The following is a 111777-nucleotide window of genomic DNA, read 5'->3' as shown; positions in this document are numbered from 1 at the left end:
TGGACGTCGGCGCCGATGGTGATCCGGGCGACGTCGAGGAAGACCGCGTTGAAGTTGACGAAGGTGCGTGGCCCGATGTGGACCTGGTGACCGTAGTCGCAGTAGAGCGGCGGCCGCACCCAGGCGTCCTCGCCGAGCGAGCCGAGCAGCTCGCGGAGGGCGGCGAGGCGCCCCTCGGGGTCGTCGGCGGAGCTGCGGTTGAAGCGTTCGCTAAGCCGCGCGGCCCGGTCCAGGTCGGCGACGATCTCCGGGTCGTCGGCGATGTACAGCTCGCCGGCGAGCATGCGGTCCTTCATGGCGGTCACCCCGGAATCATCCCGACGTGCTGACGGGTTCGGCGCTGATTTAGCGGGTTTAGGGGCTTTCCCATTGCATACGCGGTATGTAATCCTGACGTTCCGCGTCGATGTCTTCTACCGACGAAGACGCCCTGACGAAGGAGAGATGTTGAGCCGAAACCGAAGAAGAATCGCCGGCCTCGGCCTCACCCTGGGGCTGGTGCTCGGCGTGCCCGTGCCGGCCGCGGCCGCACCGCGGGCAGCCCCGGACAGCGCACCGGTGGATGCCACCGCGGCGCGCGCCGGCGAGCCGGTGACCGTCACCCTGATCACCGGCGACCGGGTCACCGTCACGGCCGCCGGACAGGCGGCGGTCCGCCCCGGTGCCGGCCGCACCGGCATCGGCTTCCTGGTCGGCCGGGAACGCGGCCACCTCACCGTGCTGCCGCAGGACGCGCTGCCCCTGGTCCGGGCGGGCCGGGTCGACCGGCGGCTGTTCGACGTCACCGGACTGGTCGCGGCCGGCTACGACGACGCCCGGCGGGACACGCTGCCGCTGCTCGTGTCGTACCGGCCGGGTTCGGCCCGGCGGGCGGCGGCCCCGATGGCCGGCACCCGGACGACCCGCGACCTGCCGGCGATCGGTGGCGCGGCGCTCGTCGCCACGAAGGCCGACGCCGGCGCGGTCTGGGGCGCGGTCACGGCCGGCCGGGCCGGTGCCCGGATCGACGCGGCGGGGGACGTCGACCGCATCTGGCTGGACGGCCGGCGGCGGGTGACCCTCGACCACAGCGTGCCCCAGATCGGCGCCCCCACCGCCTGGGCCGCCGGCTTCACCGGCAAGGGGGTCAGCGTCGCGGTGCTCGACACCGGCGTCGACCTCTCCCACCCGGACCTGGCCGGCAAGGTGGCCGACGCGCGCAACTTCAGCGAGGCGGCCGAGTCGGACGACACGGTCGGGCACGGCACCCACGTCGCCTCGATCATCGCGGGCAGCGGGGCCGCCTCCGGCGGGAAGTACCGCGGCGTGGCCCCCGACGCCACCCTGCTCTCCGGCAAGGTCTGCGAGAACCAGGGCTGCACCGAGTCGGCGATCCTCGCCGGCATGCAGTGGGCCGCCGCCGAGAAGCACGCCACCGTGGTCAACATGAGCCTCAGCGGCGCGGACTTCCCCGAGGTCGACCCGCTGGAGCAGGCCGTCGAGACGCTGACCGCGCAGACCGGAACGCTCTTCGTGGTGGCCGCCGGCAACGACGGCGCCGACGGCTCGGTGGGCTCGCCGGCCACCGCCGACGCCGCGCTGGCGGTCGGCGCGGTCGACCGGGACGACGCGCTGGCCGACTTCTCCAGCCGGGGGCCGCGCATCGACGGCGGGCTCAAGCCCGACATCACCGCCCCGGGCGTGGAGATCGTGGCCGCCCGGGCCGCCAACGGCGCCATCGGCGACCCGGTGGGGGAGAAGTACGTCTCCCTCTCCGGCACCTCGATGGCCACGCCGCACGTGGCCGGCGCGGCGGCGCTGCTCGCCCAGCAGCACCCCGGCTGGACCGCCGGGCGGTACAAGGCCACCCTCATGGCCTCGGCGAGGCCGCACCCGGACCAGACGGCGTACCAGCAGGGCGCCGGCCGGGTCGACGTGGCTCACGCCATCGCCGAGCAAATCACCACCGACCCGCCCAGCGTCTCGTTCGGGATGGCGGCCTGGCCGCACGGCGACGACCAGCCGATCGCCCGCACGGTCACCTATCGCAACGGCGGGAGCGCCCCGCTCACCCTCGACCTCAACGCCGAGGTCACCGGTCCGGACGGCCGCAGCGCCCCGGCCGGCATGTTCTCGCTCGGCGCCTCCCGGCTCACCGTGGCGGCCGGCGGGACGGCCCAGGTCACCGTCACCGCCGACACCCGGCTCGGCGGCCTCGACGGCTACTGGACCGGCCGGCTGGTCGCCCGCGCCGGCGACGCCGTCGCGGTGACTCCGCTGGCGGTCAACCGCGAGGTGGAGAGCTACGACCTGACGGTCACCCACCGGGACCGGGCCGGCAAGCTCACCGGCGACTACTTCACCACCCTGGTCGGGCTGGACGGCGTCCTCTTCCGGGACGTGTACGACCCCGACGGTGAGGCCCGGATCCGGCTCCCGAAGGGCCGGTACGGCCTGAACAGCCTGCTCTACGTGCCGGGGGAGGAGGGCTGGACCGAGGTGTCCATGCTGGCCCAGCCCGAGCTGGTGGTGAGCGGTGACCAGCGGCTCACGATCGACGCGCGGCGGGCGAAGCCGGTGCGGTCCACCGTGCCGCAGCGCGGCGCGGCGCCGCTGCTGATCGACCTCTCGGCCAACTGGTCCACCGCGGACATCGCCTACGGCCTTGGGCTCTGGACGCCCAGCTTCGACGGCCTCTACAGCGGCCAGCTCGGGCGCGGCGTCTCCGACTCGCTCTTCGTCGCCGCCCTGGCCAGCCAGTGGCTCGAACCGACGGCTCCGGAGCGCAGCCCGTACTTCTACGGTCTCAACGAGCTGTTCCCGGGCCGGATGCCGACCGGGTTCGTCCGGCACTACCGGCCGGCCGACCTGGCCACGGTGACGCACCGGTTCGCGGACGGCTACACGGGGCTGGACAACGAGCGGATCGTCTTCCCGGAACCCGACTACAACATCGGCGGCTCGGCGATCGTCGTCCCCGTCCCGGTGCCGGGCAAGCGGGTCGAGCACTACAGCACGACCCGCACCCGGTGGAGTTCGGAACTGGACTTCGGCGCGCGGGGCGAGGACGGCTGGCTGGAGCCCAAGACGGTGCTGGCGTCGGTGCCCACCCGGTACCGGGCCGGCCGGACCTACCGGGAGGACTGGAACAGCGCGCCGTACGGGCCGTCGTTCCCGCAGCCGCGTTGGCCGGAGCAGGGCATCACGCGCAACGGCGACACCCTCGTGGTCGCCCTGCCGGTGCACAGCGACGCGGGCGGCCACCCCGGCGGCTCGCTGAACGACACCGAGCGGACCGCCCTCTACCGCAACGGGAAGCTGCTGGCCGAGCAGCCCGCCGCGGGTAACGGCGAGTTCCAGGTTCCGCCGGGCGCGGCGAGCTACCGGCTGGAGACCTCGGCCACGCGGGGCTTCACCGACCTGAGCACCGAGGTCTCGGCCACCTGGACGTTCCGCTCGAAGCACGTCCCGGGTGACGACTGGGCCCGGCTGCCCGCCATGGCGGTGCGCTTCGCCCCGCCGCTGGCCGTGGACAGCAGCGCCCCGGCAGGCCGGACCTTCACCATTCCGGTGACGGTGCAGCGCCAGCCCGGCGCACCGGCCGCCTCCGTCGCGGCGCTCACCGTCGACGTCTCGTACGACGGCGGGAAGAGCTGGCGGAAGGCGACCCTGCACAAGCAGGGCGCGGGCTGGGCGGCCACCGTCCGGCACCCGGCCGGCCCCGGCCACGTCTCGCTGCGGGCCACGGCCCGGGACAGCGCCGGCAACACGGTCACCGAGCGGATCATCCAGGCGTACCGCCTGCGGTGAACCGGACGGCGGACGGGCCGGGGCAGCGCGCCCCGGCCCGCTCCGCGTCGCCGCTCAGTCGTTGGCGTGCAGCGCCGCGTTCAGCTCGATGCCCCGGCCGGTCCGCGGCTTCGCCTCCAGCGCGCCGGTCACCGAGTTGCGCCAGAACAGCAGGCCGTCCACCCCGGAGAGCTCGCGGGCCTTGACCACCCGGCCGTCCGGCAGCGTGATCTTCGAGGCGGCGGTGATGTAGCACCCGGCCTCCACCACGCAGTCGTCGCCGAGGGTGATGCCCACACCCGCGTTCGCGCCGACCAGGCTCCGCTCGCCGATACGGACCTTCTCGGTGCCGCCGCCGGAGAGGGTGCCCATGATCGAGGCGCCGCCGCCGATGTCGGAGCCGTCGCCGACCACCACACCCTGCACGATCCGCCCCTCGACCATCGAGGCGCCCAGCGTGCCGGCGTTGAAGTTGACGAAGCCCTCGTGCATCACGGTCGTGCCGGCGGCCAGGTGCGCGCCGAGCCGGACCCGGTCCGCGTCGGCGATGCGCACGCCGGCCGGGACCACGTAGTCGGTCATCCGGGGGAACTTGTCCACCCCGTGGACGGCCAGGTGGCGGCCGGCGGCCCGCTCGATGACCCGCAGCTCGTCGACCCGCTCCGGCGGGCACGGCCCGGCCGAGGTCCAGGCCACGTTGGCCAGCTTGCCGAAGATGCCGTCGAGGTTCAGTTCGTTGGGCCGCACCAGGCGGTGGGAGAGCAGGTGCAACCGGAGGTACGCGTCGGCGGCGTCCTTGATCGGGTCGTCCAGCGAGCCGATCACGGTGACCACCTGGGCGGTGCGCAGGCCGGGCAGCGCCCGGTCGCCGACCGCGCCGGGCGGCAGGTCGAGCACGTCGGCCTCGTCCTCCCCGGCGACCAGCGGCAGCTCGCCGAGCCCCAGCTTGCCGGTCGGGTACCAGGTGTCCAGCACCTGGTCGTCAGCGGTGATCGTGGCCAGGCCGATGCCCCAGGCAGACTGTGCGGTCGTCACGAAAATGACGGTACCGTGCGACACATGCAGAACCCGTTGACCCCCGAGGTCTTGGCCGATCCGGTGGCGCTGACCCGCGCGCTGGTCGACATCGAGTCCGTGTCCCTCAACGAGAAGGCGATCGCGGACTGCGTCGAGGAGGTGCTGCGGGGCGTGCCGCACCTCACCACCTACCGGCACTCCAACACCGTGATGGCGCGTACCGACCTGGGCCGGGCCCAGCGGGTGGTGCTCGCCGGCCACCTGGACACCGTGCCGCTCAACGACAACTTCCCGTCGACCATGCGCGGCGACCTGATGTACGGCTGCGGCACCTCCGACATGAAGTCCGGCGTCGCCTACGCGCTGCATCTGGCGGTGACCCTGCCCGACCCGCGCTACGACGTCACCTACCTCTTCTACGAGGCTGAGGAGATCGAGTCGAGGTACAACGGCCTCACCCTCGTCTCCGAGGCGCACCCGGAGTGGCTGGCGGCCGACTTCGCGCTGCTGCTTGAGCCGACGTACGGCATCGTCGAGGCCGGCTGCCAGGGCACCATGCGGGCGATCGTCACCACGCACGGCGAGCGGGCCCACGCGGCCCGGTCCTGGCACGGGGTGAACGCCATCCACGGCGCCGGCGAGGTGCTGCGCCGGCTGACCACGTACGAGGCCCGCCGGGTGACCATCGAGGGCTGCGACTACCGCGAGGGCCTGAACGCGGTGCGGATCACCGGCGGGGTGGCCGGCAACGTCATCCCGGACCGCTGCGACATCGAGATCAACTACCGGTACGCCCCGGACCGCGACCCGGCCGCGGCCGAGGCGCACCTGCGCGAGGTCTTCGCCGGCTTCGACCTGGCGGTCACCGACGCGGCGGCCGGTGCGGCCCCGGGCCTGGACAACCCGCCGGCGCAGGAGTTCGTGGCCGCGGTCGGCGCCGCCCCGATCGGCAAGCTGGGCTGGACGGACGTGGCCCGGTTCGCGGCCATGGGCATCCCGGCGCTGAACTTCGGCCCCGGCGACCCGAACCTGGCCCATCACAAGGACGAGCACGTCGAGCTGACCAAGATCCGCGACGGCGCGGCGACCCTGCACCGCTGGCTCGCCTCGTCCTGACGATGCGACCGGGGGCCCGCGTCGGTGACGCGGACCCCCGGGCCGGCCGGACCGTCAGAGCGTGGTCGTCAGCGGGTTCTCCGTCTCGGTGGTCTCGCCGGTGAGGTCGGTGTGGTGGGCTTCCATCAGCCGGGCGCGGCGGCGCTCGGCCACCACGTCGCGGATCCGCCGCTGCATCTGCCGGCGGATCCGGATCATCTCGCTGTTGCTGATCAACGCTGGCTCCTCCCCCGAAGGCGCGTCGCCGGGGCATACCCGGTATGTGAATAGTAAGACGTACGAGCGAGCCAATTAGTTGCCCATGATCACGAAGAATTTCTGCGGGACGCCCGCCTCCGCACCGTGTCGCCCCGGCTCCACTACGGTGGCCCCATGAGCCAGAGCAGCGGGCGGCCACCCGGCCGCGGGCCGAGCGGGGAACGGCACCGGGGTGCCGTCACGCTCCGCAACCAGGCCATCCCGACCAGCACCGCCGACCAGCGGCTGCTCGACTCCCGGGGCCGGGGCGACTGGAAGACCAAGGACGCCTGGCGGGCGCTGCGCATCCTGTCCGAGTTCGTCGAGGGCTTCGACACCCTCGCCGACCTGCCGCCCGCGGTCAGCGTCTTCGGCTCGGCCCGGAGCAAGCCGGAGAGTCCCGAGTGCCGGCTGGCCGAGGAACTGGGCGGCGCGCTGGCCCGGGCCGGCTACGCCGTGATCACCGGAGGCGGGCCGGGCGTGATGGAGGCGGCCAACCGGGGCGCCGGCGAGGCGGGCGGGCTCTCCGTCGGGCTCGGCATCGAGCTGCCGTTCGAGCAGGGCCTCAACGACTGGGTCGACCTGGCCATCGACTTCCGCTACTTCTTCGCCCGCAAGACGATGTTCGTGAAGTACGCCCAGGCCTTCGTGGTGCTGCCCGGGGGCTTCGGCACCATGGACGAGCTCTTCGAGGCGCTCACCCTGGTGCAGACCGGCAAGGTGACCCGCTTCCCCGTGGTGCTGATGGGCGTCGACTACTGGCGTGGCCTGCTCGACTGGCTGCGAGACACCATGGCCGCCGACGGCAAGATCGGCCCGAACGACCTGGACCTGATCTGCGTCACCGACGACGTCAACGAGGCGGTCCGGCACATCGTGGAGGCCGAGGCCGTGCTCTCGGCCGAGCAGGAGGCGATCCGCGAGGAGGCGGTCGCCCGGGTCGCCGCCGACCAGCGGGCCGCCGCGGAGGCCGCCCCCGAGGGGCCGGCGGGGCAGGGCTGATGGCGAACGTCTGCGTCTTCTGCGCGTCCTCGCGTACCCTCGACGCCCGCTGGCTGGACCTGGCCACCGAGACCGGCGCGGAGCTGGCCCGGCGCGGGCACACGCTGGTCAGCGGCGGCGGGTGCGTGGGCATGATGGGCGCGGTGGCCGACGGGGCGCGCGCCGCCGGCGGGCGGACCCTCGGCGTCATCCCGCAGGCCCTGGTCGACCTGGAGGTCGCCGACCTGGCCTCCGACGAGCTGCTGGTCACCGACGGGATGGCCAGCCGCAAGACCCTGATGATCGACAAGTCGGACGCGTTCGTCGCCCTGCCCGGCGGGCTCGGCACCCTGGACGAGCTGTTCGAGGTCTGGACCACCGCGACCCTGGCCATGCACGCCAAGCCGATGGTGCTGGTCGACGCCGACGGCTTCTACCGCCCGTTGCTCGACTGGCTGCGCAGCCTGGCCGACCAGCACTTCCTCAAACCCGCCGGCCTGGACCTCCTCCTGGTGGCACCCACCGTCCCGGAAGCCCTCAACCTCCTGGACCGCCGCCTCACCTGACCCCGCCGCCTCCCCGCCCCGCGCCGACGATCATGAGGTTGACGGCGAAGTCGATCTCCCTGGGTGCCGCGAACCTCACGATCGAGGTGAGCTGGTGGTGTGGGGGAGCGCGGCGGGTTTTCCGGTGTCGTACCGGCGTGGTGGGATGTCGGGGATGCAGGCGTTCCGGTTGGTGCGCCGGCCCGGCGGTGTGGGGACGGGGGTCTCCCACGACGCCGGGGCGGGGCAGGGGGGTCGTCGGTCCGGCGGGCCGGCCGAGACGGAGCCGCGATCCGGGGGGTCCGCGGGCGATGCCGCGCACCCGGCGCCGCACCGGCCCGACCCGCTGCAGGCCGAGGTCGTCGCGCACACCGACGGGCCGATGCTCGTCGTCGGCGGGCCCGGCACCGGCAAGACCGCCACCCTTGTCGAGGCGGTCGCCGCCCGGGTGGCCGAGGGCGTCGACCCGGAACACGTCCTGGTGCTCACCTTCGGGCGGCGGGGCGCCACCGAGCTGCGCCACCGGATCGAGGCGCGGATCGCCGGCGACGGCCACCGGGTCGTCCGCGAGCCGTTGGTGCGCACCTTCCCGGCGTACGCCTTCGGGCTGCTCCGCCGGGCCGCCGCCGAGCGCGGCGAACCCTCGCCCCGGCTGCTCACCGGCCCCGAGCAGGACCTCATCATCCGCGAGCTGCTCGACATCGTCGGCGAGGAGCCGGCGGATGACCCGGTCGGCTGGCCGGAGGACCTGCGCCCGGCGCTGCGCACCCGGGCCTTCGCCCAGCAGCTCCGCGACCTGCTCATGCGCGCCGCCGAGCGGGGGGTCGGCCCGGTGGAGCTGGCCCGGCTGGGCGAGAAGCTGGGCCGCGCCGACTGGCCGGCCGCCGCCCGCTTCCTCCGGGAGTACGTGGCCGTCCTCGCCCTGCGCGACGTGAGCAACCGGGGCTCGATCGCCTACGACCCCGCCGAGCTGGTCCGCGCCGCCACCGGCATGCTGCTCGACGACCCGGAGCTGCTGGCCGCCGAGCGCCGCCGGCTCGCCCACGTCTACGTCGACGAGCTGGCCGACACCGACCCCGCCCAGCTCGACCTGCTCGCGGTCGTGGCCGGCGGCGGCAAGTCCCTGGTGGCCTTCGCCGACCCGGACTCCTCCACGTACGCGTTCCGCGGCGCCGACCCCGCCGGCGTGACCACCTTCCCGCACCGGTTCCGCACCGCCTCCGGCGCGCCGGCCGCCCAGGTCGTGCTGACCACCTCCTACCGGGCCGGGCCGGAGCTGCTGGCGGCCACCGCCCGGCTGGCCCGGCGGCTGCGCGGGCCGGCGGCGCACCGGCGGCTGCGCCCGCTCCCCGACGCCCCGCCGGCCACCGTGGACGTCCGCACCTTCCGCTCGGCCACCAGCGAGTCCGCCTGGCTGGCCCACGCGTTGCGCGAGGCGCACCTGCTCGACGGGGTGCCCTGGTCCCGGATGGCGGTGCTGGTCCGCTCCACCGGCCGGCAGCTGCCCTCGCTGCGGCGCGCCCTGCACACCGCCGGGGTGCCGACCGTGGTGCACGGCGAGGACCTGCCGCTGCACCTCCAGCCGGGCGTGGCCCCGCTGCTGCTCCTGCTCCGCTGCGCGCTCGAACCCGACCGGCTCGACGAGGAGTCGGCCGTCGCCCTGCTGCACTCGCCGCTGGGCGGCGCGGACCCGCTCGCCGAGCGGCGGCTGCGCCAGGGGCTGCGGGCGCTCGCGCTGGCCGCCGGTGACCGTCGCCCCTCCGGCGAGCTGATCGTCGAGGCTCTGCGCGACCCGGCCGAGCTGGCCACCGTCGAGCGGCGCTGGGCGGCTCCGGCGCAGGCGGTGGCCCACCTGCTGGAGACCGCCCGGCAGGCCGCCGCCACGCCGGGCGCGACCGCCGAGGACGTGCTCTGGGCGGTGTGGCGCGAGAGCGGCCTCGCCGAGCGCTGGGCCGGGGCGATCACCCGGGGCCGGGCCGCCACCGGCGAGCACGAGACCGCGCAGCGCTGGCGGGCCGAGGCCGCCGACCGCGACCTCGACGCGGTCATGGTGCTCTTCGACGCGGCCGCCCGGTTCACCGACCGGCTGCCCGGCGCGCGTACCGAGGTCTTCCTCGATCACGTGCTCGGGCAGGAGTTGCCCGCCGACACCCTCGCCGCCAGCGCCGACCGGGGCGAGGCCGTACGCCTGCTCACCGCGCACGCCGCCAAGGGCCTGGAGTGGGACCTGGTCGCGATCGCCGGCGTGCAGGAGGGCGTGTGGCCCGACCTGCGGCTGCGCGGCAGCCTGCTCGGCTCCGAGCGGCTTGTCGACGTGCTCGCCGGCCGGGCCGACGGCGCCGGGCTGCGGGCCAGCCTGGTCGGGCAGACCTCGGCGCTGCTGGACGAGGAGCGCCGGCTGTTCCACGTCGCGGTCAGCCGGGCCCGGCGGCGGCTGCTGGTCACCGCGGTCGCCTCGGCGGCGGTCGGCGGCGATGACCACGAGGAGCAGCCCAGCCGCTTCCTGCACGAGCTGGCCGCCACCGATCCGCCCGCCGTGGGTGGCGGCGGAACGGCCCCGCCCGGCCCGGACCGAGGACCCCGCCCGAACGGCCCGACCGGCGGCGACCCGACCGTTGGCGACGCGAGCGATGGTGGCGCGACCGGGGCTGCCGGCCAGGGGCGGGACCGGCGTCACGGCGCCGCCCGCACTCCGGCGGGCGCGGCCGGGCGGCCGGGCGACGGTGCCGCGCTGGCCGTGCCGCGGGCGTCGGACGGGCCGGTGCCGGTTGGGGACGAGGACCCGCAGGACGGGGCGCCCGGCGCGCTGCCGGTCAGCCTGCCGCCGCGCGGGCTCACCCTGTCGGCGCTGGTGGCGGAGCTGCGTACCGCGGTCACCGATCCGGCGGCGCCGGTCACCCGGCGGCGCGCGGCGGCCGCCGAGCTGGCCCGGCTGGCCGCGGCCGGGGTGCCCGGCGCGCACCCCGACGACTGGTGGGGGCTGCGCGGCCTCTCCGACGACCGGCCGTTGGTCGACGAGGGCGAGCCGGTGCGGGTCACCCCGTCGGCCATGGAGAGTGCGCTGCGCTGCAGCCTGCGCTGGCTGCTGGAACGGCACGGCGGCAGCGCTCCGGCCAGCGCCGCGCAGGGCGTCGGCAACCTGGTGCACGCCGCGGCCATGCTGGCCGAGGATGCGAGCGTCGACCGGACCGCCCTGCTGGAGTACGTGGCCGCCCGGTTCGACGCCATCGAGCTGGCGGCCCGCTGGATGGTCGGCCCGGAACGCGCCCGCGCCGAGGCCATGGTGGACAAGCTGCTGCGCTGGCTGGCCGGCAACCCGCGGCGGCTGCTCGCCATCGAGCACGAGTTCGCGGTCCGCCTCGACGACCCGCGCCGGCCGGTCGAGCTGACCGGCCGGGTCGACCGGCTGGAGGTCGACGCCGAGGGGCGGCTCGTGGTGATCGACCTGAAGACCGGCAAGTCCACCGCGGTCACCGAGCGGGAGGTGGCCGAGCACCCGCAGCTCGGCGCCTACCAGGCGGCCGTGGAGGCGGGGGCGTTCGCCGAGTTCGGCGAGGAGTCCGGGGGCGCTGCGCTCGTGCAGCTCGGCACCGGTGCCAAGGACGCCAAGGAGCAGGCCCAGGCGGCCGCCGGGGAGGGACCCGAGGCGGGCTGGGCCACCGCGCTGGTCCGGCGCACCGCCGACACGATGGCCGCCGCCACCTTCGCCGCCGTCGCCAACTCGAAGTGCCGGGTCTGCCCGGTGCGCACGAGCTGCCCGGTCTCCGGGCAGGGTCGCCAGGTCGTCGAGCCGCCCACGGAGCACCCATGACGACCCAGCCGACGCTGTTCGGCGCCACCGCCACCCCGACGCCCCGGACGGCCGACGCCGGCCCCCGCTACACCCCTGTCGAGCTGGCCAGACTGCTCCGGCTGCCGGCGCCCACGCGGGAACAGGCGGCGATCATCGCCGCGCCGGTGGAGCCGCTGCTGGTGGTCGCGGGCGCCGGCTCCGGCAAGACCGAGACGATGGCCGCGCGGGTGGTCTGGCTGGTCGCCAACTCGTACGTCCGCCCCGAGCACATCCTCGGCCTCACCTTCACCCGCAAGGCGGCCGGCGAGCTGGCGCACCGCGTACGCACCCGGCTCGACCAGCTCATCCGCCGGCTCGGCCGGCAGGGACGGGACCCGCACTCCGATCCCCTGGCGGGCGAGCCGACCGTCTCCACCTACCACTCGTACGCGGGCCGGATCGTCACCGAGCACGGGCTGCGCGCCGGCTACGAGCCGACCACCCGGCTGCTCACCGAGGCGTCCCGCTGGCAGCTCGTCGACCTGCTGGTGCGCAACTACGACGGCGACATGTCCGAGGTGGACCGGATGCCGTCGACCATCACCGACGCGGTGCTCGCCCTGGCCGGCGAGCTGGACGAGCACCTGGTCGACCCGGACGAGCTGGCCGCCTGGACCGGCCGGTTCTTCGCCGAGGTGCAGTCGCGCCCGGGGCGGGTCTACGCCGACGTGCGCAAGGCGCTCCAGCTCCAGCAGACCCGGCTGAAACTGCTGCCGCTCGTCCGCGCGTACGCCCGGCGCAAGGACGACTTCGAGGCGATGGACTTCGCCGACCAGCTGGCCCGGGCCGCGCGGGTGGCCCGCGACCACCCCGGCGTGGGGGTGATCGAGCGGGACCGGTTCCGGGTGGTGCTGCTCGACGAGTACCAGGACACCAGCCACGCCCAGGTGGTGCTGCTCAACGCCCTCTTCGGCGGCGGCCACCCGGTCACCGCGGTGGGCGACCCCTGCCAGTCCATCTACGGCTGGCGCGGGGCCAGCGCCGGCACGCTGGACCGGTTCCCCACCGAGTTCGCCCGCACCGACGGCAGCCCCGCCGAGGTGCTCAGCCTCACCACGAGCTGGCGCAACCGGCCCGAGATCCTCGGCGTCGCCAACGCGCTGTCGGTGCCGCTGCGGGCGGCCGGTGCCCGGGTGCCCGAGCTGCACGCCGCGCTCAGCGTCCGCGACCCGATCCCGCACCGCAGCCCCGGCGGCCGGGCCGCCGGCACCGTGCACTGCGCGCTGCTGGAGACGTACGCCGACGAGGCCGACTGGATCGCCGAGAGCGTGCTGGCGGCCTGGCGCGGGGCGGCCGGGATGCCGGACGCGCTGGCTGAGCACATCCCGGCGCATCGGCGCCCCACGACCGCCGTGCTGGTCCGGCTGCGCAGCCAGATCCCGGCCCTCGAAGCGGCGCTGCGCGCCCGCGGGCTGCCCGTCGACGTGGTCGGCCTGGGCGGGCTGCTGGACACCCCCGAGATCCGGGACGTGGTCTGCACGCTGCGGGTGCTCGCCGACCCGACCGACGGTGCGGCGCTGCTGCGGCTGCTCACCGGCGCGCGCTGGCGGATCGGGCCGCGCGACCTGGTCGCCCTGCACCGGCGGGCGCGAGCCATCGCGCGGGCCCGCCGGGAGGTGACCGGCGACGACGGGCCGGAGATCACCGTGGACGCGCTGGACGAGGCGACGCTTGTCGAGGCGCTGGCTGACCTGGGGCCGGCGCAGGCGTACTCGGCGGAGGGGTTCGCCCGGCTGCGGTCGTACGGGATGGAGCTGGCGCTGCTGCGCTACCGGCTGGACCAGTCGCTGCCGGAGCTGATCGCGGACATCGAGCGCACCATCGGCCTGGACGTGGAGGTGGCGGTCCGGGCCGGCCGGGACGGCGCGGGTGACGCCGGCCTGGCCCGCGCCCATCTGGACGCGCTCGGCGACGTCGCGGCCCGGTTCAGCGGCGAGACCCCGGGCGCCACGCTGGCCGGTTTCCTCGCCTACCTGGCCGCCGCCGAGGACGAGGAGCGCGGCCTGACCCCGGGCGAGGTCGAGGTGGTGGAGGGCGCGGTGCAGATCCTCACCGCGCACGCCGCCAAGGGTCTGGAGTGGGACGTCGTGTCGGTCGCCGGGCTGACCCGGGGCGTCTGGCCGGGGCCGGTACGCAACTCGGACCACTGGCTGGGCGGGCTCGGCGTGCTGCCGTTCCCGCTGCGTGGCGACGCGGACGGGCTGCCCGAGCTGGGCCTTGACGGGGCGGACGACCAGCGCGGGGTGGCCCGGGCCGTGGAGGACTTCACCGACGCCTGGCGGGCGCACGACGAGCGGGAGGAGCGCCGGCTGGCGTATGTGGCGGTGACCCGGCCCCGCCGGCTGCTGCTCTGCTCCGGCTACTGGTGGGGGGAGGGGACGAAGAAGTTCCGTGGCCCCTCGGCCTTCCTCCGCGAGGTGCACGACGCCTGCCTGGCCGGCGGGGACGGCCACCTGGTCGACGCGTGGGCGCCCGAGCCGGCCGGGGACGCGGTCAACCCGACCACCGAGACGGTGCTGCGGGCCGAGTGGCCGGCCGACCCGCTGGGCGCCCGCCGCCCGGCGCTGTCCGAGGCGGCCGCCCTGGTCCGCCGCTACCTGGCCGACCCCGAGGCGGCCCGCCGCGAGGAGGCCCTGCTGTCGGCCGCCGCCGCGACCGCCCCGGCACCGGCCGGGGACACCGCCACGACGCCGCCCGCCAAGAGCGCCGCCACCCCGGCATCCGCCGAGAACGCCGGCACGACGGCTTCCGCCGCCGAGGCCGACACGCGGCCGCCCGCCGAGGACGCTGACCCGTCGGCGCCCGCCGAGGACGCCGAGGTGGCCCGCTGGCGGCGGGAGGCGGACCTGCTCCTCGCCGAGCGGGCCGAGCTGGCCCGGCGGGCCGAGGCCGTCGAGGTGGAGCTGCCCGGGCACCTGTCGGTGACGCAGCTCGTGGCGCTGCGCCGCGACCCGGAGGCGCTGGCCCGTACGCTGCGCCGGCCGATGCCCACCGAGCCCAACCCGTACGCCCGGCGGGGCACCGCCTTCCACACCTGGCTGGAGCAGCGCTTCGGCGCCGACCGCCTGCTCGATGTGGACGAGCTGCCGGGCGCGGCGGACGACGACGCCGCCCCGGACGACGCGCTCACCGAACTCCAGGAACGCTTCCTGGCCAGCGAGTGGGCCGACCGGGTGCCGGTGGAGGTGGAGGTGCCCTTCGCCACGGTGATCGCCGGCGTGGTGGTCCGGGGCCGGATGGACGCCGTCTTTGCCCGGCCCGGCGGCCGCTTCGACGTGGTCGACTGGAAGACCGGCCGGCAGCCCGCCGGGCGGGAGGCCGAGGCGGCGGCCGTGCAGCTCGCCGTCTACCGGCTGGCCTGGGCCGAGCTGGCCGGGGTGCCGGTCGAGCGGGTCGGGGCCGCCTTCCACTACGTCCGGGACGGGGCGACCGTCCGCCCGGCGGACCTGCTCGACGCCGCGGGGCTGACCGCGCTGGTCGCCGCGGTGCCGGAATTTCCGACAGACGGCGCGGCGTTGCAGAGATCGTGGTAGGTTAGGCGCGTTGCAGTTTTGGTTTCCAGAGACTCTGTGTGCGCCTGGCGGATTGTGGCCCCAGGCGCTCTTTGTTGTGTCCGGAGTTCTCCGGGCGGGGCGACCAGCAGCGACAGGCACGCCGCGCACTCGCGCGCGGTGTGCTCCTCTTCGGTCCGCAACAGGTGCGGGTCCGAACGTTCCGTCAAGGAGACGAAACACATGGCAATTGGCACCGTCAAGTGGTTCAACGCTGACAAGGGCTTCGGCTTCATCACCCCGGACGACGGCGGCGCCGACGTCTTCGCCCACTTCTCGGCGATCCAGACCTCCGGCTACCGGAGCCTGGACGAGAACCAGCGGGTCGAGTTCGAGGTGACCCAGGGCCAGAAGGGCCCGCAGGCGGAGAACATCCGTCCGCTCTGATCTTCGGATCATCCAGTAACACCCACCGCGCCTTCCCGGCGCGGTGACGGGCCGGTCCGCTGCGCCGCCCACCCGCTCCGCGGGACGTGGCGTGCTGTGGCGGGCCGGCCCGTACCTTTCGGTTCGTGCTTGTGACCACCGGCGACCCCGGTGACGCGCCTCTCCCGGCGCCCTTCCTCGACACGTGCCGCGTCGAGGAAGGCTTTCCGCATGACCATGACCGTCCCCACCTTCGCCGCCACCGGTTTGGCCCCGGCGCTGGTCACCGAGCTGACCGCGCAGGGCATCACCGAGCCGTTCCCGATCCAGGCGGCGACCCTGCCGGACTCGCTGGCCGGCCGTGACGTGCTGGGCCGCGGGCGCACCGGCTCGGGCAAGACACTCGCCTTCGGGCTGCCGCTGCTGCACCGCACGGCCGGTCGCCGGGCCGGCGCCCGCCGCCCGCTGGCGCTCGTGCTGGTGCCCACCCGCGAGCTGGCCCAGCAGGTGACGGCGGCGCTCACCCCGTACGCCCGGGCGCTCGGGCTGCGCTGCGCCACCGTGGTCGGCGGGCTCTCCCTCCAGCGGCAGGCGGACGCGCTGCGCGCCGGCGCCGAGGTGCTGGTGGCCACCCCGGGCCGGCTGCACGACCTGATCGACCGGGGTGACGCCCGGCTCGACCAGGTGGCCGTCACCGTGCTCGACGAGGCCGACCAGATGGCCGACATGGGCTTCCTGCCGCAGGTGACGAAGCTGCTGGAGCAGGTCGCGCCGAACGGTCAGCGGATGCTCTTCTCGGCCACCCTGGACGGCGGGGTGGACAAGCTGGTCCGCCGCTTCCTGAGCAACCCGGTGTCGCACTCCGTCGACCCGGGCACCGCCACGGTGACCGCCATGACCCACCACGTGCTGCACGTCGAGGCGGAGGACAAGCCGGCCGCGCTGGCCCACATCGCCGCCCGCGAGGGGCGCACCATCCTGTTCATGGCGACCAAGCACCGGGCCGACCGGGTCGCCCGCCAACTGCTCGCCAAGGGGGTACGCGCCGCCGCGCTGCACGGCGGCAAGACCCAGCCGCAGCGCACCCGGATCCTGGAGCAGTTCCGCACCGGCCAGGTGACCGCGCTGGTGGCCACCGACGTGGCGGCCCGGGGCATCCACGTCGACGGTCTGGACCTGGTGGTCAACGCCGACCCGCCCACCGAGGCGAAGGACTACCTGCACCGGGGTGGGCGGACCGCCCGAGCGGGCGAGTCGGGCACCGTGGTGACCCTGGTCCTGCCGGAGCAGCGCCGGGACGTCTCCCGGCTCATGACCGTGGCCGGCATCACCCCGCACACCGCCCGGGTGCGCCCCGGCGACGAGGAACTGGCCCGCGTCACCGGCGCCCGCCAGCCCACCGGTGTCCCGGTCAGCATCAGCCCGCCGCCCGCGCCGCACCCCGCGCCGGCCTCCCGGCCGTCCCGGTCCCGCCGCCCGCGCCGCCGGGGCTGATCCACCCGGGCTCGGCGGGCCGGCGCTGGCCCGCACGCCGAGCCGGGGTCGAATCCCCGTCCGGGCCGCGTCGCACCCGCGGCCCGGTCCGGATCCGGTGGGTCAGGACGCCGCGGCGCGGTCCGCCAGCAGGTCGGCGAGGGTGGTCCGGTCGACCACCAGGGCGATGGCGCCGTCCACCGCGAGCCACACGTCCCGCAGCCCGGACGCCACCCCGTGGTAGCCGGCCCGGTCGGCGGGCATGCCCCGGACGCTGGTCAGCGCGCCGCCGACCGCCCGCAGCACGTCGCCCACGCTGATCTCGGCCGGCTGGCGGGTGAGCGCGTATCCGCCCTCGGTGCCGCGATGGCTGTGCAACAGCCCGGCCCGGCGCAGGTCGAGCAGGATGCCCTGGAGGAAGCTGAGCGGGATGTCCTGGCGCTCGGCCAGGCTCGCCGCCTTGACCAGCTCGCCGCCCCCGTACCCCCCGTCGCCGGTGGACCCGGCGGCGTCGGCGACGGCGAGCATGGCCCGGAGCGCGTAGTCGGCGCGCGCGGAGACGTACACGGCCTCAGTTGCCGGCCTGGTCCAGCACGCCCCACCGCCGGCGGATCGCCTTGTCGGCGGCGCCGAACGCGGCGTCCACCAGCAGGCCCACCACCAGGATGACGATCATGATGGCCATCAGCCGGGGCGCCTCGCTCAGTTCCCGGGCGTAGGTGAGCTGCGCGCCGATCGACGTGCGGGTGGCGATGACCACCAGCAGCTCGCCGGCCATGAGGCTGCGCCAGGCGAAGGCCCAGCCCTGCTTGAGCCCGGCCACGATGGCGGGCAGCGCGGCCGGCGCGATCACGTACCGGTAGAGGTTGAGCCCCCGCGCGCCGAGGTTGCGGCCGGCCCGGACCAGCAGCGGCGGCACGTAGTCGACGCCGTGGATGACACCGTTGGCCACCGACGGCGCCGCGCCGAGCACCACCACGAAGAAGATGGCCTGCTCGCTGAGCTGGAACAGCAGGATCGCCAGGGGGAACCAGGCGATCGACGGCATGGTCTGCAACGCGGTGATCATCGACCCGAGGGCGGCGCGGAGCACCTTCACCCGGGCCACCGCCAGGCCGAGCAGCAGGCCGACGGAGACCGCGGCGGCGAAGCCCACGGCGGCGCGGCGGGCCGTGGTGGCCAGGCCCTCCCAGAGCGCGGAGCTGACCAGGTAGTGGCCGAGGTCCTCGAAGACCACCACCGGTCCGGGCAGCGCCCACGGGTCCTTCCAGCCGGTCCAGACCACGGCCTGCCAGAGGGCCACGGCCAGGGCCAGGGCGGCGAGTTTCGGCCAGGTGGCCGCCCAGCCGCGGCGCAGCCGGGACGGGGCCTTCTCCTGGCCGGCGATCTCCAGGGCGTCCAGGCCGGAGATCTCCGCGTCGGTACGCGGCGACCCGGCGAGCGTGTCACTGGCCATGGCGGCCCACCTCCGTACGCAGCCGGTCGGTGACGTCGGCGGCGATGGCCGCGATCTCCGGCGAGTCGATCCGCCGGGGTCGTGGCACGTCGACGCCGGTGGAGTAGATGATCCGGCCGGGCCGGCTGGACAGCAGGATGATCCGGTCGGCGAGACGGGCCGCCTCGCGGACGTTGTGGGTCACGAAGATCACGGTGAGCTTCCGCTCGGACCAGATCCGTTCCAGCTCGTCGTGAAGGATGTCCCGGGTCATGGCGTCGAGCGCGCCGAACGGCTCGTCCATCAGCAGCACCGGCGTGTCCAGGGCGAGCGTGCGGGCCAGCGCGACGCGCTGCCGCATGCCGCCGGAGAGCTGGTGCGGGCGCTTGCGGCCGAACTCGGACAGGTGGACCGTGCGCAGCAGCTCCGCGACCCGGGCCTTGCGCTCCGGCCGGGGCAGCCCCCGCAGCTTGAGCGGTGCCTCGACGTTGCCCTCGACGGTGAGCCACGGGAACAGTGCCGACTCCTGGAACATCAGTCCGGGGTTCACCCCCTCGCCCAGCTCGATCCGCCCGCCGCTGGCCCGGTCCAGCCCGGCGACCAGGTTGAGCAGCGTGCTCTTGCCGCAGCCGGACGCGCCGACCAGGCAGACGAACTCGCCGGGGGCGACGTCCAGCGAGACCCCGTCCAGGGCCAGGACGGCCTGCTCGCCCTGGCCGTACACCTTGGTCACGCCGCGCAGCGCGACCGAGCCGGTCGCGCTGCGCGGGGTCGTCGTGGTCGACGTCACGGCTGGACGACCTCGGTCTTGCCCTGGGCCTTGAGCACCTCGTTGAGGTACTTCAGGTCGTAGAGGCCGTTCAGGTCGACCGGCTGGGTCAGCCCGACGGCGACGGCGTGGTCCAGGCCGGTCTTCAGCGAGGACGGGATCGGGTCGTTGGTGAACTCCAGCGTCGGCCAGGCCTGCTTGATCAGCTTGAGGTCCAGCGGCTTGCCGGTGATCTTGCCGATGTGGTCGGAGATGGCCTGCTGGGCCTCGTCCGGCTTGCTGTTGACGAACTCGTTCGCCGCGACCTGGCCCTCGACCAGCTTCTTCACCACGTCCGGGTGCGCCTTGAGGAACTTGGTGCTGACCAGCAGGTTGGTGATGACGAACTTCTTGTCCGGCCACAGGTCGCGCTCGTCGACCAGCACCTTGCCGCCCGCGTTGACCAGCCGGGAGACGAAGGGCTCGGGCACCCAGGCGCCGTCGATGGCGCCGCTGCCGAAGGTCTCGACGGTCTGCGCGTTCTCCTGGGGGACCACCTTGACGTCGCCGCCGCCCTCCTTGGTGGTCTGGAGGCCCTTCTCCTTGAGCCAGTAGCGCAGCGCGACATCCTGGGTGTTGCCGAGCTGCGGGGTGGCGATCTTCTTGCCGCGCAGCTGCTCCACCGAGGTGATCTCGGGCTTCACCACCAGGGCGACGCCGCCGGACGCGGCGCCGGACACGACCCGGACCGCCTCGCCCTTGGACTTCGAGAAGGCGTTCACGGTCGGGTTCGGACCGATGTACGTGGCGTCGAGCGCGCCGGAGAAGACCGCCTCGATGGCCGCCGGGCCGGCGTTGAACGTCTTGGTCTCCAGCGTGACGTCGCCGCCCAGCTTCTCCTTGAAGATGCCCTTCTCCACGCCGACGACGGCCGGCGCGTGGGTGATGTTCGGGAAGTAGCCGAGGCGCAGCGTCACCGGACCGGAGCCGCCGGCCGCGTCGTCGCTGTCGTCGCCGCAGGCCGCGGTGGCGCCCAGGGTGGCCGCGCCGACCACGGCGAGGGTGGCCAGGGTGACCAGGCGGCGGAAGGGGAGCCGTCTCATCGTGTATCCAATCCGCAGTATTCCTACTTAGTTGGTAGGAAGACTGGGGCAGGTGGCGAGCGGCGTCAAGACCCCGCCACAATCCGGGACGCGCGACCTCGGGATTGTCGACAATTCCCACCTGTTCGGTGGAGATGACAACGCCGGTCGGCCCCCGCTCGGCACCGCCGTCCGGTGGGCCCGCGCACACCGCCGGTGCACGTGCGGCGGACGCAGTAGGGTCGATCACGTGCCGACGCGGAGAGCGAGAATTCCAGCGACGAAATACCCGGTCGAGCGGTTCACCCTCGACAACGGCCTGCGGGTGGTGCTCACCCCCGACCGCAGCGCCCCGGTCATCGGAGTGGCGGTGGTCTACGACGTCGGCATCCGCTCCGAGCCGGAGGGGCGCACCGGCTTCGCCCACCTCTTCGAGCACCTGATGTTCCAGGGCTCGGAGAACCTGGAGAAGCTGGCCCACTTCCGGCACGTCCAGGGCGCCGGCGGCACCTTCAACGGCTCCACCCACCTGGACTACACCGACTACTACGAGACCCTGCCCAGCAACGCGTTGGAGCGGGCGCTCTTCCTGGAGGCCGACCGGATGCGGGGCCCCCGGCTGACCGAGGAGAACCTGCGCAACCAGGTCGACGTGGTCAAGGAGGAGATCCGGGTCAACGTGCTCAACCGGCCGTACGGCGGGTTCCCCTGGCTCACCCTGCCGCCGGTCATGTTCGACACCTTCCCCAACGCGCACGACGGCTACGGCTCCTTCGACGACCTGGAGTCGGCCACCGTGGGCGACGCGGCCGACTTCTTCCGCCGCTACTACGCCAGCGGCAACGCCGTCCTGGCGGTCAGCGGGGACGTCGACGTGGCCGAGGCGACCGCGCTCATCGAGCGGCACTTCGGCGACGTGCCGGCCCGCCCCGCCCCGGAGCGCCCCGACTTCACCGAGCCCGACCTCACCGCGGAGCGGCGCACCTCGTACACCGACCAGCTGGCCCCGCTGCCGGCGGTGGCCGGGGCCTGGCGGGTGCCCGACCCGGTGACCGACTTCGCCGGCTACCTCCCGTACGTGGTGCTGGCCGAGGTGCTCACCGACGGCGACGCCTCCCGGCTGGTCGAACGGCTGGTCCAGCGGGACCGCTCGGTCACCAGCCTCGGCGGCTACCTCGGCTTCATGGGCGACCCGTTCGACGTGCGTGACCCCACCGCGCTGCTGCTCCAGGCACACCTGCCGCCCGGCGGCGACGTGGACAAGGTGCTGCGCACCGTCGACGAGGAACTGGACCGGCTGGCCACCGACGGGCTGACCGAGGGAGAGCTGGCCCGCACCCAGGCCCGGATGGCCACCCACCTGCTGCGGGACACCGACGCGGTGCTCGGCCGGGCGCTGCGGATGGCCGTCCTGGAACAGCAGCGCGGCGAGCCGGGCCTGCTCAACGAGCTACCCCGGCTGGTCGGCGAGGTGACCGACGAGCAGGTCCGCGCCGCCGCCGCCACCCTGCGGCCGGAGCGCCGCGCGTCGATCGAGGTCATCGCCGGAGGTGCCCGGTGAGCGCGAGAAGTGAGCCGGGGTTGCGAGCCCCGCAGTCGCGAACGGAGAAGGCTCAGTGAGTGCAACCGTGGAGACGGGCAGCCGGCCGCTGCCGGCGCTCGGGCCCAACCGCAGGCTCAAGCTGCCCAAGCAGGCCGAGCGCACGCTGGGCAACGGGCTCACCGTGATCGCCGTACGCCGCAGCGCCATCCCGCTGGTGGAGCTGCGGCTCTGGATGCCGTTCGGGCGTACCCACCTGGCCCGCGGCGGGATGCTCGCGCAGACCCTGCTCTCCGGCACGGAGACGCACACGGCGACCCAGCTCGCCGCGGAGCTGCAGAAGGTCGGCGGCGGGCTCTCCGCCGGCATCGACCCGGACCGGCTGATGCTCTCCGGGGCGGGCCTGGTCACCGGCCTGGACCGGATGTTGGAGCTGCTCGCCGACGTCCTGACCGGGGCCACCTACCCGGCCGACTGGGTGGAGACCGAGCGGGACCGGCTGGTCGACCGGATCCAGGTGGCCCAGAGCCAGCCCGCCCACCTGGCCCGCACCGCGCTGCTCAAGCGGATCTACGGCCGGCACCCGTACGCCATCCAGACCCCGGAGCCGGACCAGGTGCGCGCGGTGAAGCCGCCGGTGCTGCGCCGGCTGCACGCCGAGCGGGTGCACCCGGCCGGCGCGGTGCTGGTGCTCGTCGGCGACGTGCAGCCGGAACGGGCCCTGGACGCCGCCGAGCGGGCGCTCTCCGGCTGGAAGGGCGAGGGGCAGCCGGCCGAGCTGCCGCCCGCGCCGCCGCTGGAGCCGGGCCCGCTGCTGCTGGTGGACCGCCCCGGCTCCGTGCAGTCCTCGCTGCGGATCGCGCTGCCCGCGGTGCCCCGCACCCACCCCGACCACGCCGCGCTGCAACTGGCCAACCTGGTCTTCGGCGGCTACTTCTCGTCCCGCTGGGTGGAGAACATCCGCGAGGACAAGGGCTACACGTACGGGCCGCACTCGCTGGTCGAGCACTCGGTGGCCGGGTCGGTGCTCGTCGCCGCCGCCGAGGTGGCCACCGAGGTCACCGCGCCCGCACTGCTGGAGACCATGTACGAGCTGGGCCGGCTGGCCGCCCTGCCGCCCAAGCCGGACGAGCTGGAGCAGGCCCGCCAGTACGCCCTCGGCACGCTCCAGCTCGGCATGTCCACCCAGGCCGGTCTGGCGTCGCTGACCAGCGCGTACGCCGGGAACGGTCTGCGCCTGGACTTCCTCGCCGAGCACGCCGCCCGGCTGGCCGCGGCGACCGTGGACGACGTGGCCGCGGCAGCGGCCCGCTACCTCGCCCCGGCGCGGGCGGTCACCGTGGTGCTCGGCGACGCCGAGAAGGTGGCCGACTCGTTGGCGGCGCTGACCCCGGTCCGCACGGAGTCGGCGTGAGCGCGAGGAGCGAGCCGGGTCTGCGAGCCCCGCAGTCGCGAACGAGAAGAGGCACCGCGTGACCGGCGAGCCCGCTCCACCGCTGGCCCGGACGGCGCTGGACCGGGCGGCGCACCGGCGGACCGACCCGGGCTGGCTCGCCGAGGCGTGGGAGCAGGCGCGGGTGCTCGTGCTGGACTCGGCCGACGAGGGACGGGCGCTGGTCCGCGGCGAGGCGGCCCCGCCGGAGCTGGTGCTGGTCGGCTCCGGCGAGCTGCCCGAGGTGCCCCGGTCGGTGCCGATGTTCCTCGGCGTCGAGCCGGACGGCATGCCGGTGTTCGCGGTGGACGGGCCGCTGCCCGAGCTGGCCGGCACGCGCCGGGTCAACCTGCGCGAGGTCGGTCATCTGCTGACCGACCGCGACGCCGGGATCTTCACCACAGCGCTGGCGCTGCTCAACTGGCACATCCGGCACGGCTTCTCCTCGTCCAATGGGCAGCCGACCCAGGTGGACGAGGCCGGCTGGTCCCGCGTCGACGAGGGCGGCGGCCGGATCTGGCCGCGTACCGACCCGGCGATGATCGTGCTGGTGCACGACGGCGTGGACGGCCCGGACGGGCGCTGCCTGCTCGGCAACAACGCGACCTGGCCGAGGACCCCGGGCGAGCGCCGCTACTCCTGCCTGGCCGGCTACGTCGAGCCGGGGGAGTCGGCCGAGGCCGCCGTGCTGCGCGAGGTCCGCGAGGAGGTCGGCGTCGCGGTCGAGGAGATCGGGTACGCCGGAAGCCAGTCCTGGCCGTTCCCCGGTTCGCTGATGCTGGGCTTCCTGGCCCGCGCCGACGCCGACGCGCCGATCCGTGTGGACCCGGCCGAGATCGCCCACGCCCGCTGGTTCACCCGGCGGGAGATCGGCGCCGCGCTGGCCGGCGAGCCGGTCCGGGTCGACGGCGGTGACCGCCTGCTGCTCCCGCCGCCCTCGTCGATCGCACTCTTCCTGGTCCACCGCTGGCTGGACGGCCACTGCTGACCAGCGAGAGAGGCTCCGGCCGGGACCGTCGCGCCTCCCGGCCTCCGGGCCTGCGAACCCGCGGCACCACCTCACACCACGCTGTCGACCTGATGTCCTGAACGACCTCCCGCCCTTGGCCGTCGTCGCCGCGGCAGTCCGGTGACCGGCGGGGCACGGGCCTGGACGCGGTCCCGGCCCGAGATCGTCGTTGCCGCGGCGGTCTCGGGCCGGGAACACGGACCGTCGTGACCGGGAAAGGCGTGGAACGCGGCGGGGGAGCCGGTCCGGCCACGACGGACGTCAGTGGCGGGTCAACTGCCGCCCCAGTGGTACGGGTGACCCGGCTCCAGGTCCGTGATGGGCAGCACCTTGACGCGGTGCCGGCCGGCGCGGACGGCGCCCACCGTGGACAGTGCCCGGGCGAGCAGCAGGGCGGCGTCCCGGTCCTCGGCGTGGACGACCTGGCGGCGGGCCTCCGGGAGGCTCGTCTCGTCCCGCAGCCGGCCTCCGCCGGCCCACGCGGCGGCGATGTCGCTGTCGCAGGCGGCACGGATCTCGGTGCGGACGATCAGGAACCGCATGGTGGCCCCCGGGTGCGGATGGACGGATGCAGACTGCAACTTCCACGTCACTCTTGCGTCATGTTACGCCCGCGCGGCGTCCCAGCAAGTGAAACCCGCCTATCGACCGCGGCATCGACCGATCGGGTGATGCCAGCTCAGCACGGTTGTCGGGGCCGGACGCGCAAGGGGCCGCCGGCGGACGCCGACGGCCCCGGAACCTCGCCGGATCAGTTCAGGTCGAACTGGCCGTTCTTCGCCCCGGCGATGAAGCCGAGCCAGCCGGCCCGGTTGAACAGCAGCACCGGCCCGCGCGGGTCCTTGCTGTCCCGCAGCGCCACCGCTCCGGGCCCGGTACGCAGGGGCGCGACCTCCACGCAGTTGGAGGTCTGGCTGCGGGTGCTCTTGCGCCAGGCGGCGCCGGCGAGCTGCTCGGACGAGCTGTTGCGGATCTCGTTCATGGTTCTGCTCCTGCTCTGGAGTGCTCCGATGGGAACGAGTGACGCCGCAGGCCGGACGGCCCCGTGGATCACCGGTCCGTCGTCAGGCGCCCCGAGTCGCGGCGGCGCTGGGTCGGCGCCGTTGCCGGCCCGAACGCCACGGTGGACTCGGCTGCCGTGCCGGTCAGCCGTCCCGTCGCCTCGATCAGCCAGGAGAGGGTGTCCGATGCGGAGAGCGCCGCCGAGCATAGCCACTCGAACACCACTTTATAGCGATTTAGGGTGTTTATCTCGGTCGACATGACGTCGGTGAAGCCACCTTCGATGGCCAGCGTCTCCGGATCGAGCGGGTCGGCGAAGCGGTAGACCGAGAAGGCGGTCGGCGGGAGGTACCAGTCGCCGACCCTGGTTTCCCGCAGCAGCAGGCGTAGCGTCACGTTCGGCAGCAGGGCCAGCTCGCAGAGGTGGACGATCTGTTCGTGCAGCACCTCGGGCGGCCCGGCCCGGCGGCCGAGTGCGGCCTCCTCCAGCACCGCCGTGTAGCGCGGCGCGTCGGGTGAGCGGGTCAGCAGCGACTGGCGGGCCTGCCGGGCGCGTACCTCGGTCTCCGGGTCCTCCATCTCCAGGTCGCCGGCCTCCTCGGCGACCTGGGCCGCCGACATGATCCGGTGCCGGGCGTACCCCGGGGTCTGCAACAGCCCGGGCACCAGGACCGGGTTGTACTCGGAGATCTCCGCGCACCCCGCCTCCAGTTCGGCGAAGCCGCGCTGCTGCTGGGTCATCACCGGGAAGTTGCGCAGCCAGCCGCGCATGTCGCCGGCCTCCTGGGTGATCCCCAGCAGTTCCTCGCGCAGGTCGTCCTCCGCGCCGTAGAGGGTCAGCAGGACGCCCACGTCGTCCGGGTCGGGACGGCTGCGGCCGTTCTCCAGGCGCGACAGCTTGGACGCGGAGGCCCAGCCGATCCGCTCGATGACCTGGTCGCCGGTGAGGCCGGCCTGCTCGCGCAGCCGGCGCAGCTCGGTGCCGAGCCTGCGTCGGCGCAGGATCGGGCCTGGTGCGGCAGGAGGCACGGTGTCCTCTTTCCCGTCGACCGTCGCAGGACGCGACGGTAACTGTCTGAAATTCGCCCCCCACGGTCAGTATGGACGGCGCGACCGGCGTCGGAGGTTCCGGCGGGGGCGTGTCACGCGACAAAAAGAGGACTGTGGAGGAGTGCCTTCACCGGCGCCCGCCCCCGACGCGCCGGCTGGCGCACCCCCGCCGGAGGAACCCGATGCGCACCGTCCTGCGCCGCCCCGACTTCCGCCTGCTCTTCGTCGCGCTGCTGGCGAGCATGGCGGCCGAGTCGATCCTGCTGCTGGCCCTGGCCGTCTGGGTCAAGGACCTCACGGGGTCGGACGGCATGGCCGGGGCGACCATCTTCGCCGTCATCGCGCCCATGGCGCTGGCCCCGCTGGTCGGCTGGGTGGTCGACCGGTGCCGCCGCCGGCCCCTCTACGTGGCCGCCAACCTCGGCACGGCCGTGCTGCTCTGCCCTCTCCTCGCGGTCCACGACCGCGCCGACGTCTGGCTGATCTACGTGGTGGCGGCGCTCTACGGGCTGTCGTACATCACGTTGAGCGCGGTGCTCAGCGGGCTCATCCGGCACCTCGTGCCGGGCGATTTGCTGGCCGACGCCAACGGGGTGCTGCAGACCGTCCGGCAGGGGCTGCGCCTGGTCGGCCCGCTGGCCGGGGCCGGGCTGTACGCCGCGGTCGGCGGCTGGTTGCTGGTCGCCCTGGCCATGACCGGCTTCCTCACCGCCGCCGCGGTGGTCGGCCTGATCCGGGTCGCCGAGACCACCCCGGCCCGGCCCGCGCGCCGCTGGCCGTCCGGGCTGGGCGCCGGGCTGCGGCACCTGGCCGGCGACCCCGCGCTGCGCCGGGCCCTGCTCGGGTACGGGCTGGGCTCACTCATGATGGGCTTAACCGAGTCGCTGATCTTCGCGTACGTCGACCTCGGGCTGGGCCGGGACGCCGCGTTCGTCGGTGTGCTGGTCACCGTGCAGGGGGTCGGCGGACTGGTCGGCGGGCTCGTCTCGGCCACGGTGGTGCGCCGAGCCGGCGAGGTGGGCGCCCTGGGCGCCGGGGTGACCTTCTTCGGGCCGGCCGCGCTGGCGCTCGCGTACCCCCGGCTCTGGCTCGGCTTGGTGGCGCTGCTGCTGGCCGGGGTCTCCCTGCCGCTGACCATGGTGGGGCTGAACACGCTGATCCAGCGGCGGACCCCGCCGGGGCTGCTCGGCCGGGTCGCCGCCGCCTCGGAGGCGCTGGTCAGCGGCCCGCAGGCGGTCTCCATCGGGGCCGGCGCGCTGCTCGTCGGCGTGTTCGACTACCGCCTGCTCTTCGCCCTGGTCGGGCTGACGACCACGGCCGCGGGCCTCTACCTCTGGCGCGGCCGCCGGCTCACCGCGCCCCGGCCCGTCCTGGTCCACGTGCCGGCCCCGCGCCGCCCGCTCGACCACGAGGTGCTCGCCGCGACCCGCCGGCGCCGGACGCCCTGAGACACGACAGCGGCCCGCCCCCGAAGAGGGCGGGCCGCTGTCGCAGGGTGCGGGCCGGGTCAGCCGGCGAGGCTGGCCAGGTGCTGCTTGACCTGGGTGATCGAGGGGTTGGTCAGGGCGCTGCCGTCGTCGAACCGCAGCGTCGGGACGGTCTGGTTGCCGCCGTTGACGCTCATCACGAACTCGGCGGCCTTCGTGTCCTGCTCGATGTCGACCACCTCGTACCCGATGCCCTCCCGGTCGAGCTGCGACTTCAGCCGGTGGCAGTAGCCGCACCACGGGGTGGAATACATCGTCAACATGGTCAGGTCCTCCAAGGGGTGACTCGCGCCCGGTCCGATCAGGCCAGGCTAATCGCTGCAACATCGCCGGAGGCTGGAATGATTCCTGGCTGTGGTGGTTCACTCAGCGGCGGAACGGGTGCTCGCCGGCCTCGACCCGGAGCAGCGGTCCGCGGTGACCGCCCCGGCCGGCCCGGTCTGCATCCTGGCCGGCGCCGGGACCGGCAAGACCCGCGCGGTGACCTCCCGGATCGCGCACCGGGCGCTCACCGGCGACATCTCCGCCCGGCACGTGCTGGCGGTCACCTTCACGGCCCGCGCCGCCGCGGAGATGCGGGCCCGGCTCACCGGGCTGGGCGTGGGCGGCGTCCAGGCCCGCACGTTCCACGCGGCGGCGCTGCGCCAGGTCCGCTACTTCGCGCCCCGGCTGCTGGAGGGCCGGGCCATGCCGGAGTTGCTGGACAGCAAGGTCCGGGTGGTCACCCTGGCCGCCGCCAAGGTGGGCCTGCGGGCCGACCGGGCCGCCGCCCGAGACCTGGCCGGGGAGATCGAGTGGGCCAAGTCGTCGCTGGTCGAGCCGGCCGAGTACGTGGTGGCCGCGGCCAAGGCACTGCGGGAGACCCCGCACGAGCCGGCGAAGGTGGCCGAGGTCTTCGCCGCGTACGAGCGGCTCAAGCGCGGCAACGGGGTGATCGACTTCGAGGACATGCTGCGCGCCGCGGTCTGGGGGATCGAGGAGCACGCCGACGTCGCCGAGCAGGTCCGCGGCCAGTACCGGCACTTCGTGGTCGACGAGTACCAGGACGTCAACCCGCTCCAGCAGCGGTTGCTGGACGCCTGGCTCGGCGGCCGGGACGACCTCACCGTGGTCGGCGACGCCAGCCAGACCATCTACTCGTTCACCGGGGCGACCTCGTCCTACCTTGTCGACTTCCCGCGCCGCCACCGCGGTGCCACGGTGATCCGGCTGGTCCGCGACTACCGTTCCACCCCGCAGGTGGTCGGGCTGGCCAACGCGGTGATCTCCCAGGCCCGGGGCGCGGAGGCCCGGCTCCGGCTGGAGTTGCACGGCCAGCGCCCGCCCGGCCCCGAGCCCGAGTTGCGGATCTTCACCGACGAGCCGGCCGAGGCCAACGCGGTCGCGGCCCGCTGCCGGGCGCTGGTCGACGGCGGCACCCCGGCCCGGGAGATCGCGGTGCTGTTCCGCACCAACGCGCAGTCCGAGGCGTACGAGAAGGCGCTCACCGAGGCCGCCGTGCCGTACGTCGTGCAGGGGGCGGAGCGCTTCTTCGAGCGCCCCGAGGTGCGCCAGGCGATGATCGCGCTGCGCGCCGCCACCCGGTCCATCCCGGGGGAGACCCCGCTCCCGGCCGCCGTCGTGGAGGGGCTCGCCGCGGTCGGCTGGGCGCCGGACGCGCCCCCGGCCGGTGGGGCCGCGCGCGAGCGGTGGGAGGCGCTCGCCGCCCTGGTCCAGCTCGCCGAGGAGTACGCGGCGACGCCCGAGGTCGTGCCGATCGGTGAGGCCGCCGCGATCGAGCGCCCGGTCACCCTCGGCGACTTCAACGAGGAACTGGCCCGGCGGGCCGCCCAGCAGCACGTGCCCACCGTGGAGGGGGTGACGCTCGCCTCCCTGCACTCCGCCAAGGGTTTGGAGTGGGACGCCGTCTTTCTGGTCGGGCTGGCCGAGGGCACGCTGCCCACCACCTACGCGAAGACACCCGAGCAGGTCGAGGAGGAGCGGCGGCTGCTCTACGTGGGGATCACCCGGGCGCGGGAGTGGCTCTGGCTGTCGTACGCGGCGGCCCGCTCGCCCGGTGGCCGGGCCCGGCGCCCGTCCCGCTTCCTGCCCCAGCTGGACCGCTCGGGCGGCGGCGAACGGGCCGGTGCGGGGGCGGCCCGGCGCACCGAACGGCGGCGTACCCAGGTGGTCTCCTGCCGGATCTGCGGCGCCACCCTGCTCGCCGGGGCGGATCGGAAGCTGGGCCGCTGCCCGACGTGTCCGTCCGACCTGGACGAGGACCTGTACGAACGGCTGCGCGAGTGGCGGCAGCGGGTGGCCGGGGCGCAGAAGGTGCCCGCGTACGTGGTCTTCACCGACGCCACGCTGACCGCGCTGGCCGAGCGCCGGCCGGGCCGCACCGAGGAGCTGATCGCGATCGCCGGGATCGGCCCCCGCAAACTGGGACTTTACGGCGATACGGTGCTGGCCCTGGTGGCTGGCGCGGCAGTGGACGAGGTCTGCCCGCAGAAAAGTTTCGAAATCTAGCCGTAAATCGTTTGCCCTCGCCCCGAGGCGAGGAATAGCCTCATGACACACCTCGCGAGCGGCGCCATTCTGGCTGCTCACGGGGGTTGAGTCCATGGTCGGCACGAGGAGAGACGAGGAGGTGGCACCCGTGGAGATCTTCACCTATGAGCGTCTGGCGGCGATGCCAGCTGCCGTCGCTCCGCTGTCGTCCGTCCGGGTGGCCCTTGCCGCTCGACCGTCGGCTCCGCAGGTGCACCAGGCCCAGGTTCAGGCCGAGCTGAACCTGACCGTCGCGCCGCTGGCGGAGATCGAGGGGACCAGTGGCTTCGCGGGCATGGGCATCGGTGACGTCAAGAAGCGCACGGATGTCCGCGGCGTTCCACCTCGAGGTAGACCGGTCTGATCCATCAGACCACCGGCTCACCTCGAGGCCGCGGAACCCGCACACCGGGATCCGCGGCCTCAGTTTTTTTGCACCGCAGTAGTGCCGAAGTAATGCGATCCACGAGATCGAAGTGAGAGAGAGGTGACCGGAGGATGAGTCTGGCGTTGGCCCCGCTCGACGTGAGCGTCGAGGTGGAGGCGAACCTGCCCTGCCGGAAGTTCGACCCCGACCTGTGGTTCTCCGACTCGCCTGCCGAGCTCGAGCTGGCCAAGTCGCTCTGCGGGGACTGCCCGCTGCGCGTCGAGTGCCTTGCCGGCGCGGTGGAGCGGGCCGAGCCCTGGGGCGTCTGGGGCGGCGAGATCTTCGAGCGTGGCGCGGTCGTCCCGCGCAAGCGGCCCCGTGGCCGTCCGCGCAAGGAGGACCTCGCCCGTGACGCCCAGCTCCGGGTCGAGGCGGAGGCGCGACTGGCGGCCAGTGGGCTGTCCGAGTCGCGTAGCGCCGTCCGGCTGGCAGCCTGACACAACCCCGTTCCAACGTCCCTGCCGGTGATCTTCACCGGCCACGAGAAAGTCGAAAAGATGCTGCACCTGCCGAATGGAACCGAGATGCAACTACTCCACGAAGCGTTGTCCCGGGCTCGAATGCGCCGGCCTCAGGCCGGCACCACCACGCGCACTGAGGCAACCACTTCCGCCCGTACCGTCGCCATGCGTGGCCGTAGCCAGTCGGCCCGCGACCTGGGCGTTCTCTAGATCCCGACAACACGGAAGGGGCGGTGACCGTACGGTCACCGCCCCTTCGGCGTGCGTGGGTCAGCTCACCGGGGCGAAGCCGGGCAGCCAGCGCTCCAGGATCGCCCGGTAGGGCGCCTTCGCCTCCAGCTGGCAGAGCACCCCGATCGAGCCCAGCGTCACCCGGTGGATCATCAGGTAGGACGGGGGCAGGTTGAGCTGCCGGCTGAGCTGGTAGGTGGGGGAGCGCGGGCTGGCCAGCCGGGCCGCCTGGGCGCGCAGCCAGGCCCGGGTGAACCGGAACTCGTCCGCGGCGATCGGCTCCAGCATCGGCCGGAGGAAGTCCAGCACCGCCTCCGCGTCGATCGGCTCGGTGGGGCTCACGAAACCCTCGTCCCGCAGCCCGGCCACCACCGCGTCCGCGTCGTCGCGCAGCGCCAGCGCGGCGATCCGGCCGATCGGCTCGGGGGTGCCCTCCGGCATCCGGGCCACCGCGCCGAAGTCGATCACGCCGAGCCGGCCGTCGGGGAGCAGCCGGAAGTTGCCCGGGTGCGGGTCGGCGTGCAGCAGCCCGGCCCGCATCGGCGCGGAGAGGTGCAGCTCGGCCATCAACCGCCCGGCCTCGTCGCGCTGCTCCTCGGTGCCCTCCCGGATGATCTGCGACAGCGGGATGCCCTCGACCCACTCGGTGATCAGCACCCGGGGCGCGGCGTCGAGCACCTCGGGGATGTAGATGTCCGGATCGTTGGCGTACGCGGCGGCGAAGGCGCGCTGCGACTCGGCCTCCAGCTCGTAGTCCAGCTCCTCGGTGATCCGCTCGCGCAGCTCGACCAGGAGCGGCTTGACGTCCAGCCCGGGCTGGATCGCCCGGAACATGCCGCCCAGCCGGGAGAGCTGCTTCAGGTCGGCGAGCAGGGCGTCCCCGGCACCCGGGTACTGGATCTTCACGGCCACGTCCCGGTGGCGCGGGCCGCCGTTCGGCCCGTAGCCCGGGTCGCGCCAGACCGCGCGGTGCACCTGGCCGATGCTGGCCGCGGCGGCCGGCGTGTCGTCGAACTCGACGAACCGGTCCCGCCACTCCGGCCCCAACTGCTCGGCCAGCACCTTGTGCACGGTCGCCGCGGGCAGCGGCGGGGCGGCCTCCTGGAGCTTGGTGAGCGCCTGCCGGTAGGGCGCCGCGATCTCGTCCGGCAGCGCCGCCTCGAAGACCGACAGGGCCTGCCCGAACTTCATGGCCCCGCCCTTGAGCTGCCCGAGCACGCTGAACAGCTGCTCGGCGGTGCGCTGCTGGATCTCGGCGGAGATGACGTCGGACGCGAGCCCGGTGACCCGCTTGCCCATGCCGAGGACGGTTCGACCGGCGAAACCGAGCGGCAGAGCGGCGAGCTTGGCGGTCCGGGACACGGCCCGGCGCGGGATGTCGGTCACCCGGTCATTGTTACCGACTGGACGGGCCCGCTGCTGCTGTGCGGCCGGGAGCGGGTGGGGCCGACCGGATCGGGCGACGCCCCGCGCACCCGCAGGAGGGGTGCGGCGGCCACCGGCGGTGCCGGAACCGCCCGGGCTGCCCGATTTCGACCGCGCAGCCCAGAGTCTCGGGGGTGCCGCCGTCGAGGTGGGTCAACACCTCGGCCGCCGCGTAGGCCGTCGCGGCCAGGCGGGTGGTGGCCGCGCAGGCCCGGTCGCCGTCGGCGGCCGCGAGCTGGGCGGCCAGCGCCGGCCATTCCGGGTCGCGATCGGTCCGGTGCAGGTCGAGGCAGTGCAGGCAGGGGCCCACCGGCGGGCGCACCAGCGGGCCGACCACCGGCACGCCGCCGCGCAGGTCGACCAGGAGGTGCGGCTGGCGGCGGCGCGCGTAGCCGGTGGCGAGCAGGGCGGCCGGGCGGTCCACGCCGAGCTGGACCACCAGGTCGGCGCGGCCCGGCCGGAGCGGCGCGGTCTCCGTGCCCGGCACGCACCGGGCCAGCGCCGCGCGCAGCGCCGGCGCCAGCGGGTGGCCCAGCTCCGCGCCGGTGAGGCCAGTGCCGACCAGGTCACCCGGCCGGACCGGGCCGGCCAGGTCGGGTACGACGTGCCCCACCCCGGCCTGCGCCAGCGCGACGGCGATCGCCGCGCCGAGCCGCCCGGCCCCGGTGACCAGCACCCGTGCCGCCCGGCGGCGGCGCAGCAGCCGGGCCGGCGTGCCGGGCAGGTCGGGCGCGGCCAGGGCCAGGGCGGCGGCCTCCCCGGTGAGGCGGGCCCGGACCGGCCCGGTGAGGTCGCGGGGGAGCAGGCTCTGCGCGGGTACGACGAGAGCGGCGGCCCGGAGCGTGTCGAGCAGCATCCGGGCCTCGGCCGGCGGGACCCGCGCGGCGGTGGCGGCGGCCAGCACGGCCCGCTCGCTGCGGGTGCCGTCGAGCAGGTCGAGCAGGCGGACGGCGCCCGGGCTGGTCACCTCCAGCAGCACGGCCCGGCCGGGTTCCACCCCGAGCTGGAGGGTGTGCCGGTCCCGCCACAGCCGGGCCAGGCCGGGCAGCAGCGTCGGGCGGGCGAGGGGTATCGGGTCGGTCATGCCACGAATCGTGACCGTGTCCGCGCTCTCCGTCGATCGTTGTCCACAGGTGCGCTGGGCCCTGGCCAGCGTTGTCCACAGGGAAACCGGGGTTGTCCACAACCGGCCGGTAGCAACTGTCGGGTACGCGACGGGGGAGGGGCGGCTGCCGCCACCCCTCCCCCGTACGACCCGGGTGGGTCAGACCTTGGCCTTGCCCAGGATGCGGTTCACTGTTGTGCCGCACACCGGGCACTTGCCCTTGGCCATGTTCATGCCGGTCTTCGAGACCTCCACGCGGCCCTCGAAGTCCCGCTTCTCCTTGCACTTCACGCAGTAACCGTTGTAGGTCTGGGCCTGGTCGGCCACGGTAGCCCTCCTCGTCTCGTCCGCCGGACGCCTCCGGCGGGTTTCCCTGCGGCGGGCCACGCGTGGCGCCGGCGCCGGGGGGTTCTCCGCGGTCACTCACATGACCGCTGGTTGGCGGACCCTACCCAGGTATGGGCGGTTCCATGTCAGCTGTGCGCCGACTCTGTGAGCAAGTCGACGTCGAGAGTGTGCATGCCGCGTTACGTCGGATAAGTCAGTTTCGCGGGGACACGCCGGGTGAATGCCCTCAGATCCCCCTTCGGGGCAGCCCCACCGCGACAGCTCGTCCGTAGATCACCTAACGTTGACAGGGCCCGGCAGGTGATGGTCAACTGCCGCCGCAAAGAAATTTTTCAGGACTCCTGACGACCAACCGCCATTTTCCGGACGCGTGTCGTCGTGTTGACTCTTGCGGACCCCTGGTCAGTACGCATTAGCTTTCCCTCGTGACAGTCATCCGAGGCTGCGCGGACCAGTGATGGCCGGGACGCGGAAGCCCGTCGTCGAAGTGCGGCGCAGTCAGCGCCGGCGACGCACGGTGTCCGCGTACCGCGACGGGGAGCGCGTCGTGGTGCTCATCCCCGACCAGTTCTCCCGCGCCGAGGAGAGCGAGTGGGTCGACCGGATGCTGGCCCGGCTCGCCGCCCGCGAGGGCCGGCTCGCCCGCTCGGATGCCGAGCTGCTGGCCCGGGCCACCCGGCTGATCAACCTCTACCTCTCCGAGCACGAGGCCGCCGCCACGCCGGCGAGCGTCCGCTGGGTGACCAACCAGAACGGCCGCTGGGGTTCCTGCACCCCCGCCGACCGCACCATCCGGATCTCCCACCGCATCCAGGACATGCCCGACTGGGTGATCGACTACGTGCTGCTGCACGAGCTGGCACATCTCATCGTGCCGAGCCACAACGCCGCCTTCTGGGCCCTGGTCGGCCGCTACCCAAAGAGCGAGCGAGCCCGCGGCTACCTGGAAGGCGTAGCCGCCACCTCCGGCGTCCCCCTGACGGACTGACCCGGCGCTCCCTCCGCGCCCTCACTGTTCGCGGGCGCGGCGGGTGCTGCCGCGTCATCGGGGACGCGGGCGAACGGCGGGTTAGGGTCGTCGGGTGGCTCGACGTGTGGTGGTGGCGTTGCTCGGCCCGGTGGGGTGGACGCCGCCGGGGATCGATCCGGCGCGGTGGCGGAGCGCCCTCGCCGAGGACGTGGTGGATCTGCTGGCCACGCTCAACGAGGTCGAGACCGCCGTGGCGGTGACGCCGGAGGACCGATGGCTGGCTGACGCGGTGGTCTGGCCCGGCACGACGGTCTACGAGGTGCCGCAGCCCACGGCCGCCGCGGTGTTCGCCGCGCTGACCGGGTACGACCAGGCGGCCGTGGTGGTCGCCGACGCGCCCGACGTGCCGGGGCTCACCCTCGGCAAGCTGCTCCGGCCGCTGACCAGCCGCCCCGTCGCGGTCGCCCCGGTCGAGGGGAACGGGCCGGGGCTGCTCGGAGTGGCCGCCCGGCTGCCCGTGCCGGAGTGGTTGCCGGCGCTGGACCTGGACAGGACCGCGCCGGCCGAGGTGCGTGCCGCCGCACCGCGCCCCGGAGACGTGGCCGTCACCGCCGGGTGGCGCCGCCTGCGCGGCCCGGCCGACCTGGCCACCCTCGACCCGGCCTTCGAGGGCTGGGAGGCGACCCGGGCGCTGCTCTCCGGCCAGCCCGGCTGAACGCACGCGATCGGGCGCGCCCCGACCGGCGGATGACCGACGCGGCCGAGGGCGGGCGCGGTAGGTGCGCCGGGAGCAGCACAGCGGGGCGGGGGCAGGGCGGACCGGGCTCGTCGGACGCGCCGGGGCCCGCACGAGCACTCGTGCGGGCCCCGGCGGACGTGCGGCGTCAGGACTTGTCGTCGTCCTCGCCCGGGGCCTGCTCCTCCGGCGCGCCGGGCGCGCTGAAGTCGAAGTTCGCCAGTTCCTCGTCCAGGTCGCTGGTGGTGGCGGCGAACGCCTCCGGGTTGGCGAAGTCCTCGTCCGACGGGAGCAGGTCGGGGTGGCCCCAGACCGCGTCCCGGCCGGCGATCCCGCGGTGCTCGGTGAGCGCCGACCAGAGCACGGTCGCCTCGCGCAGGCGGCGCGGCCGCAGCTCCAGACCCACCAGGGCGGCGAACGTCTGCTCGGCCGGACCGCCGGCGGCCCGGCGGCGGCGGAACGCCTCGCCGAGGCGGACCACGTTCGGCAGGCGGTCGCCCGCGGCGCTGTCCACCACGTGGCACACCCAGCCCTCGACGAGGGCGAGCACGGTCTCCAGCCGGGCCAGCGACGCCTTCTGGGCCGGGGTGTCCTCGGGGGTGAAGATGCCCTCCAGGGCGATCGCCTGCATGGACTCGGGATCGGTGGGGTCGACGCGGCCCATGGCCTCCTCGATCGCCTCCCGGTTGACCCGGATGCCCGCGGCGTAGTTCTCGACCGCGGTGAGCACGTGCCCGCGCAGCCACGGGACGTGCTGGAAGAGCCGCTGGTGGGCGGCCTCGCGCAGGGCCACGTAGAGGCGGACCTCGTCCTCGGGCAGTTCGAGGCCCTCGCCGTACGCCCGGATGTTGGCCGGGACGAGCGCGGCGGTGCCGGCGGGGCCGAGCGGCAGGCCGATGTCGCCGGCGGAGAGCACCTCGGCGGCGAGCGAGCCGAGCGCCTGGCCGAGCTGGCCGCCGAAGAGCGCGCCGCCCAGCGTGGCGACCATCGACTGCATCGGGCCGAGCTGTGCCCGGGCCTCCGGCGGCACGAGATCGCCCATGGCGCCGACCATCCGGCTGGCCACCGGGTCGCAGAGCTTGCGCCACACGTCGAGGGTCTTGTAGATCCACTCGTTGCGGTTCCAGGCGACGGACGTCCGGATGCCGGTGGGCCACGAGGTGGCCGGCTCCAGCCAGAGGTCGGCGATGCGCAGCGCCTCCTCCACCGCGTTGCGTTCGAACGGCGAGACCGCCGGGTCGCCGGCGGCGGCGAGCTGGCTCGCGGCCACCTGCCGGGCGAGGTCCCAGTTGACCGGCCCGCTGCCCGGCGCGGAGAGCAGGTGCTGCAACTGCGACATGAACTGCTGCATCTGCGCGGGATCGTTGGGGTCTGGTGGTTGCCCACCCGGGAGCGCGAAGCCGAACGGAATATCAGGCACGACCTCTACGGTACGCGCGCCCCGCCGCAGGTCGTGCGCGTCGGCGTTGCGCTGAGGGCGAAGCCGGTGGTCACCGCGCCGGACGTTCCGGGCCGGATCGGTACGCTCTGGCGCATGAGACGTCGCGGCGTGACCGTACTCCTCGGTGCACTGCTCACCGCCCTGCTCAGCGTCGGCGTGCTGAGCGTGCCCATCCCGTACGTGGTGCTCGGTCCCGGCCCGACCGTCAACACGCTGGGCAGCGAGGACGGCAAGGAGGTCATCCAGGTGACCGGCCGGGCGACGTCCACCTCCGCCGGGCAGCTCCGGCTGACCACGGTGGGTGTGCAGCCCACCGTCCGGCTGCGCTCGGCGCTGGCCGGGTGGTTCTCCAAGGACGAGGCGGTGGTGCCACGCGAGCTGGTCTACCCGCCGGGGGAGTCGCAGGAGGAGGTCGAGCAGCGCAACGCCGAGGACTTCCAAAACTCGCAGACCAGCGCCGAGACGGCGGCCCTGCGGGAGCTGGGCTTTCCGATCCGGGTGCTGGTCAAGACGGTCACGGCGGGCGGCCCGTCGGTCGACGTGCTCAAGCCCAACGACGTGATCACCTCGGTCGACGGCCAGCCGGTGACCAGCGCGGCCCGCCTCACGGAGCTGATCCGGGCCAAGCCGGCCGGCACCGCGCTGAAGATCGGCTACACCCGGGCCGGTGCGCCGGCCACCGCCACGGTGACCAGCCGGGAGCAGGACGGCCGGCCCCGGATCGGCATCGAGATCGACCAGCAGCAGCCGCACCCGTTCACCCTCAAGATCGACCTCGGTGACATCGGCGGCCCCAGCGCCGGGCTGATGTTCGCCCTGGGCATCGTCGACAAGCTGGAGCCGGCCGACCTGACCGGGGGGAAGGTCATCGCCGGCACCGGCACCATCGACGACGAGGGCCGGGTCGGCCCGATCGGCGGCATCGCCCAGAAGCTGGTCGGCGCCAAGCAGGCCGGGGCGAAGGTCTTCCTGGTGCCGGCGGACAACTGCGCCGAGGCGGTCCGCAACCCGCAGCCCGACCTGCCGTTGCTCAAGGTGGCGTCGCTGGACGACGCTTTGACGGCGCTGGAGAAGCTCCGCGCGGGAGGCCAGCCGACCCGCTGCTGACCCCTCGCGGGCGCGCCACCGGCCCCGGCGTGCCGGCCACCGGACGATCGTGACGTGACCTTGACCCGACGCGTTCAGGAACACCCCGTACTCTGGGTGCCTGGTCGGAGCCGATCACATCGAGCGTGCGGAGCCAACAGTGGTCATGCGTAGCAGCCCCCTGCCGAGGATGAGCCGGCGCGGACGCGTCACCATCGGGGTCCTGATCGGGGTGTTCGTGCTCTTCACCCTGCTCGGGTGGGGGGTCAGCGCGTGGACCGACTGGCTCTGGTTCGACGAGGTCCGCTACACCCAGGTCTTCACCGGCGTGCTCGCCACCCGGCTGCTGCTGTTCCTGGTGATCGGCCTCGGCATGGCGGTGATCATCGCCGGCAACCTCTGGCTGGCCCACCGGCTGCGCCCGCAGCTGCGGCCGCACTCCGCCGAGCAGGCCACGCTGGAGCGCTACCGGATGCTGCTGAGCCCCCGGCTCGGCACCTGGATCGCCCTGGCCTCCGCGGTCATCGGGCTGTTCGCCGGCCTGTCCGCGCAGAGCCGGTGGAGCCAGTGGCTGCTGTTCCGCAACGGCGGCGACTTCGGCGTGAAGGATCCGGAGTTCGGTGTCGACGTCGGCTTCTACGTCTTCCAGCTGCCGTTCTGGCGCTACCTGCTCGGCGTCGGCTTCACCGCCGTGGTGCTCGCCCTGCTCGGGGCGCTCGCCGTGCACTACATCTTCGGCGGGGTGCGGCTGCAGGGCGTCGGTGACCGGATGACGAATGCCGCCCGGGCCCACCTGAGCTCGCTGGTCGCCGTGTTCGTGCTGCTCAAGGCCATCGCGTACGTGCTGGACCAGCGGGCCATGCTGCTGGAGTACAACGAGGGCGCCAAGCTCTACGGCGCCGGATACGCGGACATCAACGCGCTGCTCCCGGCGAAGGAGATCCTGGCCTGGATCGCCGTCGTGGTGGCCGTCGCGATCATCGTGTTCTCCAACGCGTGGATGCGGAACCTGGTCTGGCCCGGCATCGCGCTCGCCCTGCTCGGCGTCTCGGCCGTGGCGATCGGCGGCATCTACCCGTGGGCCGTGCAGACCTTCGAGGTCAAGCCGAGCGCCCGGGACAAGGAGGCGCCGTACATCGAGCGCAGCATCAAGGCGACGAGGGCCGCGTTCGGCATCGCCGACACGAAGACCACCGGGTACGCGGCGAACAACCTCGTCCCGCCGGCCAGCCTGGCCACCGACACCTCGGTTGTGCAGAACGTCCGGCTGCTCGACCCGCAGCTCGTGTCCGAGACGTACACGCAGCTCCAGCAGGTCCGCGGCTTCTACGACTTCGGCCCGAAGCTGGACATCGACCGGTACGCGACCGGCGGCAAGACCTCCGACTACGTGGTCGGCGTCCGGGAGATCAACTACGGCGAGCTGACCGACCAGCAGAGCAACTGGATCAACCGGCACACCGTCTACACCCACGGCTACGGCCTCGTCGCCGCCCCGGCCAACCAGGTGGTCTGCGGCGGCCAGCCGTACTTCGTCTCCGGCTTCCTCGGCGAGAAGGCGCAGGAGGCGTGCTCCTCGCAGACCGAGCAGATCCCGGCCCAGCAGCCGCGGATCTACTACGGCGAGCGGATGGAGCCCGACGACTACGCGATCGTCGGGCAGACCGGCGACCGCAACGTCGAGTTCGACAAGCCGACCTCCACGGGCGGCGAGCAGTACTACACCTACACCGGCGAGGGCGGCGTCGAGATCGGCTCGTTCACCCGCCGGCTGCTCTACGCGATCAAGGAGCAGGAGTCCAACTTCCTGCTCTCCGAGGCGGTCAACGACGACTCGAAGCTGCTCTACGTGCGTAACCCGCGGGACCGGGTGGAGAAGGTCGCGCCGTTCCTCACCCTGGACGGCGACCCGTACCCGGCGGTGGTGAACGGCCGGGTCATCTGGATCATCGACGGCTACACGACCGCGGCGACCTACCCGTACGCCGAGCGGGTCAACCTCCAGGCGGAGACGGCCGACGAGCTGACCGGGCGGGGCACCTTCCAGCTGGCCCGGGAGAACGTCAACTACATCCGCAACTCGGTGAAGGCGACCGTCGACGCGTACGACGGCACGGTGAAGCTCTACGCCTTCGACGACACCGACCCGGTGCTCAAGGCGTGGAACAAGGCGTTCGGCGGCGACCTGGTGCTGCCCAAGGGCGACATCCCGCCGGAGCTGGCCGAGCACTTCCGCTACCCGGCCGACCTGTTCAAGGTGCAGCGCAACCTGCTCACCAAGTTCCACGTCACCGACCCCGGCGACTTCTACTCCGGCCAGGACTTCTGGCAGGTGCCGAACGTGCCGGACGCGCCGGACAGCGGGCAGAAGCAGCCGCCGTACTACCTGTTCACCCAGTTCCCCGGGCAGGAGGGGCCGCGCTTCCAGCTCACCTCGGCGGTCACCCCGAACGGGCGGCAGAACCTCGCCGCGCTGGTCTCCGGGTCGTACGTCGACGGGCAGCCGAAGCTGGAGGTGCTGGAGCTGCCGGATCAGACCCGGATCTCCGGGCCGGCGCAGGTGCACCAGCAGATGACCAACAACGGTGACATCCGGCAGCAGCTCAACCTGCTCTCCTCCAACCAGGCGCAGGTGCAGTACGGCAACCTGCTGTCGCTGCCCTTCGCCGACGGCATGCTCTACGTCGAGCCGGTCTATGTGAAGAGCAGCAACCAGGACGCGTACCCGTTGCTCCAGAAGGTGCTGCTCTCCTACGGCGACGGCGGCTCGTACGTGGTGCTGGCCAACAATCTGAGCGACGGCATCAAGCAGCTCGTCGAGCAGGGCAAACGGGCGCCTTCCGGCAGCCCGCCGCCGAGCACCGGCGACAACCCGCCGACGACCGGCGGCACCAGCCCGCCGGTGCTCACCGGCGAGCTGGCCGAGGCGGCCGGCAAGGTGCAGAGCGCGATCGCCGAGGTGAAGGCCGCGCAGGCGTCCGGCGACTTCGAGCGGTACGGGCGGGCGCTGAAGGCGCTCGACGAGGCCATGAGCGCGTTCCAGCAGGCGCAGACGGCGGCCAACCCGTCGCCCGGCCCGAGCCCCAGCGGCAGCCCCTCGGCGTCGCCGCCGGCCTCGCCCTCCGCGACACCGAACGGCTGACGCCGAACCGACCACGCGAGCCCGTGGTCCGCGACCCGTAGCGGTCGCGGGCCACGGGCTCGTGTCGCATACCGGTCCGGAACACCCGCAACCCGGTGCCCGCCTCCACCGTCATCAGTGCAGGTGGGCGTGAGGGGAGACGGTAGTCCAGATGCGCGACGCGACGAGCTTCGACGACTTCTACCGCAGCACGTCGGGGCGGGCGCTGCGGTACGGCCGTGCGGTGACCGACGACGCCGCTGAGGCCCAGGACCTGGTCCAGGAGGCGTACGCCCGGGCCTGGCGGCAGTGGGCCCGGCTGGCCGCCCACCCCGCGCCGGAGGCCTGGCTGCGGCTGGTGATCAGTCGCCTCGCCACGGACCGCTGGCGGCGGCTGCGCGGCTGGCGGCTCGCGGCCAGCCGCACCGGCCCGCCGGCCGACGTCGGGCCGCCGGGCGAGGACAGCGTCCTGCTGGTCGCGGCGCTGCGGCAGCTGCCGGCCCGGCACCGGCAGGCCCTCGCCCTGCACTACCTGTTCGACCTGTCGGTGGAGGAGATCGCCCGGGAGGCGGGGGTCCCCACCGGCACCGTCAAGTCCTGGTTGTCCCGGGGCCGGTCCCGGCTGGCCGAGCTGCTGCCCGGCGTGGCCGACGAGGAGCTGGAGGTCAACGATGTCGCGTGAACTGACCCGCCTCTACCGGGCGCTCGCGGAGGACACCGACGAGCGGGTGCTCCCCGCCCCCGACCGGGTGCGCCGCGATGCCGACCGCCGGGCGCGGCAGCGGGCCGCGGTCGGCGCCTTGGCCGTCGTCGGGCTGGTGGCCGGCACCGCCGTCGGCGCGCAACTGGTGCTCGCCGCCGGCCCGGACGCGCCACCCCGGCCGCCCGCCGGCACGCCCACGACCGGCCCCACCGCGACGCCCGCACCGTCCCGCCCCGCGACGGCGTCACCGACGCCCTCGTCGGGCCGTACCGGGACGACGCCGTCCCGGCCGCCGGCCGCGCCGACCACCGGCGCCCGGCCGACCGCCACCACCCCGACCGCGATCCCGGACCGTGCCTTCTTCGCGCTGCCGGCCGCCAACGACGCGGGCACCGGCAACCAGTTCGGCCCCGGACCGGTGCTGCCGGAGCTCTGCGGCGCCGTGCCGGGTGAGGCGCAGCTCGTCGCGCGGCGGGCCCGGACGCTGCCCTTCCGGCGGGCGGGCGCGCCGGCCGAGGAGGTGCCGGCGGGCAGCTACCGGCACAGCGTCGCCGTCTACCGGGCCGGACTTGCGGACGACGCGTTGCGCGAGCTGCGGCAGGCCGTCGCGGACTGCCCCGTGCGGTCGGCCGCCGACGCGCAGGGTGTGACGTGGCGCCAGCGGCTGCTGCCCGACACCGGCTACGGCGACGAGTCGGTCCTGTTCGAGGTCCGGACGCCGTACCGGGACGCGAACGGGGACCCGACCGGTGGCGACGAGGTGCACCTGGTCCGCGCGATCCGCTTCGGCGACGTGGTCACCGTGCTCTGGGAGCAGGGCTGGGAGAGCACGTCGACCGAGCGCGCGCAGTTCGACGCGGACAGCCGCCGCGCGGTCGACGCGATCCGGCGGTGGCTGGCCTGACGGCCCGTTTTGCGCCTCCTGGGTTCTGTGCGCTACGGTTAACGAGCCGACGCGGGGTGGAGCAGCTCGGTAGCTCGCTGGGCTCATAACCCAGAGGTCGCAGGTTCAAATCCTGTCCCCGCTACTCGTTCACGAAGGGCCCTGGAGTTCGCTCCGGGGCCCTTCGTCATGCCGGCCCCGATCCGACCCCGGCCGGATCGGGGAACCCGGCTGATCTCCACGGCGGACATGCGATAGGCTGTACGAGCCGACGCGGGGTGGAGCAGCTCGGTAGCTCGCTGGGCTCATAACCCAGAGGTCGCAGGTTCAAATCCTGTCCCCGCTACTGTCACGAAAGGCCCCGGAGGAAACTCCGGGGCCTTTCGCCATCTCCGGCCGTGATGATCCGGCCCGTCCGTCCTGCCAGGGTTGCGCTTCTCGGCGAGGATGGGGGCATGTCTGGTTGGAACAGATGGTGGGGCCGCCTCAGCGCGGTCCTCGGTGCGGTCGTGCTCTCGGTGTTCGTGCCGGTCGCGGCCTGGGCCTCCACGGGTACCGGCGAGCTGGTCGTGGAGGCCGCCCGGCGGCGGTCCCGGGGCGGCGGCGGCTTCCTCGGGTTGCTCTGCTGCCTGGTGGTGGTCGTCGTGATCGTGCTGCTGGTGCTGCGCCTGATGCGCGGCCGGCGCGGCGGCCCGCCGCGCTGACGGGAACGGGTCCGCCCGCCGCGCCCTCCGGGCCGCAGCGGGCGGCCCTCATTCGGCCAGGGCGGCCGCCGCCTGCGCCATGAACCGCGAGGTCGCGGTGCGGGCGCCCGCGCGCTTGGCGCGGATGCTCTCGGCCGCGTCGATGAGCAGGGTACGCACCTTGGCGTGCCCCTTCGGCGGCGGCGCGGGCGCCGGCCCGGCCAGCTCGGCCAGCTCGGCGCCGAGGGCCACCACCCGTTTCTCGGTGCGGTCGGTGACGCCGTCGACGACGAACGTGCGGACCGGCACGGCGGCGTTCAGGCCGCGCTCGATGCCCAGGATCCGGCCGGCCGCCACGTTGGTGGTCAGGAAGTTGATCACGTCGATGACCACACCCGGGTGGCGGCTGCCGCGGAAGGCGGCCCAGTACATGGACGCCCGGGGCCACTGCGCCGCCGGGGTGCCCGGGAAGGCGGTCACGCCCAGCTCGTCGTCAGTGAGCCGTTGCAGCTCCGGAAGCTGGTGCGACCAGGCGAACGAGGCGGCCGCGTGGCCGGTGACCACGAGCTGGCGGGCCAGCTCGCCGCTGTCCGCCTGCTCGACCAGGGCGGCGCTGGGGGTGGCCCGGTCGTACCGGGCGACCTCCCAGAACTCGAACCAGTCGAGCAGCTCGCCGGAGCTGAAGCCGAGCTGCCGCCCCTGGTACAGCTCGCTGCCCTGGCCGCGGAGCCAGAGCCACAGCGCGCGGTAGTCGCCCGACGGGTCCATGGTGCCGGCCACCCGGTTGCCGGAGGTGCGGGTGACCCGGGCGGCCCACCGGGCGTACTCCCGCCAGGACATGCCGGTGTGCGGTTCGGGCAACCGCAGCCGGCGCAGCAGGTCGCGGTTGTAGACGAGCGCGGCGTTGGTCTGCGCGGCGGGCACGGCCACGGTCCGCTCGTCCACCCGCCCGTACCGGGCCAGGTGCTCGGGCAGGCCGCGCAGGTCGAGCCGGTTGTCGGCGACGTGGGCGGTGAGGTCGAGGACGATCTGCCGGTGGGCGTACTCGGTGAGCAGCGTGTCGTCGATCTGGAACAGGTCGGGCACGTTGCCGCCGGTGGCCTGGGTGGCCAGCCGGTCGTAGTAGCCGGCCAGCCCCTGCCAGGTGACCCGGAAGCTGACCCGGGGATTCTGCTGGGAGTAGAGGCCCAGCGCCTTCTCGGTGGCCTCGGCCCGCCGGGCCCCGCCCCACCAGAACACCGACAGCTCGATCGGACCGTCCGCCACCGGGGCCTCCGCCTCCGGGCCGCAGCCGGCCAGCCCGCCGGCGAGCAGCGGCAGCCCGGTCAGCGCGCCGAGCAGCCGCCGCCGGTCGACGCCGGGGCGGGGTACGGGGGGCGGTGCGCGCACGGGTCTCTCCCGGGGTGCGGGCGGCTGCTGCGGACGGACCATTTACACAGGCGCCGGGTGGAGGTGTCAACGTCGCCGGGCACGGGGTCCCACCCCGCCTGCGGCGTCGGCCTCAGCGGGCCGACGCCGCGGCGGAGGTTAGAACGGCCACCGGTCGCGGGATCCGGCCTCGATGAGCGGGATCATCGCGAACGCGGCGTCGGACAGCCCGCCGAACGTGTGCCGGTTCCCGGCCGCCGGCGTGTGCGCGACCCGGTATCCGGCCAGGTTCCACGTGTACACCGGAACCTGTGCGGGCACCGCGGCCGCCACGTCCGCCGAGCCGTGCCAGTGCGCCTGCTCGTCGGTGAGGATGACCACCCGGTCGTGCCGGGCGTAGTGCGTCCGCACCGCCTGCTCGGTCTCCGTCCCGCCGCCGTAGAAGTAACCGCCCTCCTTGAATCGGCGCACGGCCGCCAGCACCGACTCACCCGCCACGGTCGGGAACACCCGGGTGGCGTTCGAGAACGACACCACCGTGGCGTCCTGCGCGCGGGCGGCCAGCGCGAGCCCGAACACGGTGGCCGCGTCCCAGCAGCGCAGCGTGCCGTCCTTGCTGAACGCGCTGGTCATCGACCCGGACGTGTCGATGAGGATCAGGGTTCGACCGTCCAGTGCGGGTACGTTCGCCAGCGCGTGCTGCAAGGCCTTCTCCAACGGGTACGCCCACCGCAGGCTCGGCGCCGCGTTGTGTGCCGACAGGAAGCGCATCGGCAGGACGCGCGACCGGGCGACCTCGCCGGGGTCGGACAGCTTCGCCGCCACCGTCTCGGCGACGGCGTCACCGACACCGGCCCGGTCGAAGTTGCGCAGGTTGCGCAGCAGCGCCAGGTAACCCATGGTCGGGATGATCGCCTCCCACGCCGCGGCGTCCATGGTGGTCTGCCGCCAGCCGGCGAGCGCCTCCCACGTCATGCCGGCCGCGCCCAGCACCGCCGGGTCGGTGACCTCCCGGCGCCGCTGCACCGGCAACGCCATCAGCTCGGCCCGGGCCGCCAGCAGCGTCAGCGACGACGGCAGCGGGTTGTCCCGCTTGTGTCGCCGGTCCAGCGCGTGCCGGAACAGGTCACCCTGCCGGTCGTCCGTCGCCCTCGGGTGGGTGAGGTCGATGACGTCACCGAACCGGACGGCGCTGCTGCCGGAGTCGTACTTGAGCAGGCTGCGCTGGTGATAGAGCCGCCCGACCGCATCCGCGACGCCCCGCTTGACCGGCTTCGGCAGCGCCCGGCCGTAACGCCCCAGCCAGTACGCCAGCGCCTCGCCCGGCTCGTCGGCACGCTGCAGCGCCGCGTTCACGACCGCCCGGGAGCCCGGCACGCCCGCCGCGACCTGCGCATGGGCGCCCTCCAGGGCCGCCACCACCGACGCCGACCGCAGCATGGCACCGGTACGCAGCCACGGCACGAACCGGGCGAACCGGTCGGGGTCGGCGACCGCGATGGCGGCGACCAGGTCACGGAAGCGGGCGTCCCGGTCGGCGGCCGCCTCGTAGAAGGTGTCCTCGCCGACCATGTTCGACACGGCCAGGAGGAACAGCTCGGTGCGCGGCTCGCGGGTGAAGCCCGGCGCGCCCTCGGCGGTCACGATCCCGTCGCGCCGGTTCCGGCGCGGCTTGCGGTTGAGCTTGGCCATCACGTCCCCCATGTCGGTCGAGGCCGGAGGACGCCACCACACCGCATACCCGAGGTCGGAAGTCGGCGACGGACTGCCCGCCGCTCTGTCCGATTGAGCTATCGGCCCGAGGGCCTCGGGGGACTCGAACCCCCAACCTGCGGGTCCCGAAGTAACCGTCGCCTGCGCACCGGGTATGCGGCGTGGTCGCGCCTCCCGAGATCTTCAGCGGCGACGGCGACTGGCCCTTGCGGGCCATAGGTGACCTGGGCCGCTGGTCGACACCGCCGCGAGGCGGCGGCGGGATTCGAACCCGCGTCTCCCCGTTATGAGCGGAGTAGCCGTTGCCTGGCGCACCGGGAGGTGCGGAAAGGGACGGTAGGGCACCGCACGCGCCTCGGCAACACAAAATCCCCGGCGGCACGGGACGATCGGTGGCCGCACCGGGCGCCGCCGTTGCGCATGGTGTACTAGGCGCCGTGGAACTTCTGCACTCGGGCAAGGTCCGGGACGTCTACGCCGACGGCGAGGACCTGATCCTGGTCGCCTCCGACCGCGTCTCCATCTACGACGTGGCGCTGCCGACGCCGATCCCGGACAAGGGCCGCCTGCTCACCGCGCTGTCGCTGTGGTGGTTCGAGCAGCTGGCCGACCTGGTGCCGAACCACGTCATCTCGGCCACCGACGTGCCGGCGGAGTTCGCCGGCCGGGCGATCCGCTGCCGGCGGCTGGAGATGGTCCCGGTCGAGTGCGTCGCCCGGGGCTACCTCACCGGCGGCGGCTTCGCCGAGTACCGGCGCACCGGCTCGGTCTCCGGCGTCGAGTTGCCCCGCGGCCTGGTGGAGGCGTCGATCCTGCCCGAGCCGATCTTCACGCCGTCGACCAAGGCGCCCAAGGGCGAGCACGACGAGCCGATCACCTACGCCGAGGTGGTCGACAAGGTGGGCGCGGAGACCGCCGAGCGGCTGCGGCAGATCACCATCGACGTCTACCGGCGGGGCGCGGAGGTCGCCGCCGACCGGGGCATCCTGATCGCCGACACCAAGATCGAGCTGGGCTGGGCGCCGGACGGCACCCTGATCCTCGCCGACGAGCTGCTCACCTCCGACTCGTCCCGGTTCTGGCCGGCCGAGTCCTACCAGCCGGGTCGCGCCCAGTTCTCCTTCGACAAGCAGTACGTGCGCGACTGGGCCACCGGCAGCGGCTGGGACCGTCAGCCGCCCGCCCCGGAGGTGCCCGCCGAGGTGGTCGAGGCGACCCGGGCCCGCTACGTCGAGGTCTACGAGAAGCTCACCGGCAACCGCTGGGCCTGAGCACGCGGGAGCGTCCTCCGCCGGGCACCCGCCCACCCGTACGATCGGCAGACGTGCGTGACATTGCCGTGTTCAGCGGGACCGCCCACCCGGACCTCGCCGCCGAGATCTGTGCCCACCTCGACGTCCCGCTGCACCCCGTGCGGGTGTCCCGGTTCGCCAACGACTGCCTCGAGGTGCAGTTGCAGGCGAACTGCCGGGAGCGTGACGTCTTCCTCATCCAGCCGCTGGTGCCGCCGGTGCAGGAGCACCTTGTCGAGCTGCTGCTCATGATCGACGCGGCCCGCGGCGCGTCCGCCGGCCGGATCACCGTGGTGCTGCCGCACTACGCGTACGCGCGGTCGGACAAGAAGGACGCCCCGCGCATCTCCATCGGTGGCCGGCTGGTCGCCGACCTGCTCACCTCGGCCGGCGCGGACCGGGTGCTCGCCATGACCCTGCACTCGCCGCAGGTGCACGGCTTCTTCAGCGTGCCGGTGGACCACCTGCACGCGCTGCGCGAGCTGGCCGCCCACTTCCGGGGCCGGGACCTGAGCAACACCGTCGTGGTCTCGCCGGACCTGGGCAACGCCAAGGAGGCGGCGGCGTTCGCCCGGATGCTCGGCACCCCGGTGGCGGCCGGCGCGAAGCAGCGGTACAGCGACGACCGGGTGCAGATCAGCACGATCATCGGCGAGGTGGCCGACCGGGACGTCATCGTGCTGGACGACGAGATCGCCAAGGGCAGCACGGTCATCGAGCTGATGAGCCACCTGCGCGAGCGGCAGGTTCGCTCGATCCGGCTGGCCTGCACCCACGGCCTGTTCTCCAGCGGCGCGCTGAAGCGGCTCAGCGAGCAGGACGGGGTGCTGGAGATCGTCTGCACCAACACGGTGCCGATCCCGGAGGACAAGCGGGTGCCGAAGCTGGAGGTGCTCTCGGTGGCGCCGGCCCTGGCCGAGGCGATGCGGCGGATCCACAACGGCGAGTCGGTGAGCGCCCTCTTCGGCTGAGGTCGGGCGCGGCCGCCCGGTCAGTCGTCGGCGACGGCCTGGGCGGCCAGCGCCGTGGTGATCCGGACGACCGTGCCGGCCTCGCCGGTCTCCACCGCCATGGTGTCGCTCAGTTCCCGGGCGAGCCAGAGGCCCCAGCCGCCGGCGGTGTCCGGTGCGGGCCGGGCGCGGTCGCTGAGCCGCTGCACGCTGATCCCGTGGCCGTGGTCGGCGACCTCGCAGACCAGCTCGCCGGGGCGGCGCCACAGCCGCAGCCGCCCCTGGCCACCACCGTGCCGGACCGCGTTGGTGATCAGCTCGTTGACCGCCAGCACGAAGTCGTCCAGCCGTTGCCCGAGCAACCCCGCCGCGTGCGCGCAGGAGGTGACCGAGTGCCGTAGCTCGGTCACCTGGGCCTGGGTGAAGGCCTCGGCGATGAGGAGGGAATGTTCGATGGGCACAACCGTACGCGGTGCGGGGGGTTCTGCGTTCGTCATGGCCCCGTCCCGACGATGGATCTCGGTGATTTTCGCGGCATTTCCACCGTACGTCAGGGTTTCTCGCGCCGCACCTCACGGGCTGCCGGTGCGCGGCTGTGGCAGGGTGTCCCGCATGCCGTCGTCCCCGGGTGGCCTGGAGGGCCCGCTGTGGCGGTCCATCGCGGTGTTCCGCTTCGCCTCGCTGGCGTACGTGGGGGTGCTGGTGCTCCGCGACGCCCACCGCTACGCGCACCCGGTCGCCGCCGGCGGCGTACTCCTGGGGATGCTGGCCTGGTCCGGGGCGGCCACGGCCGGCTACGCGCGGCCCTCCGGCCGGCGCTGGCCCCTGCTCCTGGCCGACCTCGGCGTGGTGCTGGCGATCATGCTGGCCACGCCGTGGGTTGTCGGCCGCGCGGCGCTCGCCGCCGGCGTGCCCACCCTGACCGTCGCCTGGCTGGCCGGGCCGGTGCTGGCCTGGGCGGTCTCCGGCGGCCGGCGGCGCGGCGCGGTGGCGGCGCTGGTACTCGGCGGGGTCGACCTGGCCACCCGGGAGCGGATCAGCCAGTCCTCGCTCACCGGGGTGATCCTCATGCTGCTGGCCGGTGTGGTGGTGGGGCACGTGGCCCGGCTCGCCGTGGAGGCCGAGGCGCGGCTGGAGCGGGCGGTGGAGCTGGAGGCGGCCACCCGGGAGCGGGAGCGGCTGGCCCGGGACATCCACGACTCGGTGCTCCAGGTGCTGGCGCTGGTGCGGCGGCGCGGGGCGGACCTGGACGGCGAGGCCGCCGAGCTGGCCCGGCTGGCCGGTGAGCAGGAGGCCGCGCTGCGCGCGCTGATCGGCCGGGCGGGCGCCGCCCCGGACGGCACGGGCGGCGACCGGGACCTGCGGGACCTGCTCGACCGGTACGCCTCGGCGGTGGTGCAGGTGGCCGCGCCGGCCACCCCGGTGCCGCTGCCCGACCGGCTGGCCGGTGAGCTGGCCGCCGCGGTCGGCGCGGCCCTGGACAACGTGGCCCGGCACGCCGGCGGGCGGGCCTGGGTGCTGATCGAGGACGAGGGGGAGACGGTGACCGTCTCGGTACGCGACGAGGGGCCGGGGATCCCGGACGGGCGGCTGGCCGAGGCCGCCGCGCAGGGCCGGCTCGGGGTGGCGCAGTCCATCCGGGGCCGGGTGGCCGACCTGGGCGGCGAGGTGCGCATCGTCTCCGCCCCGGGCGCCGGCACCGAGATCGAGCTGACCGTGCCGCGGGGTGGCCGGTGAGCATCCGGGTGATGGTGGTCGACGACCACCCGATGTGGCGGGAGGGCGTGGCCCGCGACCTCACCGAGGCCGGTCACCTGGTGGTGGCGACCAGCGGGGAGGGGCGCCAGGCGGTCCGGGTGGCCGCGGCGGCCCGCCCGGACGTGGTCGTGCTCGACCTGCAACTGCCGGACGTCTCCGGCGTCGAGGTGATCCAGGGGCTGCGCGCCGTGCTGCCCGAGGTACGGGTGCTGATGCTGTCGGCCAGTGGCGAGCCGCAGAGCGTGCTGGACGCGGTCAAGGCCGGCGCCACCGGCTACCTGCTGAAGTCGGCCGCGCCGGCCGAGTTCCTGGACGCGGTACGCCGGACGGCGGCCGGTGAGCCGGTCTTCACCCCGGGCCTGGCCGGACTGGTGCTGGGGGAGTACCGGCGGCTGGCCGCCGCGCCGGCCGCCCCGCACGACGAGGCACCCCGGCTCACCGAGCGGGAGACCGAGGTGCTGCGTCTGGTGGCGAAGGGCCTGTCGTACAAGCAGATCGCCGAGCGGCTCGGGCTGTCGCACCGGACGGTGCAGAACCACGTGCAGAACACGCTCGGCAAGCTCCAGCTGCACAACCGGGTCGAGCTGACCCGGTACGCGATCGAGCGGGGCCTGGACGACTGAGGGTCAGCTCGCCGCGGGCGGCCGGGTCTCGTGGACGGCCAGTTCCTCCGCGGTCGCCCCGCCCCCGGCCGCGCCGGCGTCGTAGGCGACGTTGTCGGTCTCCTGGTCGGTGTGTGCGCCCTCGTCCGGCTCGACCAGCCGCCCCACCTGGTGGTCGGCGACCGTGCCGAGCTGCCCGTGGTCGTAGATGGAGACCGGGGAGTGCGGGTCGGAGGTCGGGCCCGGGTCGATCACGTCGGCGTCGAGCTGGGCCTGCGCGGCGGCCTCCTCGCTGTCCGCCTCGGCGGCGATGTCCGGGTCGACCGGGCCGGCCAGCGGGTCGTCGGCGGGCCGCTCGTACTGCTCGCGCTGGAGCTTGTAGTCGAGCGACTCCCCGTCGAGCTGCTCCTCGGCCGTGGTGCCGAAGCGGTCCACGGCCACGGGGGTGCGGTCGGCGGGCAGCTGGGCCGGGTCCGGCCCGTCCGCCTCGCGCCCGGTCAGGACGTCGTCGTCGGCGGTCGAGTCGTCGTCGGCGGTGCCGGGCAGGCCGTTCGCCTCGGTGTCGGACACGGGGGCGGGGTACTCGTCGTCGCGCATGACGGGGAACTACCCACTGCGCTCGCCCGATTAACCGCAGCGGGCGGGGTGGATCGGGAGGAACGGGGCGAAAAGGGCCTCAGTTCCGGAGCGGGGCCTCGTCCTCGGCGTGCAGCACGCACCAGACCACCTTGCCGTCGGGAAGCGGTGTGGTGCCCCAGTGCCGGGCCACCGTGTCGATGAGCAGCAGCCCCCGGCCGCCGGTGGAGGTGACCGGGGCCAGCCCCGCGTACGCCGGCCGCCGCCCGGAGTGGTCCCGGACCGCCAGGTGCAGCGTGCTGTCCTGGGGCGCCACCCGGACGGTCATCGGCGTACCGGCGTGCGCGACCACGTTGTTGACCATCTCGGTGACCGCGATGGCGGCGGGCTCGACCAGTTCCGGTACGCCCCACCGGGCGCAGCCGTCGGTGACCAGCGCCCGCGCCTCCCGGGCCGCCGACACCACCGGGAGCAGGTCGGCCGTGAGCACCGCGGCGAGCGGCGCGTCGCGCAGTGCGGTCTGCGCCGCGTCGAGGGACCGGTGCACCGGCGCGGCGCAGACCGGCCGGCCGGCCGGGTCGAAGACCAGCAGGCCGGCGGCCGGCCAGTCGACCGCCACACGGTGCACCTCGTCGAGGACGCCCCAGGCCGCAGGGTCGGCGATCCGCACCCGGGACAGGTCGACGATCGCCGCGCCGGGCCGCCGCCAGAGCCGGGCGAGCAGCGCGTCCCGGACCGCGCCGAACCCGGCCAGGTCCAGGACGCCGGTCAGCCGGATGACCGCGGAGGACTCGTCCGTCTCCACGAGGCAGCGCACGTCCGTCGGCATGATCGTCCCATTGTGCATGGCCGCCCCCCGGCGCGCATCAGTCCGGTCGGCGGGACTCATCAGCGCTCCGTCCGGGAACGCCGGCTCATCGCCGCCATCGTGCCGACTGCGGTACCGGCCGCCGCCAGCCCGAAGGCCGCCGTCAGCCGGAGCAGCTGGCCGCGCCGGCCCTGCCAGCCGTCGGTCCGCTCGGCCGCCGCGTCGGCGCGGAAGACGTTGCCGGTGGCGTCCAGGCGGGCGCCGGGGCCGAACTGGGTGCGCGCCGTGTACCAGCCGAGCGCCCGCTCCGCCAGCGCCGGGGCGAGCCGCCACTGGAGCCCCAGGAGCCGGGCCGCGCCACCGGCGTACGCCTCGCGGCGCGGGCGGCGCAGCAGCCGGACGATCGTCTCGGCCACCAGGTCCGGTGGGTAGACCGGTGGCGGCGGGGTCAGCTCCCGCCCGGTGTGGTTGGCGGCGTGCCGGAAGAACGGGGTGTCGATGCTGGCCGGGAGCACCGTGCAGAGCGAGATGTGGCCCCGGCCGGTGACCCGCAGTTCCTGCCGGACCGTGTCGGCCAGTCCCCGGATGGCGTGCTTCGTGGCGTTGTACGCCGACTGGTACGGCATGGCGACCTCGGCCAGCACCGAGGCGTTGTTGACCAGCACCCCGCCGCCGGCCGCGTCGAGCCACGGCAGCGCCGCCTTGCTGCCGTAGACGGTGCCGAGCAGGTTCACCTCGACCACCCGGCGGAACTCGGTCACCGGGATCTCGTCGAAGAGACCGACGGTGCCCACCGCCGCGTTGTTGACCCAGCCGTCGATCCGCCCGAACTCGGCCGCCGCCCGTGCCGCGAGCCGCTCCACCGCCTCCGGGTCGGTCACGTCGGTCGGCACCACGAGGGCCCGCCCGCCCAGCTCCCGGCAGCGGTCGGCGACCCGGCGCAGCGCCTCCTCGGTCCGGGCGGCCAGCACGACGTCGGCACCGCGCCGGGCCAGCGCGTACGCGGTGGCCGCGCCGATCCCGCTGGAGGCGCCGGTGATCACGATCGTGGCGTCGTCGAGGCTGCGGGTGAGAGGCATTCTCCGCCGGTACCCCCGGTCCGGCCGGGTCATGCCGACGGAGTCGCCCGGATCACGGTTGCCGGGGGTCCGGGCGGGGCAGATTGCCACGAACCCGACCGGGCCGCGTTGTCCCGTTCGTGCGACGGTCCGTCGGGCGGGCTCCCGATCTGCCAGGTTTCGGCGCACCGGGGTCTGGTTAATGGGACCCTCTGACCGGAGGACCCACCGCTCGCGAGAACGCATGGAGGTGCACCATGCGCGTCGGCCTTGTGTGCGCGCACGCCGGCCCGTCCGTCGACGGTCCCACCGTCGGGACGCACCAGCACATCGCGCGGGTGGCGGCCGAGCTCGCCACACGGGGCCACGACGTCCGGGTGTACGAGCGCCGTGACGCGCGGGGCCAGGAGTCCGTCGACGTGGACGGCTACCACCTGGAGCGGGTCCCCGTCGGCCCGCCCGCCCCGCTGCCCACCGCCGAGCTGGTCCCGTACGTCACCGAGTTCGGCCGCTGGCTGGCGCAGCGGTGGGCCGGCGACTGGGCCCCCGAGGTGGTGCACGGGCACTACTGGGTCGGCGGGCTGGCCGCGGCCCACGCCGTCCGCGAGACCGACATCCCGGTCGTGCAGACCTTCCACTCGCTCGGTGTCGAGCAGCTGCGCCACCTCGGCCGCGGGTACGACGGGCCGGGGGAGCGGATCCCCCTGGAACGGGCGCTGACCCGGGCCGTGGACATCGCGGTCGCCCAGTGCAACGACGAGGTCGACGAGCTGACCCGGATGGGACTCCAGCGGACCTCGGTGGCGATGGTGCCGACCGGGGTGGACACCGCGCAGTTCCACCCGGACGGTGAGGCGGCCCCCCGCGACCAGCGGGCGCGCATCCTCTCCGTCGGCGGGCTCGCGGCCGGCCACGGCCAGGAGGACCTGATCCGGGCCATGCGGCTGGTCGGCGACGCCGAGCTGGTGATCGCCGGTGGCCCGCCGGCCGAGCAGCTCGCCGGCCACGCCGAGGCGCGCCGGCTGCGCGAGCTGGCCGAGCGGACCGGGGTGGCCGAGCAGGTGAAGCTGGTCGGCGCGGTTCCGCACGACCAGATGGCCACCTGGTACCGCTCCGCCGACGTGGTCGCCTGCACCCCGCACTACTCGTCCGCCGGCCGGGTGTCGCTGGAGGCGATGGCCTGCGGCGTCCCGGTGGTCGGCTACGCCATGGGCGGTATCGCCGACGCGGTGGTCGACGAGGTGACCGGCAAGCTGGTGCCGCCCGGAGACGTGCGCACCCTCGGGGTCACCCTGCGCCGGATCCTCGCCGACAACGCCGGGCGGTTCGCCTACGGACACGCCGCGGTGGACCGGGTGCGGTGCAGCTACACCTGGGAACGCACGGCGGGCGCGCTGGAGCGGCTCTACGAGCGGGTCATCGGGCGGCGCAAGCCGGCCGAGCCGGCCGTCGAGGCCCCCCGCCCCGTCGAGGTGGCCGCCGAGCAGCGCGGCCCCGTCGAGGCGGCCTGAGACTCAGCGCCGGGCGCGGACCGCCGAGCCGGCACCGATCATGGACCGCTCCCGGTTGCGGGCCACCGTGTGGTGGTGCTGCGGCTCGGCGTAGCGGGTCAGGCCGACCACCGCGGCCAGCGTGGCCAGGAAGCCGATCCCGGCCAGCCACTCCCGCCCCGGCCAGATCCTGTCGTTGAGCAGCAGCAGGCCGATGACCGCCGCGGGCACCGCGCCGGCGGCGTCCATGGCGGCCACGGCGGCGGTGGTCGAGCCGCGCTGCATGGCCAGGCCGAGCAGGAGCTGGCCGACCACCGAGTGGGCGATCAGCAGGTAGAGCAGCGGGTCGCGGACGAACGCCTCCGCCGAGTCGGCCGAGGCGAGCGGCCGGGCCGCCACCGCCGCGGCGGAGAAGGCCATCCCGGCCAGCGATCCCAGCACCACCGAGCCCGGTGCGCCGTGCAGCCGGGCGGCGAAGAAGCCGAGCACGGCGATCACCCCGAGCGCCACCGCCAGGCCGACCAGTCCGGCGGTGCCGAGTTGCCGGGACGGCGCCGGCTCCGCGGACAGCACCAGCGCGATGATCCCGCCGAACAGGAGGACCAGCAGCGCCACCTCGGCGGCCGGCAGGCGCCACTTGAGCACCAGCACGCCGAGCACGGCGGTCACCCCCAGCCCGGCCGCCACGCTGGCCTGGACCAGGAACAGCGGCAGGTCCCGGCGGGCCAGGAACGCCAGCACGAAGCCGACGACCTGGCAGGAGAGCCCGACCAGGTAGGTCCGGTGGCCGGCCAGCCGGAGCAGCAGCCCGGGGTCGAAGGTGTGGTGCACGGTGGTCCGCGCCGCGGCCACCGACTGGAGGAGGTTGGCGAAGCCGTACGCGACGATCATCGCCGCCAGGAAGCACCAACCGGAGGACACCACCTGGCGAGGATAGAGGTTGTCGGCGGGTCAGCGCGCGGCCGGCCGGGCGAGCCGGGCCAGGATGTCGTCGTGCAGCGCGCCGTTGGTGGCGACGGCGCTGTGGTCGCCCGAGGCGTCCCCGGCCGGGGCCGGCCGCCCGGCCAGGTCGGTGACCGTGCCGCCCGCCTCGGTGACGATCGGGACCAGCGCGGCGATGTCCCAGAGCGACAGCTCCGGCTCCACCATCACGTCCAGTGCACCCTCGGCCAGCAGCATGTAGCCGTAGAAGTCGCCGTAGGCCCGGCTGCGCCAGGCGTCCCGCATGACCTGGAGCACCGCGTCCAGCCGGCCGGTCTCCTCCCAGCCCGTCAGCGAGGAGTAGCAGAAGCTGGCGTCGGCCAGGGTGGTCACCCCGGAGACGCGGATCGGCGTGCCCGAGGCCGCGTCGGGACCGGCGAAGGCGCCCGCGCCGCGGGCCGCCCACCAGCGCCGGCCCAGCGCCGGGGCGGACACCAGGCCGAGCACCGGCCGCTCACCCTCCAGCAGCGCGATCAGGGTGGCCCAGACCGGTACGCCCCGGATGAAGTTCTTGGTGCCGTCGATCGGGTCGACGATCCAGCGCCGCCCCTCGGGTCCGGTGGCGGGCTGCTCGCCGTACTCCTCGCCGAGCAGGCCGTCGGCGGGGCGGTGGGTGGCGAGCAGGGCGCGGATCTCCCGCTCGACGGCGGTGTCCGCGTCGGAGACCGGGGTCAGGTCGGGCTTCGAGTCGACCCGCAGGTCGAGGGCGCGGAACCGGGCCGTGGCGACCGCGTCGGCGGCGTCCGCGAGCCGGTGGGCGAGGGCGAGGTCGTCGGCGTACCCGGTCATGCCGGACACGCTAGCGACGCCCGCGCCGCCCCGACCGGCGGGTGGCCCGGGTTCCGCCGGTCAGGAACCGGCGAGCGGATCCCCCGGGTTCCGCTCCGGCTCACGCGGGTCGCCCTCGCCGCTGCGGGAGGCCAGCAGCCGGCGGTACGAGGCCAGCCGGCGCGGGTCCGCCTTGCCGGCGGCCACCCATGCGTCGAGGGCGCAGTCCGCCTCCTCGGCGGTGTGCTGGCAGTTGGCCGGGCAGTCGACCGTCCCCTCGACCAGGTCGGGGAAGCCGTGCAGCAGGCTCTCGGCGGAGACGTGGGCCAGCCCGAAGCTGCGGACGCCCGGGGTGTCGATGATCCAGCCCGGATCGCTGTGCGCCTCCGGCGGCTCAAGGTCGCCGCGCGGTGCCAGGGGCAGCCGGAGCGCCACGGCGCTGGTCGAGGTGTGCCGGCCCCGGCCGATCGCGCTGACCGTGCCGACCGCCCGGTCGGCCTCGGGGACGAGGCGGTTGACCAGCGTCGACTTGCCCACCCCGGAGTGGCCCACCAGCACCGAGACCCGCCCGGCGAGCAGCGCGCGCAGCGCGGCCAGGTCGGAGTCGGGCCGGATCAGCACGTACGGCAGCTCCAGCTCGGTGTAGTAGCCGAGCACCGCCTCCGGGCCGGCCAGGTCGGCCTTGGTCAGGCAGAGCAACGGCTCGATGTCGGCGTCGTACGCGGCCACCAGGCAGCGGTCGATGAACCCGGTGCGCGGCGGCGGGTCGGCGAGCGCGCTGACGATCACGAGCTGGTCGGCGTTCGCCACGACCACGCGTTCGAGGCGCCCCTCGGCGGTGGTGGCGTCGTCCTCCGCGGTGCGCCGCAGCACCGAGCGCCGCTCGGCGATCCGGACGATCCGGGCCAGCGCGCCCGGGGCGCCCGAGGTGTCGCCGACCAGGCTCACCCGGTCGCCCACCACCACCGACTTGCGACCCAGCTCGCGGGCCCGCATGGCGGTCACGGTCGGGTCGTCCGGCCCGGCGTCGGGAAGCACGCAGGTGTAGCGCCCCCGGTCGACGGCGATCACGAACCCGTCGACGGCGTCCTCGTGCCGGGGCCGGGTGCGCGTACGCGGGCGCGAGGACTTCCCCGGTCGCACCCGGACGTCGTCCTCGTCGTACTCCCGCCGCCTGGTCGCCAGGACGTCCCCCCGTCGTCAGCTCTTGCCGGTCACCATCCCCGACCATAGTGCCGGGAACTCCGGCATGGTCTTCGAGGTGCAGGAGACGTCGTCGACCTCGATGCCGGGGACGGCCAGCCCGGCCACCGCCGCGGCGTGCGCCATCCGGTGGTCGTCGTAGGTGCGGAAGGTCCCGCCGCGCAGCGGGCGGGGCCGGATCTCCAGCCCGTCGGTGGTCTCGGTGAGGTCGGCGCCCAGTGCGGTGAACTCCTTCGCCAGGGCGGCGACCCGGTCGGTCTCGTGCCCGCGGATGTGCCCTACGCCGGTCAGCCGGGACGGCGAGTCGGCGAGCATGGCCAGCGCCGTCAGCACCGGGGTCAGCTCGCCGACGTCGGAGAGGTCGGCGTCCAGCCCGCGGACCGTGCCGGTGCCCCGCACGGTCAGACCGGCGGTGCCCAGCGTCACCTCGCCGCCCATCCGGTGCAGCAGCCCGCGCAGCTGCTCGACCGGCTGGAGACTGCTGCGGGGCCAGCCCTGGAGGGTCACCTCACCGCCGGTGACCAGGGCGGCGGCGAAGAACGGCGCCGCTCCGGAGAGGTCGGGCTCGATCTCCCAGCCCCGACCGGTCAGCGGGCCGGGCTCGACCGCCCAGACGTCGCGGGTGGCGTCGTCGACGGCGGCTCCGGCGGCGCGCAGCATCTGCACGGTCATCCGCAGGTGCGGCGCGGAGGGCACCGGTGGCCCCTCGTGCCGGACGACCAGGCCCCGCTCGAAGCGCGGCCCGGCCAGCAGCAGCCCGGAGACGAGCTGGCTGGAGGCGGAGGCGTCGATGACCACCTCGCCGCCGGTGACCCGGCCGGCGCCGAGGACGGTCAGCGGCAGGCTGCCGGCGGGCGGGGCGTCGACGCGGACGCCGAGGGAGCGCAGCGCGCCGATCAGCGGGCCGAGCGGGCGGGTCCGGGCGTGCGGGTCGCCGTCGAAGGTGACCCGGCCCTCGGCCAGCCCGGCCACCGGCGGAAGGAACCGCATCACCGTGCCGGCCAGGCCGACGTCGACGTGCGCCGGGCCGGCCAGCGGGTTCGGCCGGACCAGCCAGCGGTCGTCGTCGGAGACCGACATGTGCGCGCCCAGCTCACGCAGGCCGCCGGCCATCAGCTCGGTGTCGCGGGCGCGCAGCGGCCGGTCGAGCGTCGACGGGCCGCTGGCCAGCGCGCCGAGCACCAGGGCCCGGGCGGTCATCGACTTGGAGCCGGGCAGGCGCAGTGTCGCGGCGACCGGGTCGCTCGCGGTCGGCGCGGTCCACGGCTGCGGCGGACGCGTCGCGGTCAGATTCCCCACCCCTACATTCTGCCAACTCCGCAGGCTGGTGGAACCGCCCGTCGTGCCTGCTCCCGGTTGGCGGGACAGCCGGAACGACGGCGGCGGGTTAGCGTTGGCGCCATGTGCGGGAGGTACGCGACGACCCGGAGCGCGGGCGACCTGAGCGCGCTGTTCGAGTCGTCCGACGAGACCGGCGGGGTCGGCCCGGACTTCAACGTCGCCCCGACCGATCCCGTACCGCTGGTCCGGCTGGCCCCCGAGGGGCACCGGCTGCTCTCCGTCGGCCGCTGGGGGCTCGTCCCGCACTGGTCCCGCACCGCCGGGGGCGCCGCCCGCATGATCAACGCGCGGGTGGAGACCGTCGCCACGAGCCGGGCGTACGCGCCGTCGCTCGCCCGCCGGCGCTGCCTGGTCCCGGCCGACGGCTGGTACGAGTGGGTCCGGCAGGCCGACGGCCGGCGGCAGCCCTACTTCATGACCCCGCGCGACGGCTCGGTGCTGGCCTTCGCCGGCATCTGGTCGCTCTGGCAGCCGGAGGGCGAGGCCCGGCTCACCTTCAGTGTGCTGACCACCGCGGCGGTCGGCGAGCTGGCCGAGGTGCACGACCGCATGCCGCTGCTGCTGCCCCGGGAGCGCTGGGCGTCCTGGCTCGGCCCCGCCACCGAGGCCGCCGGGCTGCTCGCGCCGCCCGCCCCGGCCTGGCTCGCCGGGCTGGAGATCCGCCCGGTCTCGCCGGCGGTCGGCGACGTCCGCAACGACGGCCCGGAGCTGACCGCCCGGGTCCCCCTGGCACGTGCGGAGGCAGACACGGAAATGACCCTGTTCTGATCACACTCAGCACATTGTCGTGTGCTGATTTGCCGGGGTTGCGCCTGAAACGTCGCCCGGCCGTTTAGCCATGTTTGCCGGAGGCCCTTGTCCGCGCCTGCGCAAGTGCGATAGAACACAGCGCCGGTGTTGGGCGTCTGTTCGCACGGGGCGGATGACACCCATCGATCCTTCATGATCATTGCCGGTCCCACGGGGGAGGTGGGTGTATTGACACGGGCACGTATGCCCCGCCCGCACGAGGTGGCCGCCGCGCGGCGAGATCCGCGACTGCTGCGGGCCTTGCGCGAGCGGCGTCACGACGAGGCGTGGCGGACCAGAGGAACCTGTCAGAGCGTGGATCCGGAGACGTTCTTTCCGGCGCCCAACGAACCGGCCGACGCGGCCGTGGCGCTCTGCCGCAGTTGCGACGTCCAGGGGTCGTGCCTCGCCTGGGCACTGGAGGTGGGCGACTGCCACGGCGTCTGGGGCGGCACCACACCGCGCGAGCGGCGGGCCATGCTGGTCGCCTGGCGCAGCGAGGTGCAGCCGGATCCGGACGCGCTCGACGAGGCCGGCCCGCCGGTCCGTGACCGCCTGCTCACCTTGGTGCCGTCGCGCTGACACCCGTTCCGCCGTCGCCCGCGTTTTCCCGAAAACGCGGGCGACGCATTTTGCCACCTGACGGCCGCGCCGGCCGGTGTCCTGCGCAGAATGGGCCGGTGCGGCACAGCGACGAGATCGGGACACCCCGCGGACCGGCCCGGATCCACGCCGACCTGCCGGCCGCCGGCACCACCGTGCTGGTGCTCGGCCACGGGGCGGGCGGCGACGTCGACGCCCCGGACCTGGTGGCGGTCCGGGACGCGCTGGTCGGCGCCGGCGCGGGCGTGGTCCGGGTGACCCAGCCGTACCGGGTCGCCGGGCGGCGCGCCCCCGCACCGGCGGGACACCTCGACGAGGCGTGGACGGTGGTGCTGGCCGAACTCCGCGCCCGCCACCCGGAGGCGGCCCGCTGGGTGGTCGGCGGCCGGTCCAGCGGAGCCCGGGTCGCCTGCCGCACGGCGCACGCGGTCGGCGCGGCCGGCATCGTCGCCCTGGCGTTCCCGCTGCACCCGCCGGGGCGGCCGGAGCGCTCCCGGGCCGACGAGCTGCGCACCTGCCTGCCGACGCTGGTCGTCAACGGCGACCGGGACCCGTTCGGGGTGCCCGAGCCCGCGGCCGGCGTCGAGGTGGTGACGCGCCCCGGCGAGCGGCACGACCTGCGCGGCGACCCGGCGGCCACCGCGGCGGTCGTCCGCGACTGGCTCCGCGCCCGCGGCTGGGTCCCGGCCTGACCGGTCCGGGCGACACGCGGTGGCGGCGCGGCGTCGGCGTGACCGTCCGTGGCGGCGGGTCGTTGCTACGGATGGTGTCGGCCGCCCGGTTCGGGCGTCCGGGGCCACCCTCCCAGGCCCTTCCTGGTCCCAGCGTCGGTCGCGGCCGAGGCCGGGACCAGGAACGGGTGGGGCGGCGACGGAATGTCCGGCCCGGCGGCGGGCGTTACTACCCCCGGGATGACTTTTCCAGCCGAGGGGGGTGACCGGTGCCGACCGAGACACGGAGCCGGGAACGGGACGACCAGGACGCGCAGCGGCTCAAGCGGCTGCTCGACGCGCCGGACTGGCCCGGGACGGCGTCGGCCGTGAGCACCAGCACACAGTCCGGAAGTGAATCTGCCGACAGGTGGGTACGCGTATCCTCGGCGGGAAAGCATCCGACGCGAGGGGACGTGCGGTTGACGACCGAGAAGACGGACGAGCGCAGGGCCCGCTTCGAGCGGGACGCGATGCCCTTCGTCGACCAGCTCTACGCTGCCGGGCTGCGCATGACGCGCAACCCGGCGGATGCCGAGGACCTGGTCCAGGAGACCTACCTGAAGGCGTACGCGGCCTTCCACCAGTTCGAGCAGGGCACCAACCTGAAGGCCTGGTTGTACCGGATCCTGACCAACACCTACATCAACTCCTACCGCAAGCGGCAGCGCCAGCCCGTGCAGGCGCCCACGGACGAGATCACCGACTGGCAGCTCGCCGAGGCGGAGTCGCACACGTCCAGCGGGTTGCGGTCGGCGGAGACCGAGGCGCTGGACCGGCTGCCGGACAGCGACGTCAAGGAGGCCCTCCAGCAGTTGCCGGAGGAGTTCCGCCTGGCGGTCTACCTGACCGACGTCGAGGGCTTCTCCTACAAGGAGGTCGCCGACATCATGGGCACGCCGATCGGCACCGTGATGTCCCGGCTGCACCGTGGCCGTCGTAATCTGCGCAAGCTGCTCGAGCAGTACGCGGCGGAGCGGGGCTTCAGCGCCGCGCCGTCCAAGGGTTCGACCGCCGCCGCCGGCCGGGAGGTGTGACCGTGAGCTGTGGAGAGCCGCACGAGACGGACTGCCGTGAGGTGCTCGCGGAGGTCTACTACTACCTGGACCTGGAGTGCGCCGAGGAGCGGCGGGTCCTCATCCGCACCCACCTCGAGGAGTGCGGGCCCTGCCTGCGCGAGTACGGCATCGAGCAGGAGGTGAAGGCGCTGGTCGCCCGCTGCTGCGGCAACGAGACCGCGCCGGAGCAGTTGCGCGAGCGGCTGCGGGTCCGCCTGACCGAGCTGGTGGTCTTCGAGACCACCGAGTCCCGCGAGCTGGCCGACTGACGGCGGCGGGCACGAGCTGAAGACACCGGTGGCCCGGGTCCACGAGGACCCGGGCCACCGGTGTGTCCGGCCCCGAGGGCCGGCGCCTCTCGATCCGGGGATCAGGAGTTGGGGCGCTTGCCGTGGTTGGCGCCGCTCTTCTTGCGGGCCTTCTTCTTGCGGGCCTTCTTCGCCATGCTGTGCCTCCTTGTGCTGGTCACGGTCCGGCCGCGGGCGAGCGCGGCGGAGGTCGTGTGCGGGTCCCGGGCGCCGGGAACCGACCGCGCTGATGCTAGTGCCGACGGCGGTGCCGGGGGACCGGAGGGGGCGGAACCGGTGTGCCGGGCGCGCTGTGCCCGGGCGTGAGCGGCGTCATGATTGGATACCGTTCGCAGGAACACCGGTCGAGAGGGAGGGCCCGGAGATGGCCGAGGAGATCCGCGCCGAGATGGTGGCGAACGTCTGGAAGGTCGTCGCATCGGCCGGGGACACCGTGTCCGAGGGGGACACCCTGGTGATCCTGGAGTCGATGAAGATGGAGATCCCGGTGATCGCCGAGTCCGACGGCGTGGTGCAGCAGATCGCGGTCAACGAGGGCGACGTCGTGCAGGACGGTGACCTGATCGCGGTGATCGGTTGACCGGGCTGCGCGTCCGTCGGGCGGAGCCGGCCGACTTCCCGGCGGTGGCGCGCCTGACGGTCGCCGCGTACGAGGCCGACGGGCAGCTCAAGGGCGAGACCGGCTACGCACCGGTGCTCGCCGACGTGGCCACCCGCGCGGAGAGCGGTGAGGTGCTGGTCGCCGTCGACGAGGTCACCGGTGCGGTGGCGGGCGCCGTGACGTTCGTGCTGCCCGGCACCCCGTACGCCGAACTCGCCGGCCCCGGTGAGGCCGAGTTCCGGATGCTCGCGGTCGACCCGGCCGCGCAGGGCCGGGGCGCGGGCGCGGCCCTGGTGGGGGCGTGCGTGGCACGCGCCACCGAGCTGGGCTGCTCGGCCGTGGTGATCTGCGTACGCAGCGGGATGGCCGCCGTGGCGCAGCGGCTCTACGGGCGGCTGGGGTTCGTGCGGGCGCCGGAGAAGGACTGGACCCCGCTGCCCGGCGTGGAGCTGCTCGGCCTGCGCCTGGACCTGACCCGACCCGCCTGACCCGGACCGGACCGGCGGCCGCGCCGCTCAGGAGCCGTCGGCGATCCGGGCGAGCAGTTCGTCGGCCACCTCGAGGGCGATCTTCTTGCGCTCGTCGTCGGTGATGCCCGGGGTGCGGACCGCGAACCAGCTGCTGTGCACGGCGAACAGGGTCAGCACGGCACGCAGCTGGGCGGCGGGGGAGTCGTCGCCCCGGCTCAGCTCGTGCGCCAGCCGCATCATCCGGTCGCGCATCTGCTGCCCGGCGGCGAGGCTCTTGAGCACCGTCTGGTTCTGCTCGAAGAACCGCATGACCGTGGGCAGCTCGCCGGCGAACATCGCGTCCGCATAGCGGCTGATCAGTGCGCGCCGGGTCGCCAGCGTGGCCGGCTGCGTGCCGGCCCACTCGATCAGCTCGTCCATCCGGCGCAGCCGGTCGTCGACGAAGCTGGTGACGATCTCGTCCTTGCTCTTGAAGTGGTAGTAGAGGGCGGCCTTGGTCACGCCGAGCCGCTCGGCGATCTCCCGGAGCGAGGTCTTCTCGTAGCCCTGCTCGGTGAAGAGCTCCAGCGCGACGGCCTGAATCCGCTCCCGCGTGCCGCCTGTGCTCTCCCTCACCCTGCGTACCCCAATTCGCTTGACGGTTTCTGGTGTCCAACTTACCGTCCGGCTAGTAAGGTAACTAGCCGGACGGCAAGTAAGTTGGTCACAGATCTTCGGGGGAGCTTACCCATGAGTCAACCAGCCCAGGTGGCGACGAGGCCCAACGTCCGGGTCGTCCTCTTCGGCCTGATGATCGCGATGATGCTCGCGATGCTCGACAACATGATCGTCAGCACCGCCCTGCCCCGGATCGTCTTCGAGTTCGGCGGGGCGGACCACTTCACCTGGGTGGTCACCGCCTACGTGCTGGGCACCACGGTCTCCACCCCGATCTGGGGCAAGCTCGGCGACCTCTACGGCCGCAAGACCGTCTTCCTGACCTCGGTGGTCGTCTTCCTGGTCGGCTCCGCGCTGTGCGGCATGTCCGGGTCCAGCGTCTTCGGCGGTGTCGACACCGGCATGATCGAGCTGATCGCGTTCCGGGCCGTCCAGGGCCTCGGTGCCGGTGGCCTGATGGTCGGCGTCATGGCGATCATCGGTGACCTCGTGCCGCCCCGCGAGCGGGGTCGCTACCAGGGCATGATCGCCGGCATCATGGCCATCGCCATGGTGGCCGGCCCGCTGGTCGGCGGCTTCATCACCGACCACCTCTCGTGGCGCTGGGCGTTCTACGTCAACCTGCCGCTCGGCGGCGTGGCCCTGCTGGTCCTCGCCACCACCATGCACCTGCCGAAGTACCGCACCGAGCACAAGATCGACTGGTTGGGCGCCGCGCTTCTCTCGGTCGGCATCACCGCGATCGTGCTGGTCACCACGTGGGGCGGCAACGAGTACGACTGGGCCTCCCCGCAGATCCTCGGCCTGGCGGCGCTCGCGCTGGTCGCCCTGGTGGCCTTCGGCCTGGTCGAGCGGCGTGCCCCCGAGCCGATCCTGCCGCTGGGCCTGTTCGCCAACCGGAACTTCGCCCTCATCTCGGTGATCGGTTTCCTGCTCGGCTTCGCCATGTTCGGCGCCATGAACTTCCTGCCGCTCTACCAGCAGACCGTGCAGGGCGCCTCGGCCACCAACAGCGGCCTGCTGCTGCTCCCGCTGATGTTCGGCATGCTGGTGGTCTCGCTGGTGGTCGGCCGGGCCATCACGAAGACCGGCCGCTACCGCGCCTTCCCGATCGTCGGCGGCGTCGTGATGACCGCCGGCATGGGCCTGCTGACCCAGCTCGACCTGGGCACCAGCAAGACGGTCTCCTCGCTCTACATGGTGGTGCTCGGCGTCGGCATGGGCTTCCTCATGCAGACGTCGATGCTGATCGCGCAGAACAGCGTCGAGCAGAAGGACCTGGGCGCGGCGAGCGGCGCGGCCACCTTCTTCCGGTCCATCGGCGGCTCGTTCGGCGTCTCGCTCTTCGGCGCGATCTTCGCCAACCGGCTCGCCGACTCCGCCGCCGGCCCGGCCTTCGCGGGCGGGGGCGAGGGCGGCGCCATGAACCTGGAGAAGCTCAAGGAGCTGGCCGGGCCGGTGCGGGAGGTCGTGCTCGGCGCCCTCTCCGACGCCATCTCGCACGTCTTCTTCTGGGCGGTCTTCTTCACCGTCGCGGTTCCGGTCCTCGCCTGGTTCATCAAGGAGGTCCCGCTGCGCGCGGCGAACGAGGCCCCGCCGGCCGACGCCACCCCGGAGGACCAGGCCGAGGCCGCTCTCGGCAAGTCCCCCGTCGCCTGACCCACCCGCCGCGGCCACGCCGACCCGTTCCCGGGTACGGCGTGGCCGCGTCGTTTTCCCGGACCGCCGTCAGCGGTGGCGCAGGAGCGCGGCGACGCGGTGCCAGAGGCGGCGGAGGGGTCCGGGCCGGGCGGCCCCGCCAGGACCGGTTACCAGGGTGTCGGCCAGCGCGCGGGTGGCGGGGTCGAGATCCGGGGTGGCCAGCGCCAGGTGGGCCAGCGACACCGCGATCGGCACCCGGCGCTCGCGGGCCACGGCCGCCACGTCGGCGAGCCGCTCGGCCACCACGCGGGCCACGTCGGGGCGTACGCCGGGGTCCACCCAGGCGGCGGTGACCAGGGCGAACATCGCCGCCTCGGTGATCCAGTCCTCCACGTCCCAGAGCAGTTCCAGCAGCACCCGCCGCCGCGTGGAGTCCGCCCACGGCTCGTCGGTGCGGTGGTGCAGGAGGCCGAGGCAGGCCCAGACCTGCACGCAGCGCACCCAGAGCGACGGGTCCTGGCCGGCGAGCACCCGCCCGAGGGCGGTGGCCGGCGCGGCCGGCGGGTGCACCAGCAGGCCGAGCAGGTCCGCCAGGTCCAGGGTGGCCAGTCCCACCGCGGCGTCGTACGCGGCCGGCGGGTGCGGCCACGCCGGGTGGGCGAGCTGCCGGATCCGGTCCGCCGCCTCGGCCGAGGGGACGGGCAGGGCGGGCGCGGCCACCGTGCCGTCGTACCGCCAGAGCCGGCGGGTGGTGGCCCGGCGGGGTTCGCGCGGGTCCGGGTCGGCCACCGCGGCCACCTCGACGGCCAGCCCCGGCGCGGCCGTCGCCGCGGTCCGCATGGCGCTCGGCGGTTCCAGCCCGTCGAGGCGTACGGCGACCGGGGCGTCCGCGGCGAGCGCCCGGCGCAGCGCGTCCAGCACCGGCCCGCCGGCCGGGGTCACCTGGCCGAGCCAGGGTCGCCCGCGGCAGCACTCGGCCAGGTCGCCGTGCTCGTGGGTGTCGTCGGGGTGGTCCCGGACGAAGTCGGCGAGGGCCACCAGGTGGGCCACGTCCCCGTCGCGCTGGAAGCGCAGCCGGTGGGCGGTGTGCACGGCGCAGTCGAAGGTCGGGTCCCTGGCCAGCGCCCGGTCGATCCAGTCCAGCGCCGCGTCGAGCCGGCCGTTGTCGGCCAGCGTTCCGGCGATGTCGGCGTAGACCGCCAGGTCGTCGGGGTCGAGGGCGACCGCCCGTTCCAGCGCAGCGAGCGCGTCCCGGGTCCGGCCCGCGCTGCGGTACGCGTAACCGAGCCACACCTCGCCGAGTTTGGTGGGCTGTGTGCGTACCCCCCGGGAGGCCCAGGTGACGGCGAGGGGGACCTCGCCGAGGCGCCGGGCCAGCGCGGACGCCGCGCCCAGCAGCAGCGGGTGGGCCGGATGCACGGTGACCGCGTTGCGGGCCAGGGTGAGGTACGGGCGCAGCGGGTCGCGCAGCCGGCGGGGGACCGGGTCGGGTGCGGCCGCGCAGACCTGCATGAGGATCCGGGCGGTGCGCTCGGGATCGAGTCGTTCGGGCAGGTCGGGCGCGGTCACCCAGGGCACGGCGGCCCACTCGGCGGCGGGGGCGTAGCCGGTGGCCGCGGCCAGCAGGTCGAGCCCCTCGGCGGGCCGGCCGGCGGCGGCGAGCAGGTGGGCGCGGGCCACCACCGCGCCGACGAAGGCGTGGTGGCCGAGCGGGAAGAGATCCAAATCGCCACCGCTGGCCGCGGCGATCCGGGCGAGCGTCTCGTGCACCTCGGGCAGCGTGGGGGCCTGGACGAGGGCGCCGGCCACGTGCTCGGCGGCGTGCCGGAGGTCTCCCTCGGCCAGCGCCAGCCGGGCCAGCGCGAGTTGCTCCTCCGCCGAGAGCGCGGGGTCGTCCTCGGGCACGTCGTCCTCTCGGGTGGTCGGTCCGCCAGCCGGGCAAGCCTAGGGGATCATGCGACCGGATGGTGATCCACTGCGCACTCCTGTTCGTTCCTTTGCTCTCAGTCGCCGAAAGATGCAAGACTGAGCACCGAACGCGCGGCAATCGCGCAGGAGGGAGTCTTTCGTGACGCGTCCAGGGGCCGGGATGGCCGCCGACATCGACGAGCAGCCGGCCGGCTACCACCGCCTGCTCTCCGCCGAGCACGCCGGGGCCATCGCCCGGGTCGCGGCGGTGATCGCCGAGCGTCGGCCCCGCCACGTGGTCTTCACCGCCCGCGGCACCTCCGACCACGCGGCGCTCTATGCGGCCTACCTCACCGAGATCCGGCTGGGCCTGCCCGCCGGGCTCGCCTCGCCCAGCGCCGTCACCGTCTTCGGCGCCCGGCCGGACCTCTCCGACGCCCTGGTGGTCGGCGTCAGCCAGAGCGGCGGCTCGCCCGACCTGGCCGAGGTGCTGCGGGTGGCCCGGGAGTCCGGCGCGCTCACCCTGGCCGTGACCAACAACCCCGACTCGCCGTTGGTGGGCACCGCCGAGCTGAGCGTGGACATCGCCGCCGGGCACGAGCGGGCCGTCGCCGCCACCAAGACCTACACCGCCGAGCTGCTCGCGCTGCTCATGCTCATCGAGGGCGTACGCGCCGGCGACGGCGTGCTCCCCGCCGAGGAGCGGGCCTGCCTGGCCCGCCTGCCCGAGCTGGCCGAGCGCACCCTGTCCGACGCCACCCCGGCGCAGCTCGCCCCGCGCTACCGGTTCGCGGCCCAGCTCGTCACCACCGGCCGGGGCTACGCGTACCCGACGGCGCGCGAGGCGGCGCTGAAGCTGATGGAGACCTCCTACCTGCCGGCGCTCGCCTTCTCCGGCGCCGACCTGCTGCACGGCCCGCTCGCCATGACCGACCCGGACGTGCCGGTGCTCGCCGTGGTCGGCTCCGGCCCCGGCGGGCGGTCGATGCGCGAGGTGCTGCCCCGGCTCGGCGAGCGCCGCGCCGACGTCGTGGTGGTCGGCTCCGCCGAGGTCGAGGCGACCGCCCGGATGGCCGTGCCCGAGGTCGACGAGCGGTACGCGCCGCTGCTCGACATCCTGCCGCTCCAGCGGCTCGCCCTGGCTCTGGCCCTGGCCCGGGGCGAGGACCCGGACGCCCCGCGCGGGTTGAAGAAGGTCACGGCGACGATGTGAGGCCGGGCGTGGCACGCTGTTCAGCGTGTCCACCCTCCGTGACCTCGCCGAGGAGCACACCGCGCTCCGTCCGGCCGACATCGACCACCTGCACCGGATCGCCGGCGACTGGCAGCTCCTCTCCGACCTGTCCTTCGCCGACCTGCTGCTCTGGGTGCCGGTCGACGGCGACGGCACGTTCCTCTGCGTGGCCCAGGTCCGCCCGACGACCGCGCCGACCGCGTACCTCGACGACCAGGTCGGCCGGATCGTCGGCGGGCCGGAGGTGGCGCACCTGGAGGTCGCCCACCGGCAGGGCCGGATCTGGCGGGAGGGCGACCCGGTCTGGTACGGCGACGTGCCCGCCCGGCACGAGGCCATCCCGGTGCGGCTCCGCACCGCCGACGGGGAGTCCGGCGAGGTCGTGGCGGTGGTCGGCCGGGACACCAACCTCTCCACCGCGCGCACGCCCAGCCAGCTCGAACTGAACTACCTGACCACCGCCGACGACCTGGCGCAGATGATCGCCGACGGCACCTTCCCGCCGCCCCGCCATCCCGGCGAGACCACCTCGGCGCCCCGGGTCGGCGACGGCCTGGTCCGGCTCGACGCCAACGGCAAGGTCACCTACGCCAGCCCCAACGCGCAGTCCGCGTACCGCCGGCTGGGCTACGCCTCCCACCTCGTGGGGGAGGACCTGGCCAAGCTGCACCGCCGGCTCGCCGGCGATCCGCTCGAAGGCACCGACGCGGCGAACGCGGTGCTCGCCGCGCTGCGCGGCGACGCCCCGCCCCGGCGGGAGATCGACGCCCGGGGCGCCACCATGCTCACCCGGGCGCTGCCGCTGATGCCCGCGGGGGTGCCGATCGGCGCGCTGGTGCTGGTCCGCGACATCACCGAGGTACGCCGCCGCGACCGCGCCCTGATCACCAAGGACGCCACCATCCGGGAGATCCACCACCGGGTGAAGAACAACCTCCAGACCGTCGCCGCGCTGCTCCGCCTCCAGGCCCGCCGGGTGGCCATGCCCGAGGCCCGGGTCGCCCTGGAGGAGTCGGTACGCCGGGTCGCCTCCATCGCCCTGGTGCACGAGACGCTCTCGATGTCGAGCGACGAGGCGGTCGAGTTCGACGGCATCGTCGACCGGGTGGCCAGCGCCGCCACCGAGGTGGCGGCCACCGAGGTGAGCGTCGGCATGCGCCGCCAGGGCAGCTTCGGCGTGCTCCCCGCCGAGATCGCCACCTCGCTCGTGATGATCCTCAACGAGTTGTTGCTCAACGCCGTCGAGCACGGCTTCCCGCCGGCCGGGGAGGAGGGCGCGCCGGGCCCCGAGGGCGCGCCGGAGCCGGCCGTGGTGGTCACCGCGCACCGGTTCCGCAAGCAGCTGCACGTCTCGGTCGCCGACAACGGCCGGGGCCTGCCCGAGCAGTTCGACGCCGAGAAGGGCGGCAACCTCGGCCTCCAGATCGTCCGGGCCCTGGTCACCGGCGAGCTGCGCGGCACCATCGAGCTGCGCAACGGCGCCGAGGGCGGCACCGAGGCCATGCTGGTCGTCCCGCTGGCCCGCGGCACCGCCGACCGCGGCTGACGGCTTCCCCGCCCTGCCGCCGGTGGCGGGTCACCGGGTGAGGAGGGCGACCGTGAGGCCGGGGCGGGGCCACACCTGGCGGACCGTGAAGGCGCCGCGCAGGGCGTCGCCCTTGGCGCCGGGCACCGCCGCCAGCGGGTCGGCGCGCCGTCCCGTGACCACCAGCCAGACCCGGTCCACGCCGGCCAGGCACTCCGCCGGGTGGTCGCACTCGGCCGCCCAGAGGTCCGCCCGCTGCCGCTGGTCGCGCACCACCAGCACGTCGCGGGGCCGGCGCGCCCCCAGGTGGTACGCCAGCCCGAGATCGGGGAAGAGCCAGCTGTGCCGGGGCGAGTAGACGATCGCATCGCCCGGCTGCTGGTGGTCGGCGACGATCCGCGCCACGCCCGCGTAGTCCACCGGGGCGGTCCGCGGCCACTCGTGGGTGCGCCGCAGCGCCGCCTGGTCCGGCAGGCCGAGCAGGCCCGCCAGGGTGACCACGGCCAGCGCCGGCGCCAGGCGTACGCCGGCGAGCGCCGCCCCGGCCAGCACGCAGGCGAACGGCACCGTGAAGAACAGGTACCGGGTCACCCAGAGCGGCACCGCCGTGCCGGCGGCGAAGAGCAGCAGCACCGGCAGCAGGACGGTGGCCCCCGGCAGTAGTGCCCGCCGGCCGAGCCGGGCCGCCCCCAGCGCGGCGAGCCCGACGAGCAGGCCGCCGACCACCGCGCTCTGCGCCAGCCCGCCGGGGAGCGCGGCCAGGTCGTCGACGCGGACCAGGCGTACCCAGTCGAGCTGGCGGCCGCGCTGGCCCCGGGCCACCAGCACCAGCGGCGCGACCAGCACGGCCGCCAGCAGCACCGCCACCAGCCACCGCCACAGCAGCCCGGTCCGGGCGACCGGGGCGGGCGAGCCCGCCGGGTCCGGGGCCGGGCCGATCCCGGCCGCCGCGGGACCACGCAGGGCGACCAGCAGCACCACGAGGGCGTGCCCGGCCAGCAGGGTGAGCGCGATCAGGTGGAGCAGGCCGAGCGCGGCGACGGCGAGCGCGTACCCGGTCCAGCGCCGCCAGGTCGGCCGGCGCAGCGCCCCGACCAGCAGCAGCGTGGCCAGCACGGCGAGCAGAGCGGCCGGCGCGTAGGGTCGCGCCTCCTGGCCGTACCGGGAGGTGCTCGGCAGCACGGCGAGGAGCAGCCCGGCGAGCAGCCCGGCCCGGGGGCCGGCCAGCTCGGTGCCGAGCCGGGCGGTGAGCGCGGCGGCACCGGCCATGGCCAGCGCGGACGGCAGCCGCAGCGCCGTCGGGGAGGTGCCGAACAGTGTGGTCCAGCCGTGCATGAGCAGGTAGTACGGCCCGGTCGCGGCGTCGATGGTGCCGGCCAGCCGGACCAGGTCGGAGACCGATCGGGTGGCGGCGCTCCAGGTCGCCAGCTCGTCCCGCCACGGCTGCGCGTGGCCGATCCCGGCGAGGGTGACCACCAGGGTGAGCAGGCCGGGGACCACCCACACCGGCCACTCCCGGCGGCCGTGGGGCGGCGTGGACTCGGCGTGCGGGGTCACAATCCGCAGCGTCACACGGCGGCGGCGCCCGCCGGGCCGGTCCGCCGATTTGTCTCCACCGCCGCCCGGGCCGGCGCGGCGGATTCGATCAAGGAGGTCGATGGCGCGCCGCTGCCCGTGATGTGGGATCACACACTCGGTCATTGGCCCGTCATCGGCGGCTGTGGGAGCATGAGGCCTATGACCGCCGCTGTCATCCGCCGCTTCGTGGCCCGTCGCCACGTCGATTACGGCCGCGTCCGCAGCGCGATCTGTCCGGCCCACTGACGACGCCCGACCCATCCGTCTCGGGCGCGTTCCGCGCCGGCCGTCATCGACACCGCCGTCCTCGGCCCTCATCCAGGGCCGGCCGCCGCGTCCGCGCTTCCAGGCACAGCAGACAACGGAGGACGCCGCCATGGCGGTCAGCACCACCACCACCACCACCACGACCCGGCCCGACGCCCCGGCGCCGGTCGCGCGGGCTCCCCGCCGGCCCCGTGGTGAGGGGCAGTGGGCGCTCGGGCATCGCGAGCCGCTCAACCCCAACGAGCGGATCAAGAAGGACGACGACCCGCTGAACGTGCGGGCCCGGATCGAGAACATCTACGCGCACCGGGGCTTCGCCTCGATCGACCCGCAGGACCTGCGCGGCCGGTTCCGCTGGTGGGGCCTCTACACGCAGCGCCGGGCCGGCATCGACGGCGGGCGCACGGCCGTGCTGGAGCCGCACGAGCTGGAGGACGAGTTCTTCATGCTCCGGGTGCGGGTGGACGGCGGTGAGCTGAGCCTGGCCCAGCTCCGCGTCGTCGCGGACATCTCGCGGGAGTTCGCCCGCGACACCGCCGACATCACCGACCGGCAGAACATCCAGTACCACTGGATCCGGGTCGAGGACGTGCCGGAGATCTGGCGCCGGCTGGAGGCGGTCGGCCTGCAGACCACCGAGGCGTGCGGCGACTGCCCCCGGGTCGTGCTGGGCAGCCCGGTCGCCGGGGTGGCCCGGGACGAGGTGCTCGACCCGACCCCGGCGATCGACGAGATCGTCCGCCGGTACGTCGGCGACAAGGCGTACTCCAACCTGCCCCGTAAGTTCAAGACCTCGATCTCCTGGCTGGTGGACACCCCGTACGAGGCGAACGACATCGCCCTCCTCGGCGTCGAGCACCCCGACCACGGTCCCGGCTTCGACGTCTGGGTGGGCGGCGGGCTGTCCACCAACCCCATGCTGGCCAAGCGTCTCGGCGTCTGGGTGCCACTGGCCGAGGTGCCGGACGTGTGGGCCGGCGTGGTCGGCATCTTCCGCGACTACGGCTACCGCCGGCTGCGCAACCGCGCACGGCTGAAGTTCCTGGTCGCCGACTGGGGCGTGGCGAAGTTCCGCGAGGTGCTGGAGAAGGAGTACCTGGGCCGGGCGCTGCTCGACGGCCCGGCCGCGACGCTGCCGGCGAAGCCGGTCGACCACATCGGCGTGCACCCGCAGCGCGACGGCGCCAACTACGTGGGCGCCGCCCCGGTGGTGGGCCGGGTGTCCGGCACCCAGCTCGCGCGGCTCGCCGACGTGGCCGAGGCGCACGGCAGCGGCCGGGTGCGGCTCACCCCGTACCAGAAGCTGCTGGTGCTGGACGTGGCGCCGGAGCGCACCGACTCGCTGGTGGCGGAGCTGCGCCGGATCGGTCTGGAGGCGCGGCCGTCGGCCTGGCGGCGCGGCACCATGGCCTGCACCGGCATCGAGTTCTGCAAGCTGGCCATCGTCGAGACGAAGCGGCGCGGCGAGGAGCTGGTGGCCCGGCTGGAGGAACGGCTGCGGGACTTCGACGCGGACATCTCCATCCACCTCAACGGCTGCCCGAACGCCTGCGCCCGCACTCAGGTGGCCGACATCGGCCTGAAGGGCCAGCTTGTGGTGGGCCCGGACGGCCGGCAGGTGGAGGGCTTCCAGGTGCACCTCGGCGGCGGCCTGGGCATGGCCGCCGGGCAGACCGCCGGCTTCGGCCGCAAGCTGCGCGGCCTGAAGACCACCGCCGACGAGCTTCCGGAGTACGTGGAACGGCTGGCCCGCCGCTACCTGGCCGGCCGGAGCGAGGGCGAGAGCTTCGCCAACTGGGTGATCAGGGTCGACGAGGAGGAATTGCGATGAGCGATGCCCGATCTGCGCCTCTCTACTGCCCCTACTGCGGGGAGGAGGACCTGCGGCCGCACGAGGCCGGGCACGGCGCCTGGGAGTGCCACGCGTGCGCCCGGGTCTTCACCGTGAAGTTCACCGGCCTGCTGGGCCGGGCGGTGACCCGGTGAGCGCCCTGCGCTCCGCCACCGGCCTGGGCCTGGTCGGCGTCGGCGGGCCGGCACCGGCCGACCCGGCCGGGCGCGACCCGGAGGAGCTGCGCGCGCTGGCCGAGCGGGCCGGCCGGGAGCTGGAGGGCGCGCCCGCGCTGGAGATCGCCCGCTGGGCCGCCGAGACCTTCGCGGACCGGTTCTGCGTGACCAGCTCGATGGCCGACGGCGTGCTGGCCCACCTGGTCTCCCGGGTCGCGCCCGGGGTGGACGTGGTCTTCCTGGACACCGGCCTGCACTTTCCCGAGACGCTCAAGGTCCGCGACGAGGTGGCCCGGCGGCTCCCGGTGACCGTGCGCTCGATCCGGCCCCGGATGACCGTGGGTCAGCAGGACGGCCAGTACGGCCCCCGGCTGTTCAGCAAGTCCCCGGACGACTGCTGTCAGCTGCGCAAGGTGGAGCCGCTGGAGCGGGCGCTGGCCGGGTACGACGCCTGGGCCGCCGGGCTGCGCCGGGACGAGTCGCCGACCCGGGCCAACACGCCGGTGGTGGCCTTCGACGCGCGGCGCGGCAAGGTCAAGGTCAACCCGATCGCGGCCTGGAGCCAGCGGGACGTGGACGCCTACATCGCCCGCTACGACATCCCCGTCAACGAGTTGTTCGCCCGGGGCTACGGCTCGATCGGCTGCTGGCCCTGCACCCGCCGCACCCGGGCGGGGGAGGACCCGCGGGCGGGCCGCTGGGCCATGTTCGAGAAGACCGAGTGCGGGCTGCACACCTGACCGCCGAGCCGCCGGTGGTGCTGGTCGCGCACGGCAGCCGGGATCCGCGGGCGGCCGAGGCGACGCGGGCACTGGCCCGGGCCGTGGCGGCCGCCCGGCCCGGCGTCCCGGTGCTGCCGAGCTGGCTGGACCACACCGACCCCGGTCCGGCCGCGGTGCTGCGGGACCTGGCCGCCGCTGGTCACACCCAGGCCGTGCTGGTGCCGTTGCTGCTGACCGCCGCGTACCACCGGAAGGTCGACGTCCCGGCGGCGGTGGCGGCGGCCCACGCGGACGGCGCCGATATCGCGGTACGGGTGACCGACGTGCTGGGACCGGCGGACGGGGTGGTGGACGCCCGGCTGCTGGCGGGGCTACGCCGGCGGCTGGCCGAGGCGGAGCAGGGCGGCTTCGACGGCGTGGTGCTGGCGGCGGCGGGCACCCGGGATCCGCGGGCGCGCGGGTCGGTGGGGCGGGTCGCCGCGGCGCTCGGCGCGGAGCTGGGCGTGCCCTGCCAGGTGTCGTACGCCTCGGCGGCGCCGCCGGGGCCCGGCGTCGCGGTGTCCCGGCTGCGTGCGGCGGGCGCCCGCCGGGTGGCCGTGGCCGCCTACTTCCTGGCCCCGGGCCTGTTCCACGACGCGGTCCGTGTCTCGGCGGAGCGGGCCGGCGCCGTGGCGGTCGCCGATCCGCTGACCGACCTGCCCGAACTGGCCGACCTGGTGCTGCGTCGGGTCGACGCCGTGCCGGTCGGGGTGTGACCCCGGCCGCCTTCATGATCAGTCCGGGTGGTGGCGGGGTAGTGGCAGGTCATGGGTCCGGACAGCAGAACGCCCCGGCCGGAATCCGGCCGGGGCGTGCGGCGTGCGTGCGAATCAGGCGGAGTGAGCGCGCAGCACCCGGAGCCCGCCGCGGCGCTTCACCGCGCGGCGCTCCTCCTCGCTCATCCCGCCCCAGACGCCGGCGTCCTGACCGGACTCCAGCGCCCACTGGAGGCACTGGTCGGTCACCGGGCAGCGCCGGCAGACGGCCTTGGCCTGCTCCACCTGCAGGAGGGCCGGGCCGGACGTCCCGATCGGGAAGAACAGCTCCGGGTCCTCGTCGCGGCAGACGGCATCGTGGCGCCAGTCCATGGCGGCAACACTCCTCATTCTTAAGTGGGTGGCCAGATAACGTTTCGTTGCTATTCCTATATGCATCCGCATTGCCGATCGGTGACGGTCAGCATCCATCAATTCGGCGCTGCGTGAGCAGGCTTGCGATCCGTGGACCTGCTGGAACAGCTCAACCTGCCGAGCATATCCAGGCAATGTCCCGGTAACACGACTTCGCTTGTGAATACTTTCACGAACTGTCGCGATGTCAAGGGTGCCGCTCGGAAAAACTCCGAACAGTGAGCGGGCTCACCACCCTTTTGTCCGGGTTTCAGAGCGCTCTGGTTACCCGGCGTGCCACAGTCGAGGATCAATATAGTACGGTCTGCGTGACGTTGCTGACATTTCCGGCACCTTTCCCTCGGCGTGGCGTCCTCCGCCCGATGCGGCGAGGTCCGCGTCAACCGACGGCAGTACCCGAGACCTAGCAGATTACTCTCAGTGCGGCAGGGACGGATGCGAATCTGACTTTTTCCCGCTCGCCGAGGTAGTCGCCGTCCAGCTGGAAGGCCAGCGGACGGGCCGAGAGCAGGGTGAACTCCGCCACGTCGTGCAGCCGGAGCACCTGCCGGCCGCGTGGATCGGGCTCCCGGGCGAAGAACTGGCTCACCGTGCGTGTCGTGCTGGCCACCTTGAGTCGGCGCATCGCGAGCACGTCCAGCCCGAGGTCGAACGACGCCTCCGGGTTCGGGTTGATCTCCCGGTCGCCCAGGTACGTCCACGGCGCGGTGTTCTGGATGATGACCGTGCCCAGGTCGGTCTCGGCGGCCTCGCCGGGGCGCTCCAGGCTGATCGACGGGTGCCGCCGGTCCGACGCCAGGAAGTACTGGCTCACCGTCGAGCGGAAGTAGAGCGCCGGCGTGGACACCCGGCCCTTCTTCCGGGCCCGCTCGACCCGCTGGATGACGGCCGCGTCGATGCCGAAGCCCGCGCAGAAGGTGAAGTAGCGGTCGTCCGCCCGGCCCAGCCCGATGGTGCGGGAGCGGCCCAGCCGCAGCCCCTCCAGGATCATGCTGGTCCCGTCCGGCCATTCCCGCGGCAGGCCGAGGGCCCGGGCGAAGACGTTGGTCGAGCCGCCCGGGACGGTGGCGAGCGCCGGCAGCCGCTCCGCCGGGGTCTGCCCGGTGCGGAAGGTCGGCGGCTCGGCGGCCATCAGGCCGTTGACCACCTCGTTGACCGTGCCGTCGCCACCGAGCGTCACCACCAGGTCGACGCCCTCCTGGGCGGCCTCCCGCGCCAGGTCCATGGCGTGACCGCGCCGGCGGGTGTACCGCACCGACAGGTCGACTTCGCTGCGCAGTGCCCGGACCAGCACGTCCCGGCTGCGCTCGCTGGTGGTGGTGGCCTTCGGATTGACCACCAGGACGGCGCGCATGGGCGGCACTGTACCGCGCCTACCCACGGGTATCGTGTCGCGCGTGACGATCGACTCCGGGCCGGTCCCCGGCACGCTCCGCTGGGCGGTGCTCCTGCTGCGCGCCGAGGCGGTGGCGCTCGGCCTCGTCGCGGCATGGCTCATCTGGTCCGACCTGACGGCGCGTACCACCCACCTGACCTCGGCGCTCCTGGTGACCGCGTTCGCGATCGGCGGCGCCGCCGTGCTCTGGGCGCTCGGCGGCGCGCTGGGCCGTCGCCGGGCCGGCGCCCGGGCGCCGGCCATCGTGCTCCAGCTCATGCTGCTGCCGATCGGCTATTACATGATCCAGGGCGGGCTGGGCTGGCTGGGCGTGCCGCTGATGGTGCTCGGCCTCGGCGTCGCCGGCCTGCTGGTCAGCACCCCGACCAACCGGGCGCTCGGCTTCGACTGACGCCGCCCCGGCCGGGGTGGTCAGTAGCCGGAGGCGCGGCGGGTGAGCAGCGAGATGGTGGCCCGGCCGTCGGCGGCCCGGGCGCTCGCCGCGGTGGTCAGCGCGGTGAGCACCTTCCAGGCGAAGGACGACTCCGAGGGGAGCGTGGCCCCCCGCACGGTCGGCACGGTCACCTCGACGGTGAGCGCGTCCTCGGTGACCGCGAAGCGGCACTCCAGTTCGGCGTCGCGGGTGGCGATCGCGAGCAGCATGGCGCACGCCTCGTCGACGGCGATGCGCAGGTCCTCGATCTCGTCGAGGGCGAACTGGAGCCGGGCCGCGAGACCGGCCGTGGCGGTGCGCAGCACGCCCAGGTAGCCGCCGTCGGCGGGCACGGTGAGGTGCACGATGTCGTCGTCCGTCATCGGCTGGCCGGTCAGTTGAGTCACGCCTCATCCCCCCGGTGCGGGACTCTACCCGCTCAGGCGTCCGGCCGCGTGGGGGCTGCCGTCGCCTGCGCGGCGAGGTCGTGCAGCGCCGTCCCGGCCAGCCGGTACGGCACCCACTCGTCCATGGGGGCGGCCCCGATGGCGGCGTAGAAGCGGGCGGCCGGGTTCCAGTTGAGCATCCACCAGTCGAGCCGCCGGTAGCCGCGCTCGACGCAGATCGCGGCGAGGGTGGCGAGCAGCAACCGGCCCGTGCCGGTGCCCCGGGCGGCCGGCCGGACGTACAGGTCCTCCAGGTAGATGCCGTGCACGCCCTCCCAGGTGGAGAAGTTGAGGAACCAGAGGGCGAAGCCGACCGGCTGGCCGGCGGGGTCGACCGCGACGTGCCCGAACAGGGCCGGCGCGGTCGAGAAGAGGGCGGCGGTGAGCTGCTCCTCGGTGAGGTGGCACTGCTCGGGGGCGCGCTCGTAGTCGGCGAGTTCGTGCACCATCGCGACGACGGCCGGCACGTCCTCGGGACGCGCCGGCCGGATCGTCGGTGCCTGGGCGGGCAGGCTCACGCCTGCTTGGTCTCCCAGAAGATCTTGGCGATCTCGTCGATCTTCGAGAGCAGCTCGTCGGCCTTGGCGGGGTCGGTGGCGCCCTTGGCGCCGGCCGCGCCGGCCAGCTTGGTGGTCTCGTTGAAGAGCTGGTGCAGGTGCGGGTACTTCTCGAAGTGCTGCGGCTTGAAGTAGTCGGTCCAGAGCACCCACAGGTGGTGCTTGACCAGCTCGGCCCGCTGCTCCTTGATCAGGATGGCGCGCGTGCGGAACTCCGGGTCGGTGTTGGCCTGGTACTTCTCGCAGATCATTTTGACCGATTCGGCCTCGATCCGGGCCTGCGCCGGGTCGTAGACGCCGCACGGCAGGTCGCAGTGGGCGCTGGCGGTCACACGGGGCGTAAGGATGCGGGGAAGGCGCATCAGGGTCCTCCATGGGATGTTTGCGATGATCCAAGACGACACTACTCCTGGAGATGCTCCCCGGCGGGCGGGAGGTGAAACCCGTGGGTGCCCTGGCTCACCGGCTGCGCGGGCCGCTGGTGCCGGTCCTGGTCACGGGCCCGTCCATGGCTCCCACCCTGCGGCACGGCGACGCCGTGCTGGTGCGCACCGGTGGTCGCCCCGTCCGCCCCGGCGACGTGGTGGTGGCGGTCTTCCGCAGCCGCCCCGACCTGCTGGTCGTCAAGCGCGCGGTCCGCCGGCAGGACGGCGGTTGGTGGATACGCGGCGACAACGACCTGGTCACCGACGACTCCCGGGCGTACGGGGTGGCGGACGTGCACGGCCGGGTGGTCCTCCGGTACTGGCCGCAGCCCGGCCGGGTCACCCGTCGGATATGACCCCGATCACACCTCGCTGCGGCGCGCCTGACTATGCTCGGAAAGTGCCCGGGTGACCCCCCGCACCGCCGCCCCGCTTGCCGCTGACCGTGCGTGCCGAGCCGGCCGGTCCGTCTGCTCGACAGATCCTGGAGTCACCGATGCCTACGTCCACCCCGGACCCCGCTGATCCCGTCTTCCGGCTGCACGTCGGCGGCAAGATGGCCGTCGCCTCGACCGTGCCGCTCACCAGCCGGGAGGACCTCTCCCTCGCGTACACCCCGGGTGTGGCCCGGGTCTGCGAGGCGATCGCCGCCGACCCCGACCTCGCCGACGACTACACGTGGGTGTCGCACACCGTCGCCGTGGTCACCGACGGCTCCGCCGTGCTCGGCCTGGGCAACATCGGCCCGCGCGCCGCGATGCCCGTGATGGAGGGCAAGGCGGTGCTGTTCAAGCAGTTCGCGGGCGTGGACGCGGTACCGGTCTGCCTGGACACCCAGGACGTGGACGAGATCGTGGCGACGGTCCGGGCGCTCGCCCCCTCGTTCGGCGGGATCAACCTGGAGGACATCAGCGCCCCGCGCTGCTTCGAGGTGGAGCGCCGGCTGGACGAGGCGCTCTCCATCCCGGTCTTCCACGACGACCAGCACGGCACGGCCATCGTGGTGCTGGCCGCCCTGCGCAACGCCGCCACCCTGCTCAACCGCAAGCTGGGCGACCTGCGGGTGGCGGTCAGCGGCGCCGGCGCGGCCGGCGTGGCGGTGACGAAGATGCTGATCGCCGGCGGGGTCAACCCGGACCAGGTGGTGGTCTGCGACTCCCGGGGCATCATCGGCCGGCACCGCGAGCTGACCGGGACCAAGGCCGAGCTGGCCGAGATCACCAACGCCGACGGACGGCAGGGCGACATCACCGAGGCGCTGCGGGGGGCGGACGTCCTGGTCGGCGTCTCCGGCGGGCAGATCCCGGAGGCGGCGGTGGCCGGCATGGCCCCCGGGGGCATCGTCTTCGCGCTGGCCAACCCGACCCCCGAGGTGCACCCCGAGGTGGCCGCCCGGCACGTGGCCGTGGTCGCCACCGGGCGCAGCGACTACCCGAACCAGATCAACAACGTGCTCGCCTTTCCCGGCGTGTTCCGCGGCGCGCTGGACGCCCGGGCCACCCGGATCACCGACGGGATGAAGGTGGCCGCGGCCGACGCCATCGCCAACGTGGTGGCCGAGTCGCTGACGCCGGAGGCGATCGTGCCGTCCCCGCTCGATCCGCGGGTCGCTCCCGCGGTCGCCGAGGCGGTCGCCGAGGCGGCCCGCCGCGACGGGGTCGCCCGCCGCTGAGCGTCGTGGAAGGGGGCCTCCGCACGGCTTTTGTGGGGAAGGTCCCCTTCTGAACGAGCCCTCAGCTTGTTACGGTGCCGATCATGCGTGCCGCCTTCGCCTCGGCCTTCGACGCCGACAACCCGCTCGCCGCGCTCACCGTCGGCGACCGCCCCGAGCCGACCCACCCGCAGGACGACTGGGTCACCGTGCAGGTCCGGGCCAGCTCGCTCAACCACCACGACCTCTGGTCGCTGCGCGGGGTGGGCCTCGGCGCCGACCAGCTCCCCATGATCCTCGGCTGCGACGCGGTCGGCGTCGACCCGGACGGCAACGAGGTGGTCGTCTACCCCGTGGTGCCCACCCTGGGCGACCCGCGCGGAGTCTCGATCCTCTCCGAGCACTTCCCCGGCACCTTCGCCGAGCGGGTGGCCGTACCCCGGATGAACCTGCTGCCGCTGCCCGACGGCCTCTCGGCGACCGACGCGGCCTGCCTGCCCACGGCCTGGCTCACCGCGTGGCGGATGCTCACCACCCGGGGCCGGGTCGGCGACGGCGAGTCCGTGCTGGTGCAGGGCGCCGGCGGCGGCGTGGCCACCGCGGCCGTCGCGCTCGCCGTCGCCCTGGGCAAGCGGGTGTACGCGACCAGCCGCGACGCCGCCAAGCGGGAGCGGATCACTGAACTGGGCGCGACCGCCCTGGAGCCCGGCGCCCGGCTGCCCGAGCGGGTCGACGTGGTGATCGAGACGGTCGGCGCGGCCACCTTCGACCACTCGCTGAAGTCGGCCGCCCCGATGGCCCGGATCGTGGTCTCCGGCGCCACGGCCGGCCACGAGCCCAAGGTCAACCTGCGCCGGGTCTTCGCCATGCAGCTGGAGATCCTCGGCACGTCGATGGGCACGCCCGACGAGCTGACCCAGCTCCTGGCGTTCTGCGCCGAGCACGAGGTGCGCCCGGTGGTGGACAGCGTGGTGCCGTTCAGCCGGATCGAGGACGCCTTCGCCCGCCTGAACTCCGGGGGCGTCTTCGGCAAGGTCGTCGTCGACCACACCGCCTGACCGGCGTCGCCGCCCTGGACGACCGGTCAGAGATGGTCGTCCAGGGTGGCCAGGCCGCCGCGCGTCGCGTCGGCGGGGAGCCGCTTCTTCGCCGCGGGGTCGCCGTAGAGCGTCCAGCGGAGGAACTCGACGGTGGTGTCGGCGACCACCCGCAGCGCCTTGCCGTCGCTGAGCAGGGCCCGCCCGTGGTCGCCCTTCGGCAGGCTGAGCATCGCCTTCGGCCAGGGGACCGCGTCGTAGACCGCCTTGCCGGCGGCGTAGCCCACCACCTCGTCGGCCTCGCCGTGCACGAAGAGCTGCGGCGCCGCCGCCCCGGCGAACGCGGTGCCGACGCCGAGCGAGGTGCCGGCGAACACGATGCCGGCGTCCAGACGCTCGTCCCGGCCCGCGGTGAACAGCCCGATCGTGGTCACCCCGCCCGCGCTGTGCCCGGTCGCGGCCACCCGCTCCGGGTCCAGCCGGCCGCGCAGCGGGTCGCCCGCCCGGCCGTCGAGGGCGAGCACCTCGGTCAGCACGTACGACACGTCGGCCGGCTGGTTGAGCACGTCGAGCGGGTTGCCGTCGCCACCGGCGCCGGTGTGCGGGAACCTCGGCGCGGCCACCACGAACCCGGCCGCCGCCCAGCGGGTGAGCAGCACCTGGTAGTCCTCCGGCCGGCCGCCCAGCCCGTGGCTGAACAGCACCACCGGGAACCGCCCGGCCGCCACCGGCGCGGACCGCTCCGCCGTGCCGCCGGCCTCGCCCCGGGCCGGGTACCAGAGGGTCACCGGCAGCGGGCGGTCGCCGTCGCGGTTCAGCTTCAACTGGCGTACGCCGACCGCGAAGCTCTCGGTGGGCGCGTGCCCGGCGGGCACCCGCGGCGCGGGGGTGGTGGCCTTCGGCGGGGCGTCGGGAGCGGGTCGCCCGACCGGGGCGGGCCCGGCCGAGCAGCCGGCCAGACCCGTGCTGAGCAGGGCGGCGGCGGTGACCAGGGCGGCGGCAGGGCGATGGCGCATGAACACGATTGTGCCTCGCGCCCGGCGCTGACCGGCCGGCATCGCCCGGTGCGCGAGGCGATCACCTCACCCGGTCGGCTCAGCGGGGGAGGGCGCGGGTGGTGAGGGTGGTGACGCCGGGGAGGAGGGCGTCGGCGGGCAGCCGGTTCCGGGCGCGGCGGTCGTCGTAGAGGGTCCACCGGAGGAAGTCGGTGGTGGCGGCGAGGACCTGCGCGAACCCGGGCCGGCCCGGGGTCAGGTACTCGCCGTGGCCCTGGCCGGGGAGGCCGAGGAAGGCGGCCGGTCCCAGGCTGCGGGCGTACGCGGCCCGGCCGACCGACTCCGGCACGATCGGGTCCGCGCCGCCGTGCACGAAGAGCAGGGGCGCCATCGGGCCGGCGAAGCTGCCGGCCAGCCCGCCGCCGGCGATGACGATGCCGGCGCGCAGCCGGGAGGAGTGGCCCGAGGTGAACATGCCGGCCGTGGTGAAGCCGCCCGCCGAGTGCCCGGCGGCGGCGAACCGGTCCACCGCGAGGTGCCCGGCGAACGGGTCACCGGGCCGGGCGTCGAGGCGGACCAGGTGGCGGATCAGCCGCCAGCCGTCGGCGGGCTGGTTCCGCACGTCGGCCCGGGTGAAGTCGCGCGCCCGCAGATTGGTCCGGGGGTAGGTGGGGGCGGCCACCACGAAGCCGGCCGCCGCCCAGCGGGTGGTCAGCGGGGCGTGCAGCTCGGGGAGGCTGCGCAGGCCGTGGCTGTAGACGACCACCGGGAACCGCCCGACGGCCACCGGGGCGTCGCGCCGCGGAACCGGCCCGGCACCGTCGTTCGGGCCGGTCACCGCGCTGCCGGTCAGGTCGGTCGCCGCGCTGCCGGTCGGGTCGGTCACCGCGCTGCCGGTCGGGTCGGTCGCCGCGCTGCCGTTCGGGCCGGCAACCGCGCTGGCGGTCGGGTCGGGATTCGGCCGCGCGGCGGCGGGGACCCGGGCGGCGGGCTCGGCCGGGTACCAGACGGTGACCGGCAGCGGCCGGGGGCCGTCGGGGTCGAGGACGAACTGGCGCATGCCCACGGCGTGCGGCCGCAGCGGCGCCGGCCCGAAGGACGGGAGCCGGTCGTCGGTGGCGGCGACCGCCGGGCCGCAACCGCCCACCAGCGCCACCAGCAGCGCGGCGACCAGCCGCTGCACCCTCACCCCCTCACGGTAGGCGGCGGGTCGGCCGGTCCGGCCCCACCGACCGGGCCGACGCGCCTCCACCGCCCGGACCAGGGTGTGCCGCCACCGGCCCGGCGGGATCATCGGCGTCGGCCGGCTTCGCTAGGGTCACGCGCATGGCTGAGAACTACACCGACCCGAGTGGCAACACCGCGCAGTTCCGCGCCTTCGTGGACTCGCCCGACAGCGCGGCGACGGCCGCGGAGACACCCTCCCGGGTGCCGCTGATCGCCGGCATCGGGGTGGCCGCCGTCGTGGTGGTCGCCCTCATCGCCTGGCTGGCCGTGGGCTGACCACCGCCCCACCCGCACCACCCCTTCGCCCAGGCGCTCTACCGCCCGGCGCGTCGATCATGAGGTTGGCGGCGCGAATTGCCTGATTCGTCACCGCCAACTTCATGATCGCCGGGCCGGGCCGGGCCGGGCCGCAGCGGGCGCCGGGCGGCCTGCTCAGAGGTTCAGCACGTCCCGGGTTTCCTGGGCGATCTCGCGTTCCTCGTCGGTGGCGATCACGCACACCGTGACCTCGGTGCCGTCGGGGGAGATGACGCGGTCGCCACTGCCGGCGTTGCGCGCCGGGTCCACGGCGATGCCGAGCCGGTCCAGGCCGGCCAGGGCCGCCGCCCGCACCGGGGCGGCGTGCTCGCCGACCCCGGCCGTGAAGGTGACCGCGTCGACCCGCCCGAGCAGGGCGTAGTACGCGCCCACGTAGCCGGTGATCCGGCGGCGGTAGACGTCGAACGCGAGCGCGGCGGCCGGATCGCCGGACTCCCGGCGGGCCAGCACCTCCCGCATGTCGTTGACGCCGGTCAGCCCGAGCAGGCCGCTGCGGTGGTTGAGCAGGTCGTCGATGTCGTCCACGCCCATGCCGGCCTCACGGCGCAGGTGGAAGATGATCGTCGGGTCGAGGTCGCCGCTGCGGGTGCCCATGACCAGGCCCTCCAGCGGGGACATGCCCATCGACGTGGCGACGCTCCGGCCGCCCTGGACCGCGCAGGCGCTCGCCCCGTTGCCCAGGTGCAGGGTGATGGTGTTCAGCTCGCCGTACGGCCGGTCGAGCAGGTCCGCCGTGCGCCGCGAGACGTACGCGTGCGAGGTGCCGTGGAAGCCGTACCGGCGCACACCGTACCGCTCGGCGATCTCCCGGTCGATGGCGTAGGTGGCGGCGGCCTCGGGCAGCGTGTGGTGGAACGCGGTGTCGAAGACGGCGACCTGCGGGGTGTCCGGCAGCGCCTCCCGGGCCACCCGGATGCCGGCCAGGTTCGCCGGGTTGTGCAGCGGGGCCAGGGGGACCAGGTCCTCGATGGCGGCGACGACCCCGTCGTCGATCCGCACCGGCGCGCTGAACCGGCGCCCGCCGTGCACCACCCGGTGCCCCACCCCGGCCAGTCCGGCCAGGTCGAGCCCGTCGATGATCTGCCGCACCGCGGTCTCGTGGTCGGCCGGCCCGCCGCCCGGCTCGCCGACCCGCTCGACGGTGCCCTTGTCGCGGACCTCGTCGCCGTCGTAGAGGCGGTACTTGACCGACGAGGACCCGCAGTTGAGGACCAGGATCCGGCTCATCGCGACTCCCCGGTGGCGGCCTGGATGGCGGTGATCGCCACCGTGTTGACGATGTCCGGCACGGTGGCGCCCCGGGACAGATCGTTGACGGGCCGGCGCAGGCCCTGCATGACGGGGCCGACCGCCACCGCGCCGGCCGAGCGCTGCACCGCCTTGTAGGTGTTGTTGCCGGTGTTCAGGTCCGGGAAGATGAACACGGTGGCCCGCCCCGCCACCGGGCTGTCCGGCAGCTTGGTGGCCGCGACCTGCGGGTCGATCGCCGCGTCGTACTGGATGGGGCCCTCCACGAGCAGTTCCGGCCGGCGCTCCCGGACCAGCTTGGTGGCCGCCGCGACCTTCTCCACGTCGGCGCCGAAGCCGGAGTCGCCGGTCGAGTAGGACAGCATGGCCACCCGTGGCTCGATGCCGAACCGGGCGGCCGTGTCGGCCGAGGAGATGGCGATGTCGGCGAGCTGGGCGGCGTCCGGGTCGGGGTTGACCGCGCAGTCGCCGTAGACGAGCACCCGGTCGGCGAGCAGCATGAAGAACACGCTGGAGGCGACGGAGACGCCCGGCACGGTGCGGATGATCTCGAAGGCCGGCCGGATGGTGGCCGCCGTGGTGTGGGTGGCCCCGGAGACCATGCCGTCGGCGCGGCCGGTCTGCACCATCATGGTGCCGAAGTAGTTGGGCTGGGCCACGATGTCGTGCGCCAGCTCGACGGTGACGCCCCGGTGCGCGCGCAGCTTCGCGTACTCGGCGGCGAACTCGTCGCGCCACTCGCTGGTGACCGGGTCGACGACCTGCGCGTCGCCGACGTCGATGCCCAGCTCGCGGGTGCGCCGGGCCACCTCGTCGGGGCGCCCGAGCAGGGTCAGGTCGGCGACGCCCCGGCGCAGCAGCACCTCGGCGGCGCGCAGGATGCGCTCCTCGGTGCCCTCGGGCAGCACCAGCCGCCGGCGCTGCGCCCGGGCCCGGTCGAGGAGGTCGTTCTCGAACATCAACGGGGTGACCCGCTCCGTCCGGCTGACCCGCAGCCGGCGGGCCAGGTCGTCGGTGTCCACGCAGCGTTCGAAGGCACCCAGAGCGGCCTCCACCTTGCGCGGGTTCGCCACGCTGGGCCGGCCCTCGATCCGGCTGGAAGCCGCGACGGTGTCGTAGCTGTCGCTGCTCACGGACAGCACGGCCAGCCCGGTGTTCAGCGCCTCGAACAGCCGCATGGCCCGCGGGTCGGGCTGTTCGCCGAGGGTGAGCACGAGGCCGGCCAGGGAGACCTGCCCGGCCACGTGCGCGGCGCCGGCAGCCACGAGCAGGTCGTCCCGGTCGCCCGGGGTGATCACCAACGCCCCGTCGGTGAAGTGGTCCAGGAGGGTGGGCACGTGCGCCGCGCCCACCACGTAGTCGAGCACGTCCCGGTCCAGCGCGGCCTGGTCGCCGGCGAGCAGGGTGGCGCCGAGTGCCGCCGCCACCTCCGCCACCGTCGGCGCCGACACGGTCGGCACCTCCGGGATGGCGTACGCGGGGACGGGCAGGTCGGGCAGCGTCATCGGCCCGGGCACCCGGTTGGCGACCACCGCCACCACCGTCGCGCCCAGGTCCTCCAGATCGTGGTACGCCCCGCGCAGCGCCGCCGTGATCGCCTCGGGCGGCTGCCCGAAGCCGTCCACCACGGGCACCACCACGCTGCTGAACTCGGTCGCCAGCCGGGCGTTGAACGCCAGTTCGCGGGGGCCGGCGCCGTCACCGTCGGCGAAGTCGCTGCCCACCACGACCACCGCGGGGCACTGCCGCTCGACCGCCCGGTAGCGGGCCACGATGCGGGAGATCAGCTCCTCCCGGCGGCCGTCCGCGACCAGGGCGGTGGCCTCGGCGTAGGTCGCGCCGTGCAGCTCGTCGACCGGCAGCCGCACCCGGTAGCGCTCGGTGAGCAGGGCGAGGATCGGGTCCGGGTGCTGATCGGCGACCAGCGGCCGGAAGGCGCCGATCCGCTCGACCTGCCGGGACAGCAGCTCGGCCAGCCCGAGTGCGACCGTCGACTTGCCCCCGCCCGAACCCACGCTGGTCAGGTACACGCTGCGCGCCACGACCTCACGCTACAAGATCGCGGGGTGCCTCGCCCGGGTCCTCGGACCCGTCACCGGCGGCCCGGAACAGCGCGTCGCTCTTCGCCACCCAGGCCGCGCCGAAGGCGAAGACGGCGACCGTCTCGCACCACAGCACCGGCTTGAGCGTGTGCCGCACCTCGGCGGGGAGTTGGGAGCCGGCCAACGCGAGCACGATCGCCAGCAGGATGAGACCGCCGCAGATCCGGTAGAACCGGACCGCGGCGCGTCCCGGGGGCACCCCGATCCGGTCCGGCCGGGTGAAGAGGACCAGGCAGAAGAGCGCGAGGAGCACGAAGAGCGCCGCGGCGGCCGCCTGGTGCACCACCCCGACGGCCCGGTCGCCGCTGCTGACGGTGTGGGCAGCCGCGCCGACGGTGGTGGGGAAGAGCGCCACCACGATCGCCAGGACGCCCGCGAGCGTGCCGAGCAGGTCGTCGGGCCGGCGGTACCGGTAGTTGATCAGGAAGACCCCGATGGCGCAGAGCGCGCCGACGAAGACGTCCCGCAGCTCGGTGTGGTAGTAGCCGCTGAGCGAGTCGAGCAGGGTGAGCCGGCGGGTCGCGACCAGGTGCCCGACCATCAGCACCACCGGCAGCGCGATGCCGACCGATCCGATGCCGAGGCGCAGGTGACGGACCGTCGCCGCGTCCTGCGAGGGCTTACGGGGTTCGGGATCCATCTGTTCCTCCCTCTCCAGTGGACGCGACGGTCACCGTCCCCGTCAACGGTCGGTTCCACCGGCGGCGGGTACCAGTTCCCGTTCGTACACCTGGCCCGTCAGCTCCGCGCCGAAGCTGTGGTGGGTCTCCTCCCCGACGAGCCGGAAGCCACGGGAGAGGTAGATCCGGCGGGCGGCGACCAGGGGATGGTTGGTCCAGAGCCGGATGCGGGCGTATCCCGCTCCCGCGGCGAAAGCGAGGCACTCGTCGACCAGCCGCTCGCCGAGACGGCGTCCGCGGGCCGCGGGATCGACCAGCAGGATCCGCAGCTGGGCCGTCCGGTCGTCGGCAGCGACGCAGAAGACGCAGCCGGCCCGCTGCCCGTTCACCTCGGCGATCCAGGCGGCCTCCCGTGCCGGGTCGTGGCCGGCGGCGTAGTCGGCGACGATCCGCGCCACGAGCGCCTCGAAGCTGGTGTCCCACCCGAACTCGGCGGCGTACGTCTCGCCGTGGGCCAGCACCACCCAGCCGAGGTCACCGGGACGGCCCAGCGGACGAATGAGGATCTCCGCGCTCATCGACACCCCCCCTCAACTGAAACAGTCGTTTCAGTGGCAGAGTAGCGCTGTGAGCGAGCACGAGCGACCCGGGAGCGCCCGGCGCGACGAACTCCTGGAAGGGGCGTACCGCTACGCCCTGGCGCACGGGCTCGCCGAGCTGTCGCTGCGCCCGCTCGCCGCCGCCATCGGGACCAGCCCCCGGGTCCTGCTCTTCCTGTTCGGCTCCAAGGACCAGCTCATCCGGGCGCTGCTCGGCCGGGCCCGGGCCGACGAGCTGGCCGCGCTCCGGCAGGCCGGGGAGGCGGGCGGCACCCACGACGTCGCCGCGGCGGTGCGTACGACGTGGGGCTGGCTCGTGGACCCGGCGCACCGGCCCATGCTGGTCCTCTGGGTCCAGGCGTACGCCCGCTCGCTGAGCGAGCCGGAGGGACCGTGGGCGGGCTTCGCCCGGCAGACGGTGGAGGACTGGCTCGGGCTGCTGGCCGGGATCGACGACGGGACCGCCGGCGGCGCGGATCCGGCTCTCGCCCTGGCGGTGCTGCGGGGCGCCCTGCTCGACCTGCTGGCCACCGGCGAAACGGCACGGGCGACGGCGGCCGTCGAGCGCTACCTGTCCCTGATCGGGGCGGCGGCCCGCTGAATCCGGGTGGGCCCGGCCTACTCGTCGTCCTCGTCGTCCAGGCGGGCCAGCCAGGTGGCGAAACGCTCGATCGGGGTCTCGAACTCCGGGTTCAGGTCGACGAAGTCGCGCAGCCGCTCGCCGAGCCACTCCAGGCTGACCTGCTCGTCGCCCCGGCGCTCGACCAGTTCCTCGATGCCACGGTCGGTGAAGTACATGTGCGTCCTCTCGCGGAAGAAGGGCCGCCCACGGGACGAGGGGCAGCGGCCGTCGTGCGGTCGCTGCCCCTCGTGCCGGCGGTGCGGTCAGGTCACGGGCGGGGGAGAGCCGCCTCGATCAGCGCGTTCTGCTCGACCTCGTGCATCTTCGCGGAGCCGACCGCCGGGGCGGCGGCGGCCGGGCGGGAGATGCGGCGCAGCCGGACCTCGGGCAGGTGCTCCAGCAGGTTGAGCGCCACGAACGACCAGGCGCCCTGGTTGGCCGGCTCCTCCTGGACCCAGGCGAAGTCCTCGGCGTTCGGGTACTGCGCGAGGGCGGCCCGGACCTCCTCGACGGGCAGCGGGTAGAGCTGCTCCATCCGCAGGATGACCGTGTCGGTGACGCCCCGCTCCTGCCGGGCCTGGAACAGGTCGTAGTAGACCTTGCCCGAGCACAGCAGCACCCGCTTCACCTGCTCCGGCGCCGGGGCGGCGGTGTCGGCCAGCACCGGCTGGAAGGTGCCCGAGGTGAAGTCCTCCACCTGCGAGATGCAGAGCTTGTGCCGCAGGAGGGACTTCGGCGTGAACACCACCAGCGGCTTGCGCTTCGGCGACAGGGCCTGGCGGCGCAGCAGGTGGAAGTAGTTCGCCGGGGTGGTCGGGATGGCCACCCGCATGTTGTCCTCGGCGCAGAGCTGGAGGAACCGCTCGGGACGGCCGGACGTGTGGTCCGGGCCCTGGCCCTCGTGGCCGTGCGGCAGCAGCAGGGTGACCGCGGAGCGCTGGCCCCACTTCACCTCGCCCGACGAGATGAACTCGTCGATCACCGACTGGGCGCCGTTGACGAAGTCGCCGAACTGGGCCTCCCAGGCGACCAGCGCGTTGATGTTCTCCACCGAGTAGCCGTACTCGAAGCCCATGGCGGCGTACTCGGAGAGCAGCGAGTCGTGCACGAAGAAGCGGGACCGCTCGCCGTCGGCGGTGAGCGACTTCAGCGGCAGGTAGTCGTCGCCGGTCTTCGCGTCGACCACCGACGCGTGCCGCTGGACGAAGGTGCCGCGGCGGGAGTCCTGCCCGGCGAGCCGGACGGTGACCCCGTCGTGCAGCAGCGCGCCGAACGCGATGATCTCGCCGAAGCCCCAGTCGATGCCGCCCTCGACGGACATCTTGCGCCGCCGCTCCAGCAGCTGCTGGATCCGCTTGTGCGGGGTGAAGCCCTCCGGCAGGTTGACGTGCGCCTCACCGATCGCCTTGACCACGGCGGCGTCGGTGGCGGTGTCGACCTGCGGCTCCGGTTCGTCCTCGCGGCGGGGCCGGCTGAGCTGGCGCGGGGTCGTGGCGGCGTCGCGGGTGGCCTTGAAGACCCGCTCCAGCTGCGACTGGTAGTCGCGCAGCAGCTCCTCCGCGTCCTCCACGGTGATGTCACCCCGGCCGATGAGCTCCTCGGTGTAGAGCTTCCGGACCGACCGCTTCGAGTCGATGATCTGGTACATCTGCGGGTTGGACATCGACGGGTCGTCGCCCTCGTTGTGCCCGCGCCGGCGGTAGCAGACCATGTCGATCACGACGTCCTTGTTGAACGCCTGCCGGTACTCGAAGGCCAGCCGGGCCACGCGGACGACGGCCTCGGGGTCATCGCCGTTGACGTGGAAGATCGGCGCCTGGATCATCCGGGCCACGTCGGTGCTGTAGAGGCTGGACCGGCTGTATTCCGGTGCGGTGGTGAAGCCGACCTGGTTGTTGACCACCACGTGCACGGTGCCGCCGGTGCGGTAGCCGCGCAGCTGGGACAGGTTGAGGGTCTCGGCGACCACGCCCTGGCCGGCGAACGCGGCGTCACCGTGCACCGCCAGCGGCAGCACGGTGTAGCCCTCCAGCTTGAGGTCGATCCGGTCCTGCTTGGCCCGGACGATGCCCTCCAGCACCGGGTCCACGGCCTCCAGGTGCGACGGGTTCGCCACCACCGACACCTTGACGGCGTGTTCGCCGTCCGGGGTGGTGAACTTGCCGTTCTGGCCCAGGTGGTACTTCACGTCGCCCGAGCCCTGCGTGGAGCGCGGGTCGAGGTGCCCCTCGAACTCGGAGAAGATCTTCTCGTACGGCTTGCCGACGATGTTGGCCAGCACGTTGAGCCGGCCACGGTGGGCCATGCCGATCACGACCTCGTCGAGGCCACCCTCGGCGGAGCACTCCAGGACCTCGCCGAGCAGCGGGATCAGCGACTCGCCGCCCTCCAGCGAGAAGCGCTTCTGGCCGACGTACTTGGTCTGGAGGAAGGTCTCGAACGCCTCGGCGGCGTTGAGCCGGTTGAGCACGTGCTTCTGCTCGTCCGGAGTGGGCTTCTCGTACTTGCGCTCGACCCGCTCCTGGATCCAGCGCCGCTCCTCCGGGTCCTGGATGTGCATGTACTCGATGCCGACGCGGCGGCAGTAGGAGTCGCGCAGCACGCCGAGGATCGAGCGCAGCTTCATCCGCTGCTTGCCGGCGAAGCCGTTGACCGGGAAGACCCGGTCCAGGTCCCACAGGGTCAGCCCGTGCTGGAGGACGTCCAGGTCCGGGTGCTTGCGGATCTTGAACTCCAGCGGGTCGGTGTCGGCCATCAGGTGGCCGCGGACCCGGTACGCGTGGATCAGCTCGTGCACCCGCGCGGTCTTGTTGATCTGGCCCTCGGAGTCGACGGCCACGTCCTGCACCCAGCGCACCGGCTCGTAGGGCAGGCGCAGCGAGGTGAAGATCTGGTCGTAGAAGCCGCGCTCGCCGAGCAGCAGCTCGTGCATGACCTTGAGGAACTCGCCGGACTGCGCGCCCTGGATGATCCGGTGGTCGTACGTGCTGGTCAGGGTGATGATCTTGCTGACCGCGAGGTCCGCCAGGGTCGCCTCGCTCATGCCCTGGTAGGGCGCCGGGTACTCCATGGCGCCGACGCCGATGATGGCGCTCTGGCCCTGCATGAGGCGGGGGATCGAGTGGACCGTGCCGATGCCGCCCGGGTTGGTCAGCGAGATCGTGGTGCCGGCGTAGTCCTCCATGGTCAGCTCGTTGCGGCGGGCGCGCCGGACGACGTCCTCGTACGCCTGCCAGAACTGCCGGAAGTCCATCTGCTCGCAGCCCTTGATGGAGGGCACCACGAGGTTGCGGGAGCCGTCGGGCTTGGCCAGGTCGATGGCGATGCCCAGGTTGACGTGCTCGGGGCGGACCATCGCCGGCTTGCCGTCGACCTCGGCGAAGGAGTTGTTCATCTCCGGGTGCTCGACCAGCGCCCGGACCATGGCGTAGCCGATGAGGTGGGTGAAGCTCACCTTGCCGCCGCGGCCGCGGGCCAGGTGGTTGTTGATCACGATGCGGTTGTCGACCAGCAGCTTCGCCGGCACCGCGCGGACGCTGGTCGCCGTCGGCACGGCGAGCGAGGCGTCCATGTTCTGCACGATCTTGGCGGCGACCCCGCGCAGCGGGGTGGTGCCGGCGGCGCTCGCGGTCGGCGCCTTGGCGGCCGGCTTGGCCGGCGCGGCCTTCTTCGCCGGGGCCGGCTCCGGGGCCTTCGCCGCCGGCTTGGCGGCCGGCTTGGCCGGGGCGGGCGCGGGCTTGGCGGCCGGCTCCTGGGTGACCGTGGCCACGGCCTCCTGCTGCTCGGCCGGCTCGGGCCGGGCGGCCGGGGCGGCCTTGGCCTCGGGGCGCGGGGTGGCGGCGCCGGGCGCCGGCCGGTAGTCGGCGAAGAAATCGTGCCAGGCCGAGTCGACGCTCGAGGGGTCGGCGAGATAGCGCTGGTACATCTCCTCGACGATCCACTCGTTCGGGCCGAAACCCGCCAGTGGGTTCTCCTGCGAAGTCTGCTGGGTCGACACGGCCGCTAATCGCCTCTTTCACGCGGTTGTGAATGTCACGCGGGCGCTCCCGTGCCCGTTTCGGGACGCACGAGAGACGGCTCCCAGGCTACGCCGTGCGATCGACGCAGGCATTCTCGCCTCCGGCTGGTGGTCCGTTTCACAGAAGATGCCAGAAGTTCGGCAAACGCTGCGTGGGTCCGGCCACTCCTGCTAGACGCGGACGGCCCCGGCCGGTGACGCTCGGTCACCGGCCGGGGCCGTCCCGGACAACTCGCTCAGGAGATGTCGCGGCGCCGGATGGTCAGCACGCCGATCACGCCGGCCACGGCGGCGTAGCCGACCAGCACGGCGGCCCCCGCCCAGCGCGGGGGGTTGCCCGGGATCTCGGCGCCGCTCACCATCAGCGACGACGCGAGCGACGGCACCAGCAACTGGAGCTGGTTGATCCAGTCACCGAACTTCGCGGCCAGCAGCCCGATGGCGATGGCCGCGCCGATGGCGCCGCCCAGGTAGAGCAGGATGCCGGTCACCGTGGCGCCGATCTGGCTGCGGATCAGCACGCCGAGCCCGACGCCGAGCACCGACCAGAGCAGGTAGGCCAGCCCGTTGAGGGCCACCGCCCGCCAGACCGCGCCGCTGCCGAACTGGGCGCCGACGTCGGTGGCGCTCAGGATCAGCGGTGCGAAGACCAGGTTCAGCACCGTGGTGCCCAGCCAGAAGAGCAGCGCCAGCACGCCGGCGGCGACCAGCTTGGCCACCATCACGGCGGTGCGGTGCGGCGCGGTGAGGAACGTGGTGGTCACCGTCTGGTGGAAGAACTCGCTGGTCACCACCACGATGCCGAGCAGCATGACGATGAGCAGCCCGAAGAACTGGCCGTTGGTGTAGAGGTTGGCGGCCAGGCTGTCGGCGCTGGAGACGGCCTGCACCTGGTCGGCCTGGTCGGCCGGCACGTCGCCGATGTTCCCGCTGGTCAGGGCCTCGGTCTGCAGCCAGTTGAAGGCCATGGCGAGGGCCCAGAGCGGCACCGTGATCAGCGCGAAGACCCACCAGGTGCTGGTGGTACGGATCTTGAGCAGCTCGGATCGGACCAGGTTCATCGGATCTCCGCCTTTCCGGCCGTCAGCTCCAGGAAGACACCTTCCAGGTCGGGGCGTTCGGTGGTCAGCTCGTGCAGCTCCACCTTGGCGGCCAGTGCCACCCGGCCGACCGTCGGCGCGTCGACCCCGGTCACCAGCAGCGCGCCGTGCGCGTCCGCGTTCACCGTGGCCGCCTGCTCGCGCAGCGCCGCGGTCAGCTCGTCCGCCTGCGGCGTGCGCACCCGGATCCGGGCGCCGTGCGTCATCGAGCCGATCACCTGCTCGACCGGCCCCTGCCGGACCAGTTTGCCGGCCGCGATGATCACCACGTCGTCGGCCAGCAGCTGCATCTCGGAGAGCAGGTGGCTGGAGACCAGCACGGTGCGGCCCTCGGCGGCCAGCCCCTTGAGGAAGCCGCGCATCCAGCGGATCCCCTCCGGGTCCAGGCCGTTGGCCGGCTCGTCGAGGATCAGCAGCCGCGGATCGCCCAGCATGGCGGCGGCGATGCCGAGCCGCTGCTTCATGCCCAGCGAGTAGCCCTTGAACTTGCGCTTCGCGGCCGGGGTCAGCCCGACCAGGGCGAGCGCCTCGTCGGCGCGCCCCCGGGGCAGGCCGGCCGCCGCGCAGATCACCCGCAGGTGGTTGATGCCGGTGCGGCCCTTGTGCGCGCTGGACGCCTCCAGCACCGCCCCCACCGTGCGCAGCGGGTCGGCCAGGTCGGCGTACCGGTGGCCGCCGATGGTGGCCTCGCCCGCGGTCGGCGTGACCAGGTTGAGCAGCATGCGCAGCGTGGTCGTCTTACCGGCGCCGTTCGGGCCGAGGAAGCCGGTGACCCGCCCCGGCTGGACGGTGAAGGACAGGTTGTCCACCGCCCGGACGTTCTTGTATTCCTTCGTCAGTCCGGACACCACGATCTGGCCGGTCCCGGCGTTGGGGCTCCACTGCCCGTCGGACATCGTTCTCCTCTCCTGCCACGGCGGGCTTCTGGGCACGCCGGTGGGGGCGCCGTTGCGGGGCGCCGAGCACAGCCTTCCAACCCGGCGCAAGGGGGTCAATCAGGCGGGATGCGTACGCCCTCCTCCCCCGGGGGCAGGAGCGGATCATCCGCAGGGAGGAGAGGTCAGGCCGGCGGCAGCGCGATCCAGGTGGCCTGCGCCTGGCCGAGCAGCGTGCCGTCCGGGCCGTACAGGCTGGAGTGCACCTCGGCCTTGCGCCCCTCGCCGCCGACCATGGCCCCGGTCACCACGCACTCGTCGCCGGGGCGCGGCAGCGCCGTGACCTGCGCGGCGATCCGGCCCAGGACGTACGGGCGACCGGGCGCGATCACCGCCCAGCCGCCGGGGCAGTCCAGCGCCGCCCAGACGGTCGCCGGCACCACCTCGGCCGGGGCCCGGAACGGCGCGGCGGTCCGCCCGTCCGGCAGCCGGCCCGGGAAGATCCGCAGTCCCGCCGGGTTCTCGGGACCGCAGACGTAGCACCCGGGGAAGGGGTGGTCCACGAGACCCGGGTACGCCTTCGCGGCCGCCTCGGCCGTGGGCCGGTCCACCGGCGGGACCACGGCGCGGACCGGCTCGACCCGGCGTACCTGGGCGATCACCTGGCCGTCCGGGTCGCGGACCTCGCCGTCGACCACCGTCAGCGGGGTCTCCAGCGGAGGCGGCCTGCGCAGGGTGACCTCGACCGGGCCCCGGTCGTCCACCGCGGCGGCGAAGATCCCGGCGCTCCAGCCGCCGTTGCCCGAGCCGTCCGGTCCGTGGAAACGGGACTCGATGATCACCTGGCACCTCCGGGGGTCCGACGCCGGCCTCGTCGCCGGGTCCGCCCCGGCAGCCTCGCACGGCGGCGCCGGCCCGCCGCAGGTGAGGGGGTGTGCCGGAGTGCCGACCGGCGTTCACCGGATTGACATCTTTCATCCCCAGGGTCGGCACCCAGGCCCCCTACACAGATACCCATGGCCGTTCTGCACGCCGCTGGCGCACCCCTCACGACCAGCGGATACACCCTGCTGATCGCCGACGACCCGACCCTGGTCGCGGCCGCGCAACGCCTGCGTCACGAGGTGTTCGCCAGCGAACTCGGCGCCACCCTGCACCCGGGGGCCGCGGGGCTCGACGCCGACGAGTTCGACGCCCACTGCGACCACCTGGTCGTGCTGCGCGAGGGCACCGACGAGGTGGTCGGCACCTACCGGCTGCTGCCGCCCGGACGCACCGACCGCCGGTACGCCGACGGTGAGTTCGACCTGACCGCGCTGGCCCCGCTCCGCGACAGCCTGGTCGAGGCGGGCCGGTCCTGCGTGCACCCGGACCACCGCTCCGGCGCCGTGATCAACCTGATGTGGGCCGGGATCACCCGCTACCTGCACCTGCGCGGCTCCCGGTGGCTGGGCGGCTGCGCCTCGGTGCCGGTGGCCGACGGCGGAATCGCGGCCGCCGAGGTCTGGTCCCAGGTCACCGCCCGGCACCTGGCCCCGCCGCCGCTGCGCGTGACGCCCCGCCGCCCCTGGTTCGCCGAGGCGCCGGCCGCCGCGGAGTCGGAGTTGTCGCCCGCCGGGCGGCGCGCCCTGGTCCCGCCGCTGCTCCGCGGCTACCTGCGGCTCGGCGCCTGGGTCTGCGGTGAGCCGGCGTACGACCCGGACTTCGCCTGCGCCGACTTCTACGTGCTGTTCTCGCTGGACCGGATGAACCCCCGCTACCTGCGGCACTTCCTGGGCGAGGCGTCGTGACCGGCGACGATCTCTGGCGCCCCGCCTCGGGCTGCGGGCCGGTCTGCCTGCCGGTGGCCACCGCGCCGGACGTGTCGCTGCCGCGCCGGGTGGGGCGGCTGCTCGGCGTGGTCGGGATGCTGCTGGCCGGGGTCGGCCTGGCCGCGCTGCTGCCGCTGCTGCCGGCCCGCGACCGGCGGGCCGCGCTGCGCGGCTGGGCCCGGGGGACGCTGCGGGCCCTCGGCGTGCGGCTGGTGGTCCGGGGCCGGCTGCCCCGCGCGCGGGCGCTGCTGGTCGCCAATCACGTGTCCTGGCTGGACATCCTCGCGGTGCTCGCGGTGTCCCCGGCCCGGATGCTGGCGAAGCGCGAGGTCCGCGACTGGCCGGTGCTGGGCCCGCTGGCCGCCGCGGCCGGCACGGTCTTCGTCGACCGCTCCCGGCCGCGTGACCTGCCGGCAACCGTCGGCCGGGTGGCCGGCGCGCTGCGCGCGGGGCATTCCGTTGCGGTGTTCCCCGAGGGCACGACCTGGTGCGGCGCGGCCGCCGGCTGCCGGCCCGGTCGCGGGTTCCGGCCGGCCGTGTTCCAGGCCGCGGTGGACGCCGGCGCGCCGGTCGTCCCGTTCCGGCTCGCCTACCGGTACGCCGGCGACGCGAGCACCCTGCCCGCCTTCCTCGGCGACGAGACGCTCTGGGAGTCGGTCCGGCGAGTGCTGGGCGCCCGGGACCTGACCGTGGCCGTGACGGTGGCCGCCGCGCTGCACCCGGCCGCCGGTGCGGACCGGCGGGTGCTGGCCCGGGCGGCCGAGTCGGCCGTCCACCCGGCCCCGGTCCGCGCGCCCGTCCGGCGTGCCGTGGTCGGCGTGCGGCTCGTCCGGCCGGTGGCGCCGGTCCCGGCCGGCGCGGAGGTGGGGCTGGACCTGGCGGCCTGACGCAAACGCGACACAGTCGCGACAGTCTTGTTCAGTCGCGATGTATCGCGTTATGCTCCTCTCATCACTCGACGCGCCACCGATCGGCGCGTCACCGAGGGGAGGACGCCATGACCAGCTGGACGGTCGACAACCCGCAACGGCTCACCCTGGACGAGCCGGTCACTCAGCTGGACGTCCGCCTCGTCAGCGGCCGACTCAACGTGGTCGCCACCGACGGCCCGACCCGGGTGGACGTCACCCGGATCAGCCGCCGGCCCGTCCTCGTCGAGCTGCGCGACGGCCGGCTCACCGTCGCCCACGAGCGGATGCCCCGCTGGCCCGGGGTGCTCTGGTGGCTCGGCCAGCTCGGCCGGCGGTTCCGGGCCGAGGTCTCCATCGCCGTCCCCGCCCACGTGCTGGCCGACCTGCACCTGGTGGACGGTTCGCTGGTCGCCTCCGGCCTGCGCCGGGACACCCGGGTCGACGTCACCTCCGGCCAGGTAACCCTCATGGGGCTGCGGGGTCGCACGTCCGCGAAGGTCACCTCCGGCCCGGTCGAGGCGCTCGGCGTCGGCGGCGACCTCAACCTGGAGACGGTCTCCGGCGAGCTGATCCTCGCCGACAGCGCGCCCGAACGGGTGCGTGCCCACGCCGTCTCGGGGTCGATCACCTGCGACCTGGACAACCCGCGGGGCAGCGAGATCCGGCTCAGCGCCATCTCCGGCAGCATCACCGTCCGGGTCCGCGAGGACAGCGACCTCACCGTTCACCTGCACACCACCTCCGGCCGGATCACCAGCGGCTTCCCGCAGGTCTGCGGCGGCCAGCACGGGTTCGGCGCGGTGAAGGACAGCCACGGAGTGCTCGGTGGGGGCGCCGGTAAGCTCTGGGCGTCCGCGACATCCGGCAGCATCGCGCTGCTCGCCCGTCCCGTCGAGGGCGCCGACGACGTGGAGGAGCTGCCGTGACCGCCGTGTTCAGTCACGGGCGGCTCCGGCTCTACCTGCTCAAGCTGCTCGACGACGGCCCGAAGCACGGTTACGAGCTGATCCGCCTGCTCGAGGACCGGTTCCTCGGCCTCTACGCGCCCAGCGCCGGCACCATCTACCCCCGGCTCCAACGGCTGGAGGTGGAGGGGCTGGTCAGCCACACCGCCGCCGGCGGCCGCAAGGTCTACGAGATCACCGACGCGGGCCGGGCCGAGCTGCGGCAACGGGCCGACGAGCTGGCCACCCTCGAATCGGACATCACGGCCTCCGTCGAGGACCTCTCCTCGCTGGCCGGCGAGATCCGCACCGAGGTACGCGGCTCGGTGCGCGACCTCAAGCGGGAGCTGCGCGAGGCGGCCCGGCAGACCCGGCAGGCCCGCTGGGCGCCCCCGCCGCCGACCACCCGCCCGCCGAGCAACGGGGTCCCCGGCCCGGCCGGCGAGTCGCCCGTGCTCGCCGAGTTCGACCAGCGGCTGGCCGCGTTCACCGTCGAGGTCGGCGCGCTGGTACGGGCCGGCCGGCTCACCGACAGCCAGCTCCGTACGGCCATCCGGCTGCTCGACGGTGCCCTGGACGGGCTGCGCCGGCTGCTCCGCTAGGCCGCTGACGGGGGTGTCTCCCACGGGGGGAGACACCCCCGGCGGCTCACAGGTTGTTTCCAGGATCCACCCAGCGCGGGCGCAGCCGGAGCGCGGATGATGGGTGCCATGGTGGCTACCCAGACCGAGGCCCGACTGCTCGTCGTCGAGGACGATCCCAACATCCTCGAACTGCTCTCCGCGAGCCTGCGCTTCGCCGGCTTCGACGTCGCCACCGCGACCAGCGGCAGCGCGGCGCTCAACGCCGCCAAGGACCACCGGCCGGACCTGGTCGTGCTCGACGTGATGCTGCCGGACCTGGACGGCTTCGAGGTCATCCGGATGCTCCGCGAGGGCGGCACGCGCACCCCGGTGGTCTTCCTGACCGCCCGGGACGCCACCGACGACAAGATCCGCGGGCTGACCCTGGGCGGCGACGACTACGTCACCAAGCCGTTCAGCCTGGAGGAGCTGACCGCCCGGATCCGGGCCGTGCTGCGGCGCACCGCCACCGGCGAGCACGCGCCCTCGCGGCTCACCTTCGCCGACCTGGAGCTGGACGAGGAGACCCACGAGGTGCACCGGGCCGGCCAGCGGGTGCAGCTCTCGCCGACCGAGTTCAAGCTGCTCCGCTACCTCATGCTCAACGCCAACCGGGTGCTCTCCAAGGCGCAGATCCTCGACCACGTCTGGAACTACGACTTCCGCGGCGACGACAACATCGTCGAGTCCTACATCTCCTACCTGCGGCGCAAGGTCGACAACACCCAGCCCCGGCTGATCCACACCCTGCGCGGGGTCGGGTACGTGCTGCGCAAGCCGGCGGCGTGAACGCCGTCCACGACGCGAAGGGCTGGCTGCGCAGCGTCCCGCTGCGGGTGAAGCTGGTCACCTCCGTGCTGGCGCTGGTGGCGGCGGCCCTCGTGGTGATCAGCGGGCTCACCGCCTTCCTGCTCCGCGACTACCTCATCGGCCAGGTCGACGACCAGCTCCGCGGCGGCGCCACCAACGTGGCCCGGTCGCTGGACCAGGCCGCGGGGAATCCAGTCAAGATCAACATTCCGTCGGACTACGTGGCCGCCCAGGCGGCACCGGGCCAGGCGGTGGACCCACCCACCCGCTACGCCGGCCTCCGCGACGAGGAGCTGCCGCCGTTCCCGGCCGACTTCGCCGGATACCGGGAACAGGTGGGCGAGCCGTTCACCGTCCGCTCGCTGGACGGTCGCACCCGGTGGCGGATGCTGTACACGGACCTACCCGACGGCCGGGTCATCGCCTTCGGGCAGCACCTCACCGCCGTTGACCAGTCCGTCCGGCAGCTCGTCTGGATCGACCTGCTGGTGGGTGGGGCGGTGCTGATCATCCTGGCCTCGGTCGGTGCGGGCATCGTGCGTACCAGTCTCAAGCCCCTCGTGGAGATCGAGCGGACCGCGGCGGCCATCGCCGGCGGCGACCTCACCCGGCGGGTGCCCGACCCCGAGGAGGGCCGGGCCTGCCCGACCTCTGAGCTCGGCCGGCTCTCCCGGGCGCTGAACGCCATGCTCGCCCAGATCGAGGCGGCGTTCACCGCGCGGGCCGCCTCCGAGGCCGCGGCGCGCAGCGCCGAGGTGAGCGCCCGGGACGCCGCCGCCGCGGCGCAGGCGTCCGAGGCGCGGGCCCGCCGCTCCGAGGAGCGGATGCGGCAGTTCATCGCGGACGCCTCGCACGAGCTGCGTACCCCGCTGACCACCATCCGGGGCTTCGCCGAGCTGTACCGGCAGGGCGCGGCCCGGCAGCCGGAGCAGACCGCCGGCCTGCTGCGCCGGATCGAGGACGAGGCGTCCCGGATGGGGCTGCTCGTCGAGGACCTGCTCCTGCTGGCCCGGATGGACCGGGAGCGCCCGATCGCGCTGGCCCCGGTCGAGCTGCCCGTGCTCGCCTCGGACGCGGTCCAGGCGGCCCGGGCCGTGGAGCCGGACCGCGCCATCACGCTGGAGATCGAGCCGGGCGCCGGCCCGCTCGTGGTGCTCGGCGACGACGCCCGGCTGCGCCAGGTCATCGGCAACCTGATGACCAACGCGCTCACCCACACCCCGCCGGACGCCGCGGTGACCCTGCGGCTGCGGGCGGAGCCGGGCAACCTGGCCGTGGTCGAGGTGGCGGACACCGGTCCCGGTCTCACGCCGGAGCAGGCCGAGCGGGTCTTCGAGCGGTTCTACCGGGTGGACGCGGCGCGTACCCGGCGGGCGGGCGGGCCGACCAGCACCGGGCTCGGGCTGGCCATCGTCGCCGCGCTGGTGGCCGCGCACCACGGCACCGTCGAGGTCGCCGAGACGCCCGGCGGCGGGGCCACCTTCCGGGTGAAACTGCCGCTGCTGCCCGAGGCGCCCGAGCCCGGCGAGTGACTTTCAGAAAACATTCAGGGTGGTTCCAGGCTGGTCGCAGTGCCAGGGGAGAAGGTGTAGTCATGACCGACCACGACACCGATCCGCAGCGGTCGCCGGCCCCCGCCGACGCCGAGCCGTCGCACCCGACCGCCGAGCTGCCCCGCGCCGAGAGCGGGCAGTCGGACCCCACCGTCCCCCCGGCCGCCGCGCCGGTTCCGGCCGACTCCCCGGCCGCCGGAACCGCCGTCCCGGGCGCGCACACCGAGACGAGCGCGCCCAGCAGCCCGTACGCGCCGCCCACCACGCCGTACCCGGTCTCGGGGCAGCCGCAGCAGCCGCACCCCTGGTACGGGGGACAGCAGCACCAGGGCGGCTGGGCGCACCAGGGTGGCACCGGCTACGCGCCGCAGGCCGCCGGGCCGGTCCCGCCGTACCAGGCGCACCAGCAGCACCAGGCTGGGCAGCAGCCGTACCCGCAGCACCAGGCCGGGCAGCAGCCGTACCCGCAGCACCAGGCCGGGCAGCCGGTCCCCCCGTGGGGCCCGCAGCAGCCGGCGCGGCCGAGCCGGGCCGGCAAGTTCATCGGCGCCGGGGCGCTCGCGCTGGCGCTGATGCTCGGCTCCGGCGTGGCCGGCGGCGCGCTCGCGCTCGCCCTCGACGGCGACGGGACCGTGACGCGCACCTACTCGGCGGCTCCCGTGCTCAACAGCGCCGACCTGCCGAAGATCGCGGCCGCCGTCCAGGACAGCATCGTCACGATCATGACGGACAGCGGTGAGGGCTCCGGGGTGATCCTCAGCGCCGACGGGTACGTGCTGACCAACAACCACGTGGTCGCGTCCGCCAGCGGCGACACGGTGAAGGTCGTCTTCGCCGACGGCAAGACCGCCCAGGCGAAGATCGTCGGCACCGACCCGAAGACCGACCTGGGCGTGGTCAAGGCCAGCGGGGTGAGCGACCTCAAGGCGGCCAAGTTCGGCGACAGCGACGCCATGCAGGTCGGCGACCAGGTGCTCGCCCTGGGCAGCCCGCTCGGTCTCCAGGGCTCGGTGACCGCCGGCATCCTGAGCGCCCGCGACCGCACGATCCAGGCCGGCGAGGGCGGCCAGCAGCAGAACCCGCAGCAGGGTGCCAGCTCGATCTCCGGCCTGCTCCAGACCGACGCCCCGATCAACCCGGGCAACTCCGGCGGCGCGCTGGTCAACACCCGGGGCGAGGTGATCGGCATCAACACCGCCATCGCCACCGCCGGACAGGGCAGCAACGGCAACATCGGGGTCGGCTTCGCCATCCCGAGCAACAAGGCCAAGGACGTCGCCGAGAAGCTCCAGCGCGGCGAGAAGGTCAGCCACCCGTCCCTCGGGGTCAGCGTGGCCGGCGCGGAGGACGGCGGCGCGCTGGTCTCCGACGTGGTCGCGGGCAGCGCCGCCGAGAAGGCCGGGCTCCAGCGGGGCGACGTCATCACCAAGTTCGGCGACAAGGTGATCAACGACTCCAACGACCTGGTCGGCGCCGTGCAGGCCGGCAAGGTCGGTGACCGGGTCGAGGTCCAGTTCAAGCGGAACGGTTCGACCGAGACGGCAACCGTGACGCTCGCCGAGACGTCCTAACACCAGACCTGCCTCCTCCACGGGCGGCGGGTGACGGAGCCAAGGGGGTTGGTTCCGTCGCCCGCCGCCCCTTTTCGCGTTCTCACCCGGTCCGGGTGAGCCGGGCTCACCCCCTCCGGCGGCACCCTCGGGGCATGACGACCACCTCCGCCGTCCGTACCGACCAGGACATCCAGCGGGACGTGCTCGCCGAGCTCGACTGGGACGCGCAGACCCGGCCGACCGAGATCGCGGTGACCGTCGCCGACGGCGTGGTCACGCTGACCGGCCAGGTGGACAGCTACGCCCGGCGCTGGGCCGCCGAGCGCTGCGCGCACCGCGTACGGGGCGTCCGCGCGGTCGCCAGCGACCTGGAGGTGGAGCTGCCGGCCGCCGAGGTGCGCACCGACGCCGACATCGCCATCGCGGCCAGCCGGGCGCTGGAGTGGGACAGCTTCGTGCCCGCCGAGCGGCTGGACGTGACCGTCGCCGACGGCTGGGTCATGCTCCGCGGCGAGGTGGAGTACGGCTTCCAGCGCCGCACCGCCGAGCGGGAGCTGCGCCGGCTGCGGGGCGTACGCGGGGTGACCAACCTGGTCGAGGTGCACCCGCCCATCCCGCCCAGCGATGAGCAGAACCGCCGCGACCTGCAACGCGTGCTGTTCCGGCGGACCGGCACCGAGCGCATCGAGGTGGCGGTCAGCGGGGACACGGTGGTGCTCGACGGGGTGGTCCGCTCGTGGTGGCAGCGGGAGGAGGCGGAACGCGCGGCCTGGGCCACGCCGGGCGTGCGGGAGGTGCACGACCGGATCGTGGTGGCCGGCTGAGCCGCCGTTTACCGCTCGGAGCGCCGGGAAACCGCCGCCGGTCACGTACGCCGGGGCACCCATCGGGGAGGACTCGTGGCCGTGAACCAGCCGCCGCCGGACCGCGCGCGGTCCGGGCACCTGCGGATCGCCATGGTGGTGCCGCCCTGGTTGTCCGTGCCGCCGGCCGGCTACGGCGGCCTGGAGCACCTGGTCGCCGGGCTGGTCGACGCCCTGGTCGACCGCGGGCACGCGGTGACCCTGTTCGGTGCGGGCCGGGAGAACGGCACCGCGGGGGACTTCGTCTCCACCTGCGCCGACCTCCAGTACGACCGGCTCGGCGAGTCACTGCCCGAGCTCGCCCACCTGGCACACGTGAACCGGCTGGTCGACCCGGCCGACTTCGACCTGGTGCACGACCACAGCACCATCGGCCCGTTGCTCGCCGGCCGCCGCCGGGTGCCCACCGTGGCCACGGTGCACGGCAATCCGGTGGGCGAGTACGGCACGGTGCTGAGCAACACCGACGAGGGCGTGGGCCTGGTCGCGATCTCGCACGCCCAGCGCCGCGCCAACCCGGAGCTGCCCTGGGTGGGTACGGTGCACAACGCCATGGCGCTGCGGGAGGTGCCGCGCAAACGCAGCCCTGGCCGTGGCCCGGTGCTGTGGCTGGCCCGGTTCAGCCCGGACAAGGGCCCCGACGTGGCGATCCGCGCCTGCCGCGAGGCCGGCCTGCCGCTGACCATGGCCGGCAAGTGCAACGAGCCGGCCGAGCGGCGCTACTTCGAGCAGGTCGTCGAGCCGCTGCTGGGCGAGGACGTCACCGTGGTGCTCAACGCCGACCGGGAGGCCACCCAGCGGCTGCTGTACGACGCCCGCTGCCTCATCATGCCGATCCAGTGGGCGGAGCCGTTCGGCATGGTGATGGTGGAGGCGATGGCGACCGGCACGCCCGTGGTGGCGCTGCGCCGGGGCGCTGTGCCGGAGCTGGTCCGGGACGGGGTGACCGGGCTGATCCGCGACCGCGCGGAGGAACTGCCGGCCGCCCTGCGCGACGTGTCCCGCCTGAACCCGGCCGACTGCATCATGCACGTCGCGCAGCACTTCTCGGTCGAGCGGATGGCCGCCGGGTACGAGGGGGTCTACCGGAGCTTCCTGGCCGACCGGGCCGGATCCATCGGCCGGCCCGAGGCGGCGCCGGTCACCGCCGGTTGACGCCTCAGGTGCGAACCGTCGCGAGTTCCGCGGCGGCGGCGTCGAGCTGACGGGCGTACCCGGGGCTGATGCTGCCCTCGCGCCGGCGGTCGGCGATCTTCCCGCGGAGCCGGTCCACGGCGTCGGTCTGGGCGCCGTCGCCGGTCGCGGCCGTGGCGTTGCGCAACAGGTTGCGCAGGTCCACGCCGACGTCGGTGCGGATCTGGCCGGCCGCCAGCCCGGCCTCGATGAGCCCCTCCATCCGCTGGGCCGCCTCCACCAGGTCCCCGCCGGCCGGCGGGGTCGGCGCGCCGCCGGTTCCGGGCGGGCGGCGGGTCGGGCCGGGAGTGGCGGCGGCCGTCGTGCCGGGGGTGGGCGCGGTGGACGGGACCACCACGGGTCCGGTGGTCGGCGACACCCGGGGCGGCGCCGTGCCGTCCGGCACGAGGGCGGGCACCAGCAGCGCGGCGCCGGCGACCACCACCACGCCGGCCGCCACCAGGGGCAGCGCCCGGCGGCGCCGGGACGCGCCGGCCGGCGCGGGAGCCGCGGGGCCGTCCGGCGGTCGCGCCGGGGCGGGCAGCGCCGGCAGGGTCACGGTCGGGGCCAGCATGGTGGCCGCCTGCGGGTCGGCGGGCAGCAACTGGTCGCGGAGCACGGCCGCCACCTGGTGCGCGGTGGGCCGCCGCCGCGGGTCGCGGGCCAGACAGCGCAGGCAGATCTCCGCGACCGGCGCGGGCAGCCCGGATACGCCGTCCAGAGTGGGTGCACCGTCCTCGGCCAGCGCGGCGCTGAGCTCCTCCCAGGTGTCCGCCGGGTACGGCGGCTGCCCGGTCAGCGTCTCGAACAGCAGCACGCCCAGCGAGTAGACGTCGGTGGCGGGCTGCGCCGGGGCCCCGTCCAGCCGCTCCGGCGCCACGTACGCGGGAGTGCCGAACGTGCCGCCGTCCTCGTCCTCGTCGGGCGCGCCGACCCGGGTGGCGATGCCGAAGTCGAGCACCTTCGCGCCGACCCGGGTCATCATCACGTTCGACGGGGTGATGTCCCGGTGCACGATGCCCAGCCGGTGCGCGGCGGCCACCGCCTCGGCCACCTGCGCGCCGGTCTCCACGGCCGCCGGCCAGGGCAGCGGACCCTCGGTGAGCCGGTGTTCCAGCTCCTCGCCGGTGAGCAGCTCCATCACCACGAACGAGGTGATCGAGCCGTCCGGCGCGACCGTCTCGCCGTAGTCGTGCACGGCGGTGACGTGCGGGTGGACGAGCTGGGCGGCCGAGCGGGCCTCCTCGCGCACCATGTCCCGGAAGCGGGCGTCGGCGGCGAGCGAGGGGGCGAGCACCTTCACCGCCACCACCCGGTCGAGCACCTCGTCGCGGGCGCGCCAGATCACCGACATGCCGCCGGCCCCGATCTGGTCGACGAGCCGGTACCTGCGGGCCAGCAGCCGGCCGGCGTGCAGCGTCGCCTTCACTTCGCACCTGCCTGGGCTTGGGAGCGCTATCAGGTTGCGGGAATGTGTCCGGCCTGTCAACGGCTGTCCGTTCCCCGGTCGCGTCCCGCACCGTACCCGTCGCGCCCGGTGACGGGGTGCGTGCCGGGGACCGGCTCGGCGGGGCGGACTGTGCGGCGCGTGCCAGGATGAACGGCATGGCAGGTGGTCCGGTGGCGTTCGTGCTCGGCGGCGGGGGAGTGCTCGGCGCCGTCGAGGTGGGCATGCTCCGCGCCCTGTTCCGCGCCCGGATCCGGCCCGACATGGTCCTCGGCACCTCGATCGGCGCGGTCAACGGCGCCCTGGTCGCCGCCGACCCCAGCGAGGCGGTGACCGACCGGCTGGTCCGGCTCTGGGCCTCGCCCGAGGCGAGCGAGGTGTACGGCGACTCGGTCGCCCGGCAGCTGCGCCGCTTCGCGGCGCGCACCCACCTGCACTCGCCCCGTCCGCTGCGGCGGCTGCTGGAGAGCGAACTGGGTGAGGACACCACCTTCGCCGATCTGAAGGTGCCGTTCCGCTGCTGTGCGGCCAACATCGAACGCGCCGCCGAGTACTGGTTCCACAGCGGACCCGTGGTGCCCGCGGTCCTCGCCTCCGCCTCGGTGCCCGGGCTGCTGCCGCCGACCCAGATCGACGGCCAGCACTACATCGACGGCGGGGTGGTCAACTCGATCCCCGTCGGCGAGGCGGTCGCGGCCGGCGCGACGCAGATCTTCGTGCTCCAGGTGGGCCGGATCGAGCGCGAGCTGACCCCGCCCCGCCGGCCCTGGGAGATCGCCCAGGTGGCGTTCGAGATCGCCCGCCGGCACCGGTTCGCCCGCGAGATGGCGGCGCTGCCGGAGGGCGTGGAGGTGCACGTGCTGCCGACCGGCGGCCTGGAGCCGCGCGACGACAGCCCCTGGGCCTACCGGGACATGGCGGCGGTGGGGCGGCGGATCAGCCGGGCGTACACGGCCTCCCGCCGCTACCTGGACACCGCGCTGGAACGCTGATGCCGCTGCCACCCCGGTGGGTACGCCGGCTGCTGCTCGCGCCCGGCGTGGTGCTGCTCGCCGTCACCGTGGTGACCACCCTGCCGGCCTGGGCGCTGCTGGCCCTGGCCGCGTCACCGCTGGTGCCGGGGCGGCTGCGCCCGCTGCGGCTGCTCTGGATCGGCACGGTCTACCTGGTCTGGGACGCGGCCGCGCTGCTCGCCCTCTTCGTGCTCTGGCTGGCCTCGGGCTTCGGCGCACGCAAGCGGTCGCCGGCCTTCCAGCGGGCCCACTACGTGCTCGCGGGTCACTTTCTGCGGGTCCTGTTCTGGCAGGCCCGCTGGGCCCTGCGGCTGCGTATCGACGTGGTCGGCACCGACCCGGACACCGCCCTGCCCGGCCGCCCCGAGCTGGTGCTCTGCCGGCACGCCGGGCCGGGCGACTCGTTCATCCTGATCCACGCCCTGGTCAACTGGTTCCACCGGGAGCCCCGGATCGTGCTCAAGGAGACCCTCCAGTGGGATCCGGCGATCGACGTCCTGCTCAACCGGCTTCCCAACCGGTTCATCGCGCCGGGGCCGGACGGGCGGGAGTCGGTGATCCGGCAGATCGGCCACCTCGCCGACGGCCTGGACGACGACGACGCGTTCGTGATCTTCCCGGAGGGCGGCAACTTCACGCCGAAGCGCCGGCTGCGGGCCATCGCCCGGCTGCGCTCCCTCGGTCTGGAGCGGATGGCGCGGCGTGCCGAGCGGATGGAACACGTGCTCGCCCCGCAGCCGGGCGGGCTGCTCGCCGCCCTCGACGCCGCCCCGGACGCCGGGGTGATCTTCGTGGCGCACACCGGGCTGGACCAGATGCTCACCGTCGCTGACGTGTGGCGCGAGCTGCCCATGGACAAGCGGATCGTGATGCGGTTCTGGTCGGTGCCGCCCGAGGAGGTGCCGGTCGGCCGCCAGGAGCGCATCGACTGGCTGTTCGACTGGTGGGCCCGGATCGACCGGTGGATCGCCGCGAACCGGGACGGGGCGACCGCCGGCTGAGACCGGATCGGTGCGCGTGCAGCGGACCGCCGGCAACGCCACGTAGGGTGCGCTGGTGGAGCAGATCTGCGTGGTGACGACGGTGGTGGACGCCCGCTCCGTCGCGGACGTGCTGGCGGCCGCGGCCGTCGCCGGCCGGCTGGCGGCGTGCGCCCAGGTCGGCGGGCAGGTGGACAGCACCTACTGGTGGCAGTCGGCGATCCAGACCACCGCCGAGTGGTCGGTTCAGTTCAAGACCGCGCCGGACCGGGTGGACGCGCTGGTCGACCAGATCCGCGCCAACCATCCGTACGAGGTGCCGGAGGTCCTGGTCACCCGAGTGGAGAGCGGCAACCCCGGCTACGCGGCCTGGGTGCACGACCACACCCGACCCTAGGTACGCCTACTCTGTCCGCCCGCCCCGCCGCCCCCGATGCTGGCGGGGTGGAGAACACCGGCTACCCCTGCCCCGGCTGCGGCGCCCCCGCCGATCTCGCCTCCGGCTGTCCCGGGTGCGGCCGCCCGCCGTACCCGCCGGCCGCCGAGGTGGTCCGGCTGGACCGGGAGATCGCCGGGCTGACCCCGCGGGTCGAGGCGGCCCGGGTCGCGTACCAGGAGCTGGCCGACCGGCTGTCCACGGCCCGGCAGCGGCGGGCCGAGCTGGCCGCCCGGATCCGGCTGGAGATCCCGGCGCCGCGCCCGGTCGCACCGATGTCGCGCCCGGTCGCGCCCGCGCCGCCGGTGCGCCCGCAGCCGGCCGCCGTCCCGGTCCGCCCCGGCGGTGCCGAGACCTCCACCCGGGCCGTGCAGAGCCTGCTGTTCGTCCTCGGTGGACTGCTGCTCGGCACCGCGGCGGTGGTCTTCACGGCGGTCGCCTGGGCCGCGTTCGGCGTGGCCGGGCGGGCGCTGATCCTGCTCGCCGTCACCGCCCTGGCGCTCGCCGCGCCGCTGGTGGCCCGGGCGCGCGGGCTGCGCGGCACCGCCGAGACCGTCGCCGCCGTGGGCCTGCTCCTGGTGCTCCTCGACGGGTATGCCGCCTGGTCGGTGGACCTGTTCGGGGTGGCCGGCTGGCCGGGCAGCCGGTACGCCGCGCTGGTCGGGGGGGTCGGCGCGGCGGTCGCGGCCGGGTACGCGCGCCTGAGCCGGTTGACCGTGCCCTGGTTCGCGGCACTGCTGACCGCACAGCCGGTGCTGCCCCTGGCCGCGGCGGCCGCCGAGCCGTCCGCCGCGGGCTGGGCGCTGGTCCTGACCGCGCTGGCGCTGGGCGACCTCGTGGTGGTGGTCGCCCTGCGCAACCGGCTCCGGTCGGTTGGCGCGGGGGCTCGGCTGGCCGGGCCGTCGGGTGTCGGCGCCGGTCCGGTTGCGGGCGCGGGGGCCGGGCTGGCCGGGCCGTCGGGTGTCGGCGCCGGTCCGGTTGCGGGCGCGGGGGCCGGGCTGGCCGGGCCGTCGGGTGTCGGCGCCGGTCCGGTTGCG

Annotated in this window: 103 protein-coding genes, 2 tRNA genes and 2 pseudogenes (1 of these 107 only partly in view); 62 read left to right on the top strand and 45 right to left on the bottom strand. The window is 74.2% G+C overall.

All coding sequences use genetic code 11. From position 1 onward, the window contains the following. Positions 1-305 carry the 5' portion of a sugar O-acetyltransferase gene (locus ABZW14_RS24010; RefSeq protein WP_355350483.1) on the bottom strand. 262 nt of this gene lie to the left of the window's left edge, so only the first 305 of its 567 coding nucleotides appear in the window; the start codon lies at positions 303-305; the stop codon falls past the left edge of the window. Positions 306-444: 139 nt separating this feature from the next. Between ABZW14_RS24010 and ABZW14_RS24005 the strand changes: the two genes are divergently transcribed. Next, a complete protein-coding gene (locus tag ABZW14_RS24005; protein WP_355350481.1) occupies positions 445-3789 on the top strand; it encodes a S8 family serine peptidase in 3345 nt (1114 codons plus the stop codon). A 54-nt stretch (positions 3790-3843) separates the two neighbouring features. Here the strand turns inward: ABZW14_RS24005 and dapD are convergent, their stop codons facing one another. Beyond that, positions 3844-4803, bottom strand: a complete 960-nt coding sequence (gene dapD / locus ABZW14_RS24000; RefSeq protein ID WP_355350479.1) for a 2,3,4,5-tetrahydropyridine-2,6-dicarboxylate N-succinyltransferase — start codon at positions 4801-4803, stop codon at positions 3844-3846. Positions 4804-4827: 24 nt separating this feature from the next. Between dapD and dapE the strand changes: the two genes are divergently transcribed. Continuing rightward, entirely contained in the window at positions 4828-5901 is a 1074-nt protein-coding gene (gene dapE / locus ABZW14_RS23995) for a succinyl-diaminopimelate desuccinylase (protein ID WP_355350477.1), read from the top strand. A 54-nt stretch (positions 5902-5955) separates the two neighbouring features. Here the strand turns inward: dapE and ABZW14_RS23990 are convergent, their stop codons facing one another. After that, complete coding sequence (locus ABZW14_RS23990) at positions 5956-6117, bottom strand: hypothetical protein (protein ID WP_355350475.1); 162 nt, start codon at positions 6115-6117, stop codon at positions 5956-5958. A gap of 156 nt (positions 6118-6273) precedes the next feature. Here ABZW14_RS23990 and ABZW14_RS23985 point away from each other — a divergent pair, with 156 nt between their 5' ends. The 6 genes from ABZW14_RS23985 to ABZW14_RS23960 all read left to right on the top strand — a co-directional run bounded on the left by ABZW14_RS23985 (position 6274) and on the right by ABZW14_RS23960 (position 16907). After that, positions 6274-7140: a TIGR00730 family Rossman fold protein gene (locus ABZW14_RS23985; protein ID WP_355350473.1), complete on the top strand. Its 867-nt coding sequence runs from the start codon at positions 6274-6276 to the stop codon at positions 7138-7140. After that, positions 7140-7685, top strand: a complete 546-nt coding sequence (locus ABZW14_RS23980; RefSeq protein ID WP_355350471.1) for a TIGR00730 family Rossman fold protein — start codon at positions 7140-7142, stop codon at positions 7683-7685. Before ABZW14_RS23985 ends, ABZW14_RS23980 begins: the two co-directional genes overlap by 1 nt. A gap of 154 nt (positions 7686-7839) precedes the next feature. After that, positions 7840-11475: an ATP-dependent DNA helicase gene (locus ABZW14_RS23975; RefSeq protein ID WP_355350525.1), complete on the top strand. Its 3636-nt coding sequence runs from the start codon at positions 7840-7842 to the stop codon at positions 11473-11475. Continuing rightward, positions 11472-15029, top strand: coding sequence for a UvrD-helicase domain-containing protein (locus ABZW14_RS23970; RefSeq protein WP_355350469.1), 3558 nt, complete (start codon positions 11472-11474; stop codon positions 15027-15029). The genes ABZW14_RS23975 and ABZW14_RS23970 overlap by 4 nt, the downstream gene beginning before the upstream one ends. A 201-nt stretch (positions 15030-15230) precedes the next feature. Next, the gene (locus tag ABZW14_RS23965) at positions 15231-15434 is read left to right on the top strand and encodes a cold-shock protein (RefSeq protein WP_013288421.1); all 204 of its coding nucleotides are present in this window, start codon (positions 15231-15233) and stop codon (positions 15432-15434) included. Positions 15435-15644: 210 nt separating this feature from the next. Further along, the gene (locus ABZW14_RS23960) at positions 15645-16907 is read left to right on the top strand and encodes a DEAD/DEAH box helicase (protein WP_355350467.1); all 1263 of its coding nucleotides are present in this window, start codon (positions 15645-15647) and stop codon (positions 16905-16907) included. A gap of 102 nt (positions 16908-17009) precedes the next feature. On the opposite strand, the gene ABZW14_RS23955 is transcribed toward ABZW14_RS23960, so the two are convergent. The 4 genes from ABZW14_RS23955 to ABZW14_RS23940 are packed head-to-tail and all read right to left on the bottom strand — an operon-like array spanning position 17010 to position 20172. Then, positions 17010-17453, bottom strand: coding sequence for an Rrf2 family transcriptional regulator (locus ABZW14_RS23955; protein ID WP_355350465.1), 444 nt, complete (start codon positions 17451-17453; stop codon positions 17010-17012). Between the two features lie 4 nt (positions 17454-17457). After that, positions 17458-18342 (bottom strand): ABC transporter permease, encoded by an 885-nt coding sequence (locus tag ABZW14_RS23950; RefSeq protein WP_355350463.1) that lies wholly within the window; start codon positions 18340-18342, stop codon positions 17458-17460. Further along, entirely contained in the window at positions 18332-19111 is a 780-nt protein-coding gene (locus ABZW14_RS23945) for an ABC transporter ATP-binding protein (RefSeq protein WP_355350461.1), read from the bottom strand. Before ABZW14_RS23945 ends, ABZW14_RS23950 begins: the two co-directional genes overlap by 11 nt. Further along, entirely contained in the window at positions 19108-20172 is a 1065-nt protein-coding gene (locus ABZW14_RS23940) for an ABC transporter substrate-binding protein (RefSeq protein ID WP_355350459.1), read from the bottom strand. The genes ABZW14_RS23945 and ABZW14_RS23940 overlap by 4 nt, the downstream gene beginning before the upstream one ends. A gap of 229 nt (positions 20173-20401) precedes the next feature. Between ABZW14_RS23940 and ABZW14_RS23935 the strand changes: the two genes are divergently transcribed. The 3 genes from ABZW14_RS23935 to nudC are packed head-to-tail and all read left to right on the top strand — an operon-like array spanning position 20402 to position 24111. Continuing rightward, positions 20402-21712 (top strand): pitrilysin family protein, encoded by a 1311-nt coding sequence (locus ABZW14_RS23935; protein WP_355350457.1) that lies wholly within the window; start codon positions 20402-20404, stop codon positions 21710-21712. Between the two features lie 55 nt (positions 21713-21767). Beyond that, positions 21768-23105, top strand: a complete 1338-nt coding sequence (locus ABZW14_RS23930) for a pitrilysin family protein (protein WP_355350455.1) — start codon at positions 21768-21770, stop codon at positions 23103-23105. A 58-nt stretch (positions 23106-23163) separates the two neighbouring features. Further along, positions 23164-24111 carry an NAD(+) diphosphatase gene (gene nudC / locus ABZW14_RS23925; RefSeq protein WP_355350453.1) on the top strand — a complete coding sequence of 316 codons (948 nt, stop codon included), beginning with the start codon at positions 23164-23166 and terminating at the stop codon, positions 24109-24111. Positions 24112-24404: 293 nt separating this feature from the next. Here nudC and ABZW14_RS23920 read toward each other — a convergent pair whose 3' ends face one another. The 3 genes from ABZW14_RS23920 to ABZW14_RS23910 all read right to left on the bottom strand — a co-directional run bounded on the left by ABZW14_RS23920 (position 24405) and on the right by ABZW14_RS23910 (position 26163). Further along, the gene (locus ABZW14_RS23920; RefSeq protein WP_355350451.1) at positions 24405-24674 is read right to left on the bottom strand and encodes a hypothetical protein; all 270 of its coding nucleotides are present in this window, start codon (positions 24672-24674) and stop codon (positions 24405-24407) included. A gap of 209 nt (positions 24675-24883) precedes the next feature. Next, positions 24884-25114, bottom strand: a complete 231-nt coding sequence (locus ABZW14_RS23915) for a DUF397 domain-containing protein (RefSeq protein ID WP_355350449.1) — start codon at positions 25112-25114, stop codon at positions 24884-24886. Positions 25115-25182: 68 nt separating this feature from the next. Further along, positions 25183-26163, bottom strand: a complete 981-nt coding sequence (locus ABZW14_RS23910) for a helix-turn-helix transcriptional regulator (protein WP_355350447.1) — start codon at positions 26161-26163, stop codon at positions 25183-25185. Between the two features lie 203 nt (positions 26164-26366). Between ABZW14_RS23910 and ABZW14_RS23905 the strand changes: the two genes are divergently transcribed. Continuing rightward, the gene (locus tag ABZW14_RS23905) at positions 26367-27632 is read left to right on the top strand and encodes an MFS transporter (RefSeq protein ID WP_355350445.1); all 1266 of its coding nucleotides are present in this window, start codon (positions 26367-26369) and stop codon (positions 27630-27632) included. A gap of 59 nt (positions 27633-27691) precedes the next feature. Here ABZW14_RS23905 and ABZW14_RS23900 read toward each other — a convergent pair whose 3' ends face one another. Beyond that, a complete protein-coding gene (locus ABZW14_RS23900) occupies positions 27692-27934 on the bottom strand; it encodes a mycoredoxin (protein WP_355350443.1) in 243 nt (80 codons plus the stop codon). A gap of 91 nt (positions 27935-28025) precedes the next feature. On the opposite strand from ABZW14_RS23900, the gene ABZW14_RS23895 reads away from it, so the two are divergent. The 3 genes from ABZW14_RS23895 to ABZW14_RS23885 all read left to right on the top strand — a co-directional run bounded on the left by ABZW14_RS23895 (position 28026) and on the right by ABZW14_RS23885 (position 31064). Continuing rightward, complete coding sequence (locus ABZW14_RS23895) at positions 28026-30179, top strand: ATP-dependent DNA helicase UvrD2 (protein WP_355350441.1); 2154 nt, start codon at positions 28026-28028, stop codon at positions 30177-30179. 130 nt (positions 30180-30309) lie between these two features. Beyond that, complete coding sequence (locus ABZW14_RS23890; RefSeq protein WP_355350439.1) at positions 30310-30564, top strand: hypothetical protein; 255 nt, start codon at positions 30310-30312, stop codon at positions 30562-30564. A gap of 134 nt (positions 30565-30698) precedes the next feature. After that, a complete protein-coding gene (locus ABZW14_RS23885) occupies positions 30699-31064 on the top strand; it encodes a WhiB family transcriptional regulator (RefSeq protein WP_073828771.1) in 366 nt (121 codons plus the stop codon). Between the two features lie 294 nt (positions 31065-31358). Here ABZW14_RS23885 and ABZW14_RS23880 read toward each other — a convergent pair whose 3' ends face one another. The 3 genes from ABZW14_RS23880 to ABZW14_RS23870 form a co-directional block, all read right to left on the bottom strand. Next, a complete protein-coding gene (locus ABZW14_RS23880; RefSeq protein ID WP_355350437.1) occupies positions 31359-32705 on the bottom strand; it encodes an AarF/ABC1/UbiB kinase family protein in 1347 nt (448 codons plus the stop codon). 10 nt (positions 32706-32715) lie between these two features. Beyond that, positions 32716-33828: a TOMM precursor leader peptide-binding protein gene (locus ABZW14_RS23875; RefSeq protein WP_355350435.1), complete on the bottom strand. Its 1113-nt coding sequence runs from the start codon at positions 33826-33828 to the stop codon at positions 32716-32718. Positions 33829-34008: 180 nt separating this feature from the next. Beyond that, positions 34009-34176, bottom strand: coding sequence for a DUF5679 domain-containing protein (locus tag ABZW14_RS23870; protein ID WP_012014940.1), 168 nt, complete (start codon positions 34174-34176; stop codon positions 34009-34011). A gap of 478 nt (positions 34177-34654) precedes the next feature. Between ABZW14_RS23870 and ABZW14_RS23865 the strand changes: the two genes are divergently transcribed. Then, positions 34655-35185, top strand: a complete 531-nt coding sequence (locus ABZW14_RS23865) for a M48 family metallopeptidase (RefSeq protein WP_355350433.1) — start codon at positions 34655-34657, stop codon at positions 35183-35185. A 94-nt stretch (positions 35186-35279) separates the two neighbouring features. Beyond that, positions 35280-35882: a hypothetical protein gene (locus ABZW14_RS23860; RefSeq protein WP_355350431.1), complete on the top strand. Its 603-nt coding sequence runs from the start codon at positions 35280-35282 to the stop codon at positions 35880-35882. 169 nt (positions 35883-36051) lie between these two features. Here ABZW14_RS23860 and ABZW14_RS23855 read toward each other — a convergent pair whose 3' ends face one another. Beyond that, on the bottom strand, positions 36052-37254 hold the full coding sequence (locus ABZW14_RS23855; protein WP_355350429.1) for a zinc-dependent metalloprotease: 1203 nt from the start codon (positions 37252-37254) through the stop codon (positions 36052-36054). 183 nt (positions 37255-37437) lie between these two features. Between ABZW14_RS23855 and ABZW14_RS23850 the strand changes: the two genes are divergently transcribed. The 7 genes from ABZW14_RS23850 to ABZW14_RS23820 all read left to right on the top strand — a co-directional run bounded on the left by ABZW14_RS23850 (position 37438) and on the right by ABZW14_RS23820 (position 43841). Then, the gene (locus ABZW14_RS23850; protein ID WP_355350427.1) at positions 37438-38451 is read left to right on the top strand and encodes a PDZ domain-containing protein; all 1014 of its coding nucleotides are present in this window, start codon (positions 37438-37440) and stop codon (positions 38449-38451) included. 145 nt (positions 38452-38596) lie between these two features. Continuing rightward, positions 38597-41572, top strand: a complete 2976-nt coding sequence (locus tag ABZW14_RS23845; protein ID WP_355350425.1) for a UPF0182 family protein — start codon at positions 38597-38599, stop codon at positions 41570-41572. A 151-nt stretch (positions 41573-41723) separates the two neighbouring features. Further along, complete coding sequence (locus ABZW14_RS23840) at positions 41724-42233, top strand: SigE family RNA polymerase sigma factor (protein WP_355350423.1); 510 nt, start codon at positions 41724-41726, stop codon at positions 42231-42233. Then, on the top strand, positions 42223-43158 hold the full coding sequence (locus tag ABZW14_RS23835; protein ID WP_355350421.1) for a hypothetical protein: 936 nt from the start codon (positions 42223-42225) through the stop codon (positions 43156-43158). Before ABZW14_RS23840 ends, ABZW14_RS23835 begins: the two co-directional genes overlap by 11 nt. 50 nt (positions 43159-43208) lie before the next feature. Then, positions 43209-43282 (top strand) — tRNA-Met (locus tag ABZW14_RS23830). Between the two features lie 127 nt (positions 43283-43409). After that, a tRNA-Met gene (locus tag ABZW14_RS23825) sits at positions 43410-43483 on the top strand. A 109-nt stretch (positions 43484-43592) separates the two neighbouring features. Next, positions 43593-43841 carry a hypothetical protein gene (locus ABZW14_RS23820; RefSeq protein ID WP_355350419.1) on the top strand — a complete coding sequence of 83 codons (249 nt, stop codon included), beginning with the start codon at positions 43593-43595 and terminating at the stop codon, positions 43839-43841. Between the two features lie 48 nt (positions 43842-43889). On the opposite strand, the gene ABZW14_RS23815 is transcribed toward ABZW14_RS23820, so the two are convergent. Together ABZW14_RS23815 and ABZW14_RS23810 are read right to left on the bottom strand one after the other, a co-directional pair. Further along, the gene (locus ABZW14_RS23815; RefSeq protein WP_355350417.1) at positions 43890-45209 is read right to left on the bottom strand and encodes an extracellular solute-binding protein; all 1320 of its coding nucleotides are present in this window, start codon (positions 45207-45209) and stop codon (positions 43890-43892) included. Positions 45210-45347: 138 nt separating this feature from the next. After that, positions 45348-46892: a TROVE domain-containing protein gene (locus ABZW14_RS23810; protein ID WP_355350415.1), complete on the bottom strand. Its 1545-nt coding sequence runs from the start codon at positions 46890-46892 to the stop codon at positions 45348-45350. A gap of 446 nt (positions 46893-47338) precedes the next feature. Here ABZW14_RS23810 and ABZW14_RS23805 point away from each other — a divergent pair, with 446 nt between their 5' ends. Together ABZW14_RS23805 and ABZW14_RS23800 are read left to right on the top strand one after the other, a co-directional pair. Further along, positions 47339-48172, top strand: a complete 834-nt coding sequence (locus tag ABZW14_RS23805) for a phosphoribosylaminoimidazolesuccinocarboxamide synthase (protein ID WP_355350413.1) — start codon at positions 47339-47341, stop codon at positions 48170-48172. A 53-nt stretch (positions 48173-48225) separates the two neighbouring features. Next, entirely contained in the window at positions 48226-49164 is a 939-nt protein-coding gene (locus ABZW14_RS23800; protein WP_355350412.1) for a ribose-phosphate pyrophosphokinase, read from the top strand. 20 nt (positions 49165-49184) lie between these two features. Here the strand turns inward: ABZW14_RS23800 and ABZW14_RS23795 are convergent, their stop codons facing one another. Continuing rightward, positions 49185-49640, bottom strand: coding sequence for an ATP-binding protein (locus ABZW14_RS23795; RefSeq protein ID WP_355350410.1), 456 nt, complete (start codon positions 49638-49640; stop codon positions 49185-49187). 115 nt (positions 49641-49755) lie between these two features. On the opposite strand from ABZW14_RS23795, the gene ABZW14_RS23790 reads away from it, so the two are divergent. After that, positions 49756-50880: a DUF5931 domain-containing protein gene (locus ABZW14_RS23790; RefSeq protein WP_355350408.1), complete on the top strand. Its 1125-nt coding sequence runs from the start codon at positions 49756-49758 to the stop codon at positions 50878-50880. 11 nt (positions 50881-50891) lie between these two features. Continuing rightward, positions 50892-51524, top strand: coding sequence for a response regulator transcription factor (locus ABZW14_RS23785; protein WP_355350523.1), 633 nt, complete (start codon positions 50892-50894; stop codon positions 51522-51524). Between the two features lie 3 nt (positions 51525-51527). Here the strand turns inward: ABZW14_RS23785 and ABZW14_RS23780 are convergent, their stop codons facing one another. From ABZW14_RS23780 to ABZW14_RS23770, 3 genes are all read right to left on the bottom strand, one after another. Beyond that, positions 51528-52100 (bottom strand): DUF5709 domain-containing protein, encoded by a 573-nt coding sequence (locus ABZW14_RS23780; protein WP_355350406.1) that lies wholly within the window; start codon positions 52098-52100, stop codon positions 51528-51530. A gap of 79 nt (positions 52101-52179) precedes the next feature. Continuing rightward, positions 52180-52908: an ATP-binding protein gene (locus ABZW14_RS23775; protein WP_355350404.1), complete on the bottom strand. Its 729-nt coding sequence runs from the start codon at positions 52906-52908 to the stop codon at positions 52180-52182. Between the two features lie 59 nt (positions 52909-52967). Then, a complete protein-coding gene (locus tag ABZW14_RS23770; protein WP_355350402.1) occupies positions 52968-53966 on the bottom strand; it encodes an SDR family oxidoreductase in 999 nt (332 codons plus the stop codon). A gap of 236 nt (positions 53967-54202) precedes the next feature. On the opposite strand from ABZW14_RS23770, the gene ABZW14_RS23765 reads away from it, so the two are divergent. After that, positions 54203-55456 (top strand): glycosyltransferase, encoded by a 1254-nt coding sequence (locus ABZW14_RS23765; RefSeq protein ID WP_355350400.1) that lies wholly within the window; start codon positions 54203-54205, stop codon positions 55454-55456. Here ABZW14_RS23765 and ABZW14_RS23760 read toward each other — a convergent pair. From ABZW14_RS23760 to aroA, 4 genes and pseudogenes are all read right to left on the bottom strand, one after another. Further along, a pseudogene (locus ABZW14_RS23760) lies at positions 55351-56326 on the bottom strand (hypothetical protein). The gene ABZW14_RS23765 and the pseudogene ABZW14_RS23760 sit on opposite strands and share 106 nt — an antisense overlap. A 60-nt stretch (positions 56327-56386) precedes the next feature. Then, positions 56387-57205, bottom strand: a complete 819-nt coding sequence (hisN, locus tag ABZW14_RS23755) for a histidinol-phosphatase (RefSeq protein WP_355350398.1) — start codon at positions 57203-57205, stop codon at positions 56387-56389. Between the two features lie 60 nt (positions 57206-57265). Then, positions 57266-58222 (bottom strand): ribosome small subunit-dependent GTPase A, encoded by a 957-nt coding sequence (gene rsgA / locus ABZW14_RS23750; protein WP_355350521.1) that lies wholly within the window; start codon positions 58220-58222, stop codon positions 57266-57268. A 162-nt stretch (positions 58223-58384) separates the two neighbouring features. Beyond that, on the bottom strand, positions 58385-59686 hold the full coding sequence (gene aroA / locus ABZW14_RS23745; RefSeq protein WP_355350396.1) for a 3-phosphoshikimate 1-carboxyvinyltransferase: 1302 nt from the start codon (positions 59684-59686) through the stop codon (positions 58385-58387). A gap of 102 nt (positions 59687-59788) precedes the next feature. On the opposite strand from aroA, the gene ABZW14_RS23740 reads away from it, so the two are divergent. The 7 genes from ABZW14_RS23740 (at position 59789) to ABZW14_RS23710 (ending at position 64285) form a co-directional block, all read left to right on the top strand. Continuing rightward, positions 59789-60496 (top strand): SOS response-associated peptidase, encoded by a 708-nt coding sequence (locus ABZW14_RS23740; protein WP_355350394.1) that lies wholly within the window; start codon positions 59789-59791, stop codon positions 60494-60496. A gap of 210 nt (positions 60497-60706) precedes the next feature. Beyond that, positions 60707-61099 (top strand): WhiB family transcriptional regulator, encoded by a 393-nt coding sequence (locus tag ABZW14_RS23735; protein WP_355350392.1) that lies wholly within the window; start codon positions 60707-60709, stop codon positions 61097-61099. A gap of 98 nt (positions 61100-61197) precedes the next feature. Beyond that, positions 61198-61812: an alpha/beta family hydrolase gene (locus tag ABZW14_RS23730; protein WP_355350390.1), complete on the top strand. Its 615-nt coding sequence runs from the start codon at positions 61198-61200 to the stop codon at positions 61810-61812. A 248-nt stretch (positions 61813-62060) separates the two neighbouring features. Beyond that, on the top strand, positions 62061-62867 hold the full coding sequence (locus ABZW14_RS23725) for a sigma-70 family RNA polymerase sigma factor (RefSeq protein ID WP_355350388.1): 807 nt from the start codon (positions 62061-62063) through the stop codon (positions 62865-62867). A 2-nt stretch (positions 62868-62869) separates the two neighbouring features. Beyond that, positions 62870-63157, top strand: a complete 288-nt coding sequence (rsrA, locus tag ABZW14_RS23720; RefSeq protein WP_355350386.1) for a mycothiol system anti-sigma-R factor — start codon at positions 62870-62872, stop codon at positions 63155-63157. Between the two features lie 403 nt (positions 63158-63560). Further along, positions 63561-63776, top strand: coding sequence for a biotin/lipoyl-binding carrier protein (locus tag ABZW14_RS23715; RefSeq protein ID WP_089012714.1), 216 nt, complete (start codon positions 63561-63563; stop codon positions 63774-63776). After that, the gene (locus tag ABZW14_RS23710; RefSeq protein WP_355350384.1) at positions 63773-64285 is read left to right on the top strand and encodes a GNAT family N-acetyltransferase; all 513 of its coding nucleotides are present in this window, start codon (positions 63773-63775) and stop codon (positions 64283-64285) included. The genes ABZW14_RS23715 and ABZW14_RS23710 overlap by 4 nt, the downstream gene beginning before the upstream one ends. A gap of 27 nt (positions 64286-64312) precedes the next feature. Here the strand turns inward: ABZW14_RS23710 and ABZW14_RS23705 are convergent, their stop codons facing one another. Next, entirely contained in the window at positions 64313-64882 is a 570-nt protein-coding gene (locus ABZW14_RS23705; protein ID WP_355350382.1) for a helix-turn-helix domain-containing protein, read from the bottom strand. Between the two features lie 114 nt (positions 64883-64996). Between ABZW14_RS23705 and ABZW14_RS23700 the strand changes: the two genes are divergently transcribed. Continuing rightward, positions 64997-66583: an MDR family MFS transporter gene (locus ABZW14_RS23700; protein ID WP_355350380.1), complete on the top strand. Its 1587-nt coding sequence runs from the start codon at positions 64997-64999 to the stop codon at positions 66581-66583. A 69-nt stretch (positions 66584-66652) separates the two neighbouring features. Here the strand turns inward: ABZW14_RS23700 and ABZW14_RS23695 are convergent, their stop codons facing one another. Next, the gene (locus tag ABZW14_RS23695) at positions 66653-68470 is read right to left on the bottom strand and encodes a tetratricopeptide repeat protein (RefSeq protein WP_355350378.1); all 1818 of its coding nucleotides are present in this window, start codon (positions 68468-68470) and stop codon (positions 66653-66655) included. Positions 68471-68654: 184 nt separating this feature from the next. On the opposite strand from ABZW14_RS23695, the gene ABZW14_RS23690 reads away from it, so the two are divergent. After that, on the top strand, positions 68655-69686 hold the full coding sequence (locus tag ABZW14_RS23690; RefSeq protein ID WP_355350519.1) for an SIS domain-containing protein: 1032 nt from the start codon (positions 68655-68657) through the stop codon (positions 69684-69686). A 25-nt stretch (positions 69687-69711) separates the two neighbouring features. Continuing rightward, on the top strand, positions 69712-71253 hold the full coding sequence (locus tag ABZW14_RS23685) for a histidine kinase N-terminal domain-containing protein (protein ID WP_355350376.1): 1542 nt from the start codon (positions 69712-69714) through the stop codon (positions 71251-71253). A gap of 30 nt (positions 71254-71283) precedes the next feature. Here the strand turns inward: ABZW14_RS23685 and ABZW14_RS23680 are convergent, their stop codons facing one another. Next, complete coding sequence (locus ABZW14_RS23680) at positions 71284-72798, bottom strand: glycosyltransferase family 39 protein (protein ID WP_355350517.1); 1515 nt, start codon at positions 72796-72798, stop codon at positions 71284-71286. Between the two features lie 388 nt (positions 72799-73186). Here ABZW14_RS23680 and ABZW14_RS23675 point away from each other — a divergent pair, with 388 nt between their 5' ends. The 4 genes from ABZW14_RS23675 to ABZW14_RS23660 are packed head-to-tail and all read left to right on the top strand — an operon-like array spanning position 73187 to position 76561. Beyond that, entirely contained in the window at positions 73187-74908 is a 1722-nt protein-coding gene (locus ABZW14_RS23675; protein WP_355350374.1) for a nitrite/sulfite reductase, read from the top strand. Beyond that, complete coding sequence (locus tag ABZW14_RS23670; protein WP_355350372.1) at positions 74905-75063, top strand: hypothetical protein; 159 nt, start codon at positions 74905-74907, stop codon at positions 75061-75063. Before ABZW14_RS23675 ends, ABZW14_RS23670 begins: the two co-directional genes overlap by 4 nt. After that, positions 75060-75824 (top strand): phosphoadenylyl-sulfate reductase, encoded by a 765-nt coding sequence (locus ABZW14_RS23665; protein WP_355350370.1) that lies wholly within the window; start codon positions 75060-75062, stop codon positions 75822-75824. Before ABZW14_RS23670 ends, ABZW14_RS23665 begins: the two co-directional genes overlap by 4 nt. Further along, the gene (locus tag ABZW14_RS23660; RefSeq protein ID WP_355350368.1) at positions 75806-76561 is read left to right on the top strand and encodes a CbiX/SirB N-terminal domain-containing protein; all 756 of its coding nucleotides are present in this window, start codon (positions 75806-75808) and stop codon (positions 76559-76561) included. Before ABZW14_RS23665 ends, ABZW14_RS23660 begins: the two co-directional genes overlap by 19 nt. A 114-nt stretch (positions 76562-76675) precedes the next feature. On the opposite strand, the gene ABZW14_RS23655 is transcribed toward ABZW14_RS23660, so the two are convergent. Further along, complete coding sequence (locus ABZW14_RS23655; protein ID WP_073834718.1) at positions 76676-76933, bottom strand: WhiB family transcriptional regulator; 258 nt, start codon at positions 76931-76933, stop codon at positions 76676-76678. 445 nt (positions 76934-77378) lie between these two features. After that, positions 77379-78329: a diacylglycerol kinase family protein gene (locus tag ABZW14_RS23650; protein ID WP_355350366.1), complete on the bottom strand. Its 951-nt coding sequence runs from the start codon at positions 78327-78329 to the stop codon at positions 77379-77381. Between the two features lie 43 nt (positions 78330-78372). On the opposite strand from ABZW14_RS23650, the gene ABZW14_RS23645 reads away from it, so the two are divergent. Next, positions 78373-78762, top strand: a complete 390-nt coding sequence (locus ABZW14_RS23645; RefSeq protein WP_355350364.1) for a hypothetical protein — start codon at positions 78373-78375, stop codon at positions 78760-78762. Positions 78763-78782: 20 nt separating this feature from the next. On the opposite strand, the gene ABZW14_RS23640 is transcribed toward ABZW14_RS23645, so the two are convergent. The 3 genes from ABZW14_RS23640 to sodN form a co-directional block, all read right to left on the bottom strand. Next, positions 78783-79190 carry an ATP-binding protein gene (locus ABZW14_RS23640; RefSeq protein ID WP_355350361.1) on the bottom strand — a complete coding sequence of 136 codons (408 nt, stop codon included), beginning with the start codon at positions 79188-79190 and terminating at the stop codon, positions 78783-78785. Between the two features lie 32 nt (positions 79191-79222). Continuing rightward, entirely contained in the window at positions 79223-79678 is a 456-nt protein-coding gene (locus ABZW14_RS23635) for a GNAT family N-acetyltransferase (RefSeq protein ID WP_355350515.1), read from the bottom strand. Positions 79679-79743: 65 nt separating this feature from the next. After that, positions 79744-80148 carry a superoxide dismutase, Ni gene (gene sodN, locus ABZW14_RS23630; protein ID WP_355350358.1) on the bottom strand — a complete coding sequence of 135 codons (405 nt, stop codon included), beginning with the start codon at positions 80146-80148 and terminating at the stop codon, positions 79744-79746. Between the two features lie 53 nt (positions 80149-80201). Between sodN and ABZW14_RS23625 the strand changes: the two genes are divergently transcribed. The 3 genes from ABZW14_RS23625 (at position 80202) to ABZW14_RS23615 (ending at position 82920) form a co-directional block, all read left to right on the top strand. Next, a complete protein-coding gene (locus ABZW14_RS23625) occupies positions 80202-80567 on the top strand; it encodes a S26 family signal peptidase (RefSeq protein WP_355350355.1) in 366 nt (121 codons plus the stop codon). Positions 80568-80707: 140 nt separating this feature from the next. Beyond that, positions 80708-81883: an NADP-dependent malic enzyme gene (locus ABZW14_RS23620; protein WP_355350352.1), complete on the top strand. Its 1176-nt coding sequence runs from the start codon at positions 80708-80710 to the stop codon at positions 81881-81883. A 74-nt stretch (positions 81884-81957) separates the two neighbouring features. Beyond that, a complete protein-coding gene (locus ABZW14_RS23615) occupies positions 81958-82920 on the top strand; it encodes a zinc-binding dehydrogenase (protein WP_355350349.1) in 963 nt (320 codons plus the stop codon). A 26-nt stretch (positions 82921-82946) separates the two neighbouring features. On the opposite strand, the gene ABZW14_RS23610 is transcribed toward ABZW14_RS23615, so the two are convergent. Together ABZW14_RS23610 and ABZW14_RS23605 are read right to left on the bottom strand one after the other, a co-directional pair. Next, positions 82947-83915 (bottom strand): chlorophyllase, encoded by a 969-nt coding sequence (locus tag ABZW14_RS23610; RefSeq protein ID WP_355350346.1) that lies wholly within the window; start codon positions 83913-83915, stop codon positions 82947-82949. A 79-nt stretch (positions 83916-83994) separates the two neighbouring features. Further along, positions 83995-85083, bottom strand: a complete 1089-nt coding sequence (locus tag ABZW14_RS23605; RefSeq protein ID WP_355350343.1) for an alpha/beta hydrolase — start codon at positions 85081-85083, stop codon at positions 83995-83997. Between the two features lie 137 nt (positions 85084-85220). On the opposite strand from ABZW14_RS23605, the gene ABZW14_RS23600 reads away from it, so the two are divergent. Then, positions 85221-85397 carry a hypothetical protein gene (locus ABZW14_RS23600; protein WP_355350340.1) on the top strand — a complete coding sequence of 59 codons (177 nt, stop codon included), beginning with the start codon at positions 85221-85223 and terminating at the stop codon, positions 85395-85397. Between the two features lie 156 nt (positions 85398-85553). On the opposite strand, the gene ABZW14_RS23595 is transcribed toward ABZW14_RS23600, so the two are convergent. From ABZW14_RS23595 to ABZW14_RS23580, 4 genes are read right to left on the bottom strand one after another with little or no spacing between them, the layout of a single operon-like run. Beyond that, complete coding sequence (locus tag ABZW14_RS23595; protein WP_355350337.1) at positions 85554-86666, bottom strand: acetate kinase; 1113 nt, start codon at positions 86664-86666, stop codon at positions 85554-85556. Continuing rightward, complete coding sequence (gene pta, locus ABZW14_RS23590) at positions 86663-88729, bottom strand: phosphate acetyltransferase (RefSeq protein ID WP_355350334.1); 2067 nt, start codon at positions 88727-88729, stop codon at positions 86663-86665. The genes ABZW14_RS23595 and pta overlap by 4 nt, the downstream gene beginning before the upstream one ends. Positions 88730-88733: 4 nt before the next feature. Next, positions 88734-89429: a DUF998 domain-containing protein gene (locus tag ABZW14_RS23585; RefSeq protein ID WP_355350331.1), complete on the bottom strand. Its 696-nt coding sequence runs from the start codon at positions 89427-89429 to the stop codon at positions 88734-88736. A 42-nt stretch (positions 89430-89471) separates the two neighbouring features. Continuing rightward, positions 89472-89987 carry a GNAT family N-acetyltransferase gene (locus ABZW14_RS23580; RefSeq protein ID WP_355350328.1) on the bottom strand — a complete coding sequence of 172 codons (516 nt, stop codon included), beginning with the start codon at positions 89985-89987 and terminating at the stop codon, positions 89472-89474. A 49-nt stretch (positions 89988-90036) separates the two neighbouring features. Between ABZW14_RS23580 and ABZW14_RS23575 the strand changes: the two genes are divergently transcribed. Beyond that, on the top strand, positions 90037-90609 hold the full coding sequence (locus ABZW14_RS23575) for a TetR family transcriptional regulator (RefSeq protein WP_355350325.1): 573 nt from the start codon (positions 90037-90039) through the stop codon (positions 90607-90609). 17 nt (positions 90610-90626) lie between these two features. On the opposite strand, the gene ABZW14_RS23570 is transcribed toward ABZW14_RS23575, so the two are convergent. From ABZW14_RS23570 to ABZW14_RS23550, 5 genes are all read right to left on the bottom strand, one after another. Next, a complete protein-coding gene (locus ABZW14_RS23570) occupies positions 90627-90806 on the bottom strand; it encodes a DUF6104 family protein (protein ID WP_089009804.1) in 180 nt (59 codons plus the stop codon). Between the two features lie 92 nt (positions 90807-90898). Further along, positions 90899-94627 carry a multifunctional oxoglutarate decarboxylase/oxoglutarate dehydrogenase thiamine pyrophosphate-binding subunit/dihydrolipoyllysine-residue succinyltransferase subunit gene (locus tag ABZW14_RS23565; protein ID WP_355350322.1) on the bottom strand — a complete coding sequence of 1243 codons (3729 nt, stop codon included), beginning with the start codon at positions 94625-94627 and terminating at the stop codon, positions 90899-90901. 257 nt (positions 94628-94884) lie between these two features. Then, positions 94885-95709, bottom strand: coding sequence for an ABC transporter permease (locus ABZW14_RS23560; protein WP_355350319.1), 825 nt, complete (start codon positions 95707-95709; stop codon positions 94885-94887). Further along, a complete protein-coding gene (locus tag ABZW14_RS23555) occupies positions 95706-96644 on the bottom strand; it encodes an ATP-binding cassette domain-containing protein (protein WP_355350316.1) in 939 nt (312 codons plus the stop codon). The genes ABZW14_RS23560 and ABZW14_RS23555 overlap by 4 nt, the downstream gene beginning before the upstream one ends. A gap of 164 nt (positions 96645-96808) precedes the next feature. Next, the gene (locus ABZW14_RS23550; protein ID WP_355350313.1) at positions 96809-97465 is read right to left on the bottom strand and encodes a hypothetical protein; all 657 of its coding nucleotides are present in this window, start codon (positions 97463-97465) and stop codon (positions 96809-96811) included. Between the two features lie 174 nt (positions 97466-97639). Here ABZW14_RS23550 and ABZW14_RS23545 point away from each other — a divergent pair, with 174 nt between their 5' ends. The 9 genes from ABZW14_RS23545 (at position 97640) to ABZW14_RS23505 (ending at position 106846) form a co-directional block, all read left to right on the top strand. Beyond that, positions 97640-98413 carry a GNAT family N-acyltransferase gene (locus tag ABZW14_RS23545; RefSeq protein WP_355350311.1) on the top strand — a complete coding sequence of 258 codons (774 nt, stop codon included), beginning with the start codon at positions 97640-97642 and terminating at the stop codon, positions 98411-98413. Beyond that, positions 98410-99321 (top strand): lysophospholipid acyltransferase family protein, encoded by a 912-nt coding sequence (locus ABZW14_RS23540; RefSeq protein ID WP_355350308.1) that lies wholly within the window; start codon positions 98410-98412, stop codon positions 99319-99321. The genes ABZW14_RS23545 and ABZW14_RS23540 overlap by 4 nt, the downstream gene beginning before the upstream one ends. 110 nt (positions 99322-99431) lie before the next feature. Then, complete coding sequence (locus ABZW14_RS23535) at positions 99432-100271, top strand: DUF4097 family beta strand repeat-containing protein (RefSeq protein ID WP_355350305.1); 840 nt, start codon at positions 99432-99434, stop codon at positions 100269-100271. After that, positions 100268-100891: a PadR family transcriptional regulator gene (locus ABZW14_RS23530; RefSeq protein ID WP_355350302.1), complete on the top strand. Its 624-nt coding sequence runs from the start codon at positions 100268-100270 to the stop codon at positions 100889-100891. The genes ABZW14_RS23535 and ABZW14_RS23530 overlap by 4 nt, the downstream gene beginning before the upstream one ends. Before the next feature lie 108 nt (positions 100892-100999). After that, the gene (locus ABZW14_RS23525) at positions 101000-101701 is read left to right on the top strand and encodes a response regulator transcription factor (protein ID WP_046571468.1); all 702 of its coding nucleotides are present in this window, start codon (positions 101000-101002) and stop codon (positions 101699-101701) included. Beyond that, the gene (locus tag ABZW14_RS23520) at positions 101698-103254 is read left to right on the top strand and encodes an ATP-binding protein (protein ID WP_355350299.1); all 1557 of its coding nucleotides are present in this window, start codon (positions 101698-101700) and stop codon (positions 103252-103254) included. Before ABZW14_RS23525 ends, ABZW14_RS23520 begins: the two co-directional genes overlap by 4 nt. Positions 103255-103316: 62 nt before the next feature. Continuing rightward, entirely contained in the window at positions 103317-104846 is a 1530-nt protein-coding gene (locus ABZW14_RS23515) for a trypsin-like peptidase domain-containing protein (RefSeq protein ID WP_355350296.1), read from the top strand. A gap of 134 nt (positions 104847-104980) precedes the next feature. After that, a complete protein-coding gene (locus tag ABZW14_RS23510; RefSeq protein ID WP_355350293.1) occupies positions 104981-105652 on the top strand; it encodes a BON domain-containing protein in 672 nt (223 codons plus the stop codon). A 75-nt stretch (positions 105653-105727) separates the two neighbouring features. After that, on the top strand, positions 105728-106846 hold the full coding sequence (locus ABZW14_RS23505; protein WP_355350290.1) for a glycosyltransferase family 4 protein: 1119 nt from the start codon (positions 105728-105730) through the stop codon (positions 106844-106846). Positions 106847-106850: 4 nt separating this feature from the next. Here ABZW14_RS23505 and ABZW14_RS23500 read toward each other — a convergent pair whose 3' ends face one another. After that, positions 106851-108293 carry a protein kinase gene (locus ABZW14_RS23500; RefSeq protein WP_355350287.1) on the bottom strand — a complete coding sequence of 481 codons (1443 nt, stop codon included), beginning with the start codon at positions 108291-108293 and terminating at the stop codon, positions 106851-106853. A gap of 176 nt (positions 108294-108469) precedes the next feature. Between ABZW14_RS23500 and ABZW14_RS23495 the strand changes: the two genes are divergently transcribed. The 4 genes and pseudogenes from ABZW14_RS23495 to ABZW14_RS23480 form a co-directional block, all read left to right on the top strand. Continuing rightward, positions 108470-109303: a patatin-like phospholipase family protein gene (locus ABZW14_RS23495; protein ID WP_355350284.1), complete on the top strand. Its 834-nt coding sequence runs from the start codon at positions 108470-108472 to the stop codon at positions 109301-109303. Next, positions 109303-110325 (top strand): 1-acyl-sn-glycerol-3-phosphate acyltransferase, encoded by a 1023-nt coding sequence (locus ABZW14_RS23490; protein WP_355350280.1) that lies wholly within the window; start codon positions 109303-109305, stop codon positions 110323-110325. The genes ABZW14_RS23495 and ABZW14_RS23490 overlap by 1 nt, the downstream gene beginning before the upstream one ends. Positions 110326-110380: 55 nt before the next feature. Further along, positions 110381-110701 carry a divalent-cation tolerance protein CutA gene (cutA, locus tag ABZW14_RS23485; RefSeq protein ID WP_355350277.1) on the top strand — a complete coding sequence of 107 codons (321 nt, stop codon included), beginning with the start codon at positions 110381-110383 and terminating at the stop codon, positions 110699-110701. 47 nt (positions 110702-110748) lie between these two features. Next, positions 110749-111777 (top strand): annotated as a pseudogene (locus tag ABZW14_RS23480) (hypothetical protein); the annotation flags it as partial.

This window comes from Micromonospora sp. NPDC004551 (genome assembly GCF_040609975.1).
Taxonomy (GTDB): domain Bacteria; phylum Actinomycetota; class Actinomycetes; order Mycobacteriales; family Micromonosporaceae; genus Micromonospora.
This window is presented reverse-complemented; position numbering and strand designations above follow the sequence as displayed.

Bases quoted from the DNA above. Each gene is read 5' to 3' on its own strand.
- ABZW14_RS24005 (WP_355350481.1), top strand. From the start codon at position 445: ATGTTGAGCCGAAACCGAAGAAGAATCGCCGGCCTCGGCCTCACCCTG.
- dapE (WP_355350477.1), top strand. From the start codon at position 4,828: ATGCAGAACCCGTTGACCCCCGAGGTCTTGGCCGATCCGGTGGCGCTG.
- ABZW14_RS23985 (WP_355350473.1), top strand. From the start codon at position 6,274: ATGAGCCAGAGCAGCGGGCGGCCACCCGGCCGCGGGCCGAGCGGGGAA.
- ABZW14_RS23980 (WP_355350471.1), top strand. From the start codon at position 7,140: ATGGCGAACGTCTGCGTCTTCTGCGCGTCCTCGCGTACCCTCGACGCC.
- ABZW14_RS23975 (WP_355350525.1), top strand. From the start codon at position 7,840: ATGCAGGCGTTCCGGTTGGTGCGCCGGCCCGGCGGTGTGGGGACGGGG.
- ABZW14_RS23970 (WP_355350469.1), top strand. From the start codon at position 11,472: ATGACGACCCAGCCGACGCTGTTCGGCGCCACCGCCACCCCGACGCCC.
- ABZW14_RS23965 (WP_013288421.1), top strand. From the start codon at position 15,231: ATGGCAATTGGCACCGTCAAGTGGTTCAACGCTGACAAGGGCTTCGGC.
- ABZW14_RS23960 (WP_355350467.1), top strand. From the start codon at position 15,645: ATGACCATGACCGTCCCCACCTTCGCCGCCACCGGTTTGGCCCCGGCG.
- ABZW14_RS23950 (WP_355350463.1), bottom strand. From the start codon at position 18,342: ATGGCCAGTGACACGCTCGCCGGGTCGCCGCGTACCGACGCGGAGATC.
- ABZW14_RS23940 (WP_355350459.1), bottom strand. From the start codon at position 20,172: ATGAGACGGCTCCCCTTCCGCCGCCTGGTCACCCTGGCCACCCTCGCC.
- ABZW14_RS23920 (WP_355350451.1), bottom strand. From the start codon at position 24,674: ATGCGGTTCCTGATCGTCCGCACCGAGATCCGTGCCGCCTGCGACAGC.
- ABZW14_RS23915 (WP_355350449.1), bottom strand. From the start codon at position 25,114: ATGAACGAGATCCGCAACAGCTCGTCCGAGCAGCTCGCCGGCGCCGCC.
- ABZW14_RS23905 (WP_355350445.1), top strand. From the start codon at position 26,367: ATGCGCACCGTCCTGCGCCGCCCCGACTTCCGCCTGCTCTTCGTCGCG.
- ABZW14_RS23900 (WP_355350443.1), bottom strand. From the start codon at position 27,934: ATGTTGACGATGTATTCCACCCCGTGGTGCGGCTACTGCCACCGGCTG.
- ABZW14_RS23885 (WP_073828771.1), top strand. From the start codon at position 30,699: ATGAGTCTGGCGTTGGCCCCGCTCGACGTGAGCGTCGAGGTGGAGGCG.
- ABZW14_RS23875 (WP_355350435.1), bottom strand. From the start codon at position 33,828: ATGACCGACCCGATACCCCTCGCCCGCCCGACGCTGCTGCCCGGCCTG.
- ABZW14_RS23865 (WP_355350433.1), top strand. From the start codon at position 34,655: ATGGCCGGGACGCGGAAGCCCGTCGTCGAAGTGCGGCGCAGTCAGCGC.
- ABZW14_RS23855 (WP_355350429.1), bottom strand. From the start codon at position 37,254: ATGCAGCAGTTCATGTCGCAGTTGCAGCACCTGCTCTCCGCGCCGGGC.
- ABZW14_RS23850 (WP_355350427.1), top strand. From the start codon at position 37,438: ATGAGACGTCGCGGCGTGACCGTACTCCTCGGTGCACTGCTCACCGCC.
- ABZW14_RS23845 (WP_355350425.1), top strand. From the start codon at position 38,597: ATGCGTAGCAGCCCCCTGCCGAGGATGAGCCGGCGCGGACGCGTCACC.
- ABZW14_RS23840 (WP_355350423.1), top strand. From the start codon at position 41,724: ATGCGCGACGCGACGAGCTTCGACGACTTCTACCGCAGCACGTCGGGG.
- ABZW14_RS23835 (WP_355350421.1), top strand. From the start codon at position 42,223: ATGTCGCGTGAACTGACCCGCCTCTACCGGGCGCTCGCGGAGGACACC.
- ABZW14_RS23820 (WP_355350419.1), top strand. From the start codon at position 43,593: ATGTCTGGTTGGAACAGATGGTGGGGCCGCCTCAGCGCGGTCCTCGGT.
- ABZW14_RS23810 (WP_355350415.1), bottom strand. From the start codon at position 46,892: ATGGGGGACGTGATGGCCAAGCTCAACCGCAAGCCGCGCCGGAACCGG.
- ABZW14_RS23795 (WP_355350410.1), bottom strand. From the start codon at position 49,640: ATGACGAACGCAGAACCCCCCGCACCGCGTACGGTTGTGCCCATCGAA.
- ABZW14_RS23790 (WP_355350408.1), top strand. From the start codon at position 49,756: ATGCCGTCGTCCCCGGGTGGCCTGGAGGGCCCGCTGTGGCGGTCCATC.
- ABZW14_RS23785 (WP_355350523.1), top strand. From the start codon at position 50,892: ATGGTGGTCGACGACCACCCGATGTGGCGGGAGGGCGTGGCCCGCGAC.
- ABZW14_RS23780 (WP_355350406.1), bottom strand. From the start codon at position 52,100: ATGCGCGACGACGAGTACCCCGCCCCCGTGTCCGACACCGAGGCGAAC.
- ABZW14_RS23775 (WP_355350404.1), bottom strand. From the start codon at position 52,908: ATGCCGACGGACGTGCGCTGCCTCGTGGAGACGGACGAGTCCTCCGCG.
- ABZW14_RS23770 (WP_355350402.1), bottom strand. From the start codon at position 53,966: ATGCCTCTCACCCGCAGCCTCGACGACGCCACGATCGTGATCACCGGC.
- ABZW14_RS23765 (WP_355350400.1), top strand. From the start codon at position 54,203: ATGCGCGTCGGCCTTGTGTGCGCGCACGCCGGCCCGTCCGTCGACGGT.
- hisN (WP_355350398.1), bottom strand. From the start codon at position 57,205: ATGACCGGGTACGCCGACGACCTCGCCCTCGCCCACCGGCTCGCGGAC.
- ABZW14_RS23740 (WP_355350394.1), top strand. From the start codon at position 59,789: ATGTGCGGGAGGTACGCGACGACCCGGAGCGCGGGCGACCTGAGCGCG.
- ABZW14_RS23715 (WP_089012714.1), top strand. From the start codon at position 63,561: ATGGCCGAGGAGATCCGCGCCGAGATGGTGGCGAACGTCTGGAAGGTC.
- ABZW14_RS23700 (WP_355350380.1), top strand. From the start codon at position 64,997: ATGAGTCAACCAGCCCAGGTGGCGACGAGGCCCAACGTCCGGGTCGTC.
- ABZW14_RS23690 (WP_355350519.1), top strand. From the start codon at position 68,655: ATGGCCGCCGACATCGACGAGCAGCCGGCCGGCTACCACCGCCTGCTC.
- ABZW14_RS23675 (WP_355350374.1), top strand. From the start codon at position 73,187: ATGGCGGTCAGCACCACCACCACCACCACCACGACCCGGCCCGACGCC.
- ABZW14_RS23670 (WP_355350372.1), top strand. From the start codon at position 74,905: ATGAGCGATGCCCGATCTGCGCCTCTCTACTGCCCCTACTGCGGGGAG.
- ABZW14_RS23655 (WP_073834718.1), bottom strand. From the start codon at position 76,933: ATGGACTGGCGCCACGATGCCGTCTGCCGCGACGAGGACCCGGAGCTG.
- ABZW14_RS23650 (WP_355350366.1), bottom strand. From the start codon at position 78,329: ATGCGCGCCGTCCTGGTGGTCAATCCGAAGGCCACCACCACCAGCGAG.
- ABZW14_RS23635 (WP_355350515.1), bottom strand. From the start codon at position 79,678: ATGGTGCACGAACTCGCCGACTACGAGCGCGCCCCCGAGCAGTGCCAC.
- sodN (WP_355350358.1), bottom strand. From the start codon at position 80,148: ATGCGCCTTCCCCGCATCCTTACGCCCCGTGTGACCGCCAGCGCCCAC.
- ABZW14_RS23625 (WP_355350355.1), top strand. From the start codon at position 80,202: ATGCTCCCCGGCGGGCGGGAGGTGAAACCCGTGGGTGCCCTGGCTCAC.
- ABZW14_RS23620 (WP_355350352.1), top strand. From the start codon at position 80,708: ATGCCTACGTCCACCCCGGACCCCGCTGATCCCGTCTTCCGGCTGCAC.
- ABZW14_RS23610 (WP_355350346.1), bottom strand. From the start codon at position 83,915: ATGCGCCATCGCCCTGCCGCCGCCCTGGTCACCGCCGCCGCCCTGCTC.
- ABZW14_RS23600 (WP_355350340.1), top strand. From the start codon at position 85,221: ATGGCTGAGAACTACACCGACCCGAGTGGCAACACCGCGCAGTTCCGC.
- ABZW14_RS23595 (WP_355350337.1), bottom strand. From the start codon at position 86,666: ATGAGCCGGATCCTGGTCCTCAACTGCGGGTCCTCGTCGGTCAAGTAC.
- ABZW14_RS23585 (WP_355350331.1), bottom strand. From the start codon at position 89,429: ATGGATCCCGAACCCCGTAAGCCCTCGCAGGACGCGGCGACGGTCCGT.
- ABZW14_RS23580 (WP_355350328.1), bottom strand. From the start codon at position 89,987: ATGAGCGCGGAGATCCTCATTCGTCCGCTGGGCCGTCCCGGTGACCTC.
- ABZW14_RS23570 (WP_089009804.1), bottom strand. From the start codon at position 90,806: ATGTACTTCACCGACCGTGGCATCGAGGAACTGGTCGAGCGCCGGGGC.
- ABZW14_RS23560 (WP_355350319.1), bottom strand. From the start codon at position 95,709: ATGAACCTGGTCCGATCCGAGCTGCTCAAGATCCGTACCACCAGCACC.
- ABZW14_RS23555 (WP_355350316.1), bottom strand. From the start codon at position 96,644: ATGTCCGACGGGCAGTGGAGCCCCAACGCCGGGACCGGCCAGATCGTG.
- ABZW14_RS23545 (WP_355350311.1), top strand. From the start codon at position 97,640: ATGGCCGTTCTGCACGCCGCTGGCGCACCCCTCACGACCAGCGGATAC.
- ABZW14_RS23535 (WP_355350305.1), top strand. From the start codon at position 99,432: ATGACCAGCTGGACGGTCGACAACCCGCAACGGCTCACCCTGGACGAG.
- ABZW14_RS23525 (WP_046571468.1), top strand. From the start codon at position 101,000: ATGGTGGCTACCCAGACCGAGGCCCGACTGCTCGTCGTCGAGGACGAT.
- ABZW14_RS23515 (WP_355350296.1), top strand. From the start codon at position 103,317: ATGACCGACCACGACACCGATCCGCAGCGGTCGCCGGCCCCCGCCGAC.
- ABZW14_RS23510 (WP_355350293.1), top strand. From the start codon at position 104,981: ATGACGACCACCTCCGCCGTCCGTACCGACCAGGACATCCAGCGGGAC.
- ABZW14_RS23495 (WP_355350284.1), top strand. From the start codon at position 108,470: ATGGCAGGTGGTCCGGTGGCGTTCGTGCTCGGCGGCGGGGGAGTGCTC.
- ABZW14_RS23490 (WP_355350280.1), top strand. From the start codon at position 109,303: ATGCCGCTGCCACCCCGGTGGGTACGCCGGCTGCTGCTCGCGCCCGGC.